The sequence below is a fragment of the Aeoliella sp. genome, assembly GCF_965227375.1.
Taxonomy (GTDB): domain Bacteria; phylum Planctomycetota; class Planctomycetia; order Pirellulales; family Lacipirellulaceae; genus Aeoliella.
This window is the reverse complement of the sequence record NZ_CBDDFX010000001.1, coordinates 230,686-346,028: the sequence shown is the minus strand read 5'-3', so window position 1 is coordinate 346,028 and position 115,343 is coordinate 230,686. Positions and strand designations below refer to the sequence as shown.

Genomic DNA, 115,343 nt, shown 5'->3' with positions numbered 1-115,343 from the left:
GCCGCCGTTGTCCACGATGGCGTGGGAGAAATCGAGATTGTATTCGGGAGTCCCAATGTTGCCCGTCGGACCATGAAACTGATACAGAAGCGGGGGATTCTCTTCCGGGTTCACTGGACCGTCGAACTGGTCGTTGAAGTCAATTAAGACCTGAGCCTGGACCGGACCGGCCAACAGGGCCGCCGAAATGCCCAGCAGCAGAGAAGAAGCGTAGCGTTTCATTTGTGTTTCCTGCCTGCGGAAGGCTGCCCGACGTTTCCGCGCGGTTGCACGAAGGCCCGTCCGAACCTGCCCTTCCGTTGTTTTTATCCCGGGTGAGACTGGCGAAGTGAAGTCGATGTGGTAAATGTCAGGGGGACGGCGTCCCACTGCCCCGCCGTCCCCCTGTGGTCGCACCATTTGCCGGTCAGTTGGTGCGCAGCCAATGGGGTTAACGACGCCTGCGATAAATCAGGCCCAGGCCCGCCAGGCCCAGCAGGGTCGTGGCGACTGCCGCCGGCTCGGGCACGGCGTTTTCAATGCGGATATTGTCTACCGTTACCGCCACACCGGACAGTTCCGCGTTGTAAATGATTCCGATCTGCAGGTAGCTGGCGAGGTCGCCAGGTGAAAACTCGTACGGAACCGTAGTCGTGTAGGTTCCATCCAGATTGTCGACGGTCGAGCCAAAGTACTGGTCGAAGTGTCCGTCGTAATTGAACACGGCGCCCAGTTGAAAATAGCTGCCCGCCTGCAAGGGAGTGGGAAAATCGTGATCGAAGACAATATCGCCAGCAAGCCGAAGCGACTGGATCAGCGGCACGTTGCCTTGCTGCCCGTCGGAGAAGTGATACGCAAAGTTGCTGCTCGGGAGAATGGCGAGCGAACCGGGGGTCCCTGCTCCGCCACCCTCGGCCAGTCCGTTGGTGGCCGATCCGTCCAGATCTACCGTGTCTTGCGTGACCGAAGCACTCCAGTCCGTGAAGTCGTCCACTGTCGTGAACAGGGTTTGGGACAATACTGGAGTAGCCGAGAACATCACCGCTGCTACAACCGCCGACAACCGCCACATTCGATAACTAGTCATGAGCCGCACCTCTAAGGATGTGAACGAGGAAGAGAAAATTTAACTGAGTAGCTGCTGGCAAACATCCGCCGTCCACGGAGCACCTCGAATGCTCGTGAAACTCGCTTGCAAGCTTCGCCTGTCTCCTTGCACGGAGTGAAAGCACGGGTCCGTGGCAACCTCTGGTTTTCCGCCTCCAATCTTTTGGAGTCGCAGAAAAGTCCAAAAATTGGTGGACGACACCGCCCGTCGCACAAGCGGCGGGTCGTCTTTCAACACTAACTGAGCCCCAGCCTAATGAATCTGACGAAAAAAACCTTTTTATCGCCAGATTCTGCGGGAATAGGCTCACTACTTATAATCAACGGGCGGTGAGACGCCTGCTTTTCGGGTTCCCGTGTGCGTGTGAAACAAGATCGTCCATTTATGGAAACCAACGATTCCATTGATCGCGATCGGCGATTTGTCGATCTGCTGACTTCCCATCAGCGCGATCTGTACGTCTACACCCACACCCTGATGGCGGGCGACTCGGCCACGGCCGATGTGGTGCAGGACGCCAACGTCGACCTGTGGGCGCACAAGGACAAGTACGATCCATCGCGCCCGTTCCTGCCGTGGGCGTTGCGGTTTGCCTACCATCGTGTCTTGGCGTACCGCAAGACGCGGAGTCGATCGCGGTTGCTGTTGTCCGACGAGTTTGTCTCCTCGCTGGCGGACTCCATGGAGCGAAATCCGCTGGAAGCCGACGGACGTTTGGCAGCGCTGACTCGCTGCTTGGAAAACTTGCGGGACGAGCAGCGCACACTGCTTCGCGAACGATACACCTGCGGAGTTTCGGTAAAAGGCCTGGCCACTCGGATGAACGCGACTGCGGACCAAATATCCAGCCGATTGTATCGCCTTCGAAAGGACTTGGGGCAGTGTATTGAGCGGCGCATGGCTGCGGAGGGCGCATAGTGGATAACGACATTCAAGCTCGACTGAAGCGCTCACTGGATCGAGCGATGGAAGAGTCGTGCAGCGACCGCGACCGCGAGGAGTTTCGTTGCTTGCTGGATGAGAATCCGGACCTGGCCATGCAAGTCGCCCAGCAGTTGCAGACCGATGGGCTGCTGAAGTGGTCTTTCTCGCCAAGCGTTCCGGACATGGCGGAGACCTCCGCGCAAGAGGACCTTCTGCAGCCACAATGCTCGCCAGTAGAACCATGTGTCCCCAAACGCCGCAGCCGCTGGAAGGCTGCTGCCGGTCTGGCCTTGGCAGTCTCCCTGGCGGGTCTGGTGGCGTTTGCCTGGTTCGACCACACGCCGCTGCGCACCATCGGGGAAGTGGCGTCTGCGACCAATGTGACGTTTGGCGCCGAGTGCACCGCGCTGGGGCCGGAGCAGAGAATCACAACGGGCATCTTGGATATCGAGTCGGGCACGCTCTCGCTCGAGTTGCTCAACGGAGTGACGATGTCGCTGCGAGGACCCACGCGGTGCCGAATCGATTCTGAGATGCTGGTGCAACTGATTCGTGGTCAGGCCACGGCCGATGTGCCCCGCTGGGCGAGAGGTTTCACGATCGCCACGTCCGACATCGAGGTCGTGGACCTCGGCACCCGATTTGGAGTGGCAAAGTTGGGCGACGCAAATACCGACGTGGTCGTGTTCGAAGGCGAGGTCGATCTCAAGTCGCTACAAACCGCCGAGAAGCAGTTCGCCCGACGTTTGACGCAGGGCGAGGCGGCCAGGATCAACCGGCTTGGTGAGATTGAGAGAATCTTCCAGGTACACGGCGAAGCCAACGAAAACGGCTGGTCGACCCTCGAACCCGACGACGAGCGGGGCGTGATTTCCGCGGTGTGGGATAACCTCTGGGCTACCAAGAGCGTGAGCTACTACCAGGTGATCCCCCAAGGACTCGACGAAGACGTGCACGCCTACGTCGATCACCCACACGAGTGGAACGGTCTCGCCGGTGATGGACTGCCGCCCTTCCTCTTGGGAGCCGACTACGTTCGCACGGTGAATGACTATCGTTACTCGAATGAACTTTCGATTGAGGTGGAGCTGGCGGCGGACGCCGACTTGTACATCTTCTTCGATAACCGCTCGGAGATTCCCGACTGGTTGCAGGGCGGTTTCGAAGACACGGGTGTCGACATCGGACTGGATGAAGATGCTTGGGGCGGTAATCCGACATTCACCGTGGCCACGGGGCCAGGTGAGAGCATCGACAATACTTTCTCCGTGTGGAGGCGGCCGTGCGCCGCTGGCGAGGTTATCTCGCTGGGCTCCATGCGGGCGGGCCGCGAAGCGCGGGCCATGTACGGCATCGCCGCGACCCCTCGCTAGTGTCTCGGCCAGCTTACCTCTTCACACCGGCGAGCGCCGACTAGCTCGCCCGATCGCTACCCCCACTATACAGCGCCAAAGATGAGAACCCGTTCGCTGACCCAAGTCCTTGCCGCAAGTCTGCTGGTTGGCAGCTTGGTTGGGGCCATCCCCCAAGACGCTCGAGCCGAGCATCGCTTGGGTGACCGTGTGGATGTGGCCGACGAGTTCAACGCGGTCGGCAACGTTCACTTCGTTGGCACACGGCTGACCGACTTCAATACGTCGAACGGCGCCGGTCACATCGAGTGGCAGCGATACACCAAGCGGCCGAGTTTGTCCTTCAACAAGCTGGACACCCCACTGGTGCGCGCCGAGAGCAGCGAGTTTCCCGCGAGCGAGTACGATCGCGACCCCCAGCTACCGTTCGAAGTATCGGTGGTCAGCCCGCGGACATTTCGCTTGCGGTTCTACTCCCGAGACATTGTGGGGGACCGCGAGTCGCTGATGCTCGATGGGCCGGTGCCCGTGAGCGAGGATTGGGACGTCGAAGAGTCGGCCGAAGCAGTTACCTTTTCGACCGCTGGAGCGCGGCTGCGCATCGAGCGCGATCCCTGGCGGGTAGTGTTGGAGGATTCCGATGGGAACGAGCTGACCCGCACCAGATCACTCAACGATCCGGCCTCGTTTTCAGCGACCACGCCGTTTTCGTTTGTGCGCCGCGAAAAGGACCTCGCCCGCCTGTTTGCGGCGGCCACCTCGCTGAAGCACAACGAGCAGTTGTTTGGATGCGGCGAGTCGTTCACGCGGCTCGACAAGCGGGGGCAGCGCGTGATCGCCATGACTCGCGACGCGATGGGAGCCCAGTCAGAGCGAATGTACAAGCCCATCCCGTTCTACATGAGCAGCGAGGGCTATGGAGTTTTCGTTCATACCAGCACACCGGTTTCGTTCGACTTTGGCAAGGACTTCGACGGTACCAACGTCGCTTACACGGGCGATGAAACGCTCGACCTGTTGTTGTTCGTTGGCTCTCCCAAGCAGATACTGGCCGAATACACCAGCCTGACCGGTCGCAGCCCTACTCCTCCCGCGTGGTCGTTCGGGTTGTGGATGAGTCGCATCACCTACAAAAGTGCTGACGAGTTGCGAGAGGTGGCTACCAAGTTGCGCGAGCATCGCATCCCGTGCGACGTGATTCATCTGGACACCGGCTGGTTCACCCAGGACTGGCAATGCGATTTCGAGTTCGACTCTAAGCGGTTCCCTGATCCTGCCAAGATGATCGGCGATCTGCGCGAGGATGGCTTTCGGCTCTCCTTGTGGCAGCTCCCCTACTTCACTCCCAAGAACCCGCTGTATCACGAAGCTGCCCAAGCCGGACTCTTCGTGAAGAACCAAGGGGGAGACCTTCCCGCGGAAGATGGTGTGCTCGATTTCAGCAATCCTCTGGCGGTGGAGTGGTATCAGGAGAAGCTCCGCGAGTTGCTGAAACTGGGAGTGGCTGTGTTCAAGGTCGACTTCGGCGAAGACGCACCGCTCGACGGGCTCTATGCTTCGGGGCGGACCGGGTGGTACGAACGTAACCTCTACCCGCTGCGGTACAACCAGTTGGTTTCCGACCTGACGTACGACACGAACGACGAACGGCTGATCTGGGCGCGCAGTGCCTGGGCCGGGAGCCAACGCTACCCGCTGCACTGGGGTGGCGATGCGGAGAACACCTACTCGGCAATGGCGGGCTCACTGCGAGCTGGACTGTCGTTTGGGTTGTCGGGCTTTACCTACTGGAGCCACGACGCAGGAGGATTCGTCAACGCACCGGACAAGGAACTCTACGCCCGCTGGCTCGCCATGGCGGCGCTCAGTTCGCACATGCGATGCCACGGTGCGCCGCCGCGCGAACCTTGGTTATTCGACGACGATTTCGTTGCGCTATTCCGCCAGACGATCGAAATGCGCTACCGGTTGCTGCCGTACCTGCTCTCGGAGTCCGCCGAGAGTTCCGCCGCCGGACTGCCGCTGTTGCGGCCGTTGTTCTTGGAGTACCCCGACGACAGGACCTGTTGGCTGGTTGAAGACCAGTACCTCCTGGGTAGCAAGATGTTGGTCGCTCCGCTGTTTTCCGACGCCCGCGCTCGAGAGGTCTACCTCCCACCGGGCACCTGGATCGACTATCAAACGGGGAGAGAGTACGAGGGATCACGCTGGCATTCTATCACCGCCGGCGAAGTGCCCATCGTTGTGCTTGTTCCCGAAGGAACGCTACTGGCACACGTCGGGCTTGCTCAACATACTGGAGAGATCGACTGGGCGAACATTGAGCTGGTGTTGTACGGCGATCCGAACGAGAGCTCTGTTGCCACGCTGCAGCTACCCGGCCAAGCCGAGTTCGTCGCGCGTGTCGAGCCACAGAGATCCGACAATGCTCGCAAGCTCGAGTTGTCGCTGGTTCCTTCCGACACCAAGGTGAACTGCCAACTGAAGCAAGCAGCGGGGCCGGCGGCTACAGAATGAACGGATCAGATAGGACGATGCGAAACGCTGTTACCGAGAATCGAATAGTCAAGCTGGCCGTGTGGTGCGCCGCATGGTGTATGCTGGCGACGATTGTCCAGGGCAAGACGAGCGACTTCAATCTCGGCTGGAAGTTCCACCAGGGCGACGTGCCGGAAGCCAAAGAGCGTACTTTCGACGACATCGCTTGGGAAACGGTGCACACCCCACACGATTGGGCGATCGGTGGTCCATTCGATCCCAACGAAAACGGCTACGCAGGCAAACTTCCGTGGCGCGACGTAGGTTGGTATCGGAAATGGATGACCGTCGACGCGAGGGATGACGGTTCGCAGGTTTACCTGGACTTTGACGGGGTGATGTCGTCGCCCAAGGTCTACGTGAATGGAGAACTGGCCGGCGAGTGGGACTACGGCTACACCTCATTCCGCGTCGACATTACACCCTACGTCCGATTCGGGCGGGCCAATGTGATCGCGGTACGCGTCGACAACCGTCGACACGGGACGCGTTGGTATCCGGGCGCGGGAATCTATCGCAACGTCGCGCTTGTCGTCAGTCCCCCCGTGCATTTGGCGCACGGTGGAACTCAGATCACCACCCCGACGGTCACCGGCCGGCAGGCTACGGTGCACGTATCGAACGAGATCGACAGTTTTCTGAAGATCGACCAGCCCGTGGAAGTTGACGTGGTCATCCGGTCTCCCGCGGGCGTGGAGATTCATCGCCAGCGGGCCAAGAAGATTGCCGCAGCCGAGCAGCGCATCACTCTCCACCATGAATTCCAAATCGACAATCCCGTCCTCTGGGATCTCGACCTTCCGAACAACTATCAGTGCGTCACCGAGTTGCGTGTGCAGGATCGCGTGGTTGAGCGCCGGATGACTGGGTTTGGAATCCGTACGATTCGCTTCACACCCGACGACGGTTTTCATCTCAACGGTCGCCGCGTAGCGCTGCGGGGAGTGAACCTGCACCACGATCTGGGCCCGCTGGGTGCGGCGTTCAACGCCAGGGCCATGAGGCGGCGACTGGAACTGCTCGAGGATATGGGCGTGAACGCTATTCGCACCAGTCACAATCCGCCGGCGGCGGAGATGCTCGACTTGTGCGACGAGATGGGCATCCTGGTCTGGAACGAACTATTCGACAAGTGGGACGAGACGGCCGACCGATTCGGCGGCAATCCGAGTTTTGAGTCGCACGTTGCGCGGCACGCGGAGAGTTTCGTCCGCCGCGACCGGAACCATCCTTGCATCATCGCCTGGTCGATTGGAAATGAGATCCTCAACCAGCCTCACTCCGCCGAAGGCAAATCGCGAGAGCGCGTCCGTTTTGCGCGCGACGAGTTCCTCCGCCACGATACAACCCGCCCCGTAGGCATCGCTTGCCATATTCCTCACACGGCCGATACCGATATCCTCGACGATTTGGACTTGGTGGGATGGAACTACCAGCAACGGTACGACCGATTCCGCAAGGCGTACCCCCGGGTGCCTATCATCTACAGCGAAACCGCATCGGCGTTTAGCAGCCAAGGACAATACCAACTGCCACTGCCCGTTGGGAAGTGTGACTATGGCCCCGGCGATCAACTGTCGGCCTACGAGTTGACAGCCGCGGCTTGGGCGGACATTCCGGAGGTTGAATTCGACCGTCTGGCACGGGATTCCTTTTTGGCGGGTGAGTTTGTCTGGACCGGGTTCGACTACCTGGGAGAGCCGACACCGAGGGAACAGGACTCGCGCAGTTCCTACTTCGGAATCTTCGATCTCGCAGGCTTTCCCAAAGACCGCTTCTACCTGTACCGGAGCGTGTGGCGTCCCGAGACTCCCACCTTGCACATCGCTCCGCATTGGACCTGGCCAGGGCACGAAGGTCAGAACGTGCCGGTGATGGTCTACACCAACGGCGACTCGGCCGAGTTGTTTCTCAACGGTTCGTCGCTTGGCATTCGGACCAAGGGTGAGGCACCTCCGCAGCCGCCGAACTTGCTGGACGATGCTACGATTGAGGTTAGCTCCTCCACCTCGCAGCAGCCCATCTCGCTGGCCGATGGCGAGCAAGACGGATGGTGCGCGCTGGCTTCCGACTCCACTCCCCATCTCACGGCCGACTTGGGCGAGATTCATGCACTGAGGTCCGTCACGATCCAGTTTCGGCAAGAGTCGAAACATTACGAGTACTCACTCGAGGTGTCTCGCGACGGAGAGGAGTGGGAAACGGCCGTCCAACAGAAGGCGAGCGAGCATCCCAGGTGGGGCGGCGTGAAGGAAGCCATTCATCACCTCGACACCACCGCGCGATTCCTGCGACTGACATTGGGGCCACTGGCCGACGGAGTCGAACCTGCCATCGAATCGCTAGCGGCGTATTCGCTGCCGTTTGAATCGGAGTACTACCGACGCACTTACGACTACCGCTTGCGTTGGAACGACGTGATCTACCAGCCGGGTGAACTGAAAGCGGTTTCTTACAAGAACGGCCAGCCAATTGCCGAACAGGTGATCTGCACCGCGGGGGCAGCGAAGCGTTTGGTGCTCCAGCCCGACCGTACACAGCTGCTCTCCGATGGGCAGGACCAGTGCCACATCGCCATTCGCGCAGTGGATGAAGATGGGGTGTTTCACGACCTGGCTGACCAAAACGTGTCGATCACCGTCGCGGGGCCCGGCATGCTGGTTGGCGTGGGCAACGGCGATCCCACCTCGCTGGATTCGTTCCAATCGAATCAGGTTCGCTTGTTCGCAGGCAAGGCCGTGGCGATCGTTCAGACGGAGGGGGGATTGGGAGGAACGATCACGCTCAAAGCCAAAGCAGAGGGACTAGTTCCGGCGGAAGCGACGCTTGAAGCGGGGCGTGAGTAAGTCTGCTGCGCCCGCTGCTACTGCGAATCAAATCGGACGTTCAGCACGCAGTCGATCAGCTTCCATGGTTTCTCGTCGGATTCCAACAGCGAGACTTGTATCTGGTTACTTCCCTGCACCACGTCATCTGCTGCGACGGGGTAGTCGACCCATTGGTCGGAGGTCTTGGTGGGTTTCAATTCGGCGCCGTTTAGTCGGACTTGCAGTGCTTTGGCGTCCCGCAGCTTCTCGAATCGCAGTCGGAGCGTGAGTTTCGGTGCGGGATCGGAGAACGGAGCGTCCTGGACGTACAGCTTGACGTCGGTCGCGGTTCCCGGCTTAACCTGTTTGGGATTCCGCCCATTGAGGGTTTCGGTGTTCTGGAACGACTCCAGCGGATAGTTGCCGCTGGCGGATCGCACCATCCCTTGCGACGAGGCGAAGTAGTCGCGGTCCAGCGTGGCAAGCTTCTCGGCATCGGCCAGTTCGTTGAACAGATTGTGCTTGGGGGCTTTCGGATCGAAGACACCGAAGAAGTTGAACAAGCACACCCCGTCCGCCCCCGCAGCCAGGGCGTTGGAGCCGCGGGCGCGGTAGGTCTCGACGGTGTTGCGCATTTGCTTCGCCTGGTCATCTTTCACGCGATTGTTGTCCAGCGAAGGGTAGACCTTCACGCCTTGCTGTCGGGCGACACTAACGCTGTAGGCCCAATCGTTCAGCTGGAACGTCCCGCCGGCGATCCATAGATCAAGCAAACCTTGCTCCATCCACTGATCAATCGCAAGCCCCATGGCGCGGCTGTACTCCACCGAGTCGGGGCAATGCACGGCGACGAGAATCGGGCGGCCCCGCTTCTGTCCTTCGCGTTGGGTCATCTCGCGGATCTGCCGCACCATGTCGGTCATCGCGGCCAATTCTTCCGCGGTTGCTTTCTTGCCCCGCGCGGTCGACGGAAAGTAAACCGGGTGGCGGAAGAAATCGAGTTCCACCCCGTCGACGTCGTAACGCTGGCACACCTCTTCGAAGTAGCGAACCGCCAAGTCGCGAATCTCCGGGCGGGCGAAGTTCACAGCCGTCCAGGCGCCGTACTTGGGACGCTTTTTGGAGGTGCCCAGCAAGTACTCCGGGTGCGAGGTCTTCAGCGTGCTCGCTCGATAGATGATGTCGGCCGCCGCGGAACGCTGGGCGTCGTGCGTGTCGTTCATTCGCATCGACCAGAACAACTCAATGCCGTGTTCGTGGGCGAAGTCGACCATCAGTTGAAGCGGATCGAGCCCCGCGGCCAGCATCTCGCCGGTCACGTTGTTCTCGTACCGACCTTCCTTCGTGGTGAAGACGTCACCGATCTCGGTTCCGTGAGTAAAGACGCCGAAACCGCAACTTCGCGAGCAATAGAAGATGGAATCGACCGCCGTGCCCGCTAGCGCCGTGGTGCGTTGCTCCAGGAAGTTCTCGGCGGTGGGCTCGGTCATGTAGATGGCAGTTTCAGCACCATCGTTGTTGTAGATGATCCGCCGCTGGCGATTCACTGCATCGCGATGCGCCTGTTGAAAGTCTTGCGCGGGTGCCTGTGCGAGCGAGTGCACAGTGGTCGCCAAACAGAGTACGACTGCCAACAAGCTGCAGAGTTTGCAGCTTCGCGAAATGGAAAGGGGGTTGCGTAGCTGCATGGATCACTCCCGGTATGCATGCAAGAGCCACTCGACGAATCGCCGAGTGGCAAATGGGTATCCGTAGCCAGTGTTACAACCGAGCCAACCTGCGGGGGCGCTGCCCGTGCCCCCGTCAAGGCTGGCGTCGGAAGTAGGCGAGCCCAAAGGCCGCCGAAGCAAGTAGGATCGCGCTGGTCGAAGGTTCCGGCACCGCGGCGCCTTCGAGCAGGGCGAAGTTGAATCCTCCCAGCGGTGCGAGCGTATCGTGGATCATCGACAGGTCATGGAGGTTGACGATGCCATCGAGGTTGAAGTCGCCGTCTTGCCAGGTGTCGAGGTCTCCCGCGTAGAGGTCGCCATGGAAACCTTCGAACAGATTTTTGCTCTTCCAAGACGCGGCAAACAGGGCTTCGTCCGTGGCGTCGACGGTGCCGTCGAGATTCATGTCGCCCGGCGTGACGACGCCATTGGTAATCGCTCCGCTGCTTCGTACATTGATCTCGTTGAGAACGGAGATGTTGTCGGTGAAGAGATTGAAATCTTGCGTGCGATAGAATCTGGCCCCGTCGATCGCCCCGTCGTAGAAGTCTGTTGCGGTAATTGCTCCAACCGTGCCTGCTGTGTCATAGGCCCCAAACACGAGGTCGGCCGAGGTATCCAAACCATGATTGTCGATGTGCGCGCTGACCGCTTCGCCATTGACGTAGAGCACGGTCATGAACTGTCCACCGGTGCCACTTCCCTCCACGAAGGCGGGGGCACCGGGTGAGTTGACCGCGTATGTATGCTGCATGATGTGAGTCCACTGGTTGGTCTCGACCATCTTGTGCCCGACGATATCGCCGTCAGTGTCGTGGCCTGCCAGGACTTGCGACCACATCCCGTCGCCATCAATGGCCACGCCAACGTCGTTTCGTTCGTTGTACATGAGCACCTGACGCGCGCTGTTGTTGCGGGGATACACCCACATTTCGACGCCCACATCGACGATTGAATTCAGCCGCAGAAAGTAGTTATCCTCCATCGGCTCCACATCACTGGGCTCTCCACGGAGCAATGCGTCGTCGCCGTCGAAATCGACGGCATAAGTTCCCGATCCGACGTAGCCGCCACCTAAGTCGGCAACGAGTTCATAGGTAGGATCGCCAACGACATTTTGCAAGTCGTTCAGGCCCGAGGCGTCTTGCTCTTCCCAGATGAGCGTCACAGGCGTTCCGTCGCTGCCGTTGTCGCCACCGTCGCCGAACAGGTACTGGGCTGTGGTGGTGGTTACCGCCGAGGCGGAGCTAGCAACACACGCGACAACGATCGTGAGTGCTGCCGTCCAGGACGCTCGGCGGCGGCAAAAGGCGGCCGTACCGAGCACTCCGGCCAACAGGAGCAGCGTGCTCGGTTCCGGCACGTTGGCCCCCAGTCCGGCCACAGCTCCGGCGCCGGACGACGCGCCGAAGTTGTCCTTCCAGGCCATGTAGTCGGCGGCGTTCACCGTGTTCAGCCCGTCGGTATTGTCGCCATTTCCACCCAGGGCCGCGTCGCTTGCGCCCAGGTTGTTACGCCACACGGTGTAGTCGGCGAGGTTCACAATGCCATCGACGTTGAAATCGCCTGGCAGGCCAGTGATGTACTCGATGTTGTACGATGGGATGAGCATCGTGTCGAGCGAACCGGCCACGTGGATCTCGAACACAAGGTCTTCGGCCAGCGTCGTCGTGTTGTAGGCTGCACCCAACGAGACGCTATCGCCCATTCCAATGGTGCTGTCGCCCAGTGCTGCCTCGGCAAGGTACTGCGTCGTGCCGTTGGAGAAAGCAGTCCACGCCCCGCCATCGTAGCCGGCTCCATCGAGTCCGGAGAATGAACCCGGCACCAGTGCATCGGCAGTAGCGCTGGTGATTCGGTAGGTGTCGATCGTGAGATCGGCGCTCAGATCGTTCACTAGCGTGATGTCGCCGGTGTCCTGGTTGACGCGAAGCGTGAGTTCCGGCGCGTCGTCAACGTACATCCGCCGGTCGAAACCACTCGTCACGTTCTGTCCAGCGAACCCAAATGCATTGATGCTTACTGGAAAAGTCGGGGTCTCCGGAGTTTCGTTGTTTCGAAAACCAAGCCCTGTGACCGTCTGGTCGTTAACGGTGAGGTCAAAAGTGGAGCCTCCGACCGCGTAGTCTACCGCAACAAAGTTCCACTCACCTTCCACGTAATTGAGCCCACTTACGGCCGATGTGCTGTTCGAACCCGATGTGCCATCGGTATTGCGGACCTCACCATCCTGAGCAAACTGCATGGAGATTAGGATTGCTACGTCTCCGTTGCCATCCTTGCCCCAAGCGGTTAGGTTTGCTCCACCCGAGGAAGGACTATTGGGAAGCGTGCGCACCATTGTCTCTAAGCGGACACGCTGTCCGATAGTGGTCTGTTCGGTAAACACAGGGTGAGCCAGAGTCTGGTCACCATCTCGCACGGCGCGAAGGTAGTTGTTGCCGTAGAATGGGCCTGGGTCGTCTCCTGTGGTGCTACTGGTTACCTGGATGATCTCGTCGACTTCGTTGTCCGTCGTATTGTCGATGCGACGGAAAGGAGAGAACCAGAACGAGCCCGCAGGCGAGCCCAATGGCACCATTGGATCCGCATCGAGGCCGGCGTTTTCTGGAGCGCCGTATTCAAACGCCGTGACTTCTGGCGCCGACTCGAAGTCGTCGTGGAACAACAACTCACCGGTCGTCATGTTTCGCACCGTCACCGCCGAAGCGGGTACGGCCATCATGGCCAGCAGGCCAACCACAGCAGCCACTGCCACTTGGCGCCGGCGAGCAACTGCCAGTCCGATACCCACCACTGCGAGAAGCGCGAGCGAGGTCGGCTCGGGCACACCTACCGCCCCGGGGAACTGGAGAGTCCCTGCGCCAGGTTGCTGCTTGTAGATACGGTTGAAGATGATGAAGTCGAACACGTCTGTAATACCATCGGCGTTCAAGTCGGCTGCCTGATAGGCCTGCACCGGAGAGAGACCAGATGTGTCGGTCAGGAACGCCGGAACAAAGACGTTGTTGAAATCGTCGTCGTCGATGTCGCCATCGAAGTCCAAGTCACCGAATTCAACTGCCTCAAGATTGTTCGCACCAGGCACGAAGGTCACCGGGTACTTGGAGACGTTGCCTTCGGGAGTGCCATCGTCGAAGAGGATCTCAATCGTGACGTCTTCGAACGGGCTCCTCAGCCACGCGACTCCCAGGTCCAGCGTAGCGCCGGCCGCTAGCGTGCCGCCGCTGCCATCGAACACGCCTTCGCTCAGATCGTATGGACCGCCATCGCCTTCCAGGATCGTCCAACTATTGGAGTCAAACGACTGGTCGCCGCCGGGCGAGCCATCGTACTGCCCTTTGATCGGGTTCCAATTGTCCCGGTCCAGGCCACCTGCTTCCGAAAGTAGCGAATACCCCAAAATACTGCCGAGGGGACTTCCCGAGACGTTCTCGATAGAAACACCACCAGTGGATCGATCAACGGTGACTTCCAGCGGGATGGTGTAGTCGATCTCGAGCAAGGGACGGTCCGACGCGTCTGCATCGTCCGAGTGGATTCGGAACAAGTTGCGGTTGGCGTTTGTGTCGTTGTTCGAATTCGAGTCGATCACGAAATAGGCAGTTCCACTGCCGCTAACAGCCGAAGAAATGGCGGAAGTAAAGGCCGCCGAAGAGGCAAACGTAAGGAGCTGTCCCTCCGTAATGGTGGAGGTGTTGATCGAAGGAATGGAGGAGACCGGCGTGGGACTGAAATCACCGCCTGGCGTCGACCAGGGGGTGGGAACGATAAAGTCGCGATTGTCGTAAGTCACGGTGGTTTCGTCGAACGAGCCAATCATCTCGTGCAATCTCAGGTCGTGATCTTCATCGGCTTCGCCACCTCCGGCCGCCTGCGTGGTGAGCGTCAAGGTGGCAGAGTTAATCGTGCTACCAAATGGAATAGCGCTCACGTCCCAGCCCAAGTAACCGTAGGTCGCAGGGGCAGCTTCTGAGATGTAGCCTACCTGGATAACAGAGATGCCACCGCGGTTTTGATCGGGATCGTCGTCGGCGCGAGCATACGCCCCGTGCATCTGGTAGGCGCCTGTAGGCGATACCCCTTCCTGGAAACTGACGACGACCGCTGACGCGGCGGAGCCGACAAACGGCAAAACAAGTATCGCGGACAACACGCATCGAGTGGACATAATGGAGCTACCTCTTAAGCGAATAGTCTATGCAATTGAATTGAGAAGAATGCAACACCTGGAGCAAGTGTTTTGCTAGGTGCTGGTCAGGTTGTATACAAGTTGGTTGTCCTCTCCCTGTTTAATGATCGCCCGCAGTTCCGTCTTGCGGTTGTAATGATCGGGGATGTAAACCTCTTCGAGTTCGATCATCCCGCCGGCGTCTTCGTCGAACACCTTTTTGCCACTGCCACGCACAGCGTTGATGCTGACTTCGAACTCACCGGGCTTGAGCCCTTTCTCGGGTGGCACTTGAAATTTGCCCTGGCTAATGGTTGCACCGGCTGTTGGGCTGCTGGTTCCAGGGAGTGGCATGAAGCTGATCTTCCCCTCGGGCAGCGGTTGTCCGTCGAAGGTCACCGTGCCTTCAACGGCCAGTCGGCCGTCGCTTTCACCGCATCCACTTGCAACAAACGCCGCCAATAGAACAGCACCCGCTCCGATTGTACGGTACAAGTTATTGGGTCGATTAGTCGACATTAGGCGTTTCGCCTCCGGCGATCGTAGCCATCGCTCGATAGGGGAACAAATCGATATCTTCGCTGACGAACTCAACGTGCCCGTCCAAGAACACCATGTTCACCCCGCCGGTGTGGTACGACCGAGCGGCTGAGTAGGAGGTTGTCCACTCTGAACTAGTATCCTGCCGATCGCACGGCATCCGTTCGATCTCGACGCAGCGATCGTAGGATCGAGTGGAGAGTGCGTCGCCTAGGCTGGTATTGGGTGTCGTATGGTGGGTGTAAGACGACGATCCGATGTACTGGATGCCCCACATACCACGGGCATCCCACTCACCGGCTCCTCCCTCTGAGTCTTCCTGGGCAATTACCTCCGTGCCCATGGTGGTGTTGGACATGCCGTCGGTCACCTGGCGCACTTTCTTCTCGATATCCCATGCAAATGGACCATCGGTCAGATAGAGAGGCCCTGAGCGCGTGGTCCGCCGTTGCATAAAGGTGGAACCAAAGCAGAACACGAAGTTCGAGTGGGCATAGTTGTTGGTGCTCTTGCCCCCTTCGTCGGTGTTGGGGTCACTGGAGCAGTTGAATGCACCAATCGACGTGCGGATGATCTGGCGATTGGGAACGTCGTGAATCCGCAGCGTGAAGTCGTACAAGTCCTGCAAGGCACCCTGTTCGAGTTGATCCAGAACTCGCGACTGCGCCGAGTGATTCGGTACTGCGCGACTGTCATCAGGGTCAGGCCATTCGGTCTGCAGGCCCATGGGAAAGTGCTTTCGCGTCGATTCGTAGTTGAGCACGGCCAGCCCGCACTGCTTCATGTTGTTTGTGCATTGCATCCGCCGCGCGGCCTCGCGAGCCGCCTGCACCGCAGGCAGCAACAGCGCCACCAAGATGCCGATGATGGCAATTACCACCAACAACTCGACCAGCGTAAAGGCGTTTTTGGATCGGTTGAGATTCATCCGGAAACTCTTACTCCGTAACAAGGCCCTGCGCCCAACAGTTGGGCGCAGGACATGAACTTTAGTAGTCTTAAACCGCTTTTCGTGCACCCACGAACCCGAGTGCACACGCACCGAACAGGGCCAGTACGATGCTGGCGGGTTCTGGGATCTGGGTGAACTCGACGACCAACTCGGGGTGAGCAACCGACGGATCTGGATTGGTATCCGGATTCAAGTCGTCCGCCCATAGGCGAAAGAGCCCTCGGTCGTCGTCGTTGTTCGAATCGCTGTCGAGCAGCAGGTAAATCGTTCCGTCCGAATCGGCGACACTTTGGGCAAGGCTCACCAGGTCTGGCGAACTCGTGAATGCCAATGTGTCTCCCTCGGCAAGTGTCGTTGGGTTGGCTACCACGGAGCTCAGTACCGTGGCATCAAAGTCTCCGCCCGCCGCAGTCCAGGCATTGCCCGTTGAAGCGCTGTTCCAGGTCGCCTCCGACTCAACGAACGGCGTCGTTAACTCATGCAGCGTGATGGAGTGATCCTCACTGGTACTGGAACCGTCCTCGGACCTGGCCTTCATGTTGAGCGTCACGCTGTCGACAGTGGCTCCCGCCGGCAGGCTCGACAGGTCGAAGCTCAGTAGCACCCGCGTAATCCGAGTGCTAGGCGTAATTGCGCCGACAAACGCAGACGCATTGTCAAAAACCGTGTCCGGGCTGTTGTTGTCGATGTAGGCCGCGCCCGCTTGGTACGAGCCGCCATTAGTAACGTCCTCTTGAAAACTCATGGTCGCGCCAATGGCGGGCGAACCCAAGGAGACGGCAACTGCCGCTCCCAAAGCCATGACACAAGATGTCGCTATCGAACGCTTCATTAGTACACTCCAAGGATGAGAAAATGGGTAGAAGCTAACGTTGCCTGTATCTCTGTGGTCAGTCTGGAAATTGCAGCTTGATGAATACTTCAACAACCCGTTCGCCACTGGCACGCATCGTTCTGCGAGACAAGTCCTCCGCTCCTTCGGCATCACCTTGCTTGAGGAGCTGAATCAGTTCCAAGTGCTCCGTCTCGAGTACGTGCCGTCGACGCTCCGCCTCTTCCTCGGGCGTGGATGCGTGGTACTTCTCGTCGCGTGCTTTGGACGGGAAGACGTAAAACAGGAAGTGGCACTCGGTCAGCAGCGTCTTCAAAGCCGAAGCCATCCGCTCGTTGTGACTGGCGTCGGCCAGGGCTTCGTGAAACGCGTGATCGAGTTTGCCCCATTTGGCTCGCGTGCCGTGCTCGTTGACGCATTGCAACGATTGGTCGAACAAGTACTCCAGTCGGGCGATGTCGGTTTCGGTGGCCGACCGTGCCGCGCCGCGCGAGACGCCGCCTTCCAGTAGTTCTCGAAACTCGAACAGCCCGCGAACGTCGTCCGGCGTGTATTGGCGAACGCGGATGCCGTTTCCATCGGCCTCGCTGGTCAGCAGCCCCTGCCCCACCATCCGCCTCAGCGACTCACGCACGGGGATCCGGCTGACACCTAACTCCTTGGCAATCCGACCTTCCACGACGCGAGAACCGGGCTGCAAATCTCCAGAGAAGACGTGCTCCAGCACCCTGGCGTAGACAGTCGTTTCGGACGACGGACCAATCATGAATTCCCACCAAATGGACTTATGGAACGAAACCGCAAAACCCCGCGAATCCCACTTCCGCGGGGCAAATCAAACGAAAAGCATTGTTTTTATAGATCAGCCGGGATGTGCTGGACATCACGTATGCGAGTGTATACACTTGAATGCGGCCTGTCAAACAGGTTATGAGGATTATCACATTTTTTTTGATTGCCACCTGCTGGCATCCCTCTGGAGCTTCGATCCATGAGAACTGGACGGAGAACGCCGGGCTGGGCGGTGACCATGGCGGCGCGGCGGACTGGAATTCTCTAACACCGAGTTCCCGGCTTCCGAATCGCGCTATAGATATCGAGGACTGAATTGGATAAGCACGCTACTGATGGGCAACCGGGTCCTGCAGCGTCGCACTTCGCACACGGCGTCGTTGCTGCAACCGTAACACCATACTGCCAGAACGGACGAATCGATCTTCGTGCCGCGTCGAACCTGTATCGACAGTTGTTTTCGCACGGCGCCGACGGAGTGTTCGTCGCCTCCAGCACCGGCGAAGCCGAGATGCTGGGCGAGGCCGATCGAGAGAGCCTCGTACTTACCGCATGCGAAGCTTCCGGAGGACAGCGCACCGTGTTCGTGGGCGTGACCTCGCTGGGAGTGGGAGACACGGTGCGCCTGGCGAATCGCATGGAACGCGCCGGCGCTGACTGCGGTGTCGTGATGGCCCCCGCATTCCTCCGGTACTCGCAACCCGAACTGGTCGACTACTTCTGGCGAATCGCCGATGGCAGCGATCTGCCGATCGCCGTGTACCATCACCCGCGCGCTACTAACTCGTTGGATGTCGAGACCATCGCTATTCTGGCGGGCCATCCGAACATTGTGGCCTTGAAGGACACAAGCGGCACGTTGGCTCGTGCCATGCGATTGCTCCAAGCAGTCGAAGGAACCGATATCCGCGTCCTCCAGGGAAGCGAACACCTGGTGCTGGAGTCACTCAGCCGAGGCGCCGCTGGAATGGTCACCGCCCTGGCGGGAGTCGTACCCGATTGGCACGCAGCGTTGTTCCAAGCGTGGCAGCAAGGCGACCTGAAGATTGCCGCCGAACAGCAGGAGCGACTCATTCAGCTGTGGCAAATGTTCAAGATTCAAGCGCTGGGCGACTCGATGAGCAACTTCACCAGAGCACTGAAGGTCGGCATCAGCCGGCGGGGATGGCTGTCGGACCCTGCCGATCTGTTTCCCAGTGCAAACGTTCCAGACGAGCTGCTCAAGAACGTCGAACAACTCTACGACAGTGCGGGCATTCCTGCTCAAGGGCGCATCGATTCAGCACATCCAGGCGTAGACGGTCCTGCAGCACCGCGACGAGCAAGCCGATCGAGACTCGATTGATCTCGGCTTTAGAGACGAACGCCAACACCAACAAGGACTGAAGGTCCATGCCCAGGCAGCAACAGATTGAATGCGACGTACTGGTCGCCGGAGGCGGCATGTCGGGCGTGGGCGCGGCTTTGGCGGCCGCGCGACATGGGGCGCGGGTAGTGCTGTGCCAGGATCGTCCCGTGCTGGGCGGCAACGCTTCTAGCGAAATACGCATGCACATCGTCGGCGCCGATCAAAGCGGCGGCCGCGGCGTTCCGCTCGAGACCGAAGCCCGCGAGTCGGGGCTCATCGAAGAGATCCGCTTGGAGAACTGCGTCCGCAACCCGCAGCGCAGCCCTTCAGTGTTCGACCTGATCCTCTACGAAAAGTGCCGCGCCGAGCCCAATCTGCAGTTGTTGCTCAACACCACGGTTACTGCGGCTCGCTGCGATGGAACACGCATCGAGTCGGTCACGGCCGAGCGCCAATCGACCGAGGACGTCTTCACAATCACAGCCGCAGTCTTTGTGGACGCAACAGGCGATGGGCGGCTAGGCTTGGAGGCTGGCGCGCCGTACGTTGAAGGGCGTGAGTCGCGCGAGCAGTATGGGGAGAGCTTGGCTCAGGACGAACCCGACAATCTGCGACTCGGTTCGAGCCTGATGTTCCAGGCACGTCGCCACGACCGCCCGATGCCGTTTGTGCCGCCAAGTTGGGCGCGCAAGTTCAGCGAGGAGGACCTCCGCCTGCGGCCGCACGCTTCGACCACAGGTTACCATGGCGACCTGAACCTCGAGTACGGCTACTGGTGGATCGAGTGGGGTGGGCACCTCGACACGATTCAGCACAATCAGGAGATCACCGACGAACTCCTGGCGATCGTGCTGGGCGCCTGGGATCACGTGAAGAACGGTGGCGACCACGGCGCAGAGAACTGGGCGCTCGAGTGGTTTGGATTCGTCACCGGCAAGCGGGAGAGTCGGCGGTTCATTGGGCAGCATGTGCTCACCGAGCAGGACGTCGTGACATCGGCGCCACAACACGACTCGATTGCGTACGGCGGTTGGTACATCGACACGCACCCCATTATGGGAGTCGACGCACCGGACGAACCGCCCTGCACGCAGCACCAAGTGCCGCTGTTGTACGACATTCCCTTGCGAGCGTGCGTGAGCGCCAAAATCGAAAACTTCATGTTCGCCGGCCGCAACATCTCGGCCACACACATCGCGTTCGCCTCCACACGGGTGATGGCCACCTGCACGCAGATGGGCCAGGGAGTCGGCACGGCCGCGGCCTACGCAGTGGCCAGCGGCCTCGCGCCGGCTCAACTCACCGTGGAGCCAACCGCACTGAATACGATTCAGCAGCAACTGCTCCAAGACGACTCCTTTCTGATCGGCTTGGTGAACCAGCATCCCCACGACTTGGCGCGGCAGGCGCAGGTCACTGCTTCCAGTGAGCAGCAAGGTGGTGCGGCCACCGAAGCGGTGCGGGGGCAAACGCGCAGCGTCCATGGCCCCGGCGGCGTCGACCGCGAGCGCACCATGCCAGGCGCGCATCGCTGGATGAGCGATCCCGACGACGGCTTGCCCGCGTGGCTGCAACTCGAGTGGTCCGAGCCCATCACGCCAAGTCGCGTGCAGTTGATCTTCGACACCGGCTTGCACCGCGTGATGACGATGAGCCTGGCCGATTCCTACACCGCCAAGATGCAATGGGGAGTCGTGCCGCCCGAGTGCGTCACCAAGTTCAGCATCGAGGTCCGCCATTGCGGCAAGTGGCAAGTCGCCGCCGGTGTGGACGACAACTACCAACGCCGCGTGGTCTGCCCGCTGCCGGCAGAAGCGATCGACGCCCTGCGAATTCGAGTTGAGGCAACCGGCGGGATCGATCATGCTCGGATTTGCGAAGTCCGTGTGTACTAGTATTTCGTCAAGCCGGACTTTTCGGATAGTGATCGCAGAACCGCCCCGACAGATCAGAGATTAGTCGAGATCACTACCCGAAAAGATCCGTTTGACAATGTACTAGATAACATCAGCACCACTATTCCACGCCTAAAGGACTTCTTTGTTGCCACCACCGACGCTTGAAACGCTCGATTGGATCGTACTCGTGGGCTATCTATGCGCCACGTTTGCGATCAGTGTGTGGGCGAGTCGGCGACAGGCGACTCAGTCCGACTACTTCATGGCGGGGCGGTCGATGCTGCCAATTGTGGCCGCCTTTAGTTTGTTCGCCACGCTGTTCAGCACCACCTCGTTCGTCGCCGCTCCCAGCGAAGGTTACGAGCACGGCGTGATGATGCTGCTCGGTTCGGTAGGCTACGCCATCTGCACCCCGCTGGCCGCCGGCGCGTTTCTGAAGTTCTTCTACGGGCGCGGCGATAGCTGCACGCTCTACGAATACCTGGAAGAACGCTTCGACTGGCGCGCCCGCTCGTTGGCCGCGTTTGCGTTTCTCGTGGGTCGTACACTCTACGCTGCCACGGCCTGCTTCGCCGGTGCGAAACTGCTCGACGCCATGGCCGGTTGGGATCCCTACTGGACCATCCTTGGCATGATCGTCTTCACCACTGTCTACACCACGCTGGGCGGCATGCGGGGTGTGATGTTCACCGACTTCATGCAGACGTGCATCATGCTGGTGGGCGTCGTGGTGATCTGGTTCAGCCTCTCGTCGCTCATCGGGCACGACTACAGCGCCGTGTGGGCCTACGCCAAGGAGCATCAGCACACGTTCGACCGTGTCTGGTCGAGCGAGTTCTATCGTTTCGACATTCACGAGCGATTGACATTCTGGTCGCTGTTCTTGATCTACACGGTGCTGCGACCTTTCCAGGACTATGGCACCGATCAACTCGTGGTGCAGCGACTGTTGAGCGCCAAGAGCCTGGCCGATTCCAAGAAGGCCGTGTACATCAAGACCGCCATGTCGGTGCCGGTGATGGCCGTGTTCTATGGGCTGGGGCTGCTGCTGTTCTACTACTACAACAACGTCGCCAGCGAGCCCGCCGGCGTGGAGCCCGACAAGATCCTGCCGTACTTTGTCACCACGATGCTGGAGCCACCACTGCCGGGGCTGATTGCCGCGGCCATGCTCGCCGCGCTGATGTCCACCGTTTCGTCGGTGCTCAACTCGCTCGCCACGGTCACCAGTATCGACTTCCTGCAGCGATGGGGTTTCCGCCCGGAGGGAGAAGCCAGGAAGGTACTCGTCGGTCGTGCACTCACGGTCGGATCGGGAGTCGTGGTGCTGGCAATCTCGCTCGCCCTGCTTCAGATAGGCGGCAGCGTCAAGAACTCGATCATGGAAATCGGTCAGGTGATCCTCTCCTTGTGGGGAGTGGTGCTGGTAACCGTGCTGGCGGGTGTGCGAACCCGGCAGTGGGCGACTACCGACGCGGCCGCGGCTTCGTTGTGTGCGGGAATCGTTGTCGGCAGCATTGTGCCCTATCGCTTTTACTTCATGGTGCCGCCAGAGGAGCGCGTGAGCTTCCTCTGGTTGTGCGTCCCCGGCATCATCACGGCCGCCGTGGTGCTGGTGCTGGTGAGCTTGTGGCAGAATCGCAACCGCGATTCGGCATAGATGTGTCGGCATAGATGAGAACGACGACTTTGATGAGCAGCCTTCGACGAACCCTTTCTTTAGCCCTGCTGGCGATCGCTTGCGCACTTCCCGCAACCACCCGAGCGCAAATCGGCTTGGGCCAGCAGTGGCTCACTCTCCAGCTTAACTCGGTCGACGAGATCTGGAGTGGCAGCTTCCGCGAGCCCGGTGGGGTGTTCGACGACCATAGCGCGTTCACCGACCTCGCGCGATACAACGACGACTTGTTCGTCACGTTTCGCGAGTCGACCGGACACGTGCCGGGCACCAACGGTCGGGCGGCGGTGCTGCGGTCGACCGATGAAGGCCAAACCTGGAGCCGCGTGGCCGACTTGCGAAAAGAAGACTTCCCCGCGTACGATCTTCGCGACGCGAAACTCACGGTCACTCCGACGGGCGACCTGCTGGTCTACACGGCCGGGGCGAACTACACGCAAGGCAGCCCGGCCGACCGCCGCGTGTACGCATCGACGTACGATGAGGTGAACGACAGCTTCGGCCCGCTGGTCGAGATGCTACCCACCGCCGGCAGCCAGTTTCAAGAGACGCAGTCCGACTGGCTGTGGCGGATGACCTGGCACAACGAGGTTGCGTACGGAATTGGTTACCGCGCGAGCGATCAGGACTCGTCGCGCGAGTCGTATCTCTACAGTTCGACCGACGGATTGAACTGGGACACGGTCACCGAGGTGGTGAATCCCGATAATCGTGTCGGTGAGACCACCATCCGCTTCGACGACGCCGGCGACATGTACCTCTTTGCGCGCGGCCGCTTCCTGCAGTCGGGCGAGCCGAACAATCTCGCGTGGCTCGGTCACGCCACGGCCGCATCGGGCTACACCGATTTCGATTGGACCCCATTGATCGACCAGCAGGGCATCCACCGCCAACTCGGCGGGCCAAATATGATCTTCACGCCCAGTGGCGAGATCCTCGTCGCCTCGCGAAAGGTCTCGTCCGAAGGAACCTCGGACAACCAGTCCAAAACCATGCTCGCGCAGATCACCGTCGACGGCACATGGCGCGATCTGATGGAACTGCCCAGCGGCGGCGACACCAGTTACGCCGGGTTGCTGCTCGAAGGCGACGACCTGATGGTCAGCTACTACTCCGCCCCGCCCTCCGGCGGCGACCCTCACATCTACTTCGCCAATCTCACGCTCGGCACGATCGCACCGCCTCCGCAGTGGAACGGGCTGGTGGGCGACATCAACCAGGATGGCATTCTGTTCGGCGACGGAACCGGCTCGGTCGAAACCGATGACATCAGCGCATTCGTCGCCTCGTTCGGTATGAGAAACTTGCCTGGCCTCGAGGACCAATACACCAGCTACCTGCACGGCGACGTAAATTTCGACGGGCGCACCAACATGCTCGACTTCGGCATCGTCCGCTACGCCTGGCTCGAAGAAGGCCTGAATGTCGCGGCGGTGTTCGGCTCCGCGACCAGCGTGCCCGAGCCAAGTTGCTTGGCTCTGTTCGCTATCGTTGGTGCGGCTACTCTGCTGCGGCGTACTCTGTAATCCCTGAAGACTTTGGGCGATCTGGCTCGATGAGCGAAGTCGGGCCATAATGGTGACTCCTGATGCGCGATTCTCGCGCCCACATAAGCAAGGGGTTTCACCATGAGCAAAGAGCCGCGAGACGCCAATCGCCCCTACTTGCTCGGCCACTCCGACCACGAACTCAACCGCCTTCGCGCCCAGGCGCGATTGCTCGAGCCGGTTACGCGGCACTTCTTTCGCGAAGCCGGTATCACTTCCGGCATGCGTGTGCTCGATGTGGGTAGCGGCGCCGGCGAGGTGGCGTTTCTCGCCGCCGAGTTCGTTGGCAAGTCGGGTACGGTCGTTGGCGCGGATCGCTCGCCTACCGCCGTGGCGGTTGCCACCCAGGCGGCGCAGGAACGTGGCATCGACAACGTGGTGTTTCGCCAAGGCGATCCCGCAGAGATGACATTCGAGCAACCGTTCGACGCGGTTGTGGGCCGCTACGTGCTGCCGTTTCAGCCCGACCCTTCGGCCATGCTGCGCGGCCTCGCCCAACACGTACGCCCGGGCGGGCTGCTGGTGTTTCACGAACCCGATTGGACCAGCGTGCGATCGTTCCCACCGGCACCGCTATACGATCAGGTTTGCCGCTGGCTGACAGAGACCACCTTGCGCAGCGGCCAGTCGTGGAACTTCCTTGACAAGGCCTACGAGGCGTTCATCGCCGCGGACCTGCCCGCCCCGACGATGCGCTTGCACACCTACGTCGGCGGCGGCGCGAACACCGAAGAGTGGCTACTGGCCGTCGGCGACATCATGGAAAGTTTGCTACCCGCCATGGAGCGACTCGGCGTCGCCACCGCCGAGGAAGTCGGGCTGGAAACGCTGTGCGAGCGGATGCTTGAAGAGGTGATGGCCAACGACAGCGTGCTGGTTGGTCGATCGGAGGTGGGAGTGTGGACGAGGGTGGGTTAGAGCCTGTCAGGGAGCGGATTTACAAGTTGCTTCGGCGATCAATGCTAATTGTTAATCCTTCCGCAGCCGCGGAGCGGCGACCGCGCATAGCCTGGGACGTTAGTCCCAGGAACACGGCAAGGAAACAGGCACAAGCCGCGGAGCGGCGACAGCGAGCGCAGTTTCTGAGGAGTCTTCTGGAGGAAACTGGCCTGGGGACGCAATCTATTGTCGAGGTGCTCCATGTGGGTCGATGCGCTATCGCCGCTCCGCGGCTAAATCCCTGCTGTAAAATAATCGCCGTTGAAATCGCGCCGGCAGTTGGTCCAATGGTAGTGCAGCGTGTTGCGCTCGCAACGCCAAAACAGAGCTAGTGGGAAAGCACCCACTGGGTACTTCGCCGCGCGGAGGGCGTCGCGGCCGGCCGCAAATGGAGTTTTGTCGCACCTGCGGCGATTGGTGCGCAGCTACTGCGACAAAACTCTGGGCCGATGTTGCAAGCGCCCTCGGTTAAAAGAGTTACGTAATGTCGCAGTAGATTTCGCCGGGATGGGTTTTGTCGCACTACTGCGGCAAAACTCGGCCCTCCTGGGGACCAAGCTGCGACGTAACACGCTACAGCGAAAATACTTACGACACATAGAGGTTTTGTCGCAGTGAATCGTTTTTGGAGCACCACGGGACAAAACCGTGACCACGATCGGAGCAGCCTCGACCAAGCAAGGTCGAGGTTCGTGAGAGATGCAGCGTTACTCGCTGCGCTTCCAAAGTTCCAGCAGCGATCCCCCGGAAGAGGGTGCCGAGGTATCGCACTCAGCGGCCGTCGGTGGATCGGCCACCGGTTGTTCGTAGCTCACTTGCGTGGTGGGGTACGCGTTGTCGGTCGCGCCGATCGGTTGCTCCGGAGGAGTGGTCGGCGTGGTTTGTGTGGGGTCGCAGGTTTGGCAGCATTGCAGCGCGGCGAGCGCGGTGAGTCGCACCCGGTTCGAGCGTTCGCAAGGGTTGCCGTCGATGTCGGTGCCGGCGGCACAGATGGTGAGCGCTTTGACGATGTCCGGCGAGCGGCAGCAGCAACCTTTGAGCACCTTGGCCGCTTCGAGTCGTACGCACTCGCTGCGGTCGGCGCGGAGCGATGCGATCAGAGCGACTTCGGCCTCCGGGTAGTAGCGACAATCGACTCCGGCGAGGGCCGCCACAGCCTGACGGCGAAGGCCTGCCTGCGCCTGATCGGCTTGGATCTTTGCAGCCGCGGCCACGGCCGGCGGAGGAGGAGGTGGCGGACCAACGCCCGGCGGCGGCGCGTTGAGCGCCAGCGCCTGATCGAATTCGTTGCACTTACAACTGGGAATGATGCCGCCAGTGAGTTTGGAGAAAGGTTCGACCATGTTAGCCAGCATCTTCCCCGCCGGCGAGGCCGCGCACCGCAGCCGGCAACGCTTCATCATGCCCATGGTGCTAGTGAAAAACCCACCGGAATTCGGCACCGCCGGAGGAACCACCACGTCGTCAGCGGAGCAGTCGACCGCTAGCACCAGCAGCGTAGCAACCGTCGCGGTTCGGATGAGTTTGGAGGAGATGCGCATGCGTTCGCCAACAGGAAGTTCGCGTGCGTTGCTAGCACTGACTGCGAGACGAGATGGCAGGTTATTGCGTTTACAACCTTTGTATCGACAGATTGCCACACTTATCCGTGGCCGAAGGACGATACTTCTTAAGAATAATGCCGGTATTCGCCGGGGGAATCTGCGCGCACGTACGGTCACCATGAAGCACTCGCCACACTCAACTCGCCTGCGATGCAACGCGCTGTGCTTGCTGGCGGTGGCGGTGTGTCTGGCGGGTGCTGCGGATGCTCAGTACGAGCACTTGAGGATCGCCAGGTTGCCTCCGCCTGCGCTAGAAGAACCCACGCCAGCCGAACCACCGCTGGTCGATCCGTACCCGTCGACCGAAGAACTTCCGGCGCCGACCCCCGACCCGTTTGTGCCGCTGCCCAGCACAGCTGCGCTGCAGGAGCCAGAGTTCGGCCCAAGCGGCTTGGAGGGCATCGAGTTCGCTCCGTTCTCGATGTGTAACTGCTGCGGTTGCGAGTGCGGCAGCGGCAGTTCGTACTGCGGCGAGTGTCGCGGCATGGGACGCAGCGGTCGCTTTTGCCGCTCGGTCTATCGCGGCATCTGCTGCCCTGATCCGTGTTACGAACCGTGCTGGACACCGCTGGCCGACGCGGCGTTCTTCACCAACTCGGTGCGGCCGATCAGTCAACAGCGGTTCCGTTGGGACTTCGCTGAGGACTGGCAGAATCCCGATCGCTCGGAGTACTTCTGGGCGCGGGCCGATGGCAACGGGCGGGGACCAAACCCATCGCCGTCGACGTACTTCCGCGGCCTCGACTACGACGAGCTGTCGCACTACATCGAAGCCGCGCATGGCCCGATCGGCGTGTGGTTCGAGTACACCTATCGCGCGCTCGACACCGACACCGGACACTTCGCCGGGTTTGGCGACATGTCGGTGGGCACCAAGACGCTGCTGTTCGACACCGAGTTGGTGCAACTCGCCATGCAGTTTCGCACCTACATTCCGCAGGGCTCCAGCCGCGAAGGTCTGGGCACCGGGCACGCGTCGCTCGAGCCTTCGCTGATCGCCGGGTTGAAGCTCTCGCCGAAGTCGTACCTACAGACGGAAGTGGCCGAGTGGATTCCGCTCGGGGGCGACAGTCTGTATGCCGGCGCGCTATTGCGTTACAGCTTCTCGTACAACCGAACCATCTGGCAACCGCACCGCTCGGTTCCGATCATCAGCACTACCGAGTTAACCGGCTGGCATTTTCAGGATGGAGCGTATACCGATTCGACCAACGGCTCGATTCAACCATCGAACGGCGGCACTTACCTGCACGGATCGACCGGGTTGCGGATGTTCATTTGCGACCGCCTCGACTTTGGCACCAGCGGTTCGATGCCGCTGACGAGCGAAGGTTGGGGCGACCTTTGGATTCGCTCGGAGCTTCGCATTCGGTTTTGACCGCTTGCGCTACCACGCTTCGAGCACGAACTTGGCCGAGTGGTCCGCCGTAGCGACCTTCGGCGCGGCGACGCGCGAGAGCAACTCGGCGCGGAGCGTGCTGCCGAGTTGGGTGTCGACCGGCGGCGATGGCGGTGCCGCGGCAGCGGCTGGAGCGGCGGGCGGTTTAAGTTTGGCGCGAGCCTGCTTGATGGCCTCCTTGTTGGTGGCCGCCTGAGCGGCGTTTTTTTCCCGCTTGGCCGCCACTTGCTGGGAAGCTTGCTGGGTGCTGGCGGCGAGGTTGGCCATGCACTGGTTGAGCGACGCGTGGAGCCGTGTGATTTCCGCACGCAGTTCCGCGGTCGGCATCGACTTGCCGGCCTGCGACAACTGACCCGCCAGCTTGGCAAGGACTTGCTCGACTTGCTCGCCTGCTACATTCTCGAACATAGAAATCGACCCTCTAGTATGTACACACTACCCGCAACGAAGCGACGCATCGCAGAACGCACAGAACAAGCACTCCCAGCAGTCGTCCCACTCGCCGGCCGAGACGCCCAAGTCGCTCGCCAGCGGCAGGATCGTCCGGCAGCGCGGGCAGATCAGCTCGTCGCAGTCGGGCGTGAGTTCCGGCGGAGCCATCGCCACCAGCACGTACCCGCTGTGCTCGCCGAGCTGCGTCTCGCTGCCCCAGAGCGACTGCCAAGTAGCGCGATGAATACGCTCGTACGCGATGGAGTATGGATTATGGACCACCACATGCTGCTCGTCGGCGTCGACCACCACCGAGAAGTGACCATCGAAGGACTCGTTGTCCAAGCGGTGGTTGGCGATGCAAACCCGGCGGGACTTGAGCACTGTCTCGAGCGCCACCGAAGGATCGCGCGCCCTCAGCACCACGGCCGACATTCCACGCGCGAGCGCGTCGGCGGCCAGGCGGTGAGAGCCCACGGCTTCGCCGCGCGACAGTCCCAAGGAGAGTCGCGGCCAGATGTCTTCGAGCGGAACGTCGAGTCCGAACGAAGCGTACCCCATGGCGAGCGCCGCCGCACCGCACGTGCGCCAGTGGCCTTCGATGGTTCGCTGAGGAATGAAAGGGATCGATCGCTTGGTGACAACTACTGACATTACTTGTCCTCCGCTGTGGCTTCGATGGTCCACGGCTCGTCGGCGTAGCGCGTCTCGGCCGCGAACCGCAGCGCTTGGCGCTGCGCTGCCTGGTCGGTGCCGACGGCGCGAATCACTGCACTGGTCGCAAAGTGGCCCGTCAGGTGACTGGGCGGCTCGACCGGCGGACAGTTCGCCGGGGCCACGGAGCCCTCGGACCAAAACACCGCGTGACCCACGAGTGCTGCCGAGGAGTTCTTCGGCAGTTGGTTCGCCAGCTGACCCGCGGTGCGACGTAGTTCGTCGCTCGGCACGAGCACCCATTGGACGATTGTATCGATGAGCAATTTTTCCGCAGGAGTACCCGCTTCGCGCAGCTTCCACCACACCGTAAGCGTGGCCCACCACACCGACTTCCGCTTCGAGAGCCAATGCCCAGCCAGTCGGGTAGCGCGGGCGAGTTCGCCGGCGTCGACCAACTCGGCGAACAACGCATCGGCCGATGGATACTCGTCGAGTTGCGTAGCTAGCTCGCGGCACGGCTTGCAGCAACGAACCAGGTCGTTCGCAATGCGTGGCGTCGGGTCATCAACGACCGGCGCGGCGAGCTTTCGTTGGGTTTTGGCGGATTGTGCAATCATGAATCACCTATCCAATCAGAACCGTCGCTTCGCCCGCCACGATGCTTCCGCCGTGCGAGGTGGTGTCGCCCATACGCGCCGCAGGCGTTCCGCCCACCATGACCGTGGAACTCCCCATGGCTACCGAGTCCGGTGTGCCGACGCAGGTCGCGGAGTCGCCCACCACGGAGGCCGGCAAGCTGCCGATCAGCACGGTCGAGCAACCCGGACCAATCAACGGGCCTCCCACGTGAGGTACCGTACCTGTTGTCATCGGGCAGGTGTGCATGTCGGTGGTTCTGGCGGCGGGGGATCCCATGGGAGTTCTTCCAGAGAAAGGAGGTGCCTTAGTTAATCATGGTCATCGCGCCCTTGAGCGTCGCCTGCCCCGAGGCTTCGATGTCCACGTTGGTTCCGTTTTGCGTCAAGGTGGTGCTGGCCTCGTGGGTGATGTTTTCGGCCGACGCGGAGAGGTCCGACGAACTCAGCACGAACTTGCTGCTGCTACATGTCAACGTGATGCCCGAGGAGCTGAGTTCGATACTCGTGGAGTCGCCAAAGGAAAGCTTGAGGCTGTCGGAGCTCATCGACACGGTGGAACCCGAGTCGCCGCCGATGTTCAGCGTGATCGAATCGGGGTCAAACGTCGCGTTGCTTCCGCTATCCGAGGGCCCGCTCGCAAGCTTGATGTACCCTTCGTCGCCGGTCCGCACGCTCACCTGGCCGGTGGTGCTGGAACGCCGCATCTGGAAGCTGGCGGGGCCGCAGACGATGGTCGCCTGGCCGGTGGAGTTGATCGCGACGACTCCGTTGTCCTGGTCGTCGCCACCTTGGGCGTCGAGGTGAATGAGCGAAGCGTCGGTGTCGTCTTCGTCGGTCGACCGCGCGCGGAACGACAGATGACGCGCGCTAGTGGCCGCCAGTCCGTCGTACGATTGGTAGACGTTCGCATCGTCGGGCCCGAAGGCAACGTCGTCGGTCGAGACGGTGCCGGAGTCGTCGTCGCTCGGCCCGCCGGAGTCGGCGTTTTCGTCGTCCGACGAGTCGTCCCCGGAGTTTTCGTCTTCGTCCTCCCCTTCGTCCTCGGCGGAACTAGCGAACGACGAAGTGTCTCCTACGTTGCTCGCGTCGCTGGTAGCCTGGGCTTGGTCCGAGGCGCCGGTCGACGAGAGGGCCGAACCGCGGTCGGTGAACGACGAGGCCAAGTCGAGCAGCAGACTCTGGTAGTTGCTGTCGAGCGAGTCGGTTTGCGTGGTGAGGCTGGAGGCTTCGTTTTGAGTCTCCTCGCCAGCGTCGCACTCGCCGCACGCCTTCTCGTACTCGACCAACAGATTGAACAACACGCCCGTCGCACCGCGCGGCCCAAGCGCCCGCACCAGGTTTTCCCACACAGTGGGGTCGTCCTTCTGCAGCCGCCATCCGAGCAGCGTGAGCGCGGTCGACACGGTAGCGATGCCTGCCACCCAGGCGGTGCGAGGGTTGCTGGTGTCGAACGCGTCGCTGCTGCGGCGGACGATCTCGCTACCGTGGCGGATGGTCGTCGCCGGCCCGTAGTGCAGCGCCCGCTTGGAGCCAAACACGCCGGACGTTTCGCCCATCGGCACGATCAGGTCCTGGATCTGCTGGGCGGTGTCGTCGGAGATCCAACCCGACGGATCGAGGATCACACCAAGCTTGCCGCCTTGGACTACCTCGCTGGCGGTGCCGAGCGGGAAGCCACCGATCACACTGGCCGCGTGGCCAAGCGTGACTTGAATGTCGGACTCGAACCCCGCGGCCAACCACTTCTTGCTCCAACCCTTGGACTTGTCCCACTTTTGGCCAAGCGAGTTGACAAGCTGGCCGGCGGATTGGTCGTCTTCGGACGAGTCGTCCTCGGTCGACTCTTCTGTCGAACTATCAGCGGCGGGGCCGCCACCGCCGCCGCTCGTCAGGGCGCTGTACATGGTGCCGAACACCCGCACCGACGTGCCGCGGACAAAGCTGTGATTGCTCTCCTCGCAGCACTGGACCGCGTGCGACTCGGAATGCAGTTCGAGGTGCTCGTTCTGCAGCTCATCGTGAAAGCTAATGCCGTTGAAGTTGGCCGCCGGGTTGCCGTTCACGCTGCAGGAGCGAATGCCGCTCACGTGCGCCTGGTCGGGCATGTCGAGCGGTGGCATGTTGCGGCTGTTGTAAACGTTGCCCACGATCACCGGCCGATCGGGGTCGCCATGCTCGAACGCCACGAGCACTTCGTGCCCCGAACGCGGCCAGAAAAAGGCACCCCAGCGAGGCCCCGCCCAAATTTGTCCGACGCGTATCCAACACGAGCGCTGCGAAGCCTTGATCGACGCGTTCTCATCGCCCTCGGCGCTGTCGTCGGAGGCTTGCTCGTCGTCGTCGCCGTCCAGGTCTTCGACGGTCGGACCTTCGCGGCGGTCCCAGGGGAACCACACTTTCACGCGGCCGTACTTGTCGTACAGTTGCTGCTCGTCGGTCTCGGCGACAACGAACGCCGGTTGAACGCCGTTGATCACTGGCTTGGCGACCGTCCGCGCCGGTACGTACGACGAGTCGGAGGGCATGCAGGCGAACTGGTTGGCGTAGTGCAGCGGGCTGTCGTTCGGGGCGGACTGTTTGCCGATGCCCAAGTCGATTTGGTGCTCGACGCGCGTCACCAGGTACGCCCCGTCGGCGTTGAAGTGACCCGCGAGCGTGAAGTTGCCGCCCACGGTGAGCAACAGCAGATCGCTGGTGCCGTGGATCTCCAAGGCGCTATTCTGCAACGCGGTTGCGCGGAGCTGGGCCGCTTGCTTGGCCGCGTCGGCAATGTTCGTCACCTGCTGACGCGCCGAGAGGTCGGCGCCAACGTCGTCCGCCCACGACACGTAGCGACCGGGGTACTGATACGCTTGCCACGTGGTGTCGGTGGGATTGATCGCGTGCGAGGCGGTCCCGATCGACACCTTGGTGTCGGAACCAATCGCCTGCTCGGTCTCGAACGGCTCGCCGGTGTCCTGGAAGTGCGTGTCGCGCAACGCAACGGACGTCGACACCAGGTTTTGCGTCTTCTCCCACGTGCGGACGCAGGCCTCGTCCGTCACGCCGCCATCGAGTTTAGTGTAAGGTACGTCGTCGAGCGCGTCGAAGTCGCTGAGCTGGGTCGAATCGTTGCGAAGGCAGAGCTTGTGACTATCGTCGGTGTGCGTGAAGTAGTAGAAGATGCCCTCCTCTTCCATCACGCGGCTGGCGAACGCCAGATCGGTCTCGCCGTACTGTACGCAGTAGTTACGCGTCGAGTGCGACTTGGTGAGGTTGATGTCCACCTCCAAGTCGCCGAACACCTCGCGGAGAATCGACTCGACCGTGGCATCTTGGAAGATGCGGAAGTTGCTTTGCAGCCGAAAGAGCGCGAACTGCGGCTCGAGCGTGGCGGTGTAGTGGCAGAACTCCTCGTCCCGCCCCGCCTGGTGCAACGAAGTGACGATGCCGTTCCACTTGCGGCTTTCGCCCGACGGCAGATCGACCTGCACGGTGGCCGAGGTGCCCAACAACTCGGCGAAGTCGAGCGTGTCCGACTCGGCGACGAACGAAAGTTCGAAGCGGTAAGGGTGCGAGATGGCCTCGGTGCCCCGCACCTGCACCAACACGGGATCGTCGCCCCAGGCGCATGTGAGGCGCAGGGGACGGCTCGTCGAATTGCCTTCGCTATCGGACATGGTTTCAGGTGGGACGGGTGGCGTGATGCCGGCGCGCTGTACCCAAGGAACATCGGCCTGCCAAATCGCCCGAAATCAGGAATCACCTCGGAGGATTGCGAAAACCGTGCGCCGTGCGAAGCGCTTGCGGGTGAGTCCGCATGCGAGGGTCGTTGTGGTTCTGCATGGCGTGACAGTTGTGCTGCTTGCCGGCAGGTTCTGCCAGAAATTGCCCGCCGCGGCGGCTTCGAAAAACTCGCAGGAAGCTAGAGTTCAACGCCGGTACTCCGTTACTTATTAACCCCAGAAAGTTCCGATGTCACGGACCAGCCCGTCCAACACCACCGCCATGACTCGGCATCGCTGTCGCCGCCTGCAATACGTAGGCGTGGGCGCGGCTGCGCTGTTGGTGCTACTGGCATGCTGGGTGGGCGGTGTAACGCTGCTCAATCCACCGCCAACGGTTGAGCTGGTGATGCTGGGTAGTTCGTACGAGCAGACCCTAGCAGTACCGCCCAATGCGTTTGGATGGAACACGCTCGAGGACCTCTGCCAGACAGGTAGCGACGGCGACCCTCAACAGTTCTACGGCAGGTTCCTGCACCTCTCGAGGGATACACCCACGAAGGTGACGAGGGACTTTGATTGGAGCTCGGCCTTCAAGGACGCCACGACGCACGACACGATCGTCTATCTGTCGATGCACGGCGCTGCTGACGATCGCGGGCCTTACTTGTTGGCCGACGACGCGGTGGGACTTGGCGACGACTCGGATCGCATTCGCCTGGACGGCTTGTTCCACGAGCTTAGCCGCTTGCCCGCCGAGCAAAGGAAACTCGTCGTGTTCGACGTCACCACGCTCCGCGGGATGTGGCGGTTGGGCGTCGCGTCGAACACGTTTGCGGAGAGTTTAGCGGAACTCGACTCGACGATTCGGGAAGTGCCCAACCTGGTGGTCGTTTGCTCGTCGTCGGCAGGGCAGCGATCCTGGATCAATCAGCCCGAACGGAGAACCAGCTTTGGTTGCCACACGGTCCGGGCGCTTGCGGGGCAGGCGACCGACACGGATCGCGATGGGCGAATCACGGCGCTAGAGGCCTACGAGTACGTTTCCGACCGAGTGAACAGTTGGGCGCAGACCCACGCCCATTCGCTACAGCAGCCGTTGCTGCTGCCAGAAGGCACGCTAGGCCGCGAGCGAGCCAAGGCGATGCCAGTGGCACTTGCCATGAGAGCACAAACAACAACGCCGCCCACGCCGACCATCCAATGGGATCAGACCGTAGCGCCGGAGTGGGTCGCCACCGAAGCGCTGCGCACGGAACTTCAGCGTCCCGAGTCGGTCGCTCCGCACGCGTGGAACGAACACCTGGGACTTCTCTTGCGACTCGAAGAGTTTGCCTTGGCTGGCAACGACGATGCGGTCGCTCAATTGCGAGCCAGGCTGCAGGTCAGCCGCACCGGATTGGAGCGAGTGGCGGTGCGACACAATCTTGCCTGGGACGTGCTCGCGGGCCCTGCACCTACCGACGCCCTACCGCCCGAGGTGACTCCGCTCGTCGAGGGATTGTGGCAAGCGCCCGTGGCGCAGTTGGCCGCTCGATGGGCGGCGCTACAGAAACAGGCCAAGCTGCCAGCCGATACGCTCCGCTGGTACGTGCATCGCAGCGTGATTTCGAGCGTGCTACAGTCGCCAAGCGAGTCGCTATCGCATGCGGCGGAGATCATTCGCTTGAGCGACGATCCTACCAGTCCACGCCCGAGCACGGTGCATTTCGTTGTCATGCTCGATCGGCACTTGCCAGCAAGTTCGCGGTCGTCGGAACTCGACCCGCTGCTGCGGTCGGCCATTCGATGCCGCGTCAAAGCCGATCGGGTGCTCGACGCCAGCCACAGCAGCGGGCTGCACGTCCGTGCGGTGCTGCCTTGGGTTGAAACGGCTTTGCTTGAACTCGACCGCAGACGAAACGCGGCCGAAGATCGCCTGTTCGCCTCGCCGGTGAACGTCGACCAGGTGCTGCAAGAGTACAAACTGGTCGAACAGCAGTACGACGACTATCAACAGCGCATCGAGCGGATCTACGCGGCGGTTACAACGCACGACGAAGTGGCTGCAGCGCTGCCGAGGTATACCGATTGGTGGGCGAACGTCTGGCAGGATCTCGACGAATCGGCCGACCAGATCGCGCCGGTCACTCAGTCGCTCATCACCGCTTGGCAACTGGATCACCAACTGGACACTGCGCTGGAGCAAATTCGGCAGGCACCCACAACTCCCGAACAACAGCATACCGCCACGCAATTGGAGAAAGATATCGCGCAGCAGTCCGACCAACTGCAGCAGGCGTTCGCAGGCGTGCAGTCGGCGTATGGCAAGTGGCGTCAATCGCTCGATTCGAAATCCGGGCCCGTGTTTTGGAACAATCGCCGTGCCGCACTCCTAGTGCCGAGCTTGGAGATGGAGAGCCGCTTGCGACTGCTGATGACCGCGCGGCCCACGAACTCCGCTTCACGATCGGCCAAGGCAATACAGATGAAAGTCGTTCCAGCGACCGCCCATACCCAGGCAGTGCTGGACTCGGCGACGCGACGGCTCCGACTGGCCGCAGCGGCCTATGCCCCAGAGTTGCTCAAGGCCAACGGTTATCTGAGCGCCGACACGGCCGACGCCCTAAGGGGCATCGAAGACCGTCCGCAACAGTACGGCAATCTCGCAGAGAATCTCAAGTTGGGCACCGAGCTGATCGCCGCGCGGCGGCAAAGTGCGCAGCAGTACGACGCGACGCTGGTCGAGATGGCCAAGTCGACTGGTAAACCGCTCGTTGACTGGATCGACCTTCGCAGTTGGTCGCAGCACCTGTTGCTCTGCCAGACCAACGAGAACCTGCCCGACACCGACGTGGAAACTCAAAGGCTGTCGCGCGGCTGCTACACGGAACTGCTGGCGAGGCGGGTGCTGGCTGGGTGCTGGAATGGCGACAGCCCGGCGGCCGCCCCCTACTTCCAGGAAGCGGCCAAGGCGTACCTGGTGGTGGCGCGAACTTGGTTCGGGCGGTCCGAGCCGATCGATCGGCTGGAGCAGCTTGCCATCCAACCGTGGAAGTTCACGATTCACAACGCCCACAGTGACACGGCGTTCGAGCCCATTCGTCTGATTGGAGAGTCCAGCCCGCCAGTGGGATTGCAGCTTGAGGCAACGCATTCCGGTGGCGGGCGGGCCTTCGTGTGGTGCGATCCGGGGCCTGGTTTGAAGTCCATATCTCCCGCGCAGCAGAGCCGGCTGGTGTTGCCGATGCCGCTATCGGGAACGACCAACACTTCGAGCGTGGTTGTCCAGCGATCCACCACCGATACCGCGCCGGCGTTCGCCGCACCGTCGACCAGTTCGGCAACGCTCCACGCGTTCTACCGCGGGCATATGGCCGCGGTAGAGATTCCCACGGACATTTATCACTCGCCCCGGTACCGCGCACAGCGGCTTCCGCGCCCAGCGAAGGCGGCCGTAGCGGTGGTGGATCGATCGGATCGAAGCACTGTGAACCCCGGCGACTATGCGGTCACGGTGGTCGTCGACGGATCGGGCAGCATGGGCCGCACGCCGGACGGCAAGACTTTCAAGTACGAGCAGGCAGTCCGTGCGCTGCGCGAGTTGATGCAACAATTGCCTGACGGAGTGCAGGTGAGCGTGTGGGTGTTCGGCGAAGCCTTGGGGCCGCAAAAGACTGTGACGGCTCCGGAACAGACCATTCACCAACTGATGCGCCCAACCGTTTGGGATAGCAGCAACACCAAGGTACTCGACGAGCTGATCACCCTGCTCAATGACATCGAGCCCTGGAACGAATCACCGGTCGCCAGCGCCATGCTGGCCGCTCGGCAGGACCTATTGCCGCTGAACGGCGCGAAAACAATGGTGGTGCTTACCGACGGGGCGGACAATCGCTTGAGCCCCGCCACCGGAGACGCAAGTTCCAGCGAACTTGGTCAAGTGCTCGGCAATGCGCTGGCGGGTACCGGTATCTCCCTGAATGTTGTCGGCATCCACGGCCGACCCAACGAGCAGGCTCTGCTGCGAAAGGAGTTCGCGTTCCTCGACCAGCTCGACCCACCTGGACAATACTGGGAGGCCAACGAAACGACCTCGTTGGGAGCATCGCTCCGCAGCGCTGCACTCATCAGCGGCCAGGTTGTGCTGCAAGACACACGCACCAAGGGACCTGAAGTACGGGTTCCTCGGACGCGAGCCAACGAGAAGCTGGCTCCCCGCTTGGTCGAGCCGGGACTCTATCGTTTGGCGGACGGTCAGCAGGTCAACCTCGCTGCAGGCGACTCGCTGCTGATGGAACCCTACTCGTCCGCCGGCGGAGAGTCGTTCCGCCGAGTGAGCATCGCCGGCGCGTACCGTAGAGTGGCAGCCTATCGCGGCGCCAAGCAAGGCGACGCCACCTTGCTCACTCACCGTGCAGGATTGGCGGTGCCGACGGAGATGGTGGTGGCGGTAGAGCCACTGAAACGAAGCAAGACCGAGGCGCTACAGGTGCCTACGAGTAGCGACGTCTGGCTCGAATACTACGGCTCGCAGCAAGCCGAGTTGCCGCAGCCACTCGAATGGAACTCGGCCTACGGCTACCCCGCCAGTTGCTGGAAATGCCTGGCGGCGCCGACAGGCGAAGCGAAGACCTCGCCGCTCTATCCTCAACTGCGAGTCTGGTGGACGAGCCCCGACGCGCAGCGGGCTGCCAAGCAGCTGCGTGCGGGATACGAGTTTGAAGCCGCCAGTCGACTGATTGGAACGCAATGCGAAGTGCAGGGCGCGCATCTGCAGTTTGTACGTGCGACCGTGGAGTCGACTCCGCTGCCCACGAGCGATGGCAGCCTGAAACCTCAGACCTGTTACACGGTCGAGCTGTCGCATCCGGTGGGCAAGCTGTTCCGTGTGCAGTTGGAGGGACTTTCGACAGCGGGCGAGCAGCACGACTACTACCCGGAGATCGGGCGTTACAAGGCGCAGTTCTGGCCGGTAGATGCGGAGCAATTGGACGAATTGGTAACGGGCGTTGCAATCGTTGGAATCGATGAACTTAAAGCGAAAGCAGAGCGGAGCGGCAGTTTCGCCGAACTAATTCCGATGAGTCCATCCTCCGCCGGTGAAGTCCCGCCCGCGCCGGCAATTGAGTTCACCTCTGCTCCCTAACGAGCGTTGCAGGACGGATGTGGCGGTTGGCAAGCACCTCACTCGCACCGCCCGATGCCCACCGAGCCCATCTCGACCGGCCCGCACAAAGCGCAGGCGTACGCGCGCGAGCGGCGGGCAGCCTCCGGTGCGAGGGGGCATGTGCTGTTTCACCTGCTCGCCATTAGTGTGTTGCTCGGCGCCTTGGTGGCCTTCGCCACGCAAATTGCCCCGCCGACTCCGTGCAAGTTCATCGCCGCCTGGTCGCCCCACCTGGAAACGCCCTTGGTGCCGGACAACCTGGCGGGCGCCAACGATCGTCGCGCCATCGAGCAAGGTGGCTACTTCTCGGACGAGACCTTTCAGTTCGAGCCAAGCTTGTCCTCGTCGATGTTGCGCCGGCAGTTGGAATCCGAGACGATCGACGCCTATCGGCCACTGGTGGTGTACCTGTCCGCGCTGGCACGCGTGGACGACAAGGGCCAGCTTGTGCTGCTGACCAAGGACTACGTGCCGCTGAGCCCACACAAAGCAGGCCTGCCGTTGGTGGAAGTGCTGAAGCTGCTGGCCGCCAACCAGGCTAGTCAAAAGCTGCTGGTACTCGACATCTCGACCGCGCTAGAGTCGGGTCAGGCGGGTTTGTTCCCCGAGGAAATCTCCGCGGAGGCGATAGCAGCGCTCGAGCAAGTGGAGGATCCCGATCGACTGGTGCTCCTTTCCAGCGACGTTGGACAACATTCACACGTGTTGCCTGGCGTGGGGCGTACGTCGTTTGGTTACTTCTTCGAGCAAGGCATAAGCGGTTGGGCCGATGCGTTCAACGAGTCGGCGGTTAGCGATGGTCGGGTTTCGGCTCGGGAGCTTGCGGCTTATGTGGCGAATCGGGTCGACTCGTGGTCGAAGAAGTGCGCAAGCTCTCGCCAAACCCCGCTGTTGGTCGGCGACGCGGACGACTTCGTGCTCACGGCCGCCGACCGCCACTCGCAGCCGCCGCAACTCTACCAGGCGAAGGTCGAGGAGTATCCCGATTGGCTTCGCCAGGCGTGGCAGTTTCGCCACGACTGCCTGGCGGCAGACATGCTGCATACGTATCCATTGCTGGTTCGCCGGATCGACGATACGGTGCTCGAGGTGGAACGCCGCTGGAGATACTGTGGCGACGAGCAATCGCTCAAGGCGTACTGGGACGCGACGCGGGGCCCCGCGCAGCGACTGCTGAAAAAGCTGACCGCCACCAGCCAGCAGCCCGTGTCCCTGGGCCGACTGTCGGCCAACGGTCTTGTGCCGAACCCAGAACTGCTGGCCGCCTGGAAGGTTTACTTTGCTGGTATCGACAGGCTAGACACAATCGCCGATCCGAAGGCGCGCCAGAAGCAGCGCGCCCTGCTGACAACCAACCTGGAAGGCCAACTGGCCGAGCACGCCCCGCCCGAGGTGCTGCTGGCGTTGGTCGAGACCCTGCCCAGCACGAGTGCTAGCCTCGCGGTGTGCTTGCCAGCGGCTGCTGACTACCTGCAGCAGCGTGGCTACGCGGGAAGCTACCTTGAACTCTCAGCGATTTGCGAACTTGCCGACTTGCTGGCCATTCAAAGTGCGCTGACCGAGGACGACTTGCGCCTCACGATGCAAGTGATCTTTCTCGGCGAACGAGCCAGTGGGTTGCCAATCGCCGAGCCGTACGTCGAAGGATTGCTCATCGCGGCCAGCGCGCATCGCCTGGAGGGCGAAGTGATTGTGTTCAATCCGGGCTGTGGACCGCTCGACCACGCCCGCGGTGAGCTGCAAGCGGCCCTTTCGCTCTATCAACAAGCCGAACACTTGCAGAAGGTCGCGGCCGCTGCGGTCGGCATGCGCAATCGGGCGTACGCGGAGCTACCCGCGGTGCTGCCGCTAGTCCGCGCGACGCCTGCCCTCATGCCGGCATGGAAGGAGTGCACTCGACAGAGCAAGCGACTTTGCAAGCTGCTCTCTCCCGAGCTTCGTGCAGAGTTCAACGATCAGGCGCCGATTGTCGAACAGCTCACCAGTTCGATCGCGCAACATCTGGCGGAACTGGAAACGCAGCTCGAGCTGGCCAGCATCGACCAGCTCGCTGCCGAACTCAAGCAAGGCAGCATCACTAAACGAAGCGTAGCCGACGCGGTGCTGGCAACTCCTCTCGTTCCGCTCGACAAGCGACTCGAGCTCTTGAAGGCGATGGAGACATTCGACGCCGGCGCAGCCAGCAGCCTCGACGCGTTGGCGATGCGATCCGACCTGGCGACGATTCGCAAAGCGATGAAGCCGCGCCGAGAGGCGTCGGACGGGTCGCACGAAGGCTGGGCCGAGGCGGAATTTGCCCTGCTGATCGGCGAGATGGGCGGGCTCGAAATGGCCGACTTCCGCAAGCGCTTGGAGCGCGCTGGCCCGACCGCGGAGATCAACGAACTCTCCGATCTATCCAACTTGCTCGCCAAGGCGTACAGCACGGCGGCCCAACAGGCGAGCTCGCCTCGCGACCTGTGGCGCGAAGACTGCGTCGCCCGGATCATGCCAGCCGGCTACCAGCAGGGCGTGTTCAGCGGAAATCAGTATCGGCCCAGTGCACAGCTGGCGGCTTCGCTCGAAGCGGATTGGGCAACAAGAGAGCACGCTCGGTTGACCGCGGCGGCCGTGAACCCGCTGCCCGCGCCACTCTACGCCCCCGCCGCTCAGCGGATCGCCAGCGGCAACCTGACCGCACACAGTCAATGGAACATCGTGGGACCGGACGCGCAACCGGAACTCTCCGAGCAACATCCCACCGCGGCCGTGCAGTTCGCCGTCTCGGGCAGCAAGGCAGTTCCCACCGCCAAGGTGCTGTGTCCTAACTCGGCGCTGCAGACCTCCACCAACGTGAAGCAGGCCAGCGACGGTTGCCTTGTCGATCTGGACCTCACTATTGCGTCCGACGCTGCTCACGCAGAACTGGTGGCGATCGAAGGGGTGCTGGTAAAACTGACGTCGGATCACGCCATTAGGTACCACTTGCTGCGATTGCCGGGTGTGTCGCACTCGTCGCCAATCGTGGCGTCGCTCACCGCTGCGGGCGTCGAACGTCCTGTCGATGGCATCATGGCGATTCCCCCAGCAAGCTCGTCGTTTGCAGTCGACTTGATTCTGCGAAACCGCTCGAAGATCCAACAACAAGTATCCGTCGATTTCACATGTGGTGCGGTCTTCTCCAACACGATCACGCTGCCGGCTGGCGAGACGAAGTCGGCTCTCCAAGGGGCCACCGCGAGCGGAGAACTAGGGCCGCTCGACATTAACAGCCTTCAACTGGAGGTACGCGACGCGGGGACTTCGGAGAGCTTGTTGTCGCGCAGTTGCGAACTCACCGTACTGAATCCCCTCGACTACGTGGAACTAGAGGAAGGTTGGATCGAGCGCCATGGAGCGAGCTTCTCGCTACGGCTGCCTGTCCGGCTGCTCGCGTCGGGTCTGAACTCGAGCTCCGTACAACTTGCACTCGATCCAAACGGCACCTCGGCGCCGGTGAGCATCTCGGGCGGTCAGATGGCGGCCGTGCTGTCGACCGATCGCCCTCGTGCCGAGGTCACTGCAAAGCTCAAGCCGAGCGCCGAAGTGCAAAGCGACGAGTCGCTGCTGTGGAACGTTACGATGGACGGAGTGGCCAGGGCCTATTCCCTTGCGTGCCGGGTGCCAACAGACGGAGAGTCGGTCCTGCTGAGACCGCTCGAGCAGCCCATCGTCCGACTGGCGAGCCCCGAGCTCGTCCGCTCTGGAGCGGACCTCGCGTTCTCCACACAGGTTCAAGCCGCTCCTCGCGGCACCCGCATCGCAGCGCGATTGTACCCCGCCTCGAACGCCTCGCTTGCACCTGCGCGGCAGTTGGCGCTAGGTCGTGCCCGGCCGGACCGGATCGTTGCACAACCAACCAAGAAGGGCGGGCTGCAACTCTCGGCCACCATTGCCGACGCGGCGGGCGGCATCGACACCACCGGCTTAATGGGACGTTTCCGCCTGGAAGTGCTGCTCACCGACCAGCAAGGCAAAGTGCTTGCCAAGGACGAGCAACCAGTGGTCGTGGATGGCTCACCCGCGGGGCCCACGAGCCTTGTCCTGGCAGTCGCGCCGGCAGTGGCGGGCGCGCCGGCGAATTTCCGCATCGACACGACGGACAACCTCAGCGGCGTCGAATCGGTACAACTGTTTGTCGGCACCCCGGACGATAACCAGCCGCCCAAAGACGCCAAGCTCATCAAGGCACATGCCGATCCGGGAAGCCCACACACGTGGGTGGCGACGTTGCCGCTGCCGGCCGACCAGCCCTCGGTGGAGATTACCGCCATGGTGACGAACGGAGTCGGGTTGAATTCGTTCACAACCATCGACCTGCTGCTCAAGACGCCCGCCGAAGCGGCGCTCGGGCAGGTCGCTGGCAAAGTGACCGAGGGCGGGCGAGCACAGGCGGGGCTTCCGGTGGAGCTGCGTGCCGCCGACAAGTCGGTGGTCGCCAAGGCAACGAGCACCGCGAAAGGGAGTTTCAGCTTCACGGGCGTGAAACCGGGCGACTACCTCATCTGGTGCACGAAGAGCCAGTCGCAGCGAACTGGCAGCGCCAAGGTGAAGGTCGAACAGGGTAAGACCGCCGAGGCGTCGCTCGAGCTGAGCTTGTGAGCCACTCGCCCTCTAAATGAACAACACCAGCACGGCGAAGCCGCCAATGGCTGCTGCGGTGCCCCAAGTGTAGTTGGCCCAGCGTCGATTCGTGCGGTCGGCTTCGATTGCCTTGTCGGTCCACTTTGCGCGCCCGGTGAGATCTAACAGCCGCGACAGCACGCGGCCGCCGAATCCACGAGTGGCCGGGTCGAAGTGCCCCGTGGCTACGAGGTAGCAACCTGCAATCGACCAGTGTGCCCTACACTTCGTGGCGATGTTGCCCACCAGCGCGTTGAGGTTCGCCTGCCTGAGCGCCATGTTGTGCTGGAACGAGAACAAGCGCTGGTTGGCCTTCGACGGAGCGTTGCCCACTTCGTATAGACGACTGCACAGCGCGGGGATCAACTCACTTCCGATAGACTCCAGCTTGCTGGCGATAGGCTGGTGATGATCGTCGTCGCCGCTCTCCAGAGGCAACTCGCTTCCAAGCAGAAGTTGTTGCCGGCAGGCGGGCAGTCGCTGCAGGACTTCGCTGCATCCTTCGACGTCGTCCAGGTCGGTGACCACGCATACCACTGGAGCGATGGATCCAGACGAGTCCGAAAGGGTATCGAGGTCGCCACGCACCAGGCTCGACATCAAGTCCGCACGGCATGACGTGCTCAGCGCGTCACCCGGCACGAATAGCGACACGCCATCGAACGGCGCCCGACCCTGCCTTGCTTCTCGAACGAGCGACGCCAAGTAGGCGAGACGCGCACGCATCGAGTCGCAAGTCTGGGTAGAGATCGTCGACTCGACGAGAGTGACTTCCTCGGCCCGCTGTGTGTCTTCACACGACTCGAACAGCCAATCGCCTTCCCCTTCGAGCGCCGATTGAATCTGGGATTCCACCTGATCGATGTCGACGCCCATGTCGGAGTCCGACCGCGTCGCCGGAACCACCTCGGCAGTCGCCACTCCCCCCGCGGAGGCTGCCTTCAGGGATGCTGGGATGGCTTGTTCGACCAAGGCGACTTCGCTCTGGACGCCTGCGTTCTGCGAAGCGGCTTTCGCTTGCGGTGCAAACTGCCGCTTCTCGTACCAACGCTCCGTCTGGGCGGCCACGGACGACACGCCCGGCGCCGAGATGTAGATCGCTTGCTCGTCGGCCATCACGCGGACCGGAGCCGAGTGCTGCGAGGGTCGCGGGCCGAAGGAGCTATCGATTTCTAGGGAGGCCAGAACATCTTGCTCGCTGGATGTCGTAGTGCCCAGCAACAGTACTACCGGCAGCTCGGTCAGCGACAGATCGTGTTCGGCCAGTCCCAATTGGGCGGCATTCCAAGCCTCTTGGATATCGGGAAACGGCGAGAGCGGGCCGGGCTGACGCCAGGCGAGCCACGACGACCAGATGCACCATGCCATGCCGTAGGCGACGAGGAACATCAGCGGCAGCCACAATTGTCGCAGCACGAGCGACGGCGCTTGCACCGCCATGTCGAGCCGCAGCCATTGGTTGAGCCACCACAAACCGACCAGCGCCAGCACGAGTAGTCCGGCGTGGGCCAGCCACGAGAGCACTCCCGTCGACGAGCGCTTCCACATGGTGGTAAAGGGCAAAGCCAAGACATGCCCGATCCACTTACCGGCCTTAAGTGCAAGTTGAAACATGGCCTGTTCTCTCGTCGATGACGACGGGCATCGTCGCCGGGTGGGGCAAAGTCTAGCGTAGTAGGTACTGAAGGAAGGCGTACGTCAGCACCGGCGTGGAGGCCAACAACACGACCGCAGCCGTGGTGACCGCCTGACGTAGCGCGCGATCGCCGGTCAGCACCTGCGGGGCGCGGGGCGTTCTGTCGAACACGTCCAGGCTGCGGGCGGCGCCGTCGTAGCGTGAGACGCGGACCTTCATGCGGTCCATCCATTGTTCGAGCGACTGTGGATCGTCCCGCAACTGACCTCGAAATCCGAGCGCCACGCACAGGTAAAGCGTCCGCAACAATTCCTCGTCGCCACGTCCTTCGGCCACTCGGGCCTGCCGCCAGAACTCCCACGCCCGATCGTTCACTCCGTACAGCCGGTCTTCCAGTTTGTTTTCGTTCCAGCGAGAAGCCCAGGGCGAGTAATGAATGAACAACTCGTCGAGCCAGCAAGCCAGCACGTATCGCGGGCCGAGGTCGTCGGGATGGCCGGAGGTCGACTCGGGCAGGGCCAGTAGGCCGTTTAGCAGGACGGCTTGCTCGCGATCGAAGTTCCGCTCCTCGTGTACCTCCAGCGCTTCACACACACGTAGTGCGTGATTGATCAGGCGATCGACGGATTGGCGGTACGACTCGGGCATAGGGAGCTTCCGACGGGACGAATGCGACAGCTGTGCCGGTTATTCGTTCGCGCAGCGCTAGCCAGTTCTAGGCAGGCTGCTTGAGAAACGTAGGCCACAACTAGCGGCGCGGACGTTTCTTGCACTGCTGAGCGAAAAAATTCCACCACCAGTGACCACTGTGCATACCCGTAACCTACTGTTGTCGGACACAACCGTCATTGTTTCTGTAGCGGTATCGTCCCCACGTTAGCTGCAAAGCCCACAACCCATACCATCGTTCCCATGCACGACCCGCACGCCAATACGCTGCTTTGCGAGCCCACTGCGGGCACGGCGTGCGCTGTGGACGAGAACTACTACACCCACTTCTTTGCTCCCACCTTCCGGGAACTGCGGCGAGAAGAGTCGCCCCACGACTTCGACGACGCCACGCGTCCCGACGTGCTGAAGCAGGCCGACTGGCCCGCCATCGACGAACTTTGCCGCGCGGCCCTGGCGGAAGAAAACAAAGACCTGCGTATCGCTTGCCACTCGATCGAAGCGCAGCTGCGACTACGGGGCCTCGCGGGGCTTCGCGACGGACTGGCGCAGCTAGCGACGATTGTCGAGGAGCACTGGGGCAACCTGCTGCCAGTGCCAGAGGACGACTCTCACGAGCACCGCTCGACTCCGATCGCGAATCTACTGGACGATCCGGACCGTGGCGTTTGCTTTCCGAGCACGCTCCGCTCGCAGCCTTTGCTGGGGACTTCCCCCTCGCTGAGCTGCAACGACTTGGTGCGAATCAAGCGATCGGTCGAAGCGGAGGACGAGGAAACGCTGGCGGTGTTCCGGGCCAATGTGCCGCCGGAGTACTTCCGCGACCTGGCCAGCACCCTCGAGCAGTGCCGCGACCACCTGCAACAACTTTCCGACTCGCTGCAGATGCGGATGGGCGACGAAGCTCCCGCATTGCTCAACTTGCGTGCGGCGCTCGACGAGCTGAACACGTTGGTCGCGTCGGAGCTGTCGCTGCTGGGAGTTGGCCCTGCGGCCGAGAGCCCTCAACCTACCGAGCCCTCCGCCGAGATGCCTACGGCCGCGCCGAACACCGACCTGCTGCGACTGGATCGCGAAGGGCTGTACTTCCTGCTGGATCAGGCGGCCGACCGCTTGCGGGGCATGGAGCCTCACAGCCCGATCCCTTACCTGGTAAAGCGCGCGGTGCGAATGGGACGACTGCCGTTTCCCGCGTTAATGAAGCAAGTCATCCGAGAGGAGAACATTCTCTCGGAGCTCAATAGGGAGTTTGGCATTGCCGACTCCGATGGACACTCCCCACTCGCATGACGCCCAAATACTAACCGATTTCAACTTAGCACTTCCCCATCAAAGGACACAAGCCATGAGCGAAAGTCAGCAACATGTTCTCGATCGCGTACGTCCGCCTCGCGTACAGATCACTTACGACGTGGAGACCAATGGGGCGTTGGAGAAGAAGGAACTTCCGTTCGTGGTGGGCGTGATGGCCGACTTGAGTGGCGACAACGCCAGCGAGCAGAAGCCGCTGAAGCAGCGCAAGTTTGTGCCGATCGATCGCGACAACTTCAACGAAGTGCTGGAGAAGGCCGAGCCTCGCTTGGCGATGAGTGTTCCCGATCGACTGACTGGCGAAGAAGACTCAAACCTGTCGGTGGCTTTGACGTTCGGCAACATCAGCGACTTCGAGCCGCAGAACGTGGCCAAGCAGGTGCCCTCGCTCAACAAGCTGCTGGAAGCTCGCAACAAGCTTCGCCAGGTGCTGAGCACGATGGAAGGCAATGACTCGTACACCGGTTTGCTGGAAGAAGTACTGGGCGACCCCGAGGCAGCGAAGTCGCTGGCTGGCGAGCTCGGCACCGAAGAGGAAGAGACCAAGTAGTCGCCTGCTTTCGCACCCTTCATTACACAAATTCTGCCACGGGAGAACATAAATGGCCACCACTACCGATGCACCGGCCGGCGAAGCTACTGAAGAGATGAGCTTGCTGGACCAGATCCTTGCCAATTCGCGTGCCCTCGACGACGCCGAGCGCGACGTTCAGAAGGACTACCTCGCCGAATTCATCCGCCACGCGGTCGAGCCCGATCAGGTCACGTCGAAGGACACCGCTGCGACGATCAACAGCTGGATCGCCAAGATCGACGAGAAGATCTCGGCCCAGTTAAACGAGATCATGCACGACGAGAAGTTCCAGCAGCTCGAAGGTAGCTGGCGGGGACTTCACTACCTGGTCCACCAGTCGGAGACCGGCACCTCGCTGAAGATCCGCGTGCTGAACGTCACCAAGAAGGAACTGTTGAAGGACCTCGAGTCGGCTGTGGAGTTCGACCAGAGCGCCCTGTTCAAGAAGGTGTACGAAGAAGAGTACGGCCAGCTCGGCGGTGCTCCGTTCGGCCTGTTGATCGGTGACTACGAGTTCAGCCGTCACCCCGGCGACATCACGCTGCTGCGTTTGATTTCGAACGTTGCCGCGAGTGCTCATGCCCCGTTCATTTCGGCCGCCGCACCTCAGCTGTTCAACCTGACCAGCTTTACCGAGCTGCCGAATCCTCGCGACCTGGCGAAGATCTTCGAGAGCGCCGCTCACACTTCGTGGCGTTCGTTCCGCGATTCGGAAGATTCGCGGTACGTGGCTCTCGTGATGCCAAGAGTCTTGAGCCGCTTGCCCTATGGCAAGGACTTCAAGCCGGTTGAGGAGTTCGACTTCGAAGAATTTGTCGACGGCCGCGACCACAGCAAGTACCTGTGGATGAACGCCGCTTGGGCCTACGGCGCCCGGGTGACCGACGCGTTCAGCAAGTACGGCTGGTACGCCAAGACTCGTGGTGTCGAAGGCGGCGGCAAGGTCGAGTGCCTGCCGGTGCACACGTTCAACACCGACGACGGCGACGTGGCCATGAAGTGCCCGACCGAGATCTCAATTTCGGATCGTCGCGAATTCGAGCTGTCGAACCTCGGCTTCTTGCCTGTGCTGCACGCCAAGGAAACCGACTTCGCGGTGTTCATGGGTGCCCAGTCGACTCAGAAGCAGAAGACCTACTTCGATCCGCTGGCCAACGCTAACGCCGAGTTGAGCGTGAAGATCAACTACCTGATGTGCGTGTCGCGCTTCGCTCACTACCTGAAGGTCATGGCTCGCGACAAGGTTGGCTCGATGCTCGAAGCCGCCCAATGCGAGAAGTGGCTGAACGACTGGATCGGCAACTACGTTTGCGATCCGAACATGGCCGGCGACGAGACCAAGGCCAAGTGCCCGCTGTCCGACGCGACCGTCGAGGTTCGAGAAGTGGCCGGCAAGCCGGGTTGGTACGAAGCCGTGGCCTGGTTGCGTCCTCACTTCCAGCTCGAGACGCTCAATGCGTCGATGCGGCTGGTGGCCGAGGTTCCCAAGAAGGGCTAAAAGACGTTTAAGCAGCACGGCGTCCTCGGCCCACCGCCGGGGACGCCCGCTTCCAACCATCAAAAGGGCGAATTGCCATGGGTATGTCGAACTCTCCCCCTGCCGCGAACTCAGCGGCCGCACAGAAAGGCGACGGCCTGCCTGCGCGGCTCAAGTCGGCGATAGAGGACTTTGCGAAGGTAGACCTCAGCGACGTGCGGGTGCACTACAACAGCAGCAAGCCCGCTCAGTTGCAGGCGCACGCCTACGCTCAAGGCACGGACATCCACATTGCCGCCGGCCAGGAAAAGCACCTGGCGCACGAAGTGTGGCACGTGGTTCAGCAGAAGCAAGGACGCGTGAAGCCGGTCACCAACATTGCCGACGTGAAGCAGCTGAACGACAACCCTGCACTCGAAAAAGAAGCCGACACCATGGGCGCCCGCTTTGCCCCTCTGGCCAACTAGCACTCCATAATCACCAACCTTCAAAAGGATACCAGTAGCATGAGCGACGAAAACAAATCCAGTGGATCGATTGACTACTTCCTGAAAATCGACGGCATCGAAGGCGAGTCGAAGGACTCGAAGCACGCCAAGGAAATCCAGATCCTGGGTTTCAACTGGGGCGAAAGCCAGCCGGCCAGCATCCCTTACACCTCGGGCGGTGGTAGCGGCAAGGTCACCATGCAGGACCTCACGTTCACCATGTACGCCTGCAAGGCGTCGCCCAAGCTATTCCTGTCGTGTGCCAAGGGTGAGCACATCAGCGAAGCTACTCTGGTGGCTCGCAAAGCGGGTGGCAGCCAGGAGGAATTCTATCAGATCAAGCTCGAAGAGGTTTTGGTCTCTTCCTACAACACCAGCGGTGGCGGTGGTAGCACCTTGCCTTTGGACACGGTGACCCTGGCCTTCGCCAAGATCAGCTACGAGTACCGTCCCCAAAAGGACAAGGGTGCTCTGGATACTCCGGTCAAGGCTGGCTGGAACCTGGAAGAAAACAAGGCCATCTAGTGCGTGCCGTGCGGCTCGCACTTAGGCTTTGGAATAGGTGATTCCAAGGGGCCGCCACGCCAGCGTGTGCGGCCCCTGTTTGTTTTAGCGACCCTCCCCCATGACTCCCACGCACACGCGTAACCGAACGTCGCAACTCGCGCCCACCCTGCTCGACAGGTTGGTCCTGGCGAGCCAAGGTGTGTCGTCGCCGGCGATGGCCGACCCACTAGCCGGGCTGCTGCGCGATGTGGAGGACTTGCTCAACACGTGGACCGCAGCGGGACCCCGCGAAAGCGACTTCGAGGAACTGGCCAGCAGCATCTCCTGCTACGGTTCGCCAACGCCGGGATCGCTCGACGTTGGTACCTTCGATCAACAACAGGCGGTCGCGCGGCAGCTCGAAAAAGTCTTGCTGCGATTTGAGACGCGGCTGGAGTCGGTGCGCGTCACGGTCACGCCCGACACGGACCGGCCCACCACGTGCCGGCTGCGGATCGATGGAACCCTGGCCGACAATGCAGGCACCACTCTGACGGCCGAGTACTCGGTGAACTACCGGCAAGGACGAGCGCAAGTGGAGTTAGTGCAATCATGAGTGGCACGATCTATCCCTACTACGAGCGCGAGCTTCACTTCATCCGCCGCGAGGCGGAGGAGTTTGGCAAGCAGTACCCCGCAGCCGCCGGGCAGTTGCTATTGGAGCGCAATCGCAGTCGCGATCCACACGTCGAACGCCTGATCGAGGCGTTTGCCTTGCTGAGCGCGCGAGTGCAGAAGAAGGTCGACGACGACTTCCCCGAGATCACCGATGGCATGCTATCGATGATCTCACCGCACTACCTCGCGCCGATTCCCTCGCTGGCGATTGCCCAGATCAATCCCAACCCGTCCAGCCCGCAGGTCTCGGGGCTCTCGGTGCCACGTGGTTCGGGGCTGCGCAGCGCAAGCGTCGAAGGCACGCGGTGCCGATACCGCAGCTGCTACCCGGTCACGGTGTGGCCGATCGAAGTTTCCGGCGCCGAGTTGCTGACGCCACCCTTCAATCGCGACGCGGCCGTTCCGGCCGGGACGGCCGCCATGTTGAAGCTTCGCCTTACTGCGCAGGCCGACTTGCGGTTCGAGCAACTGAGCCTTGGCTCGCTGCGATTCCATCTGAGCGGCGACCAGGCGTTGATGGCCGTGCTGTACGAGTTGCTGCTCAACAACGCGACGCAAGTGAGCGTGGGAGATGGCGAGGAGTTCCTCGATCCAACGACCCTGCCGGGCGACGCCGCGATTCAGCCCGTGGGATTTGCCGAGCACGAAGGCCTCTTGCCCTACCCTGCCGAAACCGATCACGCGTACCGGCTGCTCACCGAGTTGTTTGCGTTCCCTGACAAGTTCGCCTTCATCGACATCAAGGGCCTCGATGCCGACACGCTTGCAGGCGTCGGTCGCACGCTTGAGATTCGGATCGCACTCGACCGCTGCGACGAAGCGCTCGTCCGCGAGATCGATGCGAGCACGTTTCGGTTGGGATGCACGCCGATCGTGAACCTGTTCAGCAAGGTTTGCGAACCGATCCGCAACACGAAGAAGGCGACCGAGTATCTCGTGACAACCGACCTGAACGATCGCGACGCATACGAGATCTACAGCGTCGACCAGGTAACCGGTGTGTCGCCCCGGCGGTCGACCGAGTACACGCCGATCTTTGGGCTCAACCACGAGAATTCGTGGCACGGCCCCGACGAAGCTCGCTCCTACTGGCAAGTCCAGCGGCGCGAAAGTCCCCGCCACAACGATCGTGGCACCGACATGTACTTGCGCCTGGTGGATCTCGACTTCACTCCGCACCAGAAAGATGGCGAAGCGATCACCGTTCAGGCGACCTGCACCAACCGCGACTTGCCGCTTCGATTGCCCACGGGCAGCAAGGGCCTGCGTTTCGAACTCGAGTCGGCCATGCCGGTCGGCGCGGTGCGATGCCTCCGCCACCCAACGGCTCCTACGCGAGCGTCGCTCGGAAGCGCGGCCAAGTGGCGATTGATCTCGCACCTGTCGCTGAACCATCTCTCGCTGAGTGAAACGACCCGGTCCACCGAAGCGCTCCAAGAGATACTCCGCCTGTACGACTTCGCCGACAAGCAGACCGACCCCCAACGGGCCATCGCCAACAGCGAGATGATCGACGGCATCGTGCATGTGTCGGCTCGTCGTTGCGCGACGCGCATTGGTGGAGCACTCGAAGGCGGTGTCTGCCGCGGGGTAGCGGTCGAACTGACGCTGGACGACGAGCGCTATCGATCGGTTGGCAGCTATCTGTTCGCCAGCGTGCTCGAGCGATTCCTGGCCCAGTACTGCCACGCCAACTCGTTCACCAAGCTGCACTTCTCCACAACGCAAGAGGGCTTGAAGCGAGTCTGGCCCGCCCGATCGGGTGGAGTTGATTTGCTATGAGCACTAGCGACGCACAATGCGACATCGAAGACTTCGATCTGACCGAAGCCGCGCGTCGGCTGGCGGACGAAGCGCACTCGTACGATTTCTATCAGGCCGTTTCGCTCCTTGCGCAACTGCAGAAGCGAAACCAAGACCAAACAACGTGCGGCGAAGAGCCGCTACGATTCGTCTCGACACCCACACTGTCGTTTCCTGCTAGCGCCATCCAACGCGTCGACCTTGCCGAGGGGTCGCAGCCGGCGGAAGTGGCCGTAAACTTCATGGGCCTTACCGGTCCCAGTGGAGTGCTGCCGCGGCACTATACCGAGAAGGTGATGCAGGTCGAACGCGACTGCAGCGGCAAGAACCGCTCCACGATTCGGGCGTGGTTCGACATGTTTACCAGTCGGTTCATCTGGTCGATGTACCGCGCGTGGCAAAAGATGCGAATCGACCGCAGCGTGCCGGTCGAAGACGGCCCGCAACCGCCCGAGGGTGCCTTCGCACGCAGCCTGTTCAGCTTGATTGGCTTCGGGCAGAGCGCCTTGCGCAACCGCCTGCAGGTCAAGACACCCGACGCTGCCGAACCAAACGAGGCCCACTCGCCAGACGATCGCGTACGCGATTGGGCGCTATTGCGACACACATCAGTACTCGCGCGGCGGCGCAGGTCGGCCAGTCAGATCGCGCGGGTGCTGTCCGACTACTTTCAAGTGCCGGTTGAGGTCCAGCAGTTCCAAGGACAATGGCTGGAACTCGAACGAGCGAGTCAAACTCGCCTGGGAGATCCAAACGCCAGCTCCCAGTTAGGCAACTCCGCCATCGTGGGACGCCGGGTGTGGGACGTGGAGAGCAAACTACGTCTGCGAGTCGGTCCTTTGGGCCGGGAGCAGTTCGAGGACCTACTACCCTGCGTTTCGCCCAAGAGCGAGCGGCGTAGGTTCTTTATGCTTTGCCAGTTGGCACGGGTGTTGATAGGGCCTGAATTCGACTTCGACGTGCAACTGGTGATCGACCGCCAGGCGGTTCCTTCCGTTCAACTGAACGATGGCACAGCTCAGGACCACTTCCGACTGGGCTGGAATACGTGGCTCGCACCGACGGCACTGCGGCACGATCCCGCTGATGCGGTGTTTAACAGCGTCGAGTCGACGGTCCTTGGTGCCGCTGAGCATCAAAGCGTCGCGTAGTCTCGCTAGACGGTAACGGGCACGACGGCTGCCGGCGTCTCAAACCCCACCGCGGTGGCGGCCGCGGGTTTGGTTTGTGGCAAGGCAAACAGCGACATCGCCAGCGTGCAATTCCGCCCCAAGTGATCGATCACTAGCGTGTGCCCATCGGGCATGTGGTCGACGACAAGCTGCTCGGCAAATCGGGCCGCGAGGGACTTCGAACGGACAACTTCCTGCCACTCGCGGGCCGCAGTTTCACGCTCCAGCTTGTAGTACGAAGTATCCGCAGCGAGTGGCAACGCTCGCGGCGGATGCCCCACTCGACGCAAACGCAACCCGGCCGCCCCTTGCAGGAACAGGTCGTTGGCTCGCGCGGCCGAACCAATCTTGAGCTGCCGGCCAGCCGTGAGCAGTTGCTCGAGGTCGTCCGACTCCATCGAACTGCGAACGCCAATCAGGATCAACTGCTCCTGCTCCAACCACCCCGGTGACAGCTCCACTTTCAGCAATGTGCCCTCGGCGGCAAACTGCCGTCGCTCGTAACGTGGTTCCGCCACGTCGTCCAACTGCAACTCGATGAAGTCGCGGACCTTCAGGAAGCAGCCCGCCAAATCGTCGTGGTCGTATGCTGGGATCGTCGGCAATCCAACCGAGGGCGAGAACGCAGCGAGCTGACCGGCCACGCATGCAAGCTGCCGGTAGGCGAAGTACGGATGGATGCCCACCGCCCGCGTGTCGACGGAAAGCCCTGTGGCGAGGCCGTTGAGCACCCTCAACTGTTCCATCAGCAGCCGTTCGCCCTGCCCGCGACTGTCGAAGTCGATCGCACGACTCGCGGCCTGCGCCTCGAGCACCGAGCGCTTTCTCCCTAAGAGTTCCGTCAGCCGCTCCAGCACCCCGGCCTGCAGTGGCTGCCAGCTGTCGCACGCCAGCATGGGAGGGAAATAGCCCGGATCGATTTCGGGAACGGCCGTGGAGCGCTGCGACCTCCGCACCTGCGCTATCGGCAGTGTTTCGAAGCCAGCGTGGTCTTCCAGCGATGTGAGCAGCCGGGCGTTGAGCCGTCGGACTTGCAGGGTTCGCAGTTCGGTGCCGTTGTTTTCGTCGGGCACCTCTGCGTTGGAAACGATGTACCGCGCATCGATGCTCTCAGGCGTCTCCGCAGCGTTCGGGCGGCCACGTTGCAACAGGGGAATCCCCAGGTGAACCCTCACCTGACTCTGCTTCTGCAACTGCGGGCGAAGATCGAGCACCGGCAGAGTCAAATCTTCGGGCACCGACAACACCTCACCGCCGGGTAGCCGTGCGCGCATCTGACGCACTTGGAAGCGATGGTTGGCTAGCGACTCCGAATCGATCTCGATGTCGCGAATTCCCCAGGCGTAAGGCCGCGTCCAGTCGATGTCGCGCTGTAGCGATTGCGCGTGGAATTGATCGGCAAGCTGATAGTGTTGCGGCGCGAGGAACATCCCCTCGCTCCAATGGACGGCTTGATACGGCACTTGTCTGGCTCCACTATCACCGATGGAATCGTACGAGCGCAAGGTAAGATGTTTACCTCACCGCATCTTCATCATCGTGATAGCATCTCGCCGACAATCACAATTCTGGCCAGCTTATCGGTTGGGCGACCCGCAACGGTTGCGACTACCCCTCCGATCGTGCGACCTGGAAGGATCAGTGTGCCAATGGACAAAACCCTAGGCGACTAGCTCGAAGGTTGCAGCGTTCTTCGAGTGCTGCTTGACCTCGTACATCAAGAGGTCGGCGCCGTGGATCATTTCGTCGATCGACTCCGGCAACTTCTGGTAGACCGCGACCCCGATGCTGAACGTTACCGGCCAGTTGCTCGCTTCCATGCGTTCCAGCAGGCTTGTCCTCAGTCTGGAGATGACCAATTGTGCCTCTTCCAGGCTGGCTTCGGGCAGGAGGATGGCGAACTCGTCGCCTCCCATCCGAGCGGCCGTATCCATCTTGCGGATGTTGTGCTGCATGGTATCCGCAATGGCCTGCAACAGCTCATCGCCCGTGCGATGCCCCAGCGTGTCGTTCACGGTCTTAAAATTGTCGCAATCGATAAAGGCGACCGCCAGTTGGTAGTCCTGTCGCTTCGAGCGAGCCAATTCGCGTTCCGCGTTGTCGTGGAAGGCTTTGGTGTTGGCCAGACCGGTCAAAGCGTCGGTGCGTGCAAACAACCGCTCTCGCTCGTGCGCGACGCGCAGACGGAAGAGCATGCCGGCGATGATCGTGAAGAACACGAAGTGCACCGAGGCGATCCATGTGTTATGGGGGTTGATGCGGTGGCTCTCCAGCACCAGCAAGTCGTCGATCATCCAGGCCGAACAGCAAACCGCCGCCGCACAGTAGGCCCACACCGGTCGCACAACGCTGCACAGCATCATGAACGAAGGCAAGTAGCAAACCACCAGCGGCACTTCGTCGCCAGTAAGATGGTCGATCAACGCCACCAGCGATGCTACCGCCAGCGACACTGCAATCGCAGTTCTTTTATGGGTGCTACACCACTCAAAAAATTGTGGAACTCGAGACTGTGGATTCAAACGCTTCATCAACATCGATCGCGCCTTGCTGTGCGACGATCCCTGGGGGAAACACGGGAGAGGGTTAACCGCAAAACTCTACCTTGCAGGGCGGAAAAAGCTGCGCTGAAATCCCCCTTCCCGCCAGGGAGGCTTCCGTTGCGACCTTCACAACCCACAATACCCTGATCAGCAGGTCCAATCGCCTGCTGGGGTCATGCTGACACGGTGAAAGTAGGCAATGGGAGGGTAAACCGCCCCTACGTTTGCTACCTATTCTCCAGAGGGAGCCTTCGCCACCCCCGAATCCGCGGGCATCGCTGCGTTCCACTCCATCGCCAGGTCGTGCAGCCTCTGGGAGACATCGGGATTGCCGCTCGCCAGGTTAGTGGTTTCCTTGAAGTCGGTCGTTAGATCATAAAGCTGCCATTCACTGCCATCGCAGTTGACGTAGAACTTCCACTTGCCGTCTCGAACCGCTAGATCAGGATTGTCTTCCTCCGAGGTTTGATCGAACCCGGGCCGATCGGGTGGGCGTCGCCAAACGATGGGCGCTTGCCGTCCCTCGCTGGCCTTGCCGAGCAGTGTTTCCGAAACATCTTCGCCGTCGAGTTCTTCCCCTGCGGGCAAGGCGACGCCGCAGATCTCATAGAGGGAGCGATTGATGTCAATCGCGCTGAGTACCGCTTGATCGTTGGTGGTGCCAGCAACTCCGGCGGCCAACAAACCGGGGCCCCACACGATTAGCGGCGAACGCACTCCCCCCTCGTAGAGCCAGCCTTTCGATCCGCGAAGCGGTTGCGAGGAGCCAACATGGTTCTCTGGACCATTGTCGGAGCAGAAGACAATGAGTGTCGAGTCACGCAGGTCTTCGTCCCTGCGTATGCGATTGAAGAGCGGACCCAGTTGCTCATCCATGGCGTCCAACACCCCTTCGTACAGCCCCCGCCGATTGTCTGCCCATCGATCTAGCGGTGGGTAAAGTGGGGTGTGAACGTCGTCGGGCCACAGGTTCACATAGAACGGTTTCTTACGCCGCTGGGCCTCGTCGATGAACGAGATCGCTGACTGCACGAAGCCTTCGGTGATGTGAGAACGAAGCTTCCAGACCGGGGGGCCACCCAAACGAACTGCGTCGCTCCAAATCTTGCGCGGCTTCTTCCGGTCGGGCGTCTTGACTAGCGGCAGCAGTTTGGGCCCCATGCCTTCGAAGTTGGTCAGGCTTTGATCGAAGCCATACTCGGAGATCGGCGGTGCATCGTCGACATCTCGCTGGCCACCCATGTGCCACTTGCCAAAGTGCCCTGTCGCGTAACCGGCAGCCTGCAATTGACGGGCGAGCACTGGCGCTTGCGGATCGAGCCACTGCGCCATGCCACGCTGCTGGTTGCTTGCGCGGTTGTTCAGAAACGAGGTGATCCGCCAACGTTGCGGGTACTGGCCCGTTGTCAACGCAACTCGCGACGGGCTGCAGATGGGCGAATTCACGTAGAAGTTCGTGAACTTGATTCCTTCCGATGCCAGTCGGTCAACATGCTGCGTCGTGGGGCCGCGGCCGCCGAAGCACGAAAGGTCCGACCAGCCCATATCGTCGACGAACACCACGACAACGTTAGGTTGCTCGGCACCCGAGGCCTGCGGTGTCACTATTCCTACAGCGCACGCGACGAGTGACAGCACACAAAAGCACCTACAGTATGATCCGATGGTCGACTTCATAAGACTCTTCAATGTCAGATTCCTTTGCACCGCAAGAACCAGCGGCCACTCGGCTACGGACTCCTTACCACTGGGAACCGAGTGTACGCCCGTAGGTACTATCGTAGCTCGTTGCTCGGCAATTGTCCTGCCACAACAAGCCAAGGCGGTACGCTGAAGCCAAGAACGTTACAGATATTGCTTCGACTACGGCGGGAGGAGGTCTGATCAGCGAGGCTTGCGCTCGCTTCGCCAAGTGCCCCAAAGCGGATCTACCTGTCCGTTGCGAACGAGCACCGCCTTCACGGTCAGGTAGTTGTCGCACAGAAAACCCTCGTAGCCCCATGGTGTACCATCCCAAGCGCGCCAATCGTTCGTCATCGCCCCATTGCTGCTGGTGCCTTGGAAGGCTCCTTCGTTGAACGACTTGAGGATCGGAAAGAGAATGCGATCGGCTTGGTCTTTGCGCCCGAGATGGTAGAGTGCGGCGAGCGTGTAGTAGACATGATTCGCAGAGGCACCGCCGTTTTCGTAGACGCCAAACGCCCCTTCACCGCCCCAACGCGACGCACTGGAGTCGTAGTAGTCCTGACTGGGAATCACCTCGAGGTTGCCCGGCAAGCCTAGGTCGAAGCGGTCGTAGCCGACATCTGCCATCTTCTTGAGCATGGCGTCCATCAACTGGTTGCACTTCTGTGGATCGTCGACCACTCCATACGTGATGGCCAAGCCTTGCACGAAAGTAAACCCATAGTCGTGCAACATGCCATCGCGACTCTTCCACCCGGCGAGCATCTGCGTGTCGGGATTGTAAAACGTGGAATAGTAGGATCCCTTGAGTTTGTCGGCGGCTGCTTGAAATCGGCGCGCGTCTTCCTGCCGATCGGCGACTTTGGCAAGTCGAGCCAGCCCACCAAATGCTCGGTAGGCTAGCGCGTTGGAGTAGGCGTCCTCGTGGCCAAAGTTCACGCAGTCCCACCAGTTGGCGGGCCGAAACCGACAGTCGTTGAGGTTGCCGCTTTGGTGGTACTCGATCAGCCCATTGCCATTGGAATCGGTGTCGAGCGACAGATTGGCCCACTCAATCAACTTGTCGATGTGCCGCTCGACCCACGCGTCATCCTGCATCGCCTGATAGTAGTTGTGCGCGGCAATCAGCAGCGAGGGGTACGTGTCGAGCGATGGCTCAGGGTAGTCCCCGGTGGCGTGCCCTGGCATGCCGTAGGTTGTTTGCCCAGCCAAGAGTCGTTCGAGCGAGTCGCGCAACAGCTGCGGACCGGAAACGCCATCAGCCATCGTGCCGGTGAGCATGGCAATCTCACTGTACTCGTGGTAGCAGAGCGCACATGGATCGGAACCGGCGTGGTTGGCGAGGATTCGATGGTTGGCGGATAGCTGCAGCGTGTTCAACCAGCAACGGCGGAATCCGTCGAACCGAGGATCGTCCTCCACCAAAGTCGCTTCGGGCAGCACTTGGATGACCTCGAAGCAGTACTCCAAGTCCAAGTCGGCCGGAAACGTGATGGTCATCTTCTCGAAATCAGCCTCGTACGCCAAAGCGGGCTGCTGCGCGGCCTGGGCATTGGAAGTGATGCGAAGTGTCCCCTGGGCTGGGATATGAAGGATGGCGGGCAGCAGGATCCGGCCGTCGTCACCGACCTTGCCGAGCAGCGTTGCGTGCGCCGGGCGGCGACCGCGGAAGCGAAAGCGGATGGAGAACGGTTCTGCCGAGCGATCGTCGTCCGTTTGCACGCGTACGAAGAATTGCTGCTCTTCGAAGCGGAAGGAAGTGGTCGCGCTAGAGTCGGCGCTGGTATAGGTCGCCCCGCGTGGTTGCTGGTCCAATCGATACTCGCCGGCCGGTGACGTTGGCAGCACGCCGTTCGGCGAACTGCGGCCCTTTCCCAGGGAGTCGACCCACAGCGACGTGATCGCCGGGTGGGTCGGCGCCAATTGGACTTCGTACCACTTGGTCAGATGCGAAGGAGGTTGCTCGCCGAATGCGGGCGTCGCGCTCAGCAGAGCAACGGCCGCGAACAATGTGCCGACAGGGCGCAGCCACTTCATACACTTACGCCTTGCGGGTGCGGAGGCGAATGGCACACAACGCACCCAGGCCAAGCAGCAGTACAGTAGCTGGTTCGGGAACGTTCTGTATGTTCGAAACGCTGCCACCAATCGATTCTCCAAAGTGGTTTTTCCAGGCGAGGTAGTCGTCGCTGCCGACGTTGCCGGTGTTGTTGGGGTCGCGATTGAGAAGCCCTTGTGAACTACCCAGATTATTCCGCCACACGACGTAATCCGCCAGATTCACAATGTCATCCCCATTGTAGTCACCAACGAGCCCCTCCGTTTCCACGTACAGCACCGGCGAAGTATAAAACACGTCGGGCGATGTGCCGGCGACGTGGTAGGTGAACACCAGGTCCTGGTTTTCGCCGCCCACGTACGCGTTGCCCAGCGGCAGGTCCGCCGAAGCCGCTATCAAGGCGCTACCAGGATGTGCCTGGGAGAGTTCCTGTGGAAGCGAGCCTAACGTGCCCCAATCGCCACCTTGCACGCCCTGCCACTGCCCTGGATCGAGCGAATTGGAAGGACTTTGCACGCGAAAGATATCGATCTCAATATCCTCACCGCTATTGTTTTGCAGGCGCATCGCACCAGTCAGCTTGTTCGCTTGAAGTTGCAGCGGGTACTCGAATTCCGGGTCGCTCACTTCGGAAATACTCACGTTGTCGAGCTGGATACTATCGCCCGCTGCGCCGACCACTGCATCGGGAGAGGAGAGCCGCATCCATAGTTCCGTATCGGGCAGGAAGTTGGCGTTGTCGATCACGGCCGTCACTCGAATCGGCCCCTCGGGGTCGCCGGTTCCGTTGGTGTCGATGGTTGTAAACACGAAATCGGGAGCAGTGGTCACCGAGCCAGCAGGCTGCTTTGCCAGAGCGATGTCGCTACCATCGGCACCGAGGAACGGTCCCAGGAACAAGTCGACCTGTACCGACGAGGAGAGGCGGTTGATGTTCTCAAACCCGGTGCCTTCGGGATCCAAGAACACCGCGCGTTCGAACGTGTCGTATTGCACTTCGATGCGATTGGTGCCTGGGGTGATGATGCCGACGTTCAGGTAGACATAGTCGAACGGTGCTTCGAAGGCGAGCGACGTATCGCCGGCGAATGTTGGCAGTTCGTCGCCGCCGCCGGCATCGTAGTCTCCATCCAATCGCAGTACCGATCCCGAATCGAACCACGCAGGAACCCCACCCACTTCGAAGCTTCCATTTGCTACAGGCTGCGTTTGAAAATCGCCGTTGATGACAAACAAAGCCTGACTCGGAGATGCGAAGACCATGAATAGTAACACGAGTGAGCAACCTACGCCGCGCAGCGGCAGCCGGGCTGTTTGCGATTGTCGACGACCGCGGCCCAACCAAAGGAAGCTGCCCAGCAGTGTCGCCACGATCGCCGATTGGGGTTCGGGCACCGCGGCCCCAAGAGCCGAGATGGGAAGGGCAGCCGCGCCCGGATTTGCCTGCATATAGGCATCATTGAAGAACACAAAGTCGATCACGTCGGTCACTCCATCTCCATTGAAGTCGGACGCACGGTAAGTCTCCGCTGGTGAAAAGCCGGTAGTGTCGGTCAGGTAGTTCGCGATAAAGACATCGAAGAAGTCGTCCAGGTCGATATCGCCATCGTAGTCCAGGTCGCCGAACTCGAAGGGGTCCAGACCACTCGTTCCGGGCACGAACAAGACCTGCGCCTCCATCTCGGTGCCTCCATCAATCAACACGGAGAATTGGAGATCCTCCTCCAGGCCTTTGATCCACGCTGATCCGAGGTCGACCGTGGATCCGAACATCCCACCATCGCCGGAGAGCGGGGCTTCGTTGAATTCGAACGGGGTATCGGAGATCACCGTCCAAGGGCTGTCGTCGACCGACTCGTTGCCACCATTGGACGCCGCGTCGTAGTTGCCCGTGACTGAGGTCCAAGTCGTGCTATCCAGTGCGCCACTAGCAGAGGAGATGCGGTAGCCAACCACATCCTGTAGCGGCGATGCGTTGTCGTTAACAATCGTTACGTCGCCGGTGGTTCGATCGACTTCCAGGCGGAAGGGGAGGGGTGTGAGGTCCTCGTCCAGGCTGAAGGCCGTGGCCGTGCCTTCGACTGGGCTCACGTAACGGGAGATTCCGACGTGAGTAATCGGCGTTGCGGCGGGATCGATATCAACGGGGCCACGGACCGAGTTGCCATTGATGAAGTACTCCACGGTCCACTGCGACAACTGGGTGTTTAGTTCCATCGACATCTGCGTGGCGCCTGCGAATGCACCATGCAACACCAGGTCTTCCAGTCCGTTCGCTGTGCTGTCCAGAGCCGAGTAGATCTCGTCGACGAAGCCCGACTGTTGCGCTCGCTTGAGCATCCACGGACCGCCAGCCTGATCGCTGAAGGTGTCGACCGTGGGATTATTCATGAATCCCAACGTCATGTAGTTGAACGTATCGCCGCTGGCCGACAACGTGGCGGACAGCATGTACTTGCCGCCTGTTTGCGGAGTGAACGGCAGAAAAGCGTTAGCGGAGTCAAAGCCGTCGACACCTGCCACCGCATGCCCGTCGGCGAACCAGGCGTCTTCGGCCACCCAAGGAGTGCCTGCCCCGGTGCCAGCTTCCACGCCCACTCCGTTTAGCGGATCGGAGTCGGTGCCCGTGAAATCATGCTGATAGATAGCAACGGCCGGGCAGTTGGCTGCGTAGAGCACCACTGCGGTGGAGACGATGGCTACTGCAGACTGTTTGAATACTCGCATCATTGCTCCACATCACCGAAGCCGAGGTAGTAAGTTTGGAAGCCCCCAGAGGGCACACGCCCTCTGAGGACGGTATATTGCCAGGACAATTAGCGTTCGCATGTGCTCCGCTTGGAGAACGCCACCCAGGAAACGCATCCCAGCAACAATAAGGCAACTGTCGAAGGCTCGGGCACGACGCTCAGGCGGAACTCTGCCGCCGTTCCTGTGATGGGAGCGACGTATCTCGAAATGCCTACGTGGGTAATTGGTGTAGTTACAGTATCGATCGCTTCGGGCCCACGAACCGAGGCACCATCGATAAAGAACTCAACGGTCCAGGTTGGGTCCGAGGTGTCAAGTTGCATCGCCAAGTTGGTGGCACCAGGAAAGGCTCCGTGAAAAGCCAGGTCGCCAACGCCGTTAGCGGTGCTGTCGAGGGCCGAGTAGATGTCGTCTACAAAGTTTGCCTGTTGGCCCCGCTTGAGCAGCCACGGGCCACCCGCCTGGTCGCTCAGCGTGTCGACCGTTGGATTGTTCATGAACCCCAACGTCATGTAGTTGAACGTATCGCCCGTTGCCGTGAGCGTGGCGGAAAGGGTGTAAGTTCTGTTCGGTAGCGGCGTGAATGGCAGGAATGCGTTGGCCGCATCGAACCCATCCACTCCAACGACCGCGTGGCCATCGGCGAACCAAGCCGCCTCGGCCTCCCACGGCGTGCCTGCGCCGGACCCTCCTTCGACCGCTACGCCGTTCAGTGGATCAGCATCACTTCCCGTGAAATCATGCTCGTAGATCGACGAGGCGTGCACCACTCCATTTACGAACGCCACGAGGCAGAACCCATGCAGCAACACTAAGCGGATCATCATTAGTACCCTTCGCAAAAAAAGAGGCCTGAGAATAGAGGTTCGTCGGACAAGCTAGTCAAAGACAATTCGAGTGGATGTTCTACCCGTGCAACGATGCGTCCCAACCGCTGCTCGAATCGAGGCGAGCGATTTTCTCGCGAGTAGAAACCAACAACCGACGATGGCGTGGCTCCGGCTAGAGATGGGACCGGGGCAATTCAGAAGCTGAACCACAGAGAGAACTCCGGCCTCGACTACGCCGACCAATTGGCCAACAAGTGTGACTACAGACCTGGGACAGGTGCAATGCATTAGGCTTCTCTCAAATGATGTGTGCTTCTGCGCCCCGAACACGCCGCGCTGCATCGCGCGAACGTACCGCTAAGAAATGCTTGACTAACTCGGTTATACTTGCGGTCCTGGGCACTCGCAAGAAATTGGCCACCTCACTTTAAGCCACCCATCCCCCTGCTGGGGTGGCGTTCACCACTCGCTGGTCGACCAAGTCTCTTTGCATCCTCGCGATCACCAATTGCCAACAAAACACTGCAATAGCAGCACACCAAGAACACTAGAATCTGTTGCCGCTGATGCCTCCTGATAGCGACTGGACCGCCCGAGGTGTTCGCCCTTCGACCTCGAATTTGCCGAATACTCGCATCAAGCCACACCTTGGCATGGGGGTCATCACCTATGGATGGTGGTTCACCGTAATTGAGACTGGCCGCCAATTGTCGCGTCCGACGATGACTGTCGACTATGTTTCCTGACCCTCAAGTGAGAACTGGAATTCGTTGTGAACTCCTTCCTCCACTTCCTCGCTCAACTCGCTCTCGAAGTTGTATTGCGGAGGAATGTACTGTTTGAATGCCGGTTGATTCATCGCCTCGACGAAACCCACCTCCTTATTGGCTTCGATTCGCACGGTGTTCATTCCGACGGGCGCGAGCAGTGAGAACTCGCCTTGTTCGATCTTGCCCGATTGTGGAGTGGCGCCACTATCTGGATCGAAGTTGATGTAACCTGCTTCGATCGGCACGCCGTTCCAAGTCACGGTGCCGCTCACTTTAGCCATGCCGGCGGGGACGTCGCTGCAGCCACTTAGCACACAACAAAGCCCAGCCAGGGCGAGCGAGATAGACATGCGGTGTCGCATCGTATTGCTCCGAATACCCATCAGAAGACTTCCTCACCATCGCGGCTGCCTAAGGCTCGGTAAAGCGCCGGATCGATCGTTTCGGTTAGGAACTCGACGGAACCATCCAAGCGGCAAGCGTTCACACCGCCGGGGTGGTAGCTGCGTGCCGATATGGCGAGTCCCTGGCCGCCATCGCGCCAGATGCAGGGCGCCTCAGGTGGGGCATCGACACCCCCGCACCATCGGAACGTGTCCGGCTCAGTTGGATTGGGTGGACGCCTGGTGGTGAAGAAGACGTTGCCACAGATAGGGTTGTAGTACCGCCCGCGCAAGTCGTTAAGGGTTTGGTCCTCGGTGAGAATAATCTCGGAGAGCAATAGAGTATTCGAAGTGCCATCGGTGACTTGAGCCTGACGGATGCTCGACTTCGGAAACAGCACTCCATCCAGGTGAGAAGCCACGGTCCAGTAGTGCTTCCCTTTGTGTCTGGTGATGAGGCTCGGCCGATCATCGGGATCGAACTTGTCGAAGAATCCCGAGGCGGCGCAACCCACGTAGTTGCCGTGAAAGCCTTGTCCAGGGTCGTCGAAGCCAGCCGGCAGCGGAGGCAGCGCTCCTGCGTGAGTATGTGTCTTCGGACTAATTCCGTCTGATGGGCAAGTGGCGCTGGGGATGACGGACACCAAGCCAGGTACGTAGTTCAACGCACTGGGGTTGCTGGCGGTCTCCATGTGTTCCTTCAGTCCGTCCGCCAAGGCGGCGAACTCGACGTAGGGCAAAATGTCATGAAACCAACAAAGGCGATCATCCTGCCTGGCGGTCCCGTCGCCGTCGTTCAACTCGTTTGTGGCGCCAGTCGGGTATCGCCCGAACGCGGTTTCGTACTCCAGAACGGCCAACCCCATTTGCTTGAGGTTGTTGGTGCATGTAGACCTGCGAGCCGCTTCGCGTGCTGCCTGAACGGCGGGAAGAAGCATCGCCACCAGAATGCCAATAATGGCAATGACAACCAGCAACTCAACCAGCGTGAACCCATCTCGGGTGCCCTTGCAACGATCAATCAACGCACACCCTCCCAGTCTCTTTTGTCTCTAGTTGCCCACTCCGGCAGTGTAAGAACCCGCTCCATGGCGTGATGTTATGCCCAATTATAACCCGGCCATCCGGTATCCATCGCGAAAAGCACCGCAATATCCCCCTCGCTTTAAGCCATCCAGCGCAATGGACAACGCCCGACTCAGCTCGCTATGCAAGGAGTTGAATTCACTCGAAAGAAGTGCGGGCGAGCGAATGACCCACACACCCCTTGCAATAAGCCACTCGGCGCCACGGTTCGAACGGATCCTTGCAAGCCCTCAGCATGTCGAACGGACGTGCAGCGGACTCAATCGAGTCACCCTTGTCTGTGACGTTTGCGAAACTCAGCTGGAGGTATTCCCTCGCTTTCCAGCAACGCCAACCGCATGCGCTCGTTGCTGGTAAAGCCGGCTAAGTTGGTGATGAGATTGATGGGCAGTTCGGTCTCGATCAACAGACGCTTGGCGCGAGTTAAGCGGCAGTAGTTGATCTCTTCGAGAATCGTTCGGCCACGGTGCGCCACGAATCGCCGATCGAGCGTTCGCCGTTTGACCTCCAGTTCATTGGCAATCTTGTCGATCGCCAACGGGTAGTGACTCGTCGTCCAGATGAGCTCCAAGGCTTGCTGAACCATGGGATCACTGGTGCTGGGAATGCAATCGGCGCCGTCGCTGGCGAACGGTTCCAGCGTTCGTGTTACCAAAGCCATGCACCACATCGACAGTGCAATGGAATTGGACGTGGGATTGGCGTGCACCTGTTCAAGCAAAGCATCGAACTCATCGCCCAGCCTGGCGGAGTGTTCCGGCTCGACGGAGTACAGTCCTGGCGACAGCAGGCCCAGAGCGCAGAACCGATGCATCAACTCGCCGTTGAAGCTCACCCACTTCTCGGTCCAGCCCGTCTTTTTGTCTGGGCGATAGCGGTGCCACTGCTTCGGGGCTAACAAGATGACACTGTCGCCTTCGATTCGCTGATTGCCCGACTGCTTCGACTCGTACTCGCCCGTTCCGTCTTTCACGAGGATCAGCGCATACTCCGGCAGGATGCGCCCGTGGATCCACTCAAACTGGTAGAGCGCCGGGTGTCCGACCGGCGGGTACTCCGAGCCAGGGCCAATCACCCCTCGACCTGCGCCAGTGAGATAGGCGCCAGTCCGCATCAGCGAGTCTGCAACGGGAAGGTAGTGGTGAAAGCCGTCGTAGGGTTCCATGGCCGATGCAAAGCTGAATAGGTACGCACAACGCGTTACGCGCGATTGGTCTAGTTTAGCCCGTGCACAACAGGCTCTGCAACGCACTCGAAGCACCGCGACGAAGACTACTTTTTCAGCGCGCCAGGCACCAACGACTGGACCGCATGGCGGTAGTCCGCCATAGATTCGCGATGTACACCAGCTTTCCGGAGTCGGTGGGCTGCATTTCTCAATACGCCGGCTAAATTGCAGAGTTTTCGATCAATTTCGTTTCTTTTTGTCTGAAAACTGCGCCCTCTACCGGATTAGGGTAAAGGAGCCCCTTGTCCATTCGGCTGGAGTGCACGCGCACCTATGAATCAGCAGTCGCAATTCCTTGAACTTTACCTAGCTCACGAGCAAGAGCTACGAACTTGCATACGTGCGCTAGTCCGCAATTACTCGGAATACGAGGACGTATTCCAGGTGGTCGTGCTTCGACTTTGGGAGAAGTTCAGCACGTACGATGCAGACCGCCCCTTTGGGCCGTGGGCGCGAGGTGTTGCAGTACGCGAGGTGTTGGAGGCGAGGCGGAAAGACGGTAAACGCCCCACCCCATTCTCGCCGGAAGCCGTGCAGGCGATCCTCGACACGTTCGAGAGTTACTGGCTGAAGAATCGCCCTTCCTCGGATCGCATGGAGGCGCTCGAGCAGTGCGTCGACTCGCTCCGCGAACGACAAAAACAACTGCTTGGACTTCGTTACAGCGACGGGCTTCGGATGTCTGAGCTCGCCAGGCGATTGGGCCGAACGGCCGCCGCCACTCAGCGTGAATTATCGCGTCTTCGCGAGCGGCTAGCCGATTGCATTCGTCGCCGACTTGCTCCAGAGAGTGGAGGGTCCAAATGACTCCTAGTGACGCAAGTGGCGAACACGCACGAGCAGTGGATTCCATACTCGCCCACCTGGATGGGACCATCAGCGAAGAGGAACTTCGCGCGCTCGACGAACAATTGGCGAACAACCCGGACGTAGCCCAAGCGTTCGTGGACCTTGCCTGTTTGGAAGGCAACTTACTGGAACTTCATCAGCGCGACTTGGTGGAAGCCAGCGCTGCGGACTTGTTGTCGGAAGCCGGCATCTCGTTGGCGACCCGCCGTCGTACGCCTGATGTGGTGCAGCCGGCGTCCCGCGGCAACGTGATTCTCTCGCACCCCATCGTCTCCACGGCAGCAGCCTTGGCTTGCATGTTGCTGGTTGGGCTTGGCGTCGCCTGGCGCACAGGTGTTGGTTCAGCGGACGTCACGTCGCCTCGCTTCGCTCAGGTTATTTCTTCGGTCGATTCGCTGTGGGCCAGGGATTATGCCCCCGACCCCGAAGGCTGGATACCAGAGGGACTAGCGAAACTTGAGCGAGGGCAAATCGAGTTGCAGTTTGGCACTGAAGTGCACGTGGTCCTTGAGGCCCCTGCCGAATTCGAAGTGTTGAATGCGAGCGAAGTTCGGCTGATGAGAGGAAAGATGGCCGCGCGAGTGAATGGCGAACTGGCCGACTTCCATGTCCACACTCCTATGGCCGAGGTCATCGATCTGGGCACGGAATTTGGCATCGCGGTAGAACCACATGGCGAGACGGCCATCGCGGTGTTTGATGGCAAGGTTGACGTGTCTCCCGAAAAGGGTCGGAGCGTTGCAACAGAAGCCCAGGCCGTGCGGCGGCTGAATGCGGGCGAAGGCCTGCTCTTGGACCGGCTGGGAACGCAGCGGCGCATCCGCAGCGTGGAGGACGACACCTTTCCCTCCCTCACTCCGACACGCAGGCCGGTTCCCTCGAGCACACCTCCGCTGATCGCGGGCATTCGCGACAACCTTCGCGATGAAGATAGCCCCAAGTTCTATCGTGTCGTGCGTGGCGGACTCAAGGAAGATGCCCTGGCGTATGTCGACCGGGAACATGAGTGGAATGGAGTCGACGAGTCGGGCATTCCGGCAGAACTGCAAGGCGCCGACTACATCATGACCTTCAATGAAGACAAGGCAGCCAGCCATTTCGAGGTCGTGTTGACGGTCGGGCGACCTGCCAGGGTTTATGTCTTATTCGACGACCGGGGCGCAAAGCCGAAGTGGCTGACAACTGGTTTTGTCGAGACCGACCTCAATATTGGAGTAGATGAGGGCCCTACTACAAACCACTTGGATTACGACATTGCGACTGGCCCCGGAACCAGTGTCGACCATGTGTTCTCCATTTGGAGTCGCGATTTGCTCGAACCGGGCGACTTGACACTGGGGCCGCGCTTCGGAGGCCATTCACGATCGATGTACGGAATTGCTGTTGTACCCCTGCCGGCTACGGAGACGAATTGATGAAGTACCGTGGCTCGCGACGCGAACTGCTGAAGGGCGGCCTGACCATGGGCGCGGCCCTGGCGCTCTCGCCGACATTGGTCGAGGGGGACGAAGTTGCTGCGCATGCACCGCTCGCCGCGCCGCCCCCCGAAGGCGCCGAGTTCTTGACGGCCTATCCCTACGGCGGGCAGATCCTGCTGCGTTGGAACAACCACATCGTGGCTGCCTACCGTGCGAATCCGGAACAGAAGTATCCCTATTTGGGCAACTTAGCGGGGCCTGCGTCCGGTTTGTCGCTCACCACCGAGTCGTCGTTGCCATATCCTCACCACCGAGGAGTTTGGCTCGGCTGCGACCCGTTGCACGGTGGCGACTACTGGAAGGACTCGAGCCACGATAGAGGACAAGTCCGCACCACCCGCCTGGAAGTCCTGGACCAGTCGCCCACCGCGGTCTCGCTTGCGAACGATTGCACCTGGGAGCGGCCGGGCCAGTCAGCGTTGCTGGACGATAGCCGTACGATCAAGTTCCACGTGGTGGACGAAGAGCGTCGTACGATCGACTTCGACATCACATTGACGGCCAAGCAAGACATCAGCATCGGCAAGGCCAAGCACTCCTTCTTCGCACTGCGGGTCGCCCCGGACTTGGCTCCGCAAAATGGAGGCACCTTGGTCAATGCCGAGGGCCTGGTGGGCGAAGCGGAAACCTATGGCCAGCCCACGCGGTGGTGCGACTACTACGGCGCCCGCGCACAGCGGCCCGACGTGGTCGAAGGGATCGCTGTGATGGACCACCCCGAAAACCCTTGGGCGCCTTGCCCTTGGTTCACTCGCGACTACGGCCACTTGTCGCCGTCGCCATTCAACTTCTTGGGCAAGAAGTGGCAACTAGCTAACGGCGAGTCGATACGGCTCCGCTACCGAGTCGTCTTGCACGCAGGCTCACCCAAAGAAGCGGATCTGAATGGTTTGTGGGGCGATTGGGTTTCTGTGAAGGCTTGAAGTAAGAGAGTTCATCGTTGTGTCGTTTTTCAACTTGGGAGTTCTTTTCGAGAAAGTGAGAAGTCTAATGATCTGTGTAAAGAGTTCTATGACCACTGTTGCCGTTTTGACCCTTGTGACCTCAGTGGCTAGCGCGGCCTCAATTTATTCATCCGATTTCGAGGCGCCTGAGTACTCTGTCGGCGATGTCGATGGCCAGGGTGGCGGCGAAGCTGGCTGGCTGGGTCCTTGGGTGAACATTTATACAAAGACCGCTAACGTCTCAAACGCGGATGCCAACGGAGGCACTCAGTCCCTTGAGTTCATTTCCTCCGGCGGGGGCGGTAGTGATCGCGTCGCCTACTATCGCAACCATCCGATCGCAGAAGCCGGAAGCAGCAAAACCGTTTCCATGAAGTTCGACCTGAATCTTGCAAGCTTGGAGAATGGTTCCTTTATCATCTATGGCCTCGACACAACCAATGCAGTTGGGCCAGAGATCACGTTGGTACACAGCGGCAGCAACTCGTTTGTTGATGTCTTTCGGCGAGACGGAGCTAGTAGCACCGATTCGGGCGTCGACGTGACCGGAGGCGAATGGCACACTTTTGAACTCGTCTCCGATATGGCCACCAGTACGTATAGCTGGTCGGTGGATGGAGTTGTCCAAGAGACTGGACTCGGATTCCGATCGTCACCTGCTGGGCTGGAACGCGTGAGGTTCTGGTCCACCTACAACAACGGCGTCTCTTACCTTGACAATGTGGTAGTCACCGCAATCCCCGAACCCTCCACCATCGCGCTGATGGGCATGATTGGTGTGCTTGGATTTGTGGCCTACCGAAGAAAGTAAACCTATCGTTCGCATGTTCTCGCAGGGGGGCGGCAAGCCCCCCTGCGGAGAGCCTGCTTTACACCCGCCGGATCTTCGCTCCTGCTTGTCCTCCATTTGGACAACAGGCACGACCGAATGTTCGTCGATCACCAAGTATCAAAACGCAACTGAGATGGCAGAACTAGTCTATTTTGCATCTGCCAAAGAAGAACTACCTATGGAGAAACAGGCAATGAATTGGTTCCCACTGACACTTAGACTCTCACTGGCTGTTGCTGTCGCCTTGGCGTGCACCTCTGGTGTAGCGCACGCTGTGCTTGTCGCTCAGACAGGGTTCGAAAGCCCTGAGTACACTACCGGCATGTCCGTCGATGCAGCGGGGCAGGGAGCTGGCGAATCGGGTTGGACCAGTGGTTGGACTGATCTATATGACTCGAACTCCGACATTCAATCGGTAACTGTAAACGGTGGAAGCCAGGCGCTGCAGATTACTTCCTACGGCATCCCTGGTACCCCCAACTCCGCTGGACCCGACAATATGTACTCACCTCGGGCCGCATATATTCGCACGGTAGATAGAATCAGCGGACCAATGGTCGTGTCGCTCAGCTACGACCTCTACGTCGACGACTGGGGCGATCAAGGACCGATGCTGCTGTATGTGCAGGACTCCGATGGATCCCATGGCCCAACGCTACTCTTCGATACTGATGGAACACTGGAAGCCTACAATGATGGTACTCCAAGAATTGACACCGGAGTCGACATCCTGGAAGACACCTGGTACGACATCGACTTGGTTGCAAATTATGGTACTCGACAGTTCCAATTGCTGGTCGATAACGTCGATGCGGGAACCTATAACTTCAGGGAGGTCGGCACGGAAGGTTTTGGTAGGATCCAATTCTACCAACAGATTAACGGCACTGCCTTCTATGACAATGTATCTATCGAAGCAGAGGAGTCGTTCCTCGGTTTGTCCGTCGAACGCCGGCCTGGCGAAGCCACGGGTTCGATCACGCTGCGAAATTCTTCTGGCGAGAATGTCGAGATTGTGGGCTACACCATTCGCTCGGCTTCCAGCGCGCTAAGCGAAACTAACTGGATTCCGATTACCGGAAACTACGACGACACGCCGGGCACTGGTGACGGGTCGGTGGACAACGACGACGTGTGGACCATCCTGTCGGAGAACACTGCCCCGGCGGATCTGAGCGAGACGGTGTTCGGTTTCACGGGTCCCAACACGCCCGGAGTCTTGGCGAATGGGGCCACCATCGACTTGGGCAACGCCTGGGTGCAGAATCCCACGGAAGACCTTGTACTCGAACTGCTGCTTGCCAACGGCGACATCATCACGCCGGGCGTTGAGTTCACCGGCAACGGCGACGCGAGCTTCGCGCGATCCGACCTCGACTTTGATGGCGACATCGATATGGACGACTTCTTAGTCTACAACAGCGGCTTGTTCACAGACCTTTCCGCGTTGACCTTGCCTTTGGCCTACCAGCAAGGCGATATCGATGGCGATGGCGACAACGACTTCGACGACTTCGTGCAGTTCAAAGCCGACTTCGATGCCTTTGCGGCCTCCGTTGGCGGACTGACATTTGCACAGGTGACAGCCGGTGTGCCCGAACCGAGTTCCGTGTTCTTGCTTGTCACCGGTGTGGTTGCCATTGGGGCGGCACTGCGTCGACGCTCGTCGGCTGTGGCCGCATTGATAGTCGTTGCCTTGATCGCAACAAGCGAGGCGAACGCTCTTGATCTGGTGGCCCAGACCGGCTTCAACGACGCCTCCGGCATTAACTCCGACGGCACTCCCAGCTCACCCTACGAATCGGGCACGAGCATCATCGGAGGCAGCGGAGCCGGCGAACCAGGCTGGACTAGCGATTGGACCTGGAGCTCCGAGACCGCGCGCATGGCTTCGGCCGCGCCGCAAGCGACTGAAACCTTCGAAGGCGACATGGCACTGCGGATCGATGCCAGCTCGGGCAACAATGCTTCCACCTTCTTCCGAGATTTTACTCCTCTCCAGCCCGGCCACGAGGTCGTGATGAGTGTTCGCGTTCGTCCCGAGGTGTTTACAACGGGCACTCCCACCATGTACCTCATGGACAGCAGCAACGGAGGACAAGGAGCCGTATTCTGGCCTGCGGCCGATGGCTCGGTTGAGCTCAAGGATGGCGCCCCCACCGTGGAGGCGATGCCTGCGAACACTTTCGATCCCAACACCCCGAGCTGGCTGCAATTCGAAATCAAATCGGATATCGCAGCGAAGACTTTTACTTTGAGCCTTAACGGCGTCGATTCCGGAGATGTTTATGACTATCGAACGGGTGCGGTGAACATCGACCGGTTCCAGATTTGGTCAAATGCGACGCTGGCCTTCTTTGACGAAATCGTCATCTCCGAAACACCCCACAATGAAGTGGAGCAATTGCAGTTGCAGGTGAATCAGGAGACGGGCGAAGTCAGCATCGTCAACACATTCGGCGAGACGTTTTCGCTGGACACCTATAAGATTACGTCTGCCAACGGCTTCACTCCTGGCGACTGGGATAGTCTTCAGGATCAAGACACTGCCAACGCCGTTCCCCTGGGAGCCGGTTGGGTCGAGGCTGGTGGATCAACCAACAGTCTGTTGGCCGAGACGACTTTGACCCCGCTTGAAATCGGGGCATCAGAGTCTGTCAGCCTTGGCTTCGTCTATGATGAATCGCTGGACATGGAAGACCTCGTGTTCTCCTATCGCGATCCCGCCACCGGTGCTGTCCGCGATGCGTACGTCAGCTACGTCACCGTTGTGGCGCTGACTGGCGACTTCAACGACGATGGCATCGTGAACCTTGCCGACTACACGGTCTGGCGGAACAACCTGGGTGGGCCCGAGTCGGCGCTCAACGGCAACGGCGTTAACACGGGTGGCAGCGCCGGTGTGGTCGACCAGGCCGATTACGCCGCGTGGAAGAGCAACTTTGGCAACACATCGGGCGCCGGCGCTCTGCAAACCCTTAGCACCAACGTCCCCGAGCCCGGCACCGCCACGCTGTTGGTTCTCGCCGCCGGCGGATTGGTGTGCAGCCGAAGGTTCCGTCCAAGAACCATGGCACGAGTGGTTACGCTTGTGATCACCGGAATGCTGGCTCTACAGCAATGCGAAGCGGTAACCGTCGATCGAAGCTTCAGCATGGGCGACACCTTTGGCGAGGGGGGTGGCGATGGCACACCCTCGCAAGGCGAAGTTGCCTCCAGCAGCTTTGGCAGTCCCTTTGATGTGCTGGACGGAGCCACTGGCACCGACCTGGACGAAGACGACCTGGAGAACCTGGGAGGAGCCACGTATCACCTGATTACCGCGGGCGATGTTTCCATGGGTCATCCCGGCAACGTTGGTTCGTCCGCCATGGAGTTCAACGGAGCAGGGAACTTCCTGGCCGACGTCAACCACGCCAACGACGAATCGTTCAACACCATCGGAAGTGGCACCTCGCAAGGGTTGCAGCTGTGGGTGTTTCCCCACGACGAGTCGTGGCAGTCTGAGTTTGGCCAGTCGATCGTGTTCGATTCGGGCAACGCCGGCGGGCCTGCCATCTCGCCCGATGGTATGTGGACGCAAGTCGCATTCGGCCATAGCACCGATATTCCAACCAGTGTCGCCGTCACCGAAGAGCGTTGGTACCACGTGGCCCAACACATCTTTCTAAACACGGATGCCAACGCGCCCAACGTGCTACCCGGCAAAGATCCGGCAAGTGCCAACACCAGCGTGATCTACGTCGATGGCGTCGCCGTTTCGGCCTTGAACGACGTGAACACGAATCAAAGCGTCACTCCGTTTCTAGTTGGCGCTGCGGAGTTCCAGGAAACCAACCTCGCCTTCTTCGATGGCGTGCTGGACGAACTGGAAGTTTATAGCAGTGCGCCCGACGAGTTTGATCTGTTCGCCGATAACGATTACATAGCGAACATCATTCAAAGTATCCCCAACGGGGGTTTTAAGACCGGCGATATCACGCTCGATGGCATCGTGGACGAAAGTGACGCCGACGCCCTGATCGCTGGGTGGCAAAAGGCGAAGATCTTCGAAGGCATCCATAACGACGTGTATGTCGGCGACTTGGAGACCTACGGCTGGGGCGACTTGAACCTCGATGGCGTCGTCAACCTGGCCGACGCGTACATCCTGCACTCGGAGATACCAGGCGGTTTGAATTTCGCCCTGTTGTTGGGCGGTGGCACCCAAGTGCCCGAGCCAGGGGGCCTGCTGCTTCTCGCCGCAGGTACGTTGGGCATAGCCATCGTCCGCAAACGGGCATAGTCCCGCGCCACCTCAGACGGGGGCTGGGCAGCGCACCGTCTGGGGTGGTTATCGGGCTACGGAGCTAAACAGGAACTGAACGGAGAACAACGAAGTGACGAGCCAAATCATCAAGAACCGCAAGGGTTTTACGCTGGTAGAACTCCTGGTTGTGATCGCGATCATCGGCATTCTGGTGGCCCTGTTGTTGCCGGCCGTGCAGGCGGCCCGCGAGGCAGCCCGTCGCTCGCAGTGCCAGAATCGCTTGAAGCAGGCGTCGCTCGCTTGCTTGCTGTTCGAGTCGGCCCGAGGCCACTTGCCTTCGTCGAGCACCACTGTCGACGGTGAAGGGATCGGATACGTGGCGCAGATTCTCCCCTATCACGAAAACGAGAATCTACACGATCTGATTGACTACACGGTTAGCTATCGCGACCAAAAGAACTACATCGCTCGCAACACTCCACTGCCGGAGTTCCGTTGCCCGTCGCAGGCAGCCTACGATCCAGTTTACGAATCTGGTGAGGCTGGTAACACGATCAACAACCCTGAATCGCCGCTGCGGACGCACTTCGTGGCCATCCAGGGTGCTACCATCGACTGCCCGGCACCCAGGCTGCGTTCGCAACCTTATTACGAAATGGACAGCATTTGCCATACGAATGGTGGTAATGCCATCAATGGCTTGATCTATCCGATGAGTGATTTGGAGTTGCGCAAGGTGGTCGATGGGACCAGCAATACGATGATGCTTGGCGAGATGTCGTGGATGGTTCAGATCCAGCGCGGCTGGATCACCGGTGTGTCGTCCGTGCGGTGGGCTTACACCTCAAAGAATGTTAAATACCAGCTCCGTGTAGCGGGGCGGCGGCCGCCCATTCCGGAGCTGCCCGATCTCGGAGTTACGGAAGCCGATCCCGACTATCTGTCGAACAACACCAGCCTGGGAAGCTTGCATCCCGGTGGCGCACACATCGGCATGGGCGATGGTTCGGTGCACTTCATCAGCGAAGATACGTCGGAAATCGTACTACGCGCCTTGGCAAGCCGCTCGGTCGGTGAGATTTTCGAGTCGCCTTTCTGATAGTTCTCTACTTGTGAAAATCGTTTCGATGCAATTCAAGTTGTGCGGCGTTCTGCGGTTCGTTGGCCTGCTGGTCGTGGCAGTTACGGTAGCAGGGTGCAATGGATCTGACCATTACCACGTGAATGGGACCGTAACGCTGGATGGAGATCCAGTGACGGCTGGCAGGGTGCTGTTTGTGCCGACAGAAAGTGGCCGCACAGCCGTTGGCGCCATCCAATCGGATGGTAGCTTCTCCCTAACGACCGACGGGGTCACTGGCGCACGCGCCGGTCACTATCAGGTTGCCGTTCGGCCACCCGGCAGCGCGGTTAGCGAGGAGAGTACGCCGGTGGCGATTGAAAGCAACATCCCCACACGGTACGGCAACGTCGCTACGTCTGATCTGACCTGCGTGGTGGATAGTTCATCGAGCGATGGCGTCCAACTGTCCCTGACGACCAAGGGCGAATAGCGGGCAGCCTGCGTCTTGAGGAACAGGCGTCACCGCCGCTTTGCATCGAAGACCACGCTGTTGACGCCTGGCACGTCGTCAGCGATTTCGCAGCCGCGGAGCGTCTCCTGATCGCTCCCAATCCGCTTGATACGAACGCGATAGAGACCCACTGGAACCATCGGCGCGCTTTCGCCGTTCCGCGTCAGCGTTACTTTGCCACCACGGTCGGCAGCGCCTTGGTAGACCGGCAGGCCGTCGCCCAGGAACGACTCCATTTCAAGGGTCACCGTTGCGCCATCCAGCGGTTTGCGGCCATGCTGTAATCGAATGATCGTTCCGATCCGTTGCGATTGAGTTTGGTAGGCTTCGAGCCGGCTCTGAAGTTCCTGTTCGCTCAGATTGCCATCGCCATCCAAGTCGGCGCGTTCCAGAGCAGACGCCAGTGCTGGACTTTCTTCAAACTCGCTTCCACCGATCACTCCGTCAGCGTTTGCATCGTAGGTCTCTATCGCAAGTCTTGCCGCCTCCGCAGGTTCGTGCAGGACAGGGGTTACACGGTCGGAACAGCCACCGAGGATACTCAGTAGCGGCAGCACTAGACATTTCCGCCATTGCATCGAACGTCTCTCAGGTTACAGAGTTCAGAAAGCTGGACTTTCCTCGCCGCGCGCGGGTGAATCGCGCGCGCTGCGCCCGCGGCAGATCATTGCGTCCGATCGGTCGTCGAGCCTAGCCTCTCCCAAACAAGCAGGTCGATGTCATACTCGATCGAGTGAACGGATCCATCGCAATACACACCCTGCAGTCCCCCCGCATGGGCGCTGCCAAAACGCACCGAGCAAACATCGTCGGCTCCCGTGTCGGGTTGCGGCACGGTGTCTCCCCTGCGGTTGGTCCAGCGGATCATGTCCCAGTCGTAGCCAGCGAGTAGCGAGTTGTTGTCCGAGCAGTTGTTGTCCCTGCTCTCCTCGGAGTAGAACATGGGGCTGAGGAACTTCTCACCCACCATTAAGGTGTTGGAGGTTCCTTTTTCGATCTGTCGCATCTTCAAGGGGAACCGAGGACGAACTACGCCGTTCAGCTTGCGCACGTTCGGCCGAGTGAAGCTGCCCCAATTGCATTCGGGGTACTTGTTGAGGCATCCCGGCGAAGGTCCGTCGTACAAGCCCACCGGATTGCCATCGACGGCAGGGTAGGTACCGCCGCAGGCGGCGTAATCGGACTTGGCAACAAGCCCACCTGGATTGGGCAACGAGTTGTGCGCCCCTTCGGGCCCGTACGACAGCACCGGAGGGCGTCGGCTGGGACAATAGAACGTGGGTATGGGCGTATTGCGCATCTCGGTGAGAGCGAAACGCTTCTGTGCACCGGTAAGCCCGGTGCCGATATCCTGCAAAGCAGATAACTCCAGGTGCACCAAGATGGAGAAGGCCCACCCGCCAGGTTGCCGCTCGCCAGTGCCGAGGTCGGGATCTCCCGACCAGCGAAACCCCCATCCGCCTGATGGGAGTTCGCTAATGGTTGACTCATAGTTCAAGAAGCCCAATCCAATTTGCTTCAAGTTGTTCGCACACTGCGTACGGCGTGCAGCTTCGCGGGCGGATTGGACGGCTGGCAGCAGAATGGCCACGAGAATGCCAATGATGGCAATCACCACCAGCAGTTCAACGAGGGTGAACCCAAGTTTCGAACTTTTGCAGTTCATCTACCTTGTTCTCCGGAAGTGCTGCTCGCCAATCTTGGCGTGTGTAGAGCCACAATCGTGTACGAAAAGAACGTTGCCAGAACAGCGCGTGCAAGGTGACTTTACAGCCCCTGCGACGACGAGCAGATGAGGTGATGAGAGTAGGGATAAGTGCGATGGGATAAGCAGCTAGCGCAGTATTATCTTATCGGATGGAAGACTATTCACCACTTCGCTACCCGCCTCTTTTTCAGACAGCTGCGTTACCTGCTTGCTTTAAGAGTGTTGCCATAGACCTTCTGGTTGCAATCAAACATCCCTATTCGCATATGGGGCCTTGCATGACGCGTTTCTTGCAGGCACTGACCGAAAAGAGGGCGATATCCAATCCCGGAATTCACAACTGCAAGCTAAAATAAACGTCGACAATTCGACCTCGGCCCTACCCAGCGCGTTCACACTTTTCTCGGTAGCTCCGAAGCCTTTTCCTTTGCTCCACCACAGTCCGTGCCACCCCAATTCCAGGGCTACGGCCTGCTGGCCAGGGGCTTCTCGTCCCTTCGTTCAACCCTCTGCCACTCGCAGCCTTGTTCCATCGTGAACTCAGGAGACCTCGATGAAGTCCTTCCACTGCTGTCTGCTAGTCGCTCTGTTCGTCCGTTTCGCTGCGCCCAGCACTGCGCAAGAGTTAATCGCCTACGAACCGTTCGAGGACATGTTCACCGGCTTTTCCGCCGCCGGGCAGGGCAGCGGAATTGGTTGGGGAGACTGGGACGGAGCGTTCTTCGACGACACTTGGGTGCTGCACAAGAACTCAGGCGCCGATTTTGGGCAGTCGAGCATCGAAGACGGTGGTTTGAGTTACACCGACCCAGGTGGAAACATACTGACCGTAGCAGGAAATCAGAAGTTACGCGCCGCGGGTGCAGCTGGCGTCGAAGCGCGGGTGTTTCGTCCGATCGCCGGCACAGGACCGAACTCCACGCTCAGCGACCTCGCCGGCGGAACTGGCAATAGTTACTACATTTCGTTCATCGGAAAGCGCGAGGGCCAAACCGACGCGGAGTACCACGGGACCGACCCGACACCCGAAAACCCGTACAGTCGCTTTGCCCACTTCGGCCTTTACGGTCAACCTCAGGTTACCGAGAACCCCACCAAACCGGGCGAGCAAGCCATCGTCGGCAACACGTTCGTAACCGACGACAACAACCACTGGGTCTTTAGCGGACTAGATGCTCAACTGGATACGGGCGTAACCTACGGTGGCGACGACCAACGTTTCGTGGTCCTCAAGGTGAGCATCGGCGGCGGTACCAATGGGGCCGACTTCGTGGAAATGTGGATCGACCCCGTTTTGACTTCCGAGTTGGATGCCAACGGTACCAACGTGGCGAAGGTCATGGCGAACTATGCGGAGGTAGAGAACGAAGTGGTGCCAGCCGACGGTGACTTCAACGACGACAATGTCGTCAACCTCGCCGACTATGCCCTTTGGCGGAACAACCTGGGAGCTCCGGAAGGCACGCTGCCCAATGTCGGCGGTTTAGTGGGATCGATTGGCGTGGATCACTACAACCTGTGGAAGTCCAACTTCGGAGCGGAGGGAGGGGAGATGGAGATTGTCGATCCCTCGAACTTCACCCAAGCAGCCATCGGCATCGGTGCTGGAAACGATAGTAGCGGCCGCGCGCCGGGAGACATGATCGTCGACGAGATCCGCATCGGCCTGACCTGGCAGTCGGTTACGCCTCACACCACGGCGGGCGCGGCGATTGCCGGCGCGAGAGTACCGGAACCAAGCTCGCTGCTGTTGATGGCCTGTGGTTCGGTAGCCCTGATGGGGATGCGTATCCGGCGCTGCTATACTGCAGCAGACTAGCCACCAGGCTGGCAGTACCGTTGAATCTCCCATCTCAAGTGAGCCAACCCTGTGAAGCACCTCGCCGTGTTCTACTTGCTCTTGTCCGCCTGCATCACGGTGTCGGCGGCTGACAAACCGCGAGTGTTCGTGCTCACAGACATCGAAAACGAACCGGACGACGCCATGTCGATGGTTCGTTTTCTAACCTACGCCAATCACTTCGATGTCGAAGGGCTGGCGGCCACCACTTCCATTCATCAGCAAGGTCGCGTTGCTCCGGAGCGCATCCGCCGCATTGTTCAGGCGTATGGCAAAGTACGGGACAACCTCGAGAAACACGAGCAAGGCTATCCGACCGCGGAGTTTCTTCTGGATCGTGTCACGGAGGGATTGCCAGTCTACGGCATGAACGGAGTGGGTGAGGGCAACGACTCCCCCGCTTCGGAGATGCTGATCGAAGCAGTGGATCGGAACGATCCTCGGCCGATGTGGGTCACGGTTTGGGGCGGTCCGAACGTGCTGGCTCAGGCGCTTTGGAAAGTCCGGGAAACACGTTCCGCCGACGAACTTAAGCAGTTCGTCGCCAAGCTTCGCGTCTACACGATCTCCGACCAGGACGACAGCGGACCCTGGCTACGTGAACAGTTTCCCGATCTGTTCTATGTGGCAAGTCCAGGCTTTCACGCTGGGGGCGGCTACCACCACGCAACTTGGAGCGGCATCAGCGGCGACAATTTTCACGGCCGCTTCGTCGGTGCCGATTTCGATCTGGTGACCAACCAATGGCTGGACGAGAACGTGCGGCAAAAGGGGCCACTTGGTGAAGAGTATCCGCTCTGGGAGTATCTGATGGAGGGCGACACCCCTTCGTTTTTCAATCTGATTGACAACGGATTGAGCGATCCGGAGCACCCAGAGTGGGGCGGTTGGGGTGGCCGCTATGAACAGTACACGCCTCCGAAGCAAAAGTGGCACTCCCAACAAGAGACGCGCCCCTTTTGGTCCGACGCCGAAGACGAGGTGTTGGGCATCGACCACCGCTGGCACACCGACAACCACGCAACGATTTGGCGGTGGCGTGAAGCCTACCAGAACGATTTCGCCGCACGAATGGATTGGACGATCAAGCCATACGACGAAGCGAACCATCCACCGGTCGCCAAGCTCGGGCATTCCGATCGTCTGACGGCCACGCCTGGCGAGGTAGTACAGCTCAGCGCTGAAGGCAGCCACGATCCGGACGGCGACACGTTGTCCTACCATTGGTTCTACTACGGAGAAGCCGGCTCGCTGACCGTTTCCAGCGGAAGAACTGGCCAGCCCGTCGCGATCAGGGGCTTCGACCGAGCGAACGCATCGTTCCGAGTGCCGACGCAGCGAGTGATGCCTCCGGGTGTCGGCACCATGCACATTATTCTCGCGGTGACGGACGATGGAATGCCGCGATTGACACGCTATCGCCGAGTGATCGTGGATGTGAGAGAATCGCAAGATGGAAAATAATTCACTCACACGCCTAACTTTACTTGTAGTCCTCGGCCTGCTGTTGCTCGAAGGGCCAAACGCCGCGTTTGGGCAAGCGCGCTTCGGCGCGAACTTGTTGAGGAAAGAACCCTCCTGGTATCGCAGCGACGAAGCGAAAGCCATTGCGGACAGCGTACTGCAGTATCAGTCGCCCCAAGGTGGCTGGCCCAAGAGCACGGATCTCGCCAGGCCGCCGCGTTCGCCCGACGATATCCCTCCCCCTGGCGGAGGCCGCGCGAACAGCCTCGACAACGACGCAACTACGGTCCCGATGCAGTTTCTGGCACGTGTGGCTCACGCCACCGACGATGCCAAATACCGCGATGCGTTCCTTCGGGGAGTCGACTATCTGATCGCCGCCCAGAACCCCAACGGTGGTTGGCCTCAGTTCTGGCCTTTGCGGAGGGGCTACTACTCTCACATTACCTACAACGACGGAGCCATGATCCGCGTCCTCGAACTGCTTCGCGACGTGGCTCAGGGAGACGATCCATACGATTTCGTGGATGGCGAACATCGCGAACAGGCTGCCCGCGCGGTCGAACTCGGCATCAATTGCATCCTCAAGACCCAAATCGAACAAGACGGGCAGCTCACAGCGTGGTGCGCCCAGCACGACGAAACGACGCTCGAACCCGCCTGGGCCCGCGCGTACGAGCCGCCATCGCTTTCCGGGGCGGAGTCGGTGGGCGTCGTTCGCTTTCTGATGTCGATCGACGACCCATCGGACGAGGTGATTCGCGCCGTAGAAGGAGCGGTCGCATGGTTGCGATCGGTGCGAATGAACGGCTGGCGCGTCGAACGGGTGAGAAACGGCGAAAGACGAAGAGATCGACGTCTGGTCGCAGACCCAGAAGCCCCGTCTCTGTGGGCTCGATTCTATGAGCTGAATACGAATCGGCCGCTGTATCTCGACCGCGATTCCGTGTTCCGCTACGACTTTAGCGAAATCAGTTACGAGCGTCGGAGCGGATACGCCTACCATGGCACATGGGCCGCTTCGCTGCTCGAGAGAGACTATCCGAGGTGGCGCGCCAAGCACGGCCTGGCAAACGAAGGGGAGGTGATCGAAGGCGGGGCCCTCGCGGGCCAGCGCCATCGAGTGATCGTTTCCACCGACATCGGTGGTACCGATCCGGACGATTTTCAGTCGATGGTTCACTTGCTGGTCTACGCGGACGTGCTCGATCTCGAAGGCCTGGTCTCCTCGCCCTACGGCCCAGGCCGGAAGGAGCATATCCAGGAGGTTATCGACGGCTACGAAGCCGACTATGCCAACCTCAAGACTCATTCGAGTCACTACCCCACGCCTGACGCACTGCGCGCGATCACCAAGCAAGGCGAGACAAAACGGGCACCCTACGCCGGTGTGCGGCAGCCCACCGAAGGATCGGAATGGATCATCGAGTGCGCTCGGCGGGATGATCCGCGACCATTGCATCTACTTGTCTGGGGCGGCATCGAGGATGTGGCCCAAGCTCTGCACGATGCCCCGGATATCCTACCGAAGCTGCGGGTGTATTGGATTGGTGGACCGAACAAGAAATGGTCGCCGGATGCTTACCAATACCTTGTCGACAACCATCCCAAGCTGTGGATGATCGAGAGTAACGCGACCTACCGAGGTTGGTTCACCGGCGGGAATCAACTGAACGACATGGGGAATGAGGAGTTCGTATCAGAGTTTGTCGATGGCCATGGTGCGCTAGGCGACTTATTTGAGAGCAAGAAGCCCGAGGTCAAAATGGGGGACACCCCCTCGGTCGCTTGGTTGCTACGAGGGAATGCCAGCGATCCGTCCCAGCCAAGTTGGGGCGGCAGCTACGTCGCCGCCTGGGAAAGGCCACTGCTGCGACTCACTCGCATGCCCACTGCTGACGACCAAATGGAAGTGTTCGGGATCCTCGAGTTGGCGCTGCCAGTCGACGATGTGCTCAAGGACGCCGAGGCCGTACTGAGGGTTGAGAACCAACGCTTGGATGGCTACTTCGCTCCAGACAACACGGTCCGATTTCGCTTCAGTCCAAAGTCCGCTAAGAGGTACGAGTTTGTACTCGAGAGTAGCTTGCAGTCCCTGGACGGGAAGGCGGGAGCCGTCGTTGCGTACTCTATCTCATCCGAAACGGCAAAGCGGCCCACAGCCCGGTTGCCAAACTGGTGGACGGACAATCCCGCCGTGGAGGCCTCGGAAGGTTCACACGTGGGAGTGAGAACCGTAAGTCGCTGGCGAGGTGAATTCCTCGGCGACTTCGCAGAACGGATGCAACGGTGCCAATCTCCGGCGCCCGCGAGGTCTAAACGCTAGGCGGAACCCCAGGAGACGAAGCACGCCCGGCAGGACTCGAACCTGCAACCCCTGGTTCCGAAGACCAGTGCTCTATCCAATTGAGCTACGGACGCGTGGTGGGCTGCCACTTCGCGGCAGCGCCCCTTATCTTAACCTGTCGAGACACGGTTGGGGAGGCTGGGTTCGCACGCACTAGCTGGCTGTGGGGTAGTAGCCCACGGCGAATAGTTGCTTGGGGTCGGTCCAGATTTGGCCGGGGGCGAAGCCGGCGGATTGGACTAGGTCGGCGAAGCTGTCGGGGCGGTATTTGTGCGACAGCTCCGTGCGGATGCTTTCGCCGGCGGAAAAGGGGACCTGGGCCTTGCCGATGCGGACTTCCTGATCCGTGCGGCTTACCAGGTGCATCTCCACGCGGCTGTGCGACTCGTTGTACACCGCCTGGTGGCGGAACTGGTCAAGTGAGAAGTCTCCGTCCAACTCCTGGTTGATGCGACGGAGCAAGTTCTTGTTGAACGCGGCGGTCACGTTGTCCGCGTCGTCGTAGGCGGCTTCGAGCGTTTGGCGGTCTTTCGCCAGGTCGAAACCGATCAACAGCCCGCCGCCCGGTCCGACGAGCTCGGCGATCTGTGCGAGCAGTTGCCGCGCGGGCTCGGGGCGGAAGTTGCCGATGGTGGAGCCAGGGAAGTAGACCACTCGGCGATCGATGTCCGTCTCGGTCTCGGGTAGTTCGAACTTCGCCGAGAAGTCCGCGCACACCGGCAGGACTTCGATGTCGGTGAATTGCTCCGCAATGCGATCGGCCGCTTCGAGCAAGTGCTCGCCTGAGATGTCGACTGGCACGTAGCACAGCGGCAGCGGCGTGCTCTCCAGCAGCCAGCCGGTTTTCATGCTGCTGCCGCTGCCAAGTTCGATGAGCATGCTGCGGGGGCCAATCAGCTCTCCCATCTCGCCCGCGTGCTCCTCCATGATGCCCACTTCGGTCCGCGTCAGGTAGTACTCCGGCAGTTCGCAAATCTGGTCGAACAGTTGGCTTCCCCGCTGGTCGTAGAAGTACTTGCTCGGCAAGACCTTCTGCGGCGCGCGCAGTCCGGCGAGCACGTCGCTGCGGAACTGTTCGCGGCTGGTAATTGATGGGCACTGGGACGGGGCCGGGGAAAGCATGAACAAACCTTCTTGCGGAAGATGTGAAGTTGTAGTGAGTGAGCGAACGAACCGACGGCTCATCAGCGAGCCAGGCGGATGCCGGAGAACTGCCAGCGGGCGTCGGGCGGGAAGAAGTTGCGGTAGGTCGGGCGGATGTGAGTAGCCGACGTCGCGCACGAACCACCGCGCAATACGTACTGATTGCACATGAACTTGCCGTTGTACTCGCCGATTGCGCCAGCGGGCGGGCGGTAGCCGGGGTAGGGCGTGTAAGGGCTGGCGGTCCATTCCCACACGTCGCCGTAGAGTTGCTGCATGCCGCCTGCGGAGCGGGCGGGGCGGGGATGGTACAAACCGCTTTCGACAAAGTTGCCAGTCGGTTCGACCTGCGGCGCGGTGGCCGCCTGCTCCCATTCGGCTTCGGTGGGCAGTCGACATTCACGCCAGCGGGCGTACGCGTCGGCTTCGAAGAAGCTCACATGGCAAACCGGCGCGGCGAGGTCGAGCGGCTCGAGGCCCGCCAAGGTGAACTCGCACCACTGGTCGTCCAACTGGTGCCAGTAGAGTGGAGCGGTCCAGTTCTGCTCGCCCACGGTGTTCCAACCGAGCGACAGCCACAGTTCGGGCCGCTGGTAGCCGCCGTCTGCGACAAACTCCAGGTACTCGCCATTGGTCACCAATCGCGACGCGAGTTCATGAGGCTGAAGCAACACTTCGTGCAGTGGGCCTTCGTTGTCGTAGGCAAACTTTTCGCCATGATGGCCCATTGATCGCACGCCCTCGGGCCCCGCGATCCACTCCAGCTCTGCGGGCGAGTCGTTTTGGTTTCCGCGCGGCGAGTGGTAAGCGGGCCACAGCGGATTGCAGGAGAGCATGTGCTTCACATCGGCGAGGATCAACTCCTGATGCTGCTGCTCGTGATGCAGGCCGAGTTCAATCGTCTGCAAGATGGCATCGTCCAGTTCACGCTCGGCTGTGAGTAGCTCGCCAATTCGGGCGTCGACCGTTCGGCGATACTGTTTGATCTGATCCAAGCCGGGCCGAGACAATAGCCCACGCTGCGGCCGGGGGAACTGCTTGCCGACCTGATTGTAGTACGAGTTGAACAGGTACTCGAACGACGGATCAACTGGCTGGTAGTTGCGAACTGCCGGCTTGAGCACGAACGTTTCGAAGAACCACGTGGTGTGCGCCAGGTGCCAGCGGACCGGGCTGGCGTCGGGCATCGATTGGATCACGCAGTCTTCGGGCGACAGTGGCGCGCACAACTGATCGGTTTGCTGGCGAACGCGTTGATACTGGGTGGACAAGCTGCGCTCGGACGTCGCGCGAGGTGCGGCGCACGCCTGGAAGGAACTGGCCATGATGGTCGTTTCTTGCAGTGAAGGTGAGTGGAGTTTCGTGGGACTATAGGAAACGGTGCGGTGGCGACCACCGAAAGTCCGATGAGTGGCACATCCTGTGCCAAAGCCGCCAGACCGTATCCTTGCAGTCGAACGCTTGCTCTCTCACTGGCAAACTGCTCGTGCAACTACCAGTCTCGCGGCATTTTGCTCGCGATGCAACCATGCGGTTGCGAGCCACGTATATCAAGAGTCTAATATTTCACTTCAAGGATCAACCATTCGTGCGTGCCGTACAGGCATGCAACCTCCGTGGCGGCGAGTTTTCAGAGGATCTCGCACCTTCACTCGCCACAAACATCTGTAGTGCGCCTTATGACTGAACCACCCGATTTACCACCGCCTGCAACCCTGCATCGCGGAAAGCACCTGGAGCTAGTCGCACAAGGGCATTGGGAATACGCCACGCGCACCATTGCTAGCGGCGCGGTCGGCATTGTTGCCATCACACCCGACCGACAAGTGATCCTGGTAGAACAGTATCGCATTCCTGTCGGGCGGAGCGTGATTGAGATCCCAGCGGGCTTGGTGGGCGACACGGCCGATTTGGCCGGCGAACCGATGCTCACCGCTGCCCAGCGCGAACTGCTGGAAGAGACCGGCTACGAGTCGGATGAGTGGTCGCTGCTCGCGGAAGGCTACTCCTCGCCAGGCCTTACCGACGAGTCGGTGACGTTCTACCTGGCCGAGAACGTTCGCAAGACCGGACTAGGCGGGGGCGACGAAGCCGAGTCGATCATCGTGCACGAGGTACCGCTCGACGAAGCGGATAGCTGGCTGGCCGCCAAGACCGAAGGGGGCGAAGGGGTCGACTTCAAACTACTGGCCGGGTTGTACCTCGCCGAGCGACGACTGCCGCGCGGGTAGAATATTGGTTGCACATTCAGTGCAGAATTAGCCCCAGCGCGGCCGTGGCGCAACCAAAGACGCTGAACATGAGGACGCAGAGGAAACAGAGAGTCGGGAGCCTCTCGCGGTGGTCACGCTGGATATTTAGCCACGTATGAACACCGATAGACACGGATTGCATTGCGTGAGTGCAACGCATCCAAACAGCCCCGCAGGCGCGAAATATGGCAGCCCGGGGCACCGCCCCGGGTAAGAGAGCTCTACAAACGGCGTCTCTCCTTTTCGTGTTTCTTTGTGCTTCTTTGTGGCAATACCCGGCCCGGTTGCGGTCTCGGTCATGCTCCGGATAGTGGAGAAACTGCTCCTCGACCGCTGCTGTGGTTGCGCGCCAAACCCAGGGCGGCACTTCGGCTCGTCCCTCGCCTCCGCTTGCCCTGGGCTATCATATTTCGCTCCTTCGGAGCTGTCTTCACACATCGCACTCACGCAATTCGATCCGTGCAATAGTATTCTCTGCGAACTCTGTGCCCTCCTGTTCAACCCGCTTTGATTTCGGCTTGGCCACGTTGGGTCGTTGCGTGTTCATCCGTATTTGAGGATTGCAGGAATAGCCACCAAAAGGATCAAAAGGCGCAAAAAAAACAGATGCCCTGCAGGCAAAGTTTCCTTTTCGTGTTTCTTCGTGCCTCTTTGTGGCAATACGCGGCTTGGTTGCGGTCTCGGTCATGCTCCGGCTAATGGATAGCTTGCTCCTCGACCGCTGGAAGAACGGCACTTTAACCCGGGGCGGTGCCCCGGGCTGACATGTTTTGCTCCTTCGGAGCAGTTCTTATTCAGTGCTTCTCTTCCAACATCCGTGCCCTTCCGTGTTCGTGTTCATCCGTGGCTAAGAAATACTAAACCTAGCGCAGTAGTAGAATGCACTTCACAACGTCGGCAGCGAGCCGGTGTCGCGGAGGTCGCGTAGCATTTGGCGGCATTCCAGGGGGTCGGTGGGGTCGAGCTTCACCAGGTTTTCGACGACTTCGTCGGCCATGGTCCGCTTGCCGAGTTTCTCCAGGCACCACGCCAATGATCGGCCCGATTCATGGAAGCTGCGGTTGGCGAGCTGCGTGTAGGGAACCGGAGTCGGTTGGCCGGCGCGACGCCACGCTCGCAGGCCGAGTTGGTAAGCGTAGCCAAAGTGTCCACGAGCCAAGGGAAAATCGTTCCCCGCTTCCAATGCCACTTGGCCCAACAGCAAATGAGCGTCGAGACAATCGGAACAGCCCGAGAGCAACCATCGCAACTCGTCCTGTGCGACGTCCAACTCGCCGGCGTCGATCATCATCTGCACTTCTTCGATGTCTTCGGCGCGGTCGCGAGCACAGCGGGGATGACGAAGCACCCAAGCGTTTCCGGCGACATCGGCCACCAGCGACACGCTGCGCGAATCGCCAGCGGCCTTTGATTTCGAGGAGCGGTTCTTACTGCGACGTTTCTTCGCCAAAGCTGCGTGGTCCGTTAGAAGAAGTTTCCGAGGGCAATCGTTGCCAAAACCACCATTATTGCTTTAGGCATCGCCTTCGACCAGTTACGATGGAGCTTGATCATGTCGAGTTCGTCCACGCCAACGCCGCCCGATTCGTCTCGTTGTCCCCACTGCGGTAGTGCGCTGGGCGGGGTAGAGTCTGCCACCTGTCCGCATTGTGGCCGATTGCTGCCCAGCAAAGCAGCCGCCACGCCGGTCGCCCAACCAAAGGTTCGAGCCCAGCCAAAGCCTGTGGCAAGCCCTCCGGTCCCCGCGCCCGTACCATCGGCTCCGGCACCCCAACCAGTCGTGGAAGCGCCGGTGGAAATGCCCGCCGCACCGGAACCGGAGGCCATCCTGGGGCCGAAGGTCAGCACCGTGGTCGACCCGATGACCCTGAGCGCCGAGGAAAAGGCGCGACTGCGGACCAAGGTGCGGATCGTCGTGGCATGCTTCTCGGCGCTGGTGCTGCTGATCACTTACCTGGTGCTGCTGGCGATTAGGGGGTAGGAATCAGAGGGAGTTGAATTCACGCCTCCAATTCCTTGCCCAACTCGTAGATCTCCGTGGCGTCGAACACCAGGTCGTTGGCGGTGAACAGCTTCGCGATCGCCGCGTGGTGGATCTTCATCTTGGTGCCGCCCACGCCGATGGCTCCGTAGCAGATGGTCGATCCTTGCTCGACGCGTTTATCGACCACTTCGATGCCTTCGATACCCAAGGGCGGCACGGCGTTCAGGTCGATGGCTACGTCGAGGTTGGGGTAGTCGTCGCGCACCCGCTGGGGAAAGAGTTCCACGCCAGGAGGGCCGCTGGAGATCACCACGTTGGCTCCGTCGAGCGACTTGCGCAGGCCGGCTTCGTCGGTGGTCACCATGCACTCGATCACTGCGTTGGGGGCCTTGTGGCGGACCTCCTCGGCGACCTGTTGAGCGTGCTCCAGGGAGCGCGAACCGAGTCGCATCCGGGCGCCGTCGTCGGCCAGCATCAGCAAGATTCGCTTGCCGACCGAACCGGTGCCGGCCAGCACGGTGACGGTCGACTGCGACAGATCGGTGTGCCGCCCGGCTGCAATCACGGCGGCGGCGGCCGTGGTATTCGAGCCGTTGGAGTCGAGCATCACCGACACCCGCATCGGCCCGAAGCAAGTTTCTTTCACAGCGGCCAGGACCTTCTCGCCCGCCGAGACGTCGCTGCCGCCGACAAAGATGGCCGTATTGTTCAGCTCGTCCGGCGCGCGGGTGAAGATGGCGCCATAGACCAAATTTTGTACGTCGGCTGGCGTGACGCCGCCGTGGCGGAACAGGTGATCGACGCCGGCATCCACGGCCACCACGCCGTCGAATACGCTGGGCTGCGGGTCGGTGTCGAGGCAAACAAGGATCTTGGCGGGCATGACGGGGCCTTGTTAGGCGTTAGGCGGGCGTGACTTTTGGAGAGTGTTCGTACCGCAGCGCCAAGGCACATGCACCCGGCGTTAACGCCGGGCCTAACTCTCCCTTGGCGACTGCCACTTTTCTTCTGTTTCTACGCCCGCGCTGGTGGGAAGTTTACACCGGGTGGGGGAGAATACGGGGTGTGAAAATTTGAACGGTGTGCAGTCCGAACTCTGGTGAGTTGGGGCTCCGGGTGTGGTGCGCGCGCTGGGTTGATTTGCAAGCCCCGGGACTCGTTCGCGGAGCGAACGGCCACTATTAGGGTTTTGGGCCAACGGGCTGACATGCGGGGAACAACGCGATGGGTTTTGGGCCAATGCGATCGACCGCGGCCCAGCAAAACAAGGTGTTTTTGAAAACTAAGGGGGACAAACCTCAGAGGGTTTTGGGCCAATGAATCGTTTATCCCCAAAACTGTCCCAAAACCCCCGCGCGAGCCGGGCCTCGGTCCCGGAAAGTCCAACGCACTACTGCCGGGCTCGGGGACGAACCGGCTCGCTGGGTTAGAAGCCTCCCCTGCGCGAAGCCGCGCAGGGGAGGGGAGTTTGCTAGAAGCCGCGGAATGGGTGGGCAGCTTCCTCTTTGCCGGCGATCATTTCGGCGGCCGAGGGCTTGTTTTCCATCGCGTTCTTGATGGCCATCTTGGTGGCCTCGTAGTTGTACTCGTAGATCTTCTTGTCGTCGTCGGCTTCAGGGTGAATGAACACACCGCACACGCAGACCAGATCCTCGGCCGCGTCCTGGGCGATCACGCCGTCGGCCACGCTGTCGGCCATGGCCTTGGCCACAGCGGCCTGTGCGGGGCCAAACATCTGCACCGCTTGCTTCATGCCCTTGATGGTCACCTTGGTGATCATCACGGTGGCGGGCTTCACAGCCAGGTTGGGAGTCAGCACGGCCAGCAGATTGGTGTGGCCTTCGCTCTGGCGAGCCAGGGCGTTTGCGAAGGCTGTGCCGACGGGGCCATCTTTGCTGCCGATCAACAGATCGATGTGGGCAATCTCGTTGCCATCGCCCGTCAGGGCTTCGCCGATAAACATGGACATTCCAAGTACTCCTACGTGTTGATTTTGAGTGATACGGCCAAGGGGGGATTTAGTGCCGCCAGTCCCAAGAAGTTGGGTAAAAACAGCCAATTGAGGAAGAAATGGAGCTGTTTTGGGCGAATGGCGAATGGAGGCCCTCCGGCTAGTGCCCCTGCCGGACTCCGCTTCGCTGCGGTGGAGAATACCAAAATGGTGCGGTTATTCAAGCGACCGGTCCCGCGGGGAACCGTGTTTTCTGGACAAATGGTCCCGTTTTTGCCACAATTTAAACTGGTGGCGGTGTCTACTGCATCGCCGGCCCTGCTCGTCGTCCCGATCGGTCGCCTGGGATGCCGCGCTGCTAGTTGCTTTGTCCATCCAAATCGAAGGCGACCAACGGAACAGAACCCCGGTCCGCCCTAGGACCAACGCTTTCATCTGCTATTCATCCCCGCCGCGCGGCCGGTGCCGACGGCAACACAAGAAGAGAGAAGAAACATGAGGCACTCGCTACCCAGCCGCCGATCGATCCGCGGCTTCACTCTGGTTGAACTGTTGGTCGTGATCGCGATCATCGGCACCCTGGTCGCACTGCTGCTGCCAGCAGTAGGCGCTGCTCGCGAAGCGGCCCGCAACAACACCTGCAAGAGCAACATGCGGCAACTGGGCCTGGCTCTCGTTAACTTTGAGTCGACGCAAGGGGCGTTGCCCGGTTACATGAACGATGTCGAGGACGTGCGTAGCGCTCGACACTCGAGCAACAACCAATACACCCAGGCTCGCCAGGCAAGTTGGCTCGTGATGTTGTTCCCCAACCTGGAGCAGGTTCCGCTGTGGGACAATTGGAATAACTTCGCATCGGGAACCGACCAGACCCCGGAACTTGAGTTCCTTATCTGCCCCAGCGATCCACCCGAGATTCCAGGACTGCCCAACAACTCGTACGTGGGCAACAGTGGGCAAATGACAACCGATCCAACACGAGCCAGTGTTGCAGAGAACCCTGCGAATGGCATCATGGTCGATCGCAGTGTGAACTTGAACGCCATCCCTTCAGGTGCAACGGACGGACGTGAAGGTGGAAAGGCCCCCAAGGTTACCATGGCGCATCTGCAGGACGGAACTTCGAACACGGTGATGGTCAGCGAGAGTTTGTACTCGTTCTACTGGACGTATACTGACTCTAACAACAATCCGACGATGTTCTCACAGAACAAGAAAACCGACTTCGTCGATGCTCCCAGGTGGTTTGGGTTTGCGTGGTCGAATCAGGCTGTGAGCGCCAACACCGCTGATCCCGATAATACGACTTGTTTAGCAACCTATCAGAAGATCAACGGAATTCCCGCGGACCTTCTCCCACCTAGATACATGTCGGATCTAACAGATTGCTATGGGTATCCATCGAGCGCCCACTCTGGTGGCGTCAACATGGGCTTTGCAGATGGCAACGTAAGATTCGTTCCGGATTCGATCGATCCAACGGTCTATGGTCAGTTGATGACCACCAATTCGCGTCGTTCGGACTATGCTCCGGGCAACGTGCGTGACGCGAAACTCCCGCCGGTGTCCAGCGACGCGTTCTAGAGCGCTGGTTAGCTTCGAAACTAGATCAGGCCGCCGAAGCACACTGCTTCGGCGGCCTGTGTTAAGTTTGGTTAGACGAGTATCGTCTACAGGAGGCACCAAGCGTCCGCCGCAGCGTTAGGTTGCTTCGGTGGTCTCTTCAGTTGTTTCCTCCGACGACTCTTCCTCGGTCGCTTCTGGAAGCTTCTCGTCGTCGCCTTTTTCGTTCGCTTGCTTCATCCGATCGAAGACTGCCTCATGATCGGCCGGCAGCTCTTCGTTATTCATGACCACGCCGCTCTTGCGAAGCTCTGCATCCACTACCGGCAGGAACTCCTGGGCGAAGTCGAGACACACGCTTTCGCCTGGTGCTTCTTCTTCGTTCGTGGACGACGTGAAGTACAACTTGTAGAGGGCACGACAGAAACCGTACTTCAACCGAGGATCCTCCGGCGAGGTCCATTCAATCAGGACGTCATCGGCCGTTTGCCCTTCTTCCAGAGGTTCAGGCTTCCACCACGCCCAGAACACGCGTTCGTGAACGACTTGTCCATTGGGCCCGGGGCCTCTGAACTTGGCTGTACGGAACTCGGAGTCGGGCAGGTCGTCTACCAGGAAGGGTTGCAGGTTGGCGCGCTCCACTTGGGTGAACCCTGCGTTCCGATAGCAGATGTTCGGGGTATGCCGGGCGACATTGCGGAAGTGTCCCACAATGAACCATACGGTCACGCGCTCGTTGGTTTCCTGGTTGACGTAGGTGCGGCTGATGTAGCCATCGGCACCGGCTGTCTTGCGAACTTGCTCGTCGACGGGCTGGTCGACGCCTACCCAGTCGCCAATCTCGTTGGGAATCTCGGTTTGCAGCAAGTAGGCACATTGCTGCGCCGGCACGTTGGAACTCCACACCCAGTCCATCATGCTCCACTGCCAGATGGTCAGGGGAACCAGGGCAACGCAGACGACAATGAGAGGTAGATACTTGAGCATGGAAAGGCCGCCGGGATTCGCGAATAAGTGCTGTACTGTGTGGGCGAGGCCACTTGAATAGCAGGGGGTAAACTTTCACGGTAGGCGGTGCCGACGGGGGTGTCAAGCGCGCAACAGGGCCGAGCTTCGGGCGGGGGAGAGCTACCGTGGTATATCTGTTACGAACCGTACAACCGCCCGGTTCGCGTGGCTACTCGCCCAGGAACTTCTTGACCACCTCGTCGGGGGCCGGGCCGTAGTCGCTGGGGGTCATCGAGCAGCCCGCCCGCCCCTGGCTGAGGCTTCGCATCGCGCTGGAATAGCCGAACAGGTTGGCCAGCGGGGCTTCGGCATGCAGCACGGTGTCCGAGCCGCGGGTTTCCGTTTGGTGAATGATGGCCCGCCGCTGCTGCAAGTCGCCTACCAGATCGCCCACGTGCTCGTCGGGTGTGGACAGTTCCAACTTCATGATCGGCTCGAGCAGCACCAGGCCGGCCTCCCGCAAGGCTGTGTCGAACGCATGATTCGCTGCGGCGCGGAAGGCGATCTCTGTCGCATCGGTTTCGTGCACGTCGCCGCCCAACACGGTGACCTTCAATCGCATCAGCGGAAAGCCGAGCGTTCCGCCGCCGGAAGCTGCAGTCTCCAACTCCTCCATCACCACGTTCAAGTACTCGCCAGGCAAACCGTGGTTCGGATCGATCGACACCACCACCGGCGGCGCGTGGGCGGCCAAGGGACCAGTGGCCACGAACGGCTCGATCTTCAAACGCACGGCCGCGGTGTGCTGCACGCCATTGATCAGGCGGTTGCACTCGCCGGTAACCTCGGTGGCCTTTTCCACCGTCTCGCGGTAACTCACCCGCGGGCGGTGGACTTTCACGTTCAGGTTGAAGTCGCGTTGCAAGCGGTGCTGGATCACCTCGAGGTGCAACTCGCCCATGCCACTGATGATCGTTTGACCGGTCTCTTCATTCTCTACCGCGGCAAAGGTGGGATCCTGCTTGCGAAGCATATCGAGCACTTCGGCCAGCTTCTTCTTGTCGGCAGTGCTCTCCGGCTCGATGGCCATCGAGATAACCGTCTCGGGAAACTCGATCGACTCCAGCAGGATCGGTTCACGCGTATCGCACAACGTATCGCCGGTGACGCTGTCGCGCAGGCCAATCACCGCCACGATGTCGCCCGCCTGCGCACCGGTGAGTTGCTCGTCCTTCTTCGACGCATGAATCCGCCACAACTGGGCGACGTTTTCCTTCTTGTTCTTCCCCGCGTTCAGTACGCGGCTATTGGGTTTCAGCTCGCCCGAGTAGATGCGAACCCAATACAGGTCGCCAGTCTTATAAGGCAGGATCTTGAACACCAGCCCGCAGAACGGCTCCTTCGGATCGGGCTTGCGTCGGATCTTGGCTCGCTGGTCGTCGCCGGTGTTCTTGTCCGCCTTGCCACTGGGATCGGTGCCAACCACGGGCGGCATCTCCAGCGGGTTTGGCAAGTAGGCCGCCACGGCGTCCAACAGCGGTTGCACGCCCATGCCGTGTAGCGCCGAGCCGCACAGCAGCGGCTGAATCTGCTGGTGCACCGTCGCGTCGCGGAGCACCTTGTGAATGAGCTTCTCGGGTACTGGCTCGTCTTCCATTACAATTAACATCAGCTCATCGCTGAAGTTAGTAAGCGACTCCAGCAGCTTCTCGCGATACAGCTGCGCTTCGGGCAGGTGCTCCTCGGGGATGTCTGCTACATCAATGCGAACATCTTCCTTGCCGCCGGGGAATGTGAGCATCTTCATCTGCACCAGGTCGATCACGCCCTGGAAGGGACTATCGGTGTGCGCGGGCCCCTGCCCTACCGGAATCTGCAGCAAGGCGGGCGCTGCGCCCAAGCGACTCTCCATCTCCTCGACCACCGCGTAGAAGTCCGCACCTTCGCGGTCGAGCTTGTTGATGAAGGCGATGCGCGGCACGCCATACTTGTTGGCTTGCCGCCACACGGTTTCGCTTTGTGCTTCCACGCCTTCGCGCGCGCTGAACACCACCACGGCACCGTCGAGCACACGGAGGCTACGTTCCACTTCGGCAGTGAAGTCGACATGGCCCGGCGTGTCGATCAGGTTGATGTTCACGTCCTTCCACGGGAACTGCACGCAGGCGGAGTAAATGGTGATGCCCCGCTCGCCCTCTTCGGGATCGTCGTCCGTGGTGGTGGTACCTTGGTCCACCGCGCCAGCGCGATGCTTCGCGCCGCTCACCCACAGCATCTGCTCGGTGACGGTGGTCTTGCCGGCATCGATGTGGGCGATGATGCCGATGTTGCGAATTTTCGTTAAGTCGGTGGCCATGGTCTATTCGTTGAACGGCCGGGTTTGCTCAGCCGATGTCGATTCATTCGGCTGGTAGCTTACGGAAGTCGTCCGTCAGCATGCCCGCGAATCCCCAGTTCTCCTCTTCTATCTCATCGATAACGATATGGGTATGCTCTGGCTTCTTGTCGAGCACTTCGCCGAGCAACTCGGTAATGCGACGTACAAGTTCCGACTTCTTCTCACGCGTAAGCCCGTCTTTTGTAACTCGCAAGTTGACGTAGGGCACAGCAAACCTCAATGCGCATGAAAAAAGCCAGGGGCCAGAGATCAAGATTCTACCACAAGAACCCTGATCTCTGACCCCTGACCCAAATGTCCTTTCGGAACCTAACCCGGCGACCGGTTTACCAGGCGAAGTGAGCGAACGCCCGGTTGGCGTCGGCCATGCGGTGGACGTTTTCGCGGCGGGTCATGGCGGTGCCCTCGCGGTTGAACGCCTGCACCAGCTCGTCGGCCAGCTTCAGGTGCGTCGGGCGGCCCTTCTTCTCGCGAACCGCCATCAGAATCCAGCGAATGGCGAGCGACTGCTGACGGGTACGGTTCACCTGCATCGGCACTTGGTAAGCCGCACCACCAACACGCTTGCTGCGGACCTCGATAGCCGGTTTGACGTTCTCCACCGCCTGGGTGAAGACCTCGATCGGCTCCTCGTCCGGCACTCGCTCCTTGATCACGTCCAAGGCATCGTAGAACACACGCTGTGCGGTGCTCTTCTTGCCGTCGAGCATCAGGTAGTTGATGAACTTCGCAGCCAACAGCGATCCATGCTGAGGATCGGGCTTCAGTTGTTTACGGCTGGCGGTGATACGACCCATGGCGGGGAATTCCCAATGTCCGATTAACAATGACCAATTTGTATGTTTTCGATTATCAAACCCAACTACCGAACAACCTTGGTCATTGGTCATTCGTCATTGGAAATTCCACTCTAGCCCTTCTTCGCACCGTAACGGCTGCGGCTTTGCTTGCGGCCGCTCACGCCCAAGGTGTCGAGCGCCCCGCGGACCACCTGGTAACGCACACCAGGGAGGTCGCGAACTCGGCCGCCGCGGACCAGCACGATGCTGTGTTCCTGCAGCGTGTGGCCTTCGCCCGGAATGTAGACCGTGACTTCCTTGCCGTTGGACAGACGCACACGCGTAATCTTCCGCAGCGCGGAGTTCGGCTTCTTGGGCGTCATGGTGCGAACCTGCAGGCAGACGCCTCGCTTGAACGGGCACTTCTCCAAAACGGGCGACTTGGAGAATTTCCGCTTGGCTTTGCGGTTCTTACGGACAAGTTGGTTGATGGTGGGCATTCTCAGAGCACGCTGATGGAATGGTTACGGTTTGCTCTCCCGGACGAGGGAGAATCACTCAATATAAGGGGTTTTCGGTGGCCGTCAACGGGCACGGCCCGCCGGCCGGCAATCCGCCGGCCGTGTGGGGCCGAAATATCGTTATTCCTGGGGTTCGCTGCCGGAATCGTCGCTGCTTCCCGAGTCGGCATCGTTGCCCAACAGGGCGTCGAGACTGCTGGGAATCGTGCCCACAGTGGGAGGAATGTCGCCATTCACCCCTTCGGGTGCGCCGGACTCGAGCAGTGGGAAGCTTCGCTCCAGCAGCGAGGCCTTCTCGGCCGCCAGGGCTTCCAGGGCCTCGGGACGGATACGAACTTCCGACTCCTGAATCGTGCGGAAACCAGTACCGGCCGGAATCAGGTGGCCCAGGATCACGTTCTCCTTCAGGCCAACCAGATGGTCGGTCCGTCCGGCCAGGGCCGCTTCGGTGAGCACCTTGGTGGTCTCCTGGAAGCTGGCCGCCGAGATGAAGCTCTGGCTTTGCACCGACGCCTTGGTGATACCCAGCAACTGGGTGGCCGCGGTGGCCTTCTTCGGCTTGCTGCCCTTGGCCAGCGTACCGCCGAGCGCTTCGATCTGAGCGTTGGCTTGCTCCAGCACGTCCTTGGGAACAATGGCGTCGATTTCGAAGTCGCTATCGCCCTTGTCGCTAATCCGCAAGCACTGCGCGACCTTCTCGTTGGCCATGCGGAAGTCGTACTTGTCGACCACGCTGCCGGGCAACAGGTCGGTGTCGCCGGGCGACTCGATCTTCACCTTCCGCAGCATCTGCGAGACGATGATCTCGATGTGCTTGTCGTTGATATCCACACGCTGGCTGCGGTACACGTTCTGGATCTCGCGAGTCAGGTACTGCTGCACCGCTTCCTCGCCAGAGACACGCAGGATGTCGTGCGGCACCAGCGGTCCATCGACCAGCGAGTCGCCAGCCTTTACCACGTCGCCGGTGTGCACGCGCGGATGCTTGTTTTGCGTGACCAAGTGCTCTCGCTCGATGCCGCCTTCGCTGCGGACGATGATGGAGCGCTTGCCGCGCTTCTTCTCCTGCATGATCTCGACGACACCGTCGATCTCGGCGATGACCGAAGGATCCTTCGGCTTGCGAGCCTCGAAGATCTCCGTCACCCGCGGCAGACCACCGGTGATGTCCTGCGTACCGCCCGCTTCGCGAGGCGTCTTGGCGAGCACCGAGCCCGGCGCGACCGTTTCGCCTTCCTTGACTTCCAGGTACGCCTTCTCGGGCATGTAGTAGAAGTCGAGAATTTTGCCGTCAGCGGGATCTTCCACCACGATTTGTGGATGCAAGTCGCCCTTGTGCTCCATCACCAGGAAGCGGGTGTGGCCTGAGGCTTCCTTCTCGGCGCGAATTGTCTCGCCTTCGATCAGGTCCTCGAAGCGAACGCGACCGCCGGTTTCGGCGAGGATCGGAATGGAGTGCGGGTCCCATTCGCAGAGCACGTCGCCCTTCTTGACCGGTTTGTTCTCCTCGAACATCACGCTGGCACCGGTGGGAACATCGTACTTCTCGATTTCGCGGCCCTTCTCATCGACCAGCGAAAGTTCGCCGTTACGGGCCAGCACGATTCGTTCGCCTTCGGAGTTCACCACGGCCTTCAGTCGGGCGTACTTGACGATACCCTCCTTGGTGGCCTTGATGTCGCTCTTCTCGACGTCGCCACTGGCCACGCCGCCGATGTGGAACGTACGCATCGTGAGCTGCGTACCGGGCTCGCCGATACTCTGGGCGGCGATGATGCCCACGGCCATGCCTTCCTCGACCAGCGAACCGGTCGAGAGGTCCATGCCGTAGCACAGCCGGCAGATTCCCAGCGGCGCGTCGCAGGTCATCGGGCTGCGAACCTGAATCTTCTCGAGGCCCAACTCTTCGATCTTGTGCGAGATCTCGCCGGTAATCAGCTCGTTCTCGCCAACGATCACTTCGTCGGTGATCGGGTTGACGATGTTCGAGCGGCCCACGCGACCACGGATTGAGTCGGCCAGGCCGACTTCCACTTTCTCGCCGCGGTAGATGATACCCTTGGTGATGCCCTGGGTGGTTTGGCAGTCGTGCATGGTGACCACCACGTTTTGGGCCACGTCGGCCAGCTTACGTGTCAGGTAACCACTGTCGGCCGTCTTCAGAGCCGTATCGGCCAGACCCTTACGAGCACCGTGGGTCGAACTGAAGTACTCGAGCACCGTCAGGCCTTCACGGAAGTTGGCCTTAATGGGTGTCTCGATAATCTTACCACTCGGCTTGGCCATCAGACCACGCATACCACCGAGCTGACGCATCTGTTCGACACCACCACGAGCACCGGAGTGCGCCATCAGGTATACCGGATTGACGTACCCGCCGTCGCGGAAGTCGTTCTCCAGTGCGCTCATCATCGCCTGGGTAATCTCTTCACGAGCGTGGGTCCAAGCGTCGAGCACGCCGTTGTAGCGTTCGCCCTCGGTGATGATACCGCGTTGGTACAGCTTGTTTCGCTTCAGCACTTCCTTTTCGGCAGCGGCCAGGATCTTCTCCTTGGTGTCCGGCGTCACCAGGTCGTCGGTGGCGAAGGACAAACCACTGAGGGTCGACTGACGGAAACCGATGCGGTTCATGTCGTCCAACAGGTCGATCGTCCGGCGACGACCGAGGAAGTCGTAGCAGTCGCTAATCACCCGCGAAAGCTGACCCGAACGCAACGCCACGTCGTAGTACGGCATGCCCTCGGGCAGGATCATGTTGAACATCACGCGACCGACGGTCGTCTCGATCACCTTGCCCTTGGCGCCATCGACGTGCATCTCTTCGCGAAGGCAGCGATCCTCCGGCAGGCGGACTTTGATCTTGGCATGCGTGCCGACTTTGCCGGCAGCGTAAGCCATCTCGACTTCTTCCAGCGAGCTGAAAGCCATGCCGTCGCCGCGCGACTCCGGCACGTTCATCGTGATGTAGTAGCAACCCATCACCACGTCCTGCGACGGGCTGATAATCGGAGCGCCGTTGGCCGGGCTGAAGATGTTGTGCGTGCTCATCATCAGCGTGTGAGCTTCCACCTGGGCCTCGATCGACAGCGGCAAGTGCACCGCCATCTGGTCGCCGTCGAAGTCGGCGTTGAAGCCCTTACACACCAGCGGGTGCAAGTTGATCGCGTTGCCTTCCACCAGAATCGGCTCGAACGCCTGGATGCCCATACGGTGCAGCGTCGGCGCCCGGTTCAGCAGCACGGGGTGGTTGGTGATCACCTCTTCGAGGATATCCCAGACCTCTTCGTCCTTCCGCTCCAGCATCTTCTTGGCCGACTTGATCGTGTCGGCGTGGCCCAGTTCCTTGAGCCGGCGAATGATGAACGGCTGGTACAACTCCAAGGCGATCTTCTTGGGCAGACCACATTGGTGCAGCTTCAGCGTCGGGCCGACCACGATCACACTACGTGCCGAGTAATCGACACGCTTGCCCAGCAGGTTCTCGCGGAAGCGGCCCTGCTTACCTTTGATCATGTCGGTCAGCGACTTCAGCGGGCGGTTCGAGCTGCCGAGCACGGGACGCTTACAGCGGTTGTTGTCGAACAACGCGTCGACCGACTGCTGCAGCATTCGCTTCTCGTTGCGAATGATCACTTCGGGGGCGTTCAGGTCGACCAGCTTCTTCAAGCGGTTGTTGCGGTTGATGATACGACGGTACAGGTCGTTCAAGTCGCTCGTCGCGAAGTTGCCGCTATCCAGCAGCACCAGCGGACGCAGGTCGGGCGGGATCACTGGGATCACGTCGAGCACCATCCACTCGGGCTTGTTGTCCGAGTCGCGGATCGCTTCGACGGTCTTCAGTCGGTTGATCAGGTCCTTGGCCTTCTGTTTCGAGCCGGTCTCCTTCAGCTCCACCCGCAGCTCTTCGGAAAGCTTCACCAGGTCCAGTCCACCCAGCAACTTGCGAATCGCCTCGGCGCCCATGTCGGCCTCGAAAGCACCCTCGCCATACTCTTCGCGGGCGGCGCGGTACTCTTCCTCGGTCAACAGCTGTTGAGGTTTCAGCGCGGTGTCGCCGGTCTCGGTGACCACGTAGTCCTGGAAGTAAATCACCTTCTCCAGGCTGGTGGTCTTCATCGCCAAGAGCGAACCTAAGCGGCTGGGCATGGCCTTGAAGAACCAGATGTGCACGATCGGCGCGGCCAGCTCGATGTGGCCCATCCGCTTGCGGCGCACGCGGCTGTGGGTGACCTTCACACCACAGCGGTCGCAGATCATGCCCTTGTACTTCATGCCGCGGTACTTGCCGCAGGCACATTCCCAGTCCTTCTCAGGGCCGAAAATCCGCTCGCAGAACAGACCATCCTTTTCCGGACGATACGTCCGGTAGTTAATGGTCTCCGGCTTCTTCACTTCGCCAAACGACCAGCTTCGAATGTCGTGCGGCCGCGCAAGGCTGATCTTGACCGAAGCGTAATCGTTGATGCGATCGAAGTTGGAAGTTTCGAGCAGGCTCATAGTAAAGCTCCTGGTTTATTTGATTCACACTCAAGGCGTGAAAGTCGCAAAGAAGAAATCGACGCTTCTAGCTCACGCAATCCCTGGCGACGTTGCCACTTCGCGCGAGCACTTCCTTGCGTTGCTCAAATCTGTCGTTTCTCAAGCTGCATGTTGAGGCCGAGGCCGCGGATTTCGTTCGTGAGCACGTCGAAGCTGGCAGGCGTGCCGGCTTCCAGGGTGTTCTCGCCTTTGACCATCGACTCGTAAATCTTGGTCCGGCCTTCGACGTCGTCCGACTTCACGGTCAGCAGTTCCTGCAGGATGTAGGCTGCGCCGTAGGCTTCCAGCGCCCACACTTCCATTTCGCCGAACCGCTGGCCGCCGAAGCGGGCCTTGCCGCCCAGCGGTTGCTGGGTGATCAGCGAATACGGGCCGGTGCTGCGAGCGTGGACCTTGTCGTCGACCAGGTGGTGGAGCTTCAACATGTAGATGTAGCCCACCGTGGTAGCCTGCTCGAACGGTTCGCCGGTGCGCCCGTCCAAGAGTCGAGCCTTGCCGTTGCGTGGCAGGCCGGCTGCGTCCAGGCAATCGTTGATCTCGTCCTCGTTGGCGCCGTTGAACACCGGTGTTACCGCTCGGAAACCGAGCTTTGCGCCGGCCCAACCGAGGTGCGTCTCGAGGATCTGACCTACATTCATACGGCTCGGCACGCCCAGCGGGTTGAGCATGATCTGCACCGGCGTGCCGTCTTCCAGGAACGGCATATCGGCGATCGGCATGATCTTCGAGATCACACCCTTGTTACCGTGGCGGCCGGCCATCTTGTCGCCCACCGAGATGACTCGCTTGGTGGCGATGTAGACCTTCACCATCTGCAACACACCGCTGCGTAGCTCGTCGCCGCGCTTCATGCTGTTGAGCTTGCGGTCGCGCTCGTCGATGGCTTCCTCGACGCTCGGCCACAATTGCTTGTAGGCCTTCTCGACGTTCTTCTTCTTTTCAGGGCTGCGAATGTCGATGGCGTCGACACGGAAGGCATGCGCCTGCTCCGACACGAACTTGGGATCCTGGTCGTGAACCAGCGAGTTGCCATCGTCGTCGGTCAACTTGCGACCGATGATGCCTTCCAGCTCTTCGACCATCGCTTTGAACGCGGTGGCCACAGCTTCGTTGCCTTCCTGTTCGGCAGCCTTGAGCGAAGCTTCGAACTCCTTCCGCTCGTCTTCCGACAGGCTCATGCGGCGAGAGAACTTCTGCGTGTCGATCACGATGCCTTCCACGCCCGAGGGTACTTCGAGCGAATCGTTCTTCACGTCTTCGCCGGCACGGCCGAAAATGGCGTGCAGCAGCTTCTCTTCCGGCGTCAGCTCGGTCTTGCTCTTCGGCGAGACCTTACCAACCAGGATGTCGCCCGGCTGCACGTAGGTGCCGATTTGGACGATGCCGCTTTCGTCGAGGTTACGCAGCATCTTCTCGCTGACATTGGGAATGTCGCGCGTGAACTCCTCGCGGCCGAGCTTGGTTTCGCGGATCTCGACGTCGAACTCCTCGATGTGAATCGAGGTGTACGTGTCCCGCTGCACCAGCTCTTCGCTGATGATGATCGCGTCCTCGAAGTTGTAGCCTTCGAACGACATGAAGGCGACCAACACGTTGCGACCCAAGGCCAGCTCGCCCTGGAACGTAGCGGCGCCGTCGGCGATCACGTCGCCCTTCTCCACCTTGTCGCCTGGTTTGACGATCGGCTTCTGGTTCTGGCAGGTCCGTTCGTTCAGGCCGACAAACTTGCGAAGCTTGTGGACTTCGGGGCCGATCTCGATTCGCTCGGCGTCCACATAAGTGACCGTGCCCTTGTGGCCGGCGCGGACCAGCATGCCGGAGTGGCGTGCCACGTCGCGTTCCAGACCGGTGCCCACCACGGGCGGCTCGGCCACCAACAGCGGCACCGCTTGCCGCTGCATGTTGGAGCCCATCAACGCGCGGTTAGCGTCGTCGTGCTCGAGGAACGGAATCAAACCGGCCGAAACACCGATCATCTGACTCGGCGCGACGTCCATGTACTCGACCTTCTCGGTCGGCACCAACACGAAGTCCGACCGGTAACGAGCGACGATCGTATCGCCGTCGAGCTTGTCGTCCTTCACCGGCGAGTCGGCCGACGCCACGTACGCGCGGTGCTCTTCGTCGGCTCGCAGCCACACGACGTCGTCGGTGAGCTTGGTGTTCTTGATCACGCGATACGGTGTGATCAGGAAACCGTACTCGTCCACCGAGGCGTACATCGCCAGGCTGGAGATCAGGCCGATGTTCGTACCTTCCGGCGTTTCGATCGGGCAGATACGGCCGTAGTGCGAAATGTGCACGTCACGCACTTCAAAGCCGGCACGCTTGCGGTTCAAACCGCCAGGGCCAAGGGCCGACAACCGGCGTTCGTGCGTGAGCATCGACAGCGGGTTGGTCTGGTCGACCACCTGCGACAGCTCGCCACGACCGAAGAAGTACTCGATGGCCGCCGAGATGCTCTTGGGATTGATCAAGCTCCGCGGAGTCATGTCCTCCTGATCCTTCAGGCTCATCCGCTCCTGCACCGTGCGACGGAGCTTCAGGAAGCCTTTGCGCAACTCGTCGCAGGCCAGCTCGTCGATCGTACGCAACCGGCGATTGCCCAAGTGGTCGATGTCGTCCACCTGGTACTCGGAATCGCCAGCGGCCAGGCCGAGGATGTAAGAGACGCTGTTGATCACGTCCTCGGGCCGCAGGATCATTTCGCTTTCAGGAACATTGATGTCCAACTTGCGATTGATGCGGAACCGGCCGACCCGACCCAAGCGGTAGCGGTTGGTGTCGTAGAACTTCTCGTGGAAGAGCGTCTTCGCTTTTTCCAGCTGCGGCGGGTTGCCGGGACGCAGACGCTGGTAAATACGCAGCAGCGCCTCTTCGTGACTGCTGGTCACGTCGTCGGCCAGCGCGTTCAACAGGTGCGGCGTGGCCGGCGGGTCCATCACTTCGACGCTCTTCACGCCCGAAGTGCAGATCAGCTCCGCGGTGTTCTTGGTGATCTTGTTGCCACACTCGACGATGATCTCGCCGGCGCGGTCGCTGCCGACTGGGTAAACGATATCTTCGACCGCCACCTTGCCTTCGATCTTCGAAGCGCTGCGGCCATCGACGATCTTTTGCTTGGCAGTGTCGGAGAACGCCTTGAGGATGTCGGAGTCGAGCGAGAACTTGGGATCCATCGCCCGCAGGAGCGTCATCACCGAGAACTTGCCGCTCTGATCGATGCGGACGGTGATGCTGTCCTTCTTGGTGGTGTTAACCTCGATCCAACTACCACGCTCGGGAATCACGCGGCAGCTGTAGACCTTCCGCTCACCAGCTTCGATTTCGCTGACGAAGTCGATACCAGGGCTACGGTGCAACTGGCTCACCACCACGCGCTCGGCACCGTTGATGATGAACTCGCCGCCGCCCAGCATGATCGGCAGGTCGCCCAGGTAAACCTCTTCCTCCACCGGCTCGTCGCCCTTGTTCAGGCGCAGCCAGATGCGGAACGGCCGGCCGTATGTGAGGCGCAATTGGCGGCACTCGTCGGGATCGTAGCGCGGCTTACCCAGCTCGTAATGCAGGTAGTCCAGGCTGATGGACTTGTCGTAGCTTTCGATCGGGAAGATCTCTTGCAGTACCGACTCCAGGCCTTCGTCCTTGCGCTTCTGCGACGGCGAGCCACTGCCACCGTATTGCAGGAAGCGGGCGTAGCTGGCGGTTTGGATTTCGGTGAGGTCCGGGATCTCCAGCGGATCGCGACCTCCGCCGAAGCGACGGATTTCGGGGGTGTCGAGACGTCGTTGCGCAGGCACAGCCATGGCGGGTCTACTCCGTTGGTTGGACAGCGAGGTCCGTTAGAAGTCGAGTGAGGGATGCAGCGCGAGCTTTCGTCTGCAGGGCAGCAAGAGGCTGCGCAATGGGCGCGCAGCGGTTGCCAGCACACTTCACCGGCGAGGCGATTGGGAAGGGCAAGGACGGAAAGCTCATTCAATCAGCCGAGAGGGAGAGCAGGCAAACGCGAGCTGCAAGCGGTAGGTTATACCAAACTGCAGCCCACTTGGGCACTCGGGTGGCACAAAAATTGCTCAATTAGGAGCTTTTCGCAGGCCAAGCCGCCGCTAGCGATGCTAGCTGGGCATGGCCAGAGCGCCACCCGACCGATATCGATCCAGGGCACACAGCCGCTCGCCCCACCCACACGGAGGGGGCGAGCAGTCCAGTGCTACTTGATCGAGACGGTAGCGCCTGCTTCTTCCAGTTCGGCCTTCAGTTTGTCGGCATCTTCCTTCGAGACGCCTTCCTTGACCTTGCTGGGGCAGCCTTCGACCATTTCCTTGGCTTCCTTCAGGCCCAAGCCCGTCGCACTGCGGACGACCTTGATGACGCCAATCTTCTTGTCGCCAAAGCCTTCGAGCACTACGTCGAACTCAGTCTGCGCGGCAGCGGAATCGTCTGGCCCGTCAGTAGAGGGACCCGTCATCATCACAGCACCACCGCCGGAGGCGGGCTCGATGCCGTGGACGTCCTTCAGGTAATCGCTCAGTTCCTTGGCCTCTTTCAGGGTGAGGCCAATAATCTTCTCGCCGAGGTCCTTGGTGGTGTCGGAGTATTCGGCAACGGCTGCTTCGTCGCTCATGGTAGGGTTCCCTTTCTCGCTGGACTGGCCTCGCTGGGTAAGGCCTTAAAAGTGGACTGGAGTGCTTGGTTGGTGATATCGCTGGGCTTGGCAATCGCTACCAGGGCTGCGCCGAAACCGTTGCTGATTCGTCGAACGGAATTCATTCCGTTTGGTTTGTTGTTACTCTTCTTCCTTTTCGCTGATCTGCTTGACCTGGCTGGCCAGGTTTGCACCGCCGGCCAACAACTGACCAGACAGTGTAGCGGCGGGCGATAGTATCTGACCCATCAGCATGCTGAGTTGTTCGGTGCGGCTTGGCCATTTGCTGACCTGCTTCACCTCTTCGGGCGACAGCTTGGCGCCGTCCATCACGCCGCCCTTGGTCTCGAACTTGTCGAAATCGTCGCCGTCGGCCAACTTGGTGACCTCCTTGGCGAGCGACACGATGTCCTCGGAGCCCCACACCACGGCCGTGGTGCCGCCCAGACCCTCGAACGCGGGGCCGAGCGAAGTGCCTTCGGTGGCCCGGCGGGCCAGGCTGTTCTTAACCACCAACAGGTGGATGCTCTTTTCGCGAAGCTGCTTGCGAAGTGCGACTGTATCGTTCGCCTCGAGCGCGGCCACATCGACCAGCAGTGCATCGCTCACGCCATCCCAACGACTCTTCAGGTCGTTGGTCATGCATTCTTTGACTAGCTTGCTCATGACTAAAACTCGCCTAGGTGAGCCGGGCCGCGGACGGCCCCGGAGTTGATGCTGGAAATCAAACGGTGATGCCGACGCTGGGGCTCATCGTCGCACTCAGGTGCACGCTCTTGACGTACACGCCTTTCACCGCGTTGGGCTTCATGCTGAGGATGCGGTCGATAAACGCCTGGACATTTTCGGTGAGCTTAGCTTCGTCGAAGCTCAGCTTGCCGACGATCGCGTGGATGTTGCCGCCCTTGTCGTTGCGGAACTCCACCTTACCGGCTTTGTACTCCTCGACCGTCTTGGCAACTTCCGGCGTGACCGTGCCCGCCCGAGGCGAAGGCATCAGGCCGCGAGGGCCAAGCACACGACCCAGTGGTCCAACGACCTTCATCATGTCGGGAGCGGCGATGCAGACATCGAAGTCGGTCCAACCGCCTTGGATCTTCTTGGCGAGCTCCTCTTCGCCCACCTCGTCGGCGCCAGCCTCCTTGGCAGCTTCGGCCTGGGGGCCTTTGGCGAACACTACAACACGCTGCTCTTTGCCAATACCGTGAGGCAGGACAATCGAACCACGGACGATCTGATCGGCCTGCGTGTGGTCCACGCCGAGTCGCATGGAGATCTCGACCGACTGATCGAACTTGGTCTTGTCGTACGACTTGAGCGCCTCGACTGCCTCGGAGAGCGGCAGCGGCGTCGCGGGCTTCTTGGCCACGGACGACTTCAGACGTTTGGATAGCTTGGGCATCGTGCTTCCCCCTTTCGCGGAAGAAGTGTGGTTCAAACCGCCGGCGATTGCGTCCGGCGTCCCACGTTTTTGTTAATCTGACTCGTAATCTCGCGTCCGAATTCTCGTGAATCCGGCTATATCCTCTAGCCTTCGACTTCCAAGCCCATGCTGCGGGCGGTGCCGGCGATCATTCGCACGGCATGCTCTAGGTCGCGGGCGTTGAGGTCGGCCATCTTCGTGTTGGCGATGTCCTCGAGCTGGGCATTGGTGACCTTGCCCACCTTGAGCTTGTTCGGCACACCAGAACCCTTGGCCAAACCAGCCGCTTTTTTCAGCAGCACGGCCGCGGGTGGGCTCTTGGTGATGAAATCGAACGAGCGGTCGTTGTAAACGGTGACGACCACCGGAATCATCATGCCGCCAGCTTCCTTCGTGGCGTCGTTGAACGCCTGAACGAACTGACCCAGGTTGATGCCGTGCTTACCGAGCGCAGTACCGACCGGAGGGGCGGGTGTCGCCTGACCGCCCGGAATTTGAAACGCTGCCGTGCCAACAACTTGCTTTGCCATGACCTCACCAGGGGAGGGCTATAGATGATGAATATCGGCTATCGCCGAGCCCTGTTTTCTACCCGCAAAGCCCCGTGGGCGGAAGTGGGGGCGGCTGATTTTTGGAGAATTCTTTTCCGCGGCAGCGAAAATGGCACGGAAGTTCCGGTCGGTCCGGAGAGCTAAGCCGCCAGCGGCGGTTATAGCCCCTCCACTTGCCAGTATTCCAGCTCCACTGGCGTGGGACGGCCGAAAATGCTCAGCATCACGGTCACCCGGCCGTGGGTCTCGTCGATGCTGCTCACCTCGCCTTCGAAGTTCTCGAAGTTGCCCTCCATCACCTTGACCTTGTCGCCAGGGCTGAACTTGATGTCCAGCTTGGGGGCCTCTTCGGTTTCCTCGACGTCAGTCTGCAGGATCATGGCCACTTCGCTGGGCTGCATCGGCGTGGGCTTGCCCGCCGAGCCGGTGAAATCGCCGATTCCCGAGGTTTCGCGGATGGCGAACCAGGTGTCGTCGTTCACATGCATCTCGACCGCGATATAGCCGGGCCACAGCTTGCGCTCGACGATCTTCTTCTTGCCGCCCTTGAATTCGGTGACCTTCTCGGTGGGCACCAGCACCTGGCCAAACAGGTGATCGATGCCCTCGATGGCGATTTTCCGCCGCAGGGCCTCGGCAATCGAGCGTTCGCGATTGCTCTGCACCTTGAGGATGTACCAGTCGAGTTGGATGTCCTCCTCCTCCGGCAGGTCCAACTCCACAGGACCGCTCGGCACGACGGCCACTTCCTCCTCCGGCTCGTCGTCGTCCTCGTCATCCTCGGCAACGTCGTCTTCTTCCGCAGCCACAGCTTCCGGCGCGGGAGATTCCGATACGACCTCCGAAACAGGGGCTGCTGGCGCGGGGGCATCCATCACAGTGTCGTCCGAAGCGGCAGTTTCTACCTCGTCGGGCTCCTGGGTGGCTGCCTCGGGTGTTTCGACGGCTCCCGCTTCGACAGGCTCGCTGGGGGCCAACGAACCCTGGCTATTCACCTCGGCTTCGTCCGAGGCGGCCTCCTGTTCGGTATCCAGCTTGTGGCCTTCGTCGTTCACTCTAACTCCACCGTTTCTAACGGGACCTCTCGGGCGAAACAGGTCGGGGATTGTGCCGCAGGTGCTACTTGGCAGGCGGTTCGATTTCCGACGCGCCGCCGGTAACCAACCACTCCAGCCCACCCTTGGCCCACTGCAACAGCAGGTCGAAGCCAAACAAGAGGGCGGCCATGATGAAAATCACGAGAATCACGACAATCGAGGCGTTGATTAGCTCGGTTCGCTTTGGCCAAGCAACCTTGTTCATCTCGGCTTCGACCGAGATCAGAAAGTCGGCAAACTGCGGCAACTGCACCAGTCGAAAACAGGCCCACACGCCGGCCGCCAGCAAAACCAGCGGCACCAGATAAGCCATATTCTGGTCTTCGATCTGAAACGACAGCGACCAGCAACCCAGCGCCACGATGATTGCGCAAGCCGCAAAAGTCACCTGGCGGACAATTCGTCCCTGGCTTCGCTTGTAAAGATCGAACTTCAGTAGCTCCTGAAGGAACGCACCCACTGACGTCTCCCGCCACTCAAAAAAATGTCCGTACGGGCCGCGTCCGACATCGGGCGCGGCGCCCTTCCATCCTCGGCTTCGCACATAAAATGGCAGGGGCGGTGGGAATCGAACTCACAACCTCTGGTTTTGGAGACCAGCGCTCTGCCAATTGAGCTACGCCCCTATATATCGCTAAACCTCAAGCACGAACGACCAATGACCCCAATTGGTCATTGGTCATTCGGCATTGGTCTTTTACTCCACAATCTTCGTCACCACGCCGGAACCGACGGTCTTGCCACCTTCGCGAATAGCGAAGCGGACACCGTCGTCCATGGCGATGGGCTTGGAAAGCTCAACGCTCAAGCGGGTGTTGTCGCCCGGCATGCACATTTCGGCGTCGCCCATCAGGTTGGCGGTGCCGGTCACGTCGGTGGTGCGGAAGTAGAACTGAGGACGGTAACCGCTAAAGAACGGCGTGTGACGTCCACCTTCCTCCTTGCTCAGCACGTACACCTCGCCCTCGAACTTGGTGTGCGGGGTGATGGAGCCCGGCTTGGCCAGCACCTGACCACGCTGAATCTCTTCCCGCTTCACACCACGCAACAGGCAACCGACGTTGTGGCCAGCTTCGGCCGACTCCATGGTCTTGTTGAACGCCTCGACACCGGTGCAGGTGGTCTTGGTGGGGGCTTCGGTCAAGCCGATGATCTCGACTTCGTCGCCAACCTTGATCACACCCTTTTCCACACGACCGGTGGCCACGGTGCCACGGCCTTCGATGGAGAAGACGTCTTCGATGGCCATCAGGAATGGCTTATCGACTTCGCGAGTTGGCTCCGGAATGTAGCTATCGATCGCATCCATCAGTTCGCCGATGCAAGCAGCAGCTTCGGGATCCGAAGGATTCTCGTAAGCAGCCTTCGAGTTGCCCTTGATCACAGGCACTTCGTCGCCGGGGAAGTCGTACTTGTCCAGCAGTTCGCGGACTTCGATCTCCACCAACTCCAGCAGCTCTTCGTCGTCGACCAGGTCGCACTTGTTCAGATAGACCACGATCTTGGGTACACCCACCTGACGGGCGAGCAGGATGTGCTCGCGAGTCTGCGGCATCGGGCCGTCCGGAGCCGACACCACCAGGATGGCTCCGTCCATTTGGGCGGCACCAGTGATCATGTTCTTGATAAAGTCGGCGTGGCCCGGGCAGTCGATGTGGGCGTAGTGCCGATTGTCGGTCTCGTACTCGACGTGGGCGGCGGCGATGGTCACCGTCTTGGTCTCGTCACGCACGGTACCGCCCTTGGCGATGTCGGCGTAGGACTTGGCCTTGGCCAGACCCTTTGCTGCCTGCACGGCGACAATGGCGCCAGTGGTGGTTGTTTTGCCGTGGTCGATGTGACCGATGGTGCCGACGTTCACGTGCGGCTTGGTACTGGTAAAGGTATCCTTGGCCATTTTTGTCCCTAACTCACAAATACCTGGGAAATACAGAAGCTGACAAATTAAAAGGTAACCGGAAAGTCACCACGGTTAAAGCTGCTGACGCGACTCGAACGCGTGACCTCGTCCTTACCAAGGACGTGCTCTACCAACTGAGCTACAGCAGCAATGAGCATTCAGCCGTCAGCAATAAGCATCCAGCCCAACACGAAATTATCCACGTTTACGCCGCGAAGGCTAGCTGACGTCTGACTGCCGATTGCCACAAAAAAGCGGGTGAAGGGAATCGAACCCTCGTCTTTAGCTTGGAAGGCTATTGCTCTACCATTGAGCTACACCCGCAATTCGAATTCGGAAGGTGGAATTCGGAGTGCGGAATCAGCTAAGCCAAGCTTTCCAGACCATTCCGCATTCCGACTACCACAATCCGCATCTCTCTAAGTGGGAGGTGTAGGATTCGAACCTACGAAGGCATAAGCCATCAGATTTACAGTCTGACCCGTTTGACCGCTTCGGTAACCTCCCCAATTTGGGCTTAATCTTTGGGTTTTTCGCCTCGGACGAGCCGATTTCGCCGCTAGTCGCAGGGCCAATTCACAGCGAACGAGCGCCCACCGACACCAGCGGGCGCCCAGCCGGCCACCCATCGCGGAGAAACTTGCCTGCCACGGCCGCAAGACCCTCGCGATGACCGCTTCGGCGTGGCGTCCCAATGCCAGAGAGCTAGCGGAGGGACTTGAACCCACAACCTGCGGTTTACAAAACCGCTGCTCTGCCAATTGAGCTACGCTAGCGCGAATCCTCGCGATATCGTGCGAATCGCTTAATATACAGGGGACACCAGCAGCCGCAAGGGTGGTTCGCTACTAGCACTTACGTTTCGGCCGGTCGAGGGTTCGCTAAGCGGTTAACCAGCTCTGGGTGTGTCGCCCAGGGCGTTGTGGATATCGGCCAGCGTGGCCGCAACATGACGCCCACTGGCCAGCCACATTTGCTGTTCTTCGCTAGAAAACTGCGGCTCGAGCACCTGCTCGATCCCTCGGCGGCCCACGATGCACGGTTTGGCCAGGCACAGCGGCGGAAAGCCCTCGCCCAGGTCGACCTGGGTCGAAACGGGCATGGTTCCTAGCCGATTGCCGGCAATACAACGCACAATCAGCTTCAACGCCTGGGCGATGGCGTAGCACGTGTTGCCCTTGAGCTGAAAGATATCGGTGCCGCTGGATCGGGTCGACTCGACCACGTGCGGCGGGATATCCGCAGCCTTCAGGTGCACCCCCCCAACAGCGGCCCCACTCAGCCAGATGAACTGCGACTTGCCGTGCTCGCCCAGCACGTAAGCCCTCACGTCGTCGGGGTGAACGCGCAAATGGACCGACAGGGCGTCGCGGAACCGGCAACTATCGATCACCGTGCCGGCCCCCAGCACTCGGTGCGGCGGCAGGCCGCTCAGTTCGATGGTCCACTGCGTGAGTGCTTCGACCGGGTTGGTGGCCACCACGAAAACGCACTCTGGGTTCTGGCGGGTCAGCACTGGAACCACTTCGGCAAATAACCGGGCGTTGTCGATGGCCAGATGCGTCCGATCGAAGCTCGACTGCTTGTGCGACAAGCACAGCACCACGATATCTGCGTTGTGGCAGTCGGCCACGGGTCCGAACGAAATGGTCTGCCGCGGTGCGAAAAACGAGGCCGCATGCCGCAAATCGATGGCTTCGCCTTCGAGCCGCTGGAGATTCCTGCCCGCCAGAAAGAGTTCGCGGAGCGTCTCCAACTCCAGCAACGTGTAAGCCAAAGTGGCCCCTACGTACCCCACGCCGACAATGGCTACCTTCATCGCCATGAGTTCAATTGCTCGCTGGTTGCTAGCCGGTTCAACTCAGAATTTCCTCGATTGCTGCGAGCTGATCGCCGGAAAACTCCCGGTTTTCGAGGCAGGCGACGTTCTGCTCCAGTTGCTCGACGCTGCTCGCACCGATCAGCACGGTGGTAACCCGCGCGTCGCGAAGCACCCACGCCAGGGCCATCTGCGCCAGCGACTGGCCGCGGCTGGAGGCCATTTCGTTGAGCCGGCGGATTTGGTCGAGCCGCTGGTCGGTTATATCGCTTGCCTGCAGGAAGCCATGCGACTTGGCCGCCCGGCTGTCGGCCGGGATGCCATCCAGGTAGCGACCGGTGAGCATCCCCTGCGCCAGCGGCGAAAACGGAATGCAGCCCACGCCCTCCTCGCCCAATACATCGAGCAACCCCGCTTCGGGCTCGCGAACGAACATCGAGTACTTCGGCTGGTGGATCAGCAGCGGACAGCCCAGATCTCGCAGTATCCGGCAGGCGGTGCGCGTGTCCTCGGCGTTGTAGTTTGAGATGCCCGCGTACAACGCCTTGCCCTGCTGCACCGCAGTGGCCACCGCGCCGAGTGTCTCCTCCATCGGCGTGTCGGGGTCGCGGCGGTGTGAGTAGAATATGTCGACGTAGTCGATGCCCATCCGCTTGAGGCTCTGATCGAGACTCGCCAATAGGTACTTGCGCGAGCCGAAATCGCCATACGGTCCAGGCCACATGGTGTAGCCCGCCTTGGTGCTGATCACCAGTTCGTCGCGATAGGCGGCCAAGTCGGTGGCCAGCAGCTTGCCGAAATTCTCTTCGGCCGAGCCGGGTGGCGGGCCGTAGTTGTTGGCCAGATCGAAATGGGTGATGCCCATATCGAACGCGCGGTGGATGATCGCCCGACCGTTTTCGAACTGGTCGACGCCACCAAAATTGTGCCACAGCCCTAGCGACACCATGGGCAACCGCAGTCCACTGCGCCCGCACCGGTTGTAGGCCATCGACTCGTAACGACTCTCTGCTGCTAAGTACATCGGGGGAGCTTTCCAGCCGTTGGCTGATTCGTGGCTAATTCTCAGGCGCTGAACTCGCGACGCATCCACTCGCTGCCGTCTAGGTGCTCGATGGTGAGCACCAAACGTTCAGGCGTGGCTTGCAGGGTGGTGAGCGATGCCCAGCGGGGAGCCGGCGCGCCGCCTACCACTTGCATCACTGGCTGCTCGGGCGTGGGGTCGTCGATTCGCACATCGTGGCGGTGGCCGCTAAGCACCATCCGCACGTTGGCCTCCGCAAGCAACGGGAGCCACTGCCGCGCGGCGTCGCCCGAATGGCGGGCGAAGTCCTCCAGCGTCATCCCATCCGACTCACCAGGAATGCCCCGCAGCGGAATATGGCAGGCCGCGATCTTGAACGGCGCGTCGGCAATCTCCGGCGTGGCAAGCGCCGCGCGGAGCCACTCGGTCTGCGCCTGCCGATACGGTTCGTAGGCCGCCGTGCCGGCAAACACCGGGTGGTGATCAGGCTTGTCCTCTCCAGTGTCAAGCATCACTAAACCAATCGGCCCCAGTCGCAACGCCCGGCAGTATG

84 protein-coding genes and 6 tRNA genes (2 of these 90 only partly in view) are annotated in these 115,343 nt (G+C 60.5%); 35 read left to right on the top strand and 55 right to left on the bottom strand.

Going from position 1 to position 115,343, the window contains the following annotated elements; genetic code table 11:
- A protein-coding gene (locus ACQK2L_RS01520; RefSeq protein ID WP_425395166.1) for a hypothetical protein crosses the window boundary here: on the bottom strand, positions 1 to 222 show its 5' end (the start). 885 nt of this gene lie to the left of the window's left edge; 222 of the gene's 1,107 nt are visible here — the first part of the coding sequence; the start codon lies at positions 220 to 222; its stop codon lies off the left edge, out of view.
- Between the two features lie 208 nt (positions 223 to 430).
- Positions 431 to 1,066, bottom strand: a complete 636-nt coding sequence (locus tag ACQK2L_RS01515) for a PEP-CTERM sorting domain-containing protein (RefSeq protein WP_425395165.1) — start codon at positions 1,064 to 1,066, stop codon at positions 431 to 433.
- A 405-nt stretch (positions 1,067 to 1,471) separates the two neighbouring features.
- Between ACQK2L_RS01515 and ACQK2L_RS01510 the strand changes: the two genes are divergently transcribed.
- The 4 genes from ACQK2L_RS01510 (at position 1,472) to ACQK2L_RS01495 (ending at position 8,747) form a co-directional block, all read left to right on the top strand.
- A complete protein-coding gene (locus ACQK2L_RS01510; RefSeq protein WP_425395164.1) occupies positions 1,472 to 2,005 on the top strand; it encodes a sigma-70 family RNA polymerase sigma factor in 534 nt (177 codons plus the stop codon).
- Positions 2,005 to 3,384: a FecR domain-containing protein gene (locus ACQK2L_RS01505; RefSeq protein ID WP_425395163.1), complete on the top strand. Its 1,380-nt coding sequence runs from the start codon at positions 2,005 to 2,007 to the stop codon at positions 3,382 to 3,384. Before ACQK2L_RS01510 ends, ACQK2L_RS01505 begins: the two co-directional genes overlap by 1 nt.
- 81 nt (positions 3,385 to 3,465) lie before the next feature.
- Positions 3,466 to 5,880: a TIM-barrel domain-containing protein gene (locus tag ACQK2L_RS01500; RefSeq protein ID WP_425395162.1), complete on the top strand. Its 2,415-nt coding sequence runs from the start codon at positions 3,466 to 3,468 to the stop codon at positions 5,878 to 5,880.
- Positions 5,881 to 5,897: 17 nt separating this feature from the next.
- The gene (locus ACQK2L_RS01495) at positions 5,898 to 8,747 is read left to right on the top strand and encodes a glycoside hydrolase family 2 TIM barrel-domain containing protein (RefSeq protein ID WP_425395161.1); all 2,850 of its coding nucleotides are present in this window, start codon (positions 5,898 to 5,900) and stop codon (positions 8,745 to 8,747) included.
- 17 nt (positions 8,748 to 8,764) lie between these two features.
- On the opposite strand, the gene ACQK2L_RS01490 is transcribed toward ACQK2L_RS01495, so the two are convergent.
- The 6 genes from ACQK2L_RS01490 to ACQK2L_RS01465 form a co-directional block, all read right to left on the bottom strand.
- Complete coding sequence (locus tag ACQK2L_RS01490; RefSeq protein WP_425395160.1) at positions 8,765 to 10,396, bottom strand: family 10 glycosylhydrolase; 1,632 nt, start codon at positions 10,394 to 10,396, stop codon at positions 8,765 to 8,767.
- Positions 10,397 to 10,511: 115 nt separating this feature from the next.
- On the bottom strand, positions 10,512 to 14,588 hold the full coding sequence (locus ACQK2L_RS01485) for a DNRLRE domain-containing protein (protein WP_425395159.1): 4,077 nt from the start codon (positions 14,586 to 14,588) through the stop codon (positions 10,512 to 10,514).
- Between the two features lie 75 nt (positions 14,589 to 14,663).
- Positions 14,664 to 15,107 carry a hypothetical protein gene (locus tag ACQK2L_RS01480; protein WP_425395158.1) on the bottom strand — a complete coding sequence of 148 codons (444 nt, stop codon included), beginning with the start codon at positions 15,105 to 15,107 and terminating at the stop codon, positions 14,664 to 14,666.
- On the bottom strand, positions 15,097 to 16,056 hold the full coding sequence (locus ACQK2L_RS01475; RefSeq protein WP_425395157.1) for a DUF1559 domain-containing protein: 960 nt from the start codon (positions 16,054 to 16,056) through the stop codon (positions 15,097 to 15,099). Before ACQK2L_RS01475 ends, ACQK2L_RS01480 begins: the two co-directional genes overlap by 11 nt.
- A 70-nt stretch (positions 16,057 to 16,126) precedes the next feature.
- A complete protein-coding gene (locus ACQK2L_RS01470; RefSeq protein ID WP_425395156.1) occupies positions 16,127 to 16,912 on the bottom strand; it encodes a DNRLRE domain-containing protein in 786 nt (261 codons plus the stop codon).
- A 58-nt stretch (positions 16,913 to 16,970) separates the two neighbouring features.
- Positions 16,971 to 17,678, bottom strand: a complete 708-nt coding sequence (locus tag ACQK2L_RS01465) for a GntR family transcriptional regulator (RefSeq protein WP_425395155.1) — start codon at positions 17,676 to 17,678, stop codon at positions 16,971 to 16,973.
- A 342-nt stretch (positions 17,679 to 18,020) separates the two neighbouring features.
- Between ACQK2L_RS01465 and ACQK2L_RS01460 the strand changes: the two genes are divergently transcribed.
- From ACQK2L_RS01460 to ACQK2L_RS01440, 5 genes are all read left to right on the top strand, one after another.
- Positions 18,021 to 19,049: a dihydrodipicolinate synthase family protein gene (locus tag ACQK2L_RS01460; protein ID WP_425395154.1), complete on the top strand. Its 1,029-nt coding sequence runs from the start codon at positions 18,021 to 18,023 to the stop codon at positions 19,047 to 19,049.
- 47 nt (positions 19,050 to 19,096) lie between these two features.
- Complete coding sequence (locus tag ACQK2L_RS01455) at positions 19,097 to 20,947, top strand: FAD-dependent oxidoreductase (protein ID WP_425395153.1); 1,851 nt, start codon at positions 19,097 to 19,099, stop codon at positions 20,945 to 20,947.
- Positions 20,948 to 21,092: 145 nt separating this feature from the next.
- Positions 21,093 to 22,610, top strand: a complete 1,518-nt coding sequence (locus tag ACQK2L_RS01450; protein WP_425395152.1) for a sodium:solute symporter family protein — start codon at positions 21,093 to 21,095, stop codon at positions 22,608 to 22,610.
- A 32-nt stretch (positions 22,611 to 22,642) separates the two neighbouring features.
- Positions 22,643 to 24,154, top strand: a complete 1,512-nt coding sequence (locus ACQK2L_RS01445; protein WP_425395151.1) for a sialidase family protein — start codon at positions 22,643 to 22,645, stop codon at positions 24,152 to 24,154.
- Between the two features lie 102 nt (positions 24,155 to 24,256).
- Complete coding sequence (locus ACQK2L_RS01440; RefSeq protein ID WP_425395150.1) at positions 24,257 to 25,093, top strand: class I SAM-dependent methyltransferase; 837 nt, start codon at positions 24,257 to 24,259, stop codon at positions 25,091 to 25,093.
- Positions 25,094 to 25,821: 728 nt separating this feature from the next.
- Here ACQK2L_RS01440 and ACQK2L_RS01435 read toward each other — a convergent pair.
- Complete coding sequence (locus tag ACQK2L_RS01435) at positions 25,822 to 26,655, bottom strand: hypothetical protein (RefSeq protein WP_425395149.1); 834 nt, start codon at positions 26,653 to 26,655, stop codon at positions 25,822 to 25,824.
- A 181-nt stretch (positions 26,656 to 26,836) separates the two neighbouring features.
- Here ACQK2L_RS01435 and ACQK2L_RS01430 point away from each other — a divergent pair, with 181 nt between their 5' ends.
- Positions 26,837 to 28,096 (top strand): hypothetical protein, encoded by a 1,260-nt coding sequence (locus ACQK2L_RS01430; RefSeq protein ID WP_425395148.1) that lies wholly within the window; start codon positions 26,837 to 26,839, stop codon positions 28,094 to 28,096.
- Positions 28,097 to 28,105: 9 nt separating this feature from the next.
- Here the strand turns inward: ACQK2L_RS01430 and ACQK2L_RS01425 are convergent, their stop codons facing one another.
- Genes ACQK2L_RS01425 through tssI form a run of 5 tightly spaced genes read right to left on the bottom strand, consistent with a single transcriptional unit; the run spans position 28,106 to position 33,503 of the window.
- Entirely contained in the window at positions 28,106 to 28,525 is a 420-nt protein-coding gene (locus tag ACQK2L_RS01425) for a hypothetical protein (protein ID WP_425395147.1), read from the bottom strand.
- A gap of 27 nt (positions 28,526 to 28,552) precedes the next feature.
- Complete coding sequence (locus tag ACQK2L_RS01420) at positions 28,553 to 29,203, bottom strand: hypothetical protein (protein WP_425395146.1); 651 nt, start codon at positions 29,201 to 29,203, stop codon at positions 28,553 to 28,555.
- Positions 29,203 to 29,823: a DUF6931 family protein gene (locus ACQK2L_RS01415; RefSeq protein ID WP_425395145.1), complete on the bottom strand. Its 621-nt coding sequence runs from the start codon at positions 29,821 to 29,823 to the stop codon at positions 29,203 to 29,205. The genes ACQK2L_RS01420 and ACQK2L_RS01415 overlap by 1 nt, the downstream gene beginning before the upstream one ends.
- Before the next feature lie 7 nt (positions 29,824 to 29,830).
- Positions 29,831 to 30,121 carry a PAAR domain-containing protein gene (locus tag ACQK2L_RS01410; RefSeq protein ID WP_425395144.1) on the bottom strand — a complete coding sequence of 97 codons (291 nt, stop codon included), beginning with the start codon at positions 30,119 to 30,121 and terminating at the stop codon, positions 29,831 to 29,833.
- Positions 30,122 to 30,149: 28 nt separating this feature from the next.
- Positions 30,150 to 33,503: a type VI secretion system tip protein TssI/VgrG gene (gene tssI / locus ACQK2L_RS01405; RefSeq protein ID WP_425395143.1), complete on the bottom strand. Its 3,354-nt coding sequence runs from the start codon at positions 33,501 to 33,503 to the stop codon at positions 30,150 to 30,152.
- Positions 33,504 to 33,798: 295 nt separating this feature from the next.
- Between tssI and ACQK2L_RS01400 the strand changes: the two genes are divergently transcribed.
- Positions 33,799 to 38,676, top strand: coding sequence for a VWA domain-containing protein (locus ACQK2L_RS01400; RefSeq protein ID WP_425395142.1), 4,878 nt, complete (start codon positions 33,799 to 33,801; stop codon positions 38,674 to 38,676).
- Positions 38,677 to 38,730: 54 nt separating this feature from the next.
- A complete protein-coding gene (locus ACQK2L_RS01395; RefSeq protein ID WP_425395141.1) occupies positions 38,731 to 43,317 on the top strand; it encodes a carboxypeptidase-like regulatory domain-containing protein in 4,587 nt (1,528 codons plus the stop codon).
- 12 nt (positions 43,318 to 43,329) lie between these two features.
- Here the strand turns inward: ACQK2L_RS01395 and ACQK2L_RS01390 are convergent, their stop codons facing one another.
- A complete protein-coding gene (locus ACQK2L_RS01390; protein ID WP_425395140.1) occupies positions 43,330 to 44,952 on the bottom strand; it encodes a type VI secretion protein IcmF/TssM N-terminal domain-containing protein in 1,623 nt (540 codons plus the stop codon).
- Between the two features lie 52 nt (positions 44,953 to 45,004).
- The gene (locus ACQK2L_RS01385) at positions 45,005 to 45,622 is read right to left on the bottom strand and encodes a DotU family type IV/VI secretion system protein (RefSeq protein ID WP_425395139.1); all 618 of its coding nucleotides are present in this window, start codon (positions 45,620 to 45,622) and stop codon (positions 45,005 to 45,007) included.
- Between the two features lie 264 nt (positions 45,623 to 45,886).
- On the opposite strand from ACQK2L_RS01385, the gene ACQK2L_RS01380 reads away from it, so the two are divergent.
- The 8 genes from ACQK2L_RS01380 to tssG all read left to right on the top strand — a co-directional run bounded on the left by ACQK2L_RS01380 (position 45,887) and on the right by tssG (position 53,611).
- Positions 45,887 to 46,933, top strand: a complete 1,047-nt coding sequence (locus ACQK2L_RS01380) for an ImpA family type VI secretion system protein (RefSeq protein ID WP_425395138.1) — start codon at positions 45,887 to 45,889, stop codon at positions 46,931 to 46,933.
- A 55-nt stretch (positions 46,934 to 46,988) separates the two neighbouring features.
- Positions 46,989 to 47,504 (top strand): type VI secretion system contractile sheath small subunit, encoded by a 516-nt coding sequence (gene tssB / locus ACQK2L_RS01375; RefSeq protein ID WP_425395137.1) that lies wholly within the window; start codon positions 46,989 to 46,991, stop codon positions 47,502 to 47,504.
- A gap of 52 nt (positions 47,505 to 47,556) precedes the next feature.
- Positions 47,557 to 49,026: a type VI secretion system contractile sheath large subunit gene (gene tssC / locus ACQK2L_RS01370; protein WP_425395136.1), complete on the top strand. Its 1,470-nt coding sequence runs from the start codon at positions 47,557 to 47,559 to the stop codon at positions 49,024 to 49,026.
- Between the two features lie 77 nt (positions 49,027 to 49,103).
- Complete coding sequence (locus ACQK2L_RS01365) at positions 49,104 to 49,472, top strand: DUF4157 domain-containing protein (protein ID WP_425395135.1); 369 nt, start codon at positions 49,104 to 49,106, stop codon at positions 49,470 to 49,472.
- A gap of 39 nt (positions 49,473 to 49,511) precedes the next feature.
- Positions 49,512 to 50,018 carry an Hcp family type VI secretion system effector gene (locus ACQK2L_RS01360; protein ID WP_425395134.1) on the top strand — a complete coding sequence of 169 codons (507 nt, stop codon included), beginning with the start codon at positions 49,512 to 49,514 and terminating at the stop codon, positions 50,016 to 50,018.
- Between the two features lie 100 nt (positions 50,019 to 50,118).
- Positions 50,119 to 50,595 carry a type VI secretion system baseplate subunit TssE gene (gene tssE / locus ACQK2L_RS01355; RefSeq protein ID WP_425395133.1) on the top strand — a complete coding sequence of 159 codons (477 nt, stop codon included), beginning with the start codon at positions 50,119 to 50,121 and terminating at the stop codon, positions 50,593 to 50,595.
- Positions 50,592 to 52,439, top strand: a complete 1,848-nt coding sequence (gene tssF, locus ACQK2L_RS01350) for a type VI secretion system baseplate subunit TssF (RefSeq protein ID WP_425395132.1) — start codon at positions 50,592 to 50,594, stop codon at positions 52,437 to 52,439. The genes tssE and tssF overlap by 4 nt, the downstream gene beginning before the upstream one ends.
- Positions 52,436 to 53,611: a type VI secretion system baseplate subunit TssG gene (gene tssG, locus ACQK2L_RS01345; protein WP_425395131.1), complete on the top strand. Its 1,176-nt coding sequence runs from the start codon at positions 52,436 to 52,438 to the stop codon at positions 53,609 to 53,611. The genes tssF and tssG overlap by 4 nt, the downstream gene beginning before the upstream one ends.
- Before the next feature lie 5 nt (positions 53,612 to 53,616).
- Here the strand turns inward: tssG and tssK are convergent, their stop codons facing one another.
- From tssK to ACQK2L_RS01325, 4 genes are all read right to left on the bottom strand, one after another.
- Positions 53,617 to 55,095: a type VI secretion system baseplate subunit TssK gene (gene tssK / locus ACQK2L_RS01340; RefSeq protein ID WP_425395130.1), complete on the bottom strand. Its 1,479-nt coding sequence runs from the start codon at positions 55,093 to 55,095 to the stop codon at positions 53,617 to 53,619.
- Between the two features lie 198 nt (positions 55,096 to 55,293).
- Positions 55,294 to 56,085, bottom strand: coding sequence for a GGDEF domain-containing protein (locus ACQK2L_RS01335; RefSeq protein WP_425395129.1), 792 nt, complete (start codon positions 56,083 to 56,085; stop codon positions 55,294 to 55,296).
- A 321-nt stretch (positions 56,086 to 56,406) separates the two neighbouring features.
- On the bottom strand, positions 56,407 to 57,813 hold the full coding sequence (locus ACQK2L_RS01330; protein ID WP_425395128.1) for a sulfatase-like hydrolase/transferase: 1,407 nt from the start codon (positions 57,811 to 57,813) through the stop codon (positions 56,407 to 56,409).
- A gap of 246 nt (positions 57,814 to 58,059) precedes the next feature.
- Complete coding sequence (locus ACQK2L_RS01325; protein WP_425395127.1) at positions 58,060 to 59,049, bottom strand: MGH1-like glycoside hydrolase domain-containing protein; 990 nt, start codon at positions 59,047 to 59,049, stop codon at positions 58,060 to 58,062.
- A 255-nt stretch (positions 59,050 to 59,304) separates the two neighbouring features.
- On the opposite strand from ACQK2L_RS01325, the gene ACQK2L_RS01320 reads away from it, so the two are divergent.
- Positions 59,305 to 59,697 carry a hypothetical protein gene (locus ACQK2L_RS01320; protein ID WP_425395126.1) on the top strand — a complete coding sequence of 131 codons (393 nt, stop codon included), beginning with the start codon at positions 59,305 to 59,307 and terminating at the stop codon, positions 59,695 to 59,697.
- A 205-nt stretch (positions 59,698 to 59,902) separates the two neighbouring features.
- Here ACQK2L_RS01320 and ACQK2L_RS01315 read toward each other — a convergent pair whose 3' ends face one another.
- From ACQK2L_RS01315 to ACQK2L_RS01295, 5 genes are all read right to left on the bottom strand, one after another.
- Positions 59,903 to 62,650: a PEP-CTERM sorting domain-containing protein gene (locus ACQK2L_RS01315; RefSeq protein WP_425395125.1), complete on the bottom strand. Its 2,748-nt coding sequence runs from the start codon at positions 62,648 to 62,650 to the stop codon at positions 59,903 to 59,905.
- A gap of 86 nt (positions 62,651 to 62,736) precedes the next feature.
- On the bottom strand, positions 62,737 to 63,498 hold the full coding sequence (locus tag ACQK2L_RS01310) for a PEP-CTERM sorting domain-containing protein (protein WP_425395124.1): 762 nt from the start codon (positions 63,496 to 63,498) through the stop codon (positions 62,737 to 62,739).
- 736 nt (positions 63,499 to 64,234) lie between these two features.
- Positions 64,235 to 64,633 (bottom strand): hypothetical protein, encoded by a 399-nt coding sequence (locus ACQK2L_RS01305; RefSeq protein ID WP_425395123.1) that lies wholly within the window; start codon positions 64,631 to 64,633, stop codon positions 64,235 to 64,237.
- Positions 64,634 to 64,653: 20 nt separating this feature from the next.
- Positions 64,654 to 65,679 (bottom strand): DUF1559 domain-containing protein, encoded by a 1,026-nt coding sequence (locus tag ACQK2L_RS01300; protein ID WP_425395122.1) that lies wholly within the window; start codon positions 65,677 to 65,679, stop codon positions 64,654 to 64,656.
- Between the two features lie 329 nt (positions 65,680 to 66,008).
- A complete protein-coding gene (locus ACQK2L_RS01295) occupies positions 66,009 to 66,905 on the bottom strand; it encodes a helix-turn-helix domain-containing protein (protein WP_425395121.1) in 897 nt (298 codons plus the stop codon).
- Between the two features lie 336 nt (positions 66,906 to 67,241).
- Between ACQK2L_RS01295 and ACQK2L_RS01290 the strand changes: the two genes are divergently transcribed.
- The 7 genes from ACQK2L_RS01290 (at position 67,242) to ACQK2L_RS01260 (ending at position 76,873) form a co-directional block, all read left to right on the top strand.
- The gene (locus tag ACQK2L_RS01290) at positions 67,242 to 67,775 is read left to right on the top strand and encodes a sigma-70 family RNA polymerase sigma factor (RefSeq protein WP_425395120.1); all 534 of its coding nucleotides are present in this window, start codon (positions 67,242 to 67,244) and stop codon (positions 67,773 to 67,775) included.
- Positions 67,772 to 69,232 (top strand): FecR domain-containing protein, encoded by a 1,461-nt coding sequence (locus ACQK2L_RS01285; protein ID WP_425395119.1) that lies wholly within the window; start codon positions 67,772 to 67,774, stop codon positions 69,230 to 69,232. The genes ACQK2L_RS01290 and ACQK2L_RS01285 overlap by 4 nt, the downstream gene beginning before the upstream one ends.
- Entirely contained in the window at positions 69,232 to 70,218 is a 987-nt protein-coding gene (locus tag ACQK2L_RS01280) for a PmoA family protein (protein ID WP_425395118.1), read from the top strand. Before ACQK2L_RS01285 ends, ACQK2L_RS01280 begins: the two co-directional genes overlap by 1 nt.
- A gap of 88 nt (positions 70,219 to 70,306) precedes the next feature.
- Positions 70,307 to 71,050, top strand: coding sequence for a PEP-CTERM sorting domain-containing protein (locus ACQK2L_RS01275; protein WP_425395117.1), 744 nt, complete (start codon positions 70,307 to 70,309; stop codon positions 71,048 to 71,050).
- A gap of 214 nt (positions 71,051 to 71,264) precedes the next feature.
- On the top strand, positions 71,265 to 75,356 hold the full coding sequence (locus ACQK2L_RS01270) for a PEP-CTERM sorting domain-containing protein (protein WP_425395116.1): 4,092 nt from the start codon (positions 71,265 to 71,267) through the stop codon (positions 75,354 to 75,356).
- Positions 75,357 to 75,450: 94 nt separating this feature from the next.
- Entirely contained in the window at positions 75,451 to 76,419 is a 969-nt protein-coding gene (locus tag ACQK2L_RS01265) for a DUF1559 domain-containing protein (RefSeq protein ID WP_425395115.1), read from the top strand.
- 28 nt (positions 76,420 to 76,447) lie between these two features.
- The gene (locus ACQK2L_RS01260) at positions 76,448 to 76,873 is read left to right on the top strand and encodes a hypothetical protein (RefSeq protein ID WP_425395114.1); all 426 of its coding nucleotides are present in this window, start codon (positions 76,448 to 76,450) and stop codon (positions 76,871 to 76,873) included.
- Between the two features lie 29 nt (positions 76,874 to 76,902).
- On the opposite strand, the gene ACQK2L_RS01255 is transcribed toward ACQK2L_RS01260, so the two are convergent.
- Positions 76,903 to 77,472 carry a hypothetical protein gene (locus tag ACQK2L_RS01255; RefSeq protein ID WP_425395113.1) on the bottom strand — a complete coding sequence of 190 codons (570 nt, stop codon included), beginning with the start codon at positions 77,470 to 77,472 and terminating at the stop codon, positions 76,903 to 76,905.
- An 86-nt stretch (positions 77,473 to 77,558) separates the two neighbouring features.
- A complete protein-coding gene (locus ACQK2L_RS01250) occupies positions 77,559 to 78,560 on the bottom strand; it encodes a DUF1559 domain-containing protein (protein ID WP_425395112.1) in 1,002 nt (333 codons plus the stop codon).
- A 595-nt stretch (positions 78,561 to 79,155) separates the two neighbouring features.
- Here ACQK2L_RS01250 and ACQK2L_RS01245 point away from each other — a divergent pair.
- Genes ACQK2L_RS01245 through pelA form a run of 3 tightly spaced genes read left to right on the top strand, consistent with a single transcriptional unit; the run spans position 79,156 to position 84,232 of the window.
- Positions 79,156 to 80,421, top strand: a complete 1,266-nt coding sequence (locus ACQK2L_RS01245; protein WP_425395111.1) for a PEP-CTERM sorting domain-containing protein — start codon at positions 79,156 to 79,158, stop codon at positions 80,419 to 80,421.
- 51 nt (positions 80,422 to 80,472) lie between these two features.
- The gene (locus ACQK2L_RS01240; protein WP_425395110.1) at positions 80,473 to 81,906 is read left to right on the top strand and encodes a nucleoside hydrolase-like domain-containing protein; all 1,434 of its coding nucleotides are present in this window, start codon (positions 80,473 to 80,475) and stop codon (positions 81,904 to 81,906) included.
- Positions 81,896 to 84,232, top strand: a complete 2,337-nt coding sequence (pelA, locus tag ACQK2L_RS01235) for a pectate lyase (protein ID WP_425395109.1) — start codon at positions 81,896 to 81,898, stop codon at positions 84,230 to 84,232. Before ACQK2L_RS01240 ends, pelA begins: the two co-directional genes overlap by 11 nt.
- Positions 84,233 to 84,253: 21 nt before the next feature.
- On the opposite strand, the gene ACQK2L_RS01230 is transcribed toward pelA, so the two are convergent.
- From ACQK2L_RS01230 to egtB, 3 genes are all read right to left on the bottom strand, one after another.
- Positions 84,254 to 84,327, bottom strand: a tRNA-Arg gene (locus tag ACQK2L_RS01230).
- Between the two features lie 79 nt (positions 84,328 to 84,406).
- Positions 84,407 to 85,375, bottom strand: a complete 969-nt coding sequence (gene egtD, locus ACQK2L_RS01225; protein ID WP_425395108.1) for an L-histidine N(alpha)-methyltransferase — start codon at positions 85,373 to 85,375, stop codon at positions 84,407 to 84,409.
- Between the two features lie 62 nt (positions 85,376 to 85,437).
- On the bottom strand, positions 85,438 to 86,721 hold the full coding sequence (egtB, locus tag ACQK2L_RS01220; RefSeq protein ID WP_425395107.1) for an ergothioneine biosynthesis protein EgtB: 1,284 nt from the start codon (positions 86,719 to 86,721) through the stop codon (positions 85,438 to 85,440).
- 354 nt (positions 86,722 to 87,075) lie between these two features.
- On the opposite strand from egtB, the gene ACQK2L_RS01215 reads away from it, so the two are divergent.
- Positions 87,076 to 87,627, top strand: coding sequence for an NUDIX hydrolase (locus ACQK2L_RS01215; protein ID WP_425395106.1), 552 nt, complete (start codon positions 87,076 to 87,078; stop codon positions 87,625 to 87,627).
- 907 nt (positions 87,628 to 88,534) lie between these two features.
- Here the strand turns inward: ACQK2L_RS01215 and ACQK2L_RS01210 are convergent.
- The gene (locus tag ACQK2L_RS01210; protein WP_425395105.1) at positions 88,535 to 89,098 is read right to left on the bottom strand and encodes a hypothetical protein; all 564 of its coding nucleotides are present in this window, start codon (positions 89,096 to 89,098) and stop codon (positions 88,535 to 88,537) included.
- Positions 89,099 to 89,200: 102 nt separating this feature from the next.
- On the opposite strand from ACQK2L_RS01210, the gene ACQK2L_RS01205 reads away from it, so the two are divergent.
- Entirely contained in the window at positions 89,201 to 89,629 is a 429-nt protein-coding gene (locus ACQK2L_RS01205; RefSeq protein ID WP_425395104.1) for a hypothetical protein, read from the top strand.
- Between the two features lie 19 nt (positions 89,630 to 89,648).
- On the opposite strand, the gene ACQK2L_RS01200 is transcribed toward ACQK2L_RS01205, so the two are convergent.
- Together ACQK2L_RS01200 and fae are read right to left on the bottom strand one after the other, a co-directional pair.
- Positions 89,649 to 90,515: an NADP-dependent methylenetetrahydromethanopterin/methylenetetrahydrofolate dehydrogenase gene (locus ACQK2L_RS01200; RefSeq protein ID WP_425395103.1), complete on the bottom strand. Its 867-nt coding sequence runs from the start codon at positions 90,513 to 90,515 to the stop codon at positions 89,649 to 89,651.
- 588 nt (positions 90,516 to 91,103) lie between these two features.
- Positions 91,104 to 91,601: a formaldehyde-activating enzyme gene (gene fae / locus ACQK2L_RS01195; protein ID WP_425395102.1), complete on the bottom strand. Its 498-nt coding sequence runs from the start codon at positions 91,599 to 91,601 to the stop codon at positions 91,104 to 91,106.
- A gap of 477 nt (positions 91,602 to 92,078) precedes the next feature.
- Between fae and ACQK2L_RS01190 the strand changes: the two genes are divergently transcribed.
- Positions 92,079 to 93,167, top strand: a complete 1,089-nt coding sequence (locus ACQK2L_RS01190; protein WP_425395101.1) for a DUF1559 domain-containing protein — start codon at positions 92,079 to 92,081, stop codon at positions 93,165 to 93,167.
- Positions 93,168 to 93,284: 117 nt separating this feature from the next.
- Here ACQK2L_RS01190 and ACQK2L_RS01185 read toward each other — a convergent pair whose 3' ends face one another.
- From ACQK2L_RS01185 to rplK, 11 genes are all read right to left on the bottom strand, one after another.
- Positions 93,285 to 94,133: an exosortase-associated EpsI family protein gene (locus tag ACQK2L_RS01185; RefSeq protein WP_425395100.1), complete on the bottom strand. Its 849-nt coding sequence runs from the start codon at positions 94,131 to 94,133 to the stop codon at positions 93,285 to 93,287.
- 190 nt (positions 94,134 to 94,323) lie between these two features.
- Positions 94,324 to 96,450, bottom strand: a complete 2,127-nt coding sequence (fusA, locus tag ACQK2L_RS01180) for an elongation factor G (RefSeq protein WP_425395099.1) — start codon at positions 96,448 to 96,450, stop codon at positions 94,324 to 94,326.
- 43 nt (positions 96,451 to 96,493) lie between these two features.
- Complete coding sequence (locus tag ACQK2L_RS01175) at positions 96,494 to 96,700, bottom strand: tautomerase family protein (protein WP_425395098.1); 207 nt, start codon at positions 96,698 to 96,700, stop codon at positions 96,494 to 96,496.
- A gap of 118 nt (positions 96,701 to 96,818) precedes the next feature.
- On the bottom strand, positions 96,819 to 97,289 hold the full coding sequence (gene rpsG / locus ACQK2L_RS01170) for a 30S ribosomal protein S7 (protein ID WP_425395097.1): 471 nt from the start codon (positions 97,287 to 97,289) through the stop codon (positions 96,819 to 96,821).
- Positions 97,290 to 97,402: 113 nt separating this feature from the next.
- Positions 97,403 to 97,771 carry a 30S ribosomal protein S12 gene (gene rpsL, locus ACQK2L_RS01165; protein WP_252852900.1) on the bottom strand — a complete coding sequence of 123 codons (369 nt, stop codon included), beginning with the start codon at positions 97,769 to 97,771 and terminating at the stop codon, positions 97,403 to 97,405.
- A 141-nt stretch (positions 97,772 to 97,912) separates the two neighbouring features.
- Positions 97,913 to 102,289, bottom strand: a complete 4,377-nt coding sequence (gene rpoC, locus ACQK2L_RS01160) for a DNA-directed RNA polymerase subunit beta' (RefSeq protein WP_425395096.1) — start codon at positions 102,287 to 102,289, stop codon at positions 97,913 to 97,915.
- 125 nt (positions 102,290 to 102,414) lie between these two features.
- Positions 102,415 to 106,137, bottom strand: a complete 3,723-nt coding sequence (rpoB, locus tag ACQK2L_RS01155; protein ID WP_425395095.1) for a DNA-directed RNA polymerase subunit beta — start codon at positions 106,135 to 106,137, stop codon at positions 102,415 to 102,417.
- A gap of 404 nt (positions 106,138 to 106,541) precedes the next feature.
- On the bottom strand, positions 106,542 to 106,955 hold the full coding sequence (gene rplL, locus ACQK2L_RS01150; protein ID WP_425395094.1) for a 50S ribosomal protein L7/L12: 414 nt from the start codon (positions 106,953 to 106,955) through the stop codon (positions 106,542 to 106,544).
- 162 nt (positions 106,956 to 107,117) lie between these two features.
- On the bottom strand, positions 107,118 to 107,642 hold the full coding sequence (gene rplJ, locus ACQK2L_RS01145; protein WP_425395093.1) for a 50S ribosomal protein L10: 525 nt from the start codon (positions 107,640 to 107,642) through the stop codon (positions 107,118 to 107,120).
- A gap of 58 nt (positions 107,643 to 107,700) precedes the next feature.
- Positions 107,701 to 108,378: a 50S ribosomal protein L1 gene (rplA, locus tag ACQK2L_RS01140; protein WP_425395092.1), complete on the bottom strand. Its 678-nt coding sequence runs from the start codon at positions 108,376 to 108,378 to the stop codon at positions 107,701 to 107,703.
- Positions 108,379 to 108,503: 125 nt separating this feature from the next.
- Positions 108,504 to 108,929: a 50S ribosomal protein L11 gene (gene rplK, locus ACQK2L_RS01135; RefSeq protein ID WP_425395091.1), complete on the bottom strand. Its 426-nt coding sequence runs from the start codon at positions 108,927 to 108,929 to the stop codon at positions 108,504 to 108,506.
- A 24-nt stretch (positions 108,930 to 108,953) separates the two neighbouring features.
- Between rplK and ACQK2L_RS01130 the strand changes: the two genes are divergently transcribed.
- The gene (locus ACQK2L_RS01130) at positions 108,954 to 109,094 is read left to right on the top strand and encodes a hypothetical protein (RefSeq protein WP_425395090.1); all 141 of its coding nucleotides are present in this window, start codon (positions 108,954 to 108,956) and stop codon (positions 109,092 to 109,094) included.
- A 14-nt stretch (positions 109,095 to 109,108) separates the two neighbouring features.
- Here the strand turns inward: ACQK2L_RS01130 and nusG are convergent, their stop codons facing one another.
- From nusG to ACQK2L_RS01075, 11 genes are all read right to left on the bottom strand, one after another.
- Positions 109,109 to 110,005 carry a transcription termination/antitermination protein NusG gene (gene nusG, locus ACQK2L_RS01125; RefSeq protein WP_425395089.1) on the bottom strand — a complete coding sequence of 299 codons (897 nt, stop codon included), beginning with the start codon at positions 110,003 to 110,005 and terminating at the stop codon, positions 109,109 to 109,111.
- A gap of 64 nt (positions 110,006 to 110,069) precedes the next feature.
- Positions 110,070 to 110,507 (bottom strand): preprotein translocase subunit SecE, encoded by a 438-nt coding sequence (gene secE, locus ACQK2L_RS01120; RefSeq protein ID WP_425395088.1) that lies wholly within the window; start codon positions 110,505 to 110,507, stop codon positions 110,070 to 110,072.
- Positions 110,508 to 110,597: 90 nt separating this feature from the next.
- A tRNA-Trp gene (locus ACQK2L_RS01115) sits at positions 110,598 to 110,673 on the bottom strand.
- A gap of 71 nt (positions 110,674 to 110,744) precedes the next feature.
- Positions 110,745 to 111,944, bottom strand: coding sequence for an elongation factor Tu (gene tuf / locus ACQK2L_RS01110; protein ID WP_425395087.1), 1,200 nt, complete (start codon positions 111,942 to 111,944; stop codon positions 110,745 to 110,747).
- Between the two features lie 79 nt (positions 111,945 to 112,023).
- A tRNA-Thr gene (locus tag ACQK2L_RS01105) sits at positions 112,024 to 112,096 on the bottom strand.
- Between the two features lie 104 nt (positions 112,097 to 112,200).
- Positions 112,201 to 112,271 (bottom strand) — tRNA-Gly (locus ACQK2L_RS01100).
- 100 nt (positions 112,272 to 112,371) lie between these two features.
- Positions 112,372 to 112,454, bottom strand: a tRNA-Tyr gene (locus ACQK2L_RS01095).
- Between the two features lie 196 nt (positions 112,455 to 112,650).
- Positions 112,651 to 112,723: transfer RNA gene (locus ACQK2L_RS01090), tRNA-Thr, on the bottom strand.
- A gap of 113 nt (positions 112,724 to 112,836) precedes the next feature.
- Entirely contained in the window at positions 112,837 to 113,772 is a 936-nt protein-coding gene (locus ACQK2L_RS01085; protein ID WP_425395086.1) for a malate dehydrogenase, read from the bottom strand.
- Positions 113,773 to 113,803: 31 nt separating this feature from the next.
- Complete coding sequence (gene mgrA, locus ACQK2L_RS01080) at positions 113,804 to 114,790, bottom strand: L-glyceraldehyde 3-phosphate reductase (protein ID WP_425395085.1); 987 nt, start codon at positions 114,788 to 114,790, stop codon at positions 113,804 to 113,806.
- A gap of 41 nt (positions 114,791 to 114,831) precedes the next feature.
- A protein-coding gene (locus ACQK2L_RS01075; protein WP_425395084.1) for a metallophosphoesterase family protein crosses the window boundary here: on the bottom strand, positions 114,832 to 115,343 show its 3' end. It continues 724 nt past the right edge of the window; 512 of the gene's 1,236 nt are visible here — the last part of the coding sequence; its start codon lies off the right edge, out of view; it ends in the stop codon at positions 114,832 to 114,834.

Excerpts from the sequence above, each read along its gene's own strand:
- ACQK2L_RS01410 (WP_425395144.1), bottom strand. The coding sequence starts at position 30,121 with ATGGGATCCCCCGCCGCCAGAACCACCGACATGCACACCTGCCCGATG.
- ACQK2L_RS01305 (WP_425395123.1), bottom strand. The coding sequence starts at position 64,633 with ATGCGACACCGCATGTCTATCTCGCTCGCCCTGGCTGGGCTTTGTTGT.
- ACQK2L_RS01425 (WP_425395147.1), bottom strand. The coding sequence starts at position 28,525 with ATGTTCGAGAATGTAGCAGGCGAGCAAGTCGAGCAAGTCCTTGCCAAG.
- ACQK2L_RS01325 (WP_425395127.1), bottom strand. The coding sequence starts at position 59,049 with ATGCCAGGGCACGCCACCGGGGACTACCCTGAGCCATCGCTCGACACG.
- ACQK2L_RS01415 (WP_425395145.1), bottom strand. The coding sequence starts at position 29,823 with ATGATTGCACAATCCGCCAAAACCCAACGAAAGCTCGCCGCGCCGGTC.
- rpsG (WP_425395097.1), bottom strand. The coding sequence starts at position 97,289 with ATGGGTCGTATCACCGCCAGCCGTAAACAACTGAAGCCCGATCCTCAG.
- ACQK2L_RS01440 (WP_425395150.1), top strand. The coding sequence starts at position 24,257 with ATGAGCAAAGAGCCGCGAGACGCCAATCGCCCCTACTTGCTCGGCCAC.
- ACQK2L_RS01205 (WP_425395104.1), top strand. The coding sequence starts at position 89,201 with ATGTCGAGTTCGTCCACGCCAACGCCGCCCGATTCGTCTCGTTGTCCC.
- tssI (WP_425395143.1), bottom strand. The coding sequence starts at position 33,503 with ATGTCCGATAGCGAAGGCAATTCGACGAGCCGTCCCCTGCGCCTCACA.
- ACQK2L_RS01270 (WP_425395116.1), top strand. The coding sequence starts at position 71,265 with ATGAATTGGTTCCCACTGACACTTAGACTCTCACTGGCTGTTGCTGTC.
- rplL (WP_425395094.1), bottom strand. The coding sequence starts at position 106,955 with ATGAGCGACGAAGCAGCCGTTGCCGAATACTCCGACACCACCAAGGAC.
- ACQK2L_RS01255 (WP_425395113.1), bottom strand. The coding sequence starts at position 77,472 with ATGCAATGGCGGAAATGTCTAGTGCTGCCGCTACTGAGTATCCTCGGT.
- tuf (WP_425395087.1), bottom strand. The coding sequence starts at position 111,944 with ATGGCCAAGGATACCTTTACCAGTACCAAGCCGCACGTGAACGTCGGC.
- fusA (WP_425395099.1), bottom strand. The coding sequence starts at position 96,450 with ATGGCCACCGACTTAACGAAAATTCGCAACATCGGCATCATCGCCCAC.
- ACQK2L_RS01480 (WP_425395158.1), bottom strand. The coding sequence starts at position 15,107 with ATGTCGACTAATCGACCCAATAACTTGTACCGTACAATCGGAGCGGGT.
- tssF (WP_425395132.1), top strand. The coding sequence starts at position 50,592 with ATGAGTGGCACGATCTATCCCTACTACGAGCGCGAGCTTCACTTCATC.
- ACQK2L_RS01515 (WP_425395165.1), bottom strand. The coding sequence starts at position 1,066 with ATGACTAGTTATCGAATGTGGCGGTTGTCGGCGGTTGTAGCAGCGGTG.
- ACQK2L_RS01245 (WP_425395111.1), top strand. The coding sequence starts at position 79,156 with ATGAAGTCCTTCCACTGCTGTCTGCTAGTCGCTCTGTTCGTCCGTTTC.
- ACQK2L_RS01475 (WP_425395157.1), bottom strand. The coding sequence starts at position 16,056 with ATGAATCTCAACCGATCCAAAAACGCCTTTACGCTGGTCGAGTTGTTG.
- ACQK2L_RS01510 (WP_425395164.1), top strand. The coding sequence starts at position 1,472 with ATGGAAACCAACGATTCCATTGATCGCGATCGGCGATTTGTCGATCTG.
- fae (WP_425395102.1), bottom strand. The coding sequence starts at position 91,601 with ATGTCCATGTTTATCGGCGAAGCCCTGACGGGCGATGGCAACGAGATT.
- rpsL (WP_252852900.1), bottom strand. The coding sequence starts at position 97,771 with ATGCCCACCATCAACCAACTTGTCCGTAAGAACCGCAAAGCCAAGCGG.
- egtD (WP_425395108.1), bottom strand. The coding sequence starts at position 85,375 with ATGCTTTCCCCGGCCCCGTCCCAGTGCCCATCAATTACCAGCCGCGAA.
- ACQK2L_RS01275 (WP_425395117.1), top strand. The coding sequence starts at position 70,307 with ATGACCACTGTTGCCGTTTTGACCCTTGTGACCTCAGTGGCTAGCGCG.
- ACQK2L_RS01435 (WP_425395149.1), bottom strand. The coding sequence starts at position 26,655 with ATGCGCATCTCCTCCAAACTCATCCGAACCGCGACGGTTGCTACGCTG.
- ACQK2L_RS01285 (WP_425395119.1), top strand. The coding sequence starts at position 67,772 with ATGACTCCTAGTGACGCAAGTGGCGAACACGCACGAGCAGTGGATTCC.
- ACQK2L_RS01495 (WP_425395161.1), top strand. The coding sequence starts at position 5,898 with ATGCGAAACGCTGTTACCGAGAATCGAATAGTCAAGCTGGCCGTGTGG.
- ACQK2L_RS01130 (WP_425395090.1), top strand. The coding sequence starts at position 108,954 with ATGATGAATATCGGCTATCGCCGAGCCCTGTTTTCTACCCGCAAAGCC.
- ACQK2L_RS01465 (WP_425395155.1), bottom strand. The coding sequence starts at position 17,678 with ATGATTGGTCCGTCGTCCGAAACGACTGTCTACGCCAGGGTGCTGGAG.
- ACQK2L_RS01315 (WP_425395125.1), bottom strand. The coding sequence starts at position 62,650 with ATGATGCGAGTATTCAAACAGTCTGCAGTAGCCATCGTCTCCACCGCA.
- rpoC (WP_425395096.1), bottom strand. The coding sequence starts at position 102,289 with ATGAGCCTGCTCGAAACTTCCAACTTCGATCGCATCAACGATTACGCT.
- ACQK2L_RS01260 (WP_425395114.1), top strand. The coding sequence starts at position 76,448 with ATGCAATTCAAGTTGTGCGGCGTTCTGCGGTTCGTTGGCCTGCTGGTC.
- ACQK2L_RS01280 (WP_425395118.1), top strand. The coding sequence starts at position 69,232 with ATGAAGTACCGTGGCTCGCGACGCGAACTGCTGAAGGGCGGCCTGACC.
- ACQK2L_RS01490 (WP_425395160.1), bottom strand. The coding sequence starts at position 10,396 with ATGCAGCTACGCAACCCCCTTTCCATTTCGCGAAGCTGCAAACTCTGC.
- ACQK2L_RS01360 (WP_425395134.1), top strand. The coding sequence starts at position 49,512 with ATGAGCGACGAAAACAAATCCAGTGGATCGATTGACTACTTCCTGAAA.
- tssE (WP_425395133.1), top strand. The coding sequence starts at position 50,119 with ATGACTCCCACGCACACGCGTAACCGAACGTCGCAACTCGCGCCCACC.
- ACQK2L_RS01445 (WP_425395151.1), top strand. The coding sequence starts at position 22,643 with ATGAGCAGCCTTCGACGAACCCTTTCTTTAGCCCTGCTGGCGATCGCT.
- ACQK2L_RS01200 (WP_425395103.1), bottom strand. The coding sequence starts at position 90,515 with ATGCCCGCCAAGATCCTTGTTTGCCTCGACACCGACCCGCAGCCCAGC.
- ACQK2L_RS01250 (WP_425395112.1), bottom strand. The coding sequence starts at position 78,560 with ATGAACTGCAAAAGTTCGAAACTTGGGTTCACCCTCGTTGAACTGCTG.
- rplA (WP_425395092.1), bottom strand. The coding sequence starts at position 108,378 with ATGCCCAAGCTATCCAAACGTCTGAAGTCGTCCGTGGCCAAGAAGCCC.
- ACQK2L_RS01190 (WP_425395101.1), top strand. The coding sequence starts at position 92,079 with ATGAGGCACTCGCTACCCAGCCGCCGATCGATCCGCGGCTTCACTCTG.
- ACQK2L_RS01500 (WP_425395162.1), top strand. The coding sequence starts at position 3,466 with ATGAGAACCCGTTCGCTGACCCAAGTCCTTGCCGCAAGTCTGCTGGTT.
- ACQK2L_RS01390 (WP_425395140.1), bottom strand. The coding sequence starts at position 44,952 with ATGTTTCAACTTGCACTTAAGGCCGGTAAGTGGATCGGGCATGTCTTG.
- mgrA (WP_425395085.1), bottom strand. The coding sequence starts at position 114,790 with ATGTACTTAGCAGCAGAGAGTCGTTACGAGTCGATGGCCTACAACCGG.
- ACQK2L_RS01385 (WP_425395139.1), bottom strand. The coding sequence starts at position 45,622 with ATGCCCGAGTCGTACCGCCAATCCGTCGATCGCCTGATCAATCACGCA.
- tssC (WP_425395136.1), top strand. The coding sequence starts at position 47,557 with ATGGCCACCACTACCGATGCACCGGCCGGCGAAGCTACTGAAGAGATG.
- ACQK2L_RS01290 (WP_425395120.1), top strand. The coding sequence starts at position 67,242 with ATGAATCAGCAGTCGCAATTCCTTGAACTTTACCTAGCTCACGAGCAA.
- ACQK2L_RS01365 (WP_425395135.1), top strand. The coding sequence starts at position 49,104 with ATGGGTATGTCGAACTCTCCCCCTGCCGCGAACTCAGCGGCCGCACAG.
- ACQK2L_RS01380 (WP_425395138.1), top strand. The coding sequence starts at position 45,887 with ATGCACGACCCGCACGCCAATACGCTGCTTTGCGAGCCCACTGCGGGC.
- rplJ (WP_425395093.1), bottom strand. The coding sequence starts at position 107,642 with ATGAGCAAGCTAGTCAAAGAATGCATGACCAACGACCTGAAGAGTCGT.
- tssG (WP_425395131.1), top strand. The coding sequence starts at position 52,436 with ATGAGCACTAGCGACGCACAATGCGACATCGAAGACTTCGATCTGACC.
- ACQK2L_RS01215 (WP_425395106.1), top strand. The coding sequence starts at position 87,076 with ATGACTGAACCACCCGATTTACCACCGCCTGCAACCCTGCATCGCGGA.
- ACQK2L_RS01430 (WP_425395148.1), top strand. The coding sequence starts at position 26,837 with ATGAAGCACTCGCCACACTCAACTCGCCTGCGATGCAACGCGCTGTGC.
- ACQK2L_RS01470 (WP_425395156.1), bottom strand. The coding sequence starts at position 16,912 with ATGAAGCGTTCGATAGCGACATCTTGTGTCATGGCTTTGGGAGCGGCA.
- ACQK2L_RS01455 (WP_425395153.1), top strand. The coding sequence starts at position 19,097 with ATGCCCAGGCAGCAACAGATTGAATGCGACGTACTGGTCGCCGGAGGC.
- ACQK2L_RS01310 (WP_425395124.1), bottom strand. The coding sequence starts at position 63,498 with ATGATGATCCGCTTAGTGTTGCTGCATGGGTTCTGCCTCGTGGCGTTC.
- ACQK2L_RS01485 (WP_425395159.1), bottom strand. The coding sequence starts at position 14,588 with ATGTCCACTCGATGCGTGTTGTCCGCGATACTTGTTTTGCCGTTTGTC.
- ACQK2L_RS01395 (WP_425395141.1), top strand. The coding sequence starts at position 38,731 with ATGCCCACCGAGCCCATCTCGACCGGCCCGCACAAAGCGCAGGCGTAC.
- ACQK2L_RS01185 (WP_425395100.1), bottom strand. The coding sequence starts at position 94,133 with ATGCTCAAGTATCTACCTCTCATTGTCGTCTGCGTTGCCCTGGTTCCC.
- tssB (WP_425395137.1), top strand. The coding sequence starts at position 46,989 with ATGAGCGAAAGTCAGCAACATGTTCTCGATCGCGTACGTCCGCCTCGC.
- rpoB (WP_425395095.1), bottom strand. The coding sequence starts at position 106,137 with ATGGCTGTGCCTGCGCAACGACGTCTCGACACCCCCGAAATCCGTCGC.
- ACQK2L_RS01400 (WP_425395142.1), top strand. The coding sequence starts at position 33,799 with ATGTCACGGACCAGCCCGTCCAACACCACCGCCATGACTCGGCATCGC.
- rplK (WP_425395091.1), bottom strand. The coding sequence starts at position 108,929 with ATGGCAAAGCAAGTTGTTGGCACGGCAGCGTTTCAAATTCCGGGCGGT.
- ACQK2L_RS01085 (WP_425395086.1), bottom strand. The coding sequence starts at position 113,772 with ATGGCGATGAAGGTAGCCATTGTCGGCGTGGGGTACGTAGGGGCCACT.
- pelA (WP_425395109.1), top strand. The coding sequence starts at position 81,896 with ATGGAAAATAATTCACTCACACGCCTAACTTTACTTGTAGTCCTCGGC.
- egtB (WP_425395107.1), bottom strand. The coding sequence starts at position 86,721 with ATGGCCAGTTCCTTCCAGGCGTGCGCCGCACCTCGCGCGACGTCCGAG.
- ACQK2L_RS01295 (WP_425395121.1), bottom strand. The coding sequence starts at position 66,905 with ATGGAACCCTACGACGGCTTTCACCACTACCTTCCCGTTGCAGACTCG.
- ACQK2L_RS01420 (WP_425395146.1), bottom strand. The coding sequence starts at position 29,203 with ATGTCAGTAGTTGTCACCAAGCGATCGATCCCTTTCATTCCTCAGCGA.